Source organism: Acidovorax sp. Root275 (genome assembly GCF_001428965.1).
Taxonomy (GTDB): Bacteria; Pseudomonadota; Gammaproteobacteria; order Burkholderiales; family Burkholderiaceae_C; genus Acidovorax; species Acidovorax radicis.
In genome coordinates, this window is sequence record NZ_LMJH01000009.1 from 223,308 (window position 1) to 316,238 (window position 92,931).

Below are 92,931 nucleotides of genomic sequence, written 5' to 3' on the forward strand. Positions count from 1 at the left end.
CCGGTCATTGGACTGGGCAGCTTCCTGGCCCAGGTGTTCCTGCGCGGCCCGCTGATCGAGGCGGCCACGCAGGAATTCCGCGTCGATGGCACCTGGGCAGACCCGCGTGTGGTGCGCGTGGCGCGCCGCAACCGCGAGGCAATCCCCGCCACCGGCACCCCAGCACGCCCCAGCACTCCCCGAACCGGAGAACCTTCATGATGAAAGTTGCCGCGATCCAGATGGTGTCGTGCACCCGGCTTGACGACAACCTGCGCGCCGCACGCGCCCTGCTGGAGCAGGCGGCCAGCGAAGGGGCCGAGCTGGCGGTTCTGCCCGAATACTTCTGCGTGATGGGCCACAAGGACACCGACAAGCTCGCCCTGCGCGAAGCCCCGGGCGAAGGCCGCATTCAGCACTTTCTGGCCAGTGCAGCGCGCGAGCTGCAGATATGGATCGTGGGTGGCACCTTGCCCCTGTTGGCCACCACACCCGAGCGCGTGCGCAACACCACCCTGGTGTTCAACCCCAGCGGTGACTGTGTGGCACGCTACGACAAGATCCACCTCTTCTACTTCGACAACGGGCGCGAGCAGTTCCACGAAGGCCGGGTCATCGAAGCGGGCAACACGCCCGTGCAGTTCGAGCTGCCGTCGCGCGACGGCCACCGCTGGCGCGTGGGCCTCTCGGTGTGCTACGACCTGCGCTTTCCCGAGCTGTACCGCGCCCACGCCAGTGCCGGTGCAGACCTGCTGCTCGTACCCAGCGCGTTCACCCACACCACCGGCCAGGCGCACTGGGAGGTGCTGTTGCGCGCCCGTGCCGTGGAGAACCTGGCCTACGTGCTGGCGCCAGCCCAGGGCGGCGTGCACGAGAACGGTCGGCACACCTGGGGCCACAGCATGCTGGTGGACCCCTGGGGCACCGTGCTCGCGCAGCAGGACCAGCTCGCGGGCGTGGTGTCGGGTGTGGTGGACCCGCAGCGCCTGCGCGACCTGCGCCTGCAATTGCCTGCCTTGTCGCACCGCGTCCTGTGAAATGAAGCACAACCCCCTGAGCGGCTGCGCCGCTTCCCCCTTCTCTCGCGCAGCACGCGGGGGATGGAAGGGATGAAGGTCAGTCTGAACATCCTTGCCAGGCGCTGGCGGGGCGCCTGGCGGCGCTGGTCGCTGTGGACCCTGCTGGTAGCCCTGGTGATCTCCATGCTCGCCACTATGGTGTGGCTTGCGGGGCGCTATGAGGCCAGCCAGGTGCAGTCGCGGCTCGAGCGTGACACGGCCGACGCGGTGTCCGACATCCGCGTGGCGCTCACGCGCAACCTGCAAAGCCTGCAGGCACTGCACGCGGGCGACCCAGGCCAGCTGGCGTGGGAGGTCGATGCCGCCGAATTGCTGCGCAGCCGGCGCGAACTGGTGCGCATCGAGTGGCGCGATGCCAACCTGCGGGTGCGCACCCACGCCCAGTCGCCCTACCGCCCCGTGGCGTGGGACGCCCGGCTGCGCGAGGGCAATCAGTCCGATGCCGCCATCGCCTGTGCCAACGCGCGCCGCCTGAGCAGCCCGGCCTATTCGAGCAGCTACTTCCAACCCCATGGCGACGGGCTGGGCTCGGAAATGATGGAGCTGTGCCTGCCCCTCACCTCGGGGGGACGCAGCACGGGTTTCCTGGTGGTCACGTATTCGCTGCAGGACGTGCTGATCAACCTGGTGGCGCACAACCTCACGCGCAGCCAGGAAGCCTCCTTCACCGAGGCCGACGGCACCCGGCTGGCCGTGCTGGGCGCCGCGCGCCGGGGCTCGCGCATGTTCACGGCCACGCACCTGCTGGATCTGCCCGGCAGCACACTGGTGCTGCGCATGGATACCTGGCACAGCGCGCCCAGCCTGTTCCCCAATGTACTGACCGCGCTGGTCACCGCCATGTCGATTGCGCTGGTCACCGTGATGGTGGTGCTGGTGCGCGACAACCGCAGGCGCCTGCGCGCCGAGCGCGACCTGGCGGACGCGCTGGCGTTCCGCAAGGCCATGGAAGACTCGCTGGTCACGGGCCTGCGCGCACGCGATCTGGAAGGTCGCATCACCTATGTCAACCCGGCGTTCTGCGCCATGGTGGGGTTCAGCGCGCAGGAGTTGCTCGGCCAGAGCGTCACCGCGCCCTATTGGCCACCCGAACGGGTAGAGGAGTACCGCCAGCGCCAGGCCATCCGCTTCGCGGGCACCATGCCGCCGCGCGAGGGTTTCGAGTCCGAATTCATGCGCAAGGACGGCACCCGCTTTCCGGTGCTGATCATTGAGGCCCCGCTCATCAACGCCCAGGGCCTGCACACGGGATGGATGAGCGCGTTCCTCGACATCAGTGAGCAGCGGCGGGTGGAAGAACTGTCGCGCGCGTCGCAAGAGCGGCTGCAAGCCACCGCCCGGCTGGCCACCGTGGGCGAAATGGCCTCGCTGCTGAGCCACGAGCTCAATCAGCCCCTGGCCGCCATTTCCAGCTACGCCACGGGCTCCATCAACCTGCTGGAGGCGCCCCCACCACAGGACCAAGGCGCGGGCGCCGCCGCCCATGCCGAGCAGTTGCAGGATGTGCGCATGGCCATGCAACACATTGCGCGGCAAGCCGAACGCGCTGGCAAGGTGATCAAGAGCGTGCACGACTTTGTGCGCCGCCGCGACCAGGCACGCGAGGCCGTGTACGCCCAGCAGTTGCTTGACGCCATCCTGCCGCTGGTGAGCCTGCAGGCACGCAAGCTGGGGGTGCGCGTGAACACCACGGTGGAACCCCAGTTGCCCCCCGTGTTGTGCGACCGCACCATGGTCGAACAGGTGCTGCTCAACCTGGCGCGCAATGCCATGCAGGCGATGGACGACCCCACCATCCCCACACGTGTGCTCGACATCCGGGTGCGGCGTGCAGCGTCGAACCAGCACAGCGGCTGGATCGAGTTTGCCGTGACCGACCTGGGGACCGGCATTGCGCCCGAAGTGGCCGCGAAGCTCTTCACACCGTTCTTCACCACCCGTCCGGAAGGCATGGGCCTGGGCCTGAGCATGTGCCGCACGGTGATCGAGCAGCACGGTGGTTTCCTCGGATTTGCGCCCCATGGGCCGCGTGGTACGGTATTTACCTTCACGCTGCCCGTTTCCCAACCTTCGCCTGAAACCTGATCCCTGATGGAACCCGTATCCAACGCCACCGTGTACATCGTGGACGACGACGCCAGCGTGCGCGAAGCGCTGGCGTGGCTGCTGCGCTCGCGCAGGCTGCTCAGCGAATCCTTCGAGAGTGCCGAGGCCTTTGACGCCATGCTGTCTGGCCGCCCTGCCCAGCGCCAGCCTTGCTGCCTGCTGCTGGACGTGCGCATGCCCGGCATGAGTGGCCTGGCGCTGTTTGACCTGCTGGCGGTGCGCGGCGACCTGGCCACCATGCCGGTGATCTTCCTGACCGGGCATGCGGACGTGCCCACCGCCGTGGACACGGTCAAGCGGGGAGCGTTCGATTTCTGCGAGAAGCCGTTTTCCGACAATGCCCTGGTGGACCGTGTCGAGCAAGCGCTGGCCCAATCGGCGGAGCGCCTAGCGCAACTGCGCGAACGCAGCGACCTGCAGGTGCGCCTGCGCGACCTGACGGACCGAGAACGCGATGTGATGGACCTGGTGGTGGCGGGCCTGCCCAACAAGCTGATCGCGGACCAGCTTGATATCAGCGTGCGCACGGTGGAGGTTCACCGATCACGCGTGTTCGACAAGATGCAGGTCAAGTCGGCCGTGGAGCTGGCCAACCTGCTGCGCACCGGACAATGAAGTAGACAACCCCCCGGAGCCGCTACGCGGTTTCCGCTGGCTTGCGCTCCGCCTGTTTCACCGCTCTTTCGCGTTCCAGGCGCCAGGCTCACCCCCTCGGACGTTCTCCGACGAAGATCTCTACACGCCGATTGCGCGCCCGGCCATCAGCCGACTCGTTGGCGGCGATGGGGTAACGCTCGCCCATGCCATCGATGGCGATGCGGCGGCCATCCACGCCCCGCGCAGCCAGGTAGCTGCGCGTGCTGGCGGCGCGGTCCACCGACAGCGGGTTGTTGATGGCGTCGCTGCCGGTGTTGTCCGTGTGGCCCACGATGCGCACGTCCGTGTTGGGGTTGTTGCGCAGCCCGGCGGCAAACTGGTCGAGCACCGGCGCGAAGTTGGGCTGGATGTCCGAGCGGCCCACGGCGAACGAGATGTCGCTCGGGATGTTGAGCATGAGCTGGTTGTCGGCGGTCTGGGTCACGGCAATGCCGGTGCCCTGGGTCGCACGCTCCATCTCGCGCTTCTGCCGCTCCATGTTCTGCGACCAGATGTAGGTGCCCAGGGCCCCCACGCCCGCGCCCACCACGGCGCCGGTACCGGCATTGCCGCCGGTGGCCGAGCCGATCACGGCGCCAGCCAGCGCGCCTACGCCGGCCCCTGTGGCAGTGCGGCGCTGGGTGTCGTCCATGTTGGCACAGCCGGTGGCCAGAACGAGGACGGCAGTCGCGCCGAGAAGAATGTGTTTGCGCATGGTGGTGCTCCTTGAAAGATTCAATGGAGCTGGGCGCTTCGGGAGTTCCGTTCGCGTGCCGTGTGGCCTGTCCTTGGCCCCGGCCTCGGGTGCGCCCAACTCAACGCCATCGTGGCCGCAGCCAGGCTGGGGCACCATCGGCACAGCGGCACCCTGGCTGTAGGACGAAGCCGCCTGGGGCCCACGCCCCACACGCGCGCCTAGTCATTGCGCCGGGGGCGGTGGAGGAGGAGGAACGGGGGGCGACGCCGCCGACGGGGAATCCTTCGGGGGCGGTTGCAGTTCACCACCCTTGCGACCGGAAAACATCGTCCACCAGACAATCGCCACCAGCAGCACCAGCGCGAGCAGCGCTTCAAGCAAAATCAGCCCCATGAAATTGACACTCCTGCGCCTTGTATCGACGGCGCTGATTGTAGGAACGCTGGTGGCCTGTTCGAGCCCACCGCCCGCAAGCCCCTCCCGCACCCCGGCCATCCCGGCGCCCTTTCCGTCCTTGCCGCCCAGCGCGGTGGTGCTGCCGGGCGACACCGGCCCGCTGCCTCCGCCGATGGCCCAGCCCAAGAGCCGCTGGGTGCCCGTGCGCTGGGCCGAGCTGCCCGGCTTTACCGAAGACGCGCTGCACGAGGCCTGGAACGCCTGGATCAAGAGCTGCGAACGGCCCCAACCCCCTTTCACCGCGCTGTGCAGCGAAGTGCGCCAGTTGAGCATCGCCACCGCCGAAGAGCAGCGCGCCTGGCTCATCGCGCGGCTGCAGCCCTACCGCGTGGAGGCGACCGACGGCAACCCCGACGGCCTGCTCACGGCCTACTACGAGCCGATGATGGACGGCGCGCGCCAGCCGGGCAACGGCTTCAACGTCCCCATCTACCGCACGCCCGCCGGGCTGGGCGCCCGCAAGCCCTGGTACACCCGCCAGCAGATCGAATCGCTGCCCGAGGCACAGGCCGCGCTGGCCGGGCGGGCCATCGCCTGGCTGCGCGACCCGGTGGAGTCCATGGTGCTGCACATCCAGGGCTCGGGCCGACTGCGCATCACCGAGGCCGACGGGTCGGTGTCGCTGGTGCGCGTGGCCTACGCGGGCACCAACGACCAGCCTTACCAGAGCATCGGCCGCTGGCTGCTGGACCAGGGCTACACGCGCGACGCGACGTGGCCCGGCATCCGCGCCTGGCTCGCGGCCAACCCGCAGCGCACCAACGAACTGATGTGGACCAACCCGCGCTATGTGTTCTTCCGCGAGGAGCCTTTGAACCCGCTGGACGCCGGCTTCGGCCCGCGCGGCGCGCAGGGCGTGCCGCTCACGCCCGGCCGCTCCATCGCGGTGGACCGCCAGAGCATCCCGTATGGCACGCCGGTGTGGCTGGCCTCCAGCGGCCCGCAGGTGCAGCTCAACCGCATGGTGATGGCGCAGGACACCGGCAGCGCGATCCTGGGCGCGGTGCGGGCCGACTTCTTCACGGGCTGGGGCCCGGAGGCCGGGGACATTGCCGGGCGCCTGAAGCAGAACCTGCGGCTGTGGGCGCTGTGGCCCCGGTGATTTTTAAGAGATTTTGGCTGCTAGCGCTTATTGGATAAGCGCTAGGAGCTATTAAATCAAGAGCAAACTCTCCAGCAGCCCCCACGCACCGGCGTTCAGCGGCTGGCTTCCACGTTCACGGGCACGGCACCCTCATCGCTTCGGTCTCCACCCGCTGGGCCGCAGCCGCTGCGGCGAAAGCCATCGCCGGGGGCACGGTCACGGTGCGCAATTGATCGCCTTCGATGCGGTACTCGTACTCGCGCGTGGTGCCCACCATCTCCGTCCTGAAAGTGCTGCCCGCCATGGTGGCCGCATACACCTGGGGGCGGACGACCTGGTACCGGTACGTGGTGGTGGCCGCTCCGCTGGTGGTCTTGCAGGTCGATTCGAACTGGTCCTCCTTGAACTGCAGGGTGCAGCGGCCCGAGGTGTCTTCGGCCTTTTCGCCATCCTGGGTGGTCAGCACGATCTTGGCGGCGCGCCAGCAGCCGAGGAGAGCGGGGTCGGGGGTGGCGGCGTGGACACAGGGGATGACCAAGGTCAGCCAAAAGACCGACCAAGAGCGTGCGAAGCAATTCATGTGGACTGAAGTTTGAATTCGATGACAAGTCAGCAATACCGAAAACCCAAGCGAAGCTGAAGCGGTGAATTAAGAATCTGGATCACCAAATATGAGATGCATGACGTGAGAAAGCTCCAACTGATTGCAGCCGCGCGAGCTGATACCGCCACGCAGGTTTGGCACGCCCAGCTCCCAGCCATCCTCGATGTCCGAGTAGTAAAGCAGCTGTTCTTGGTACTCGGCCACAACATAAACGAACTCACCCGGCGTATCCGCTACTGGTACTGAACGTGGAGTAATACGGATAGCATCAAATTTCTGCCGATGCAGCGGGTGTACCGCCGCCAAGCCATCAGCGAGGAGCTGTTCGACCTCTTCAAGCGTCGCGGATTGCCAAATCGTCACGCGAAAATCCTTCTACTCCACCGCCCACCGCGTCACCCGTGGCGGCGCATCCCCCACATGGAACGCGAGCTTGCGGTCGCGCAGCGCCACGTCGGACGCCGTCACCCGGTCGAAGCGCCGCAGGTGCTCCGTCCACGACTCATCCTCGATGCGCTCCACATACCGCGCGGGCTGGCTGATGTCGTGCAGCAGTTGCCAGGCCAGTGCGCCCTGGCGCAGGCGGCTGCGGCGGCTTTCCTGCATCACGGCGCGGAATTCGGTGGCACGCGTGGGGTCGATGAAGTATTCGATGGTGACCACCACATGCCCCGTGCCCGGCGGTGCATCGGCCACCGGGGCCTTGAAGGCGCGGGAGGGGCTCAGGTCCTCCTCCATGCTGCGGTCGGCCACCAGGCGCTGCACCAGCAGCATGGCCACCACGCCGGTGCCCGCGGCGATGCCCAGGCTGACGTGCACGTCGCTGATGGTGGCCACCTGGCCCCACACCGCGGCGCCGAGCGCGGTGGCGCCCATGATGGCCATCTGGTAGATCGACATGCCGCGTGCACGCACCCAGTTGGGCAGTGCAAGTTGCGCGGAAACGGACAGCGAATTGGCCGTGGTGATCCACGCCATGCCTGCCACGAACATCGCGGGCACGGCCACATACACGTTGGGCGCCACGGCCATCACGCCAGTGGCAGCGGCCTGCAGCATGGTGCCGCGCATCACCAGCACATCGCGCGCCATGGCCTGGCGCAGGCGAGGCAGGAACATCGCAGCAGTGATGGCGCCCGCGCCCATGCTGGCCAGCAGCAGCGTGAAGGTGCCTGCACCGCCGCCCTCCAGGCCGCGCGCCAGCAGCGGCAGCAGGGCGAGCAGCGCGGTGGCGTGCAAGAAGAAAATGGAGATGCGCCACAGTACGGCCCGCATGCGCGGCGACTGCCGCACGAACTGCAGGCCCACGCGCATGGCACTGGGCAGCTTTTCGCGGCCCAGCGGGCTGGGCACGTGGGTGCGCTTCCAGCGCATGATGACCAGGCCCGAGATGACCGACAGCACAGCGTTGAGCACGAACACCCAGGCGCTGCCCGCACTGGCGATGATGGCGCCGGCCAGCAGCGGGCCGATGATGCGCGACGCGTTCATCGCCACGCCGTTGAGGGCCAGCGCGGCGGGCAGCTGCGGGCGGCTGACCAGTTCGGGCACGATGGCGGCGAACACCGGCCAGCGCATGGCCAGGCCGATGCCGTTGGCAAAGGTGAGCATCAGCAGCAGCGGCGCCGTCATGCCGCCGGCCATGACGAACACGCACAGCACCAGCGCCACGGCGGCCACCCAGAACTGCGTGGCGATGAAGTAGCGCCGCCGGTCCAGGATGTCGGCCAGCGCACCGCTGGGCAGGCCCAGCAGGAACACGGGCAGGGTGGAGGCCGACTGCACCAGGGCCACGAGGATGGGCGAGCTGGTGAGCGTGGTCATGAGCCAGGCGGCCGCCACGTCGTTCATCCACATGCAGGTGTTGGCCGCCACCCAGGTGAGCCACAGCATGCGAAACACCGGCACCGACAGCGGGGCGAACGGCGAGAGGGATGCGGCCTGGCTCAGCTGCGCCGCGCTCTGGTCGAGCTGCGCGGCAACGGATTCTTCGGTGCCCTGCGCGACCGCGGCGCGGTCTGCGGCGGACGCGTCGCCCGTCGACCCGCGCGCTGCGGCATCGGCAGCGGGGGTCAGGTCAGGAGCGGGGGTGGGCGCAGTGCTGCGCGTGCTTTCGTGGGACGGCAAAGGTGGCATGTCCTCCCATTGTGCGACGGTTGGAGCGGCCATGGTGCGTACCGCATCGAATAGCCACCTCGCCGGTGCGCCACAAGGTCACAACATCGCACCATCACACCGCGTCGTGCGGCGAATCCGGCGCCTTGCTCGCTGGTTTGATCGCTGGTTGGCTCGCCGATTTCGTCTGCCGCATCAGCAGCCAGGCCATGAGCCCCAGCGCGCCGACGCCGGCCAGCAGCACACCCCAGAGCACCCAGCTGCGCATCGACAGCCCGTCGCTGGCGGTGGCGGCGGCCACCAGCGGGCCGTCCGCGGGCTTGCCGCCGGTGACTTCGGCCCGGGCCACATCGGCCAGCGCCAGGGGCAGGGTGTTCTCCTGCTGAGGCTGGTAGCCCGGCACCAGGCTCGCCAGGGGCAGGAACGCGCCCGCAGCCGCACTGGCACCGGGCAAGCCGGCCGCCAGGGTGAAGGGGCCCTGCCCACTGGCCAGGAAGACCAGCTGCGCTGGCTCAAACTGCAGCGCCAGCTCGGGCGCGGCGGCAAAGCCGGCCGACCTGGCGTCGGCCTCGATCTTGACCTCGCGCACCGAGGCGCCGCCCAGCTCGACCGGTGTGTTGGTCTGCTCCTTGCCGCCCGTGGACATGCGGTACACCGTGGCGCTGGCCAGGTGTGACCAGGGCCGTTCGCGGTCGTTGCGGCCCAGCACACGCACCGGAAGCAGCACGTTGCGGCCTTGCGGCGTGATGTTGAGCGCGGCGACCGGTGTGGCGAACGGCAACGCGAACACGAGTTCGCGCGGGTTGTTGCCCAGCGGCGGCACCGCCATGCTGGCGCTGACGCGCTCGCGCGGGCCCGCGCCGCGCGAGGTGACCAGCGTGGCACCGCGCAGCGTCACGGCGGCATCGCCCCAGGTCACGCGCAGGTAGTGATCCTGCAGGCCGGCCCTTTGCAGGTCGATGTGCTCGCTGCCCAGGCGGCCCGGTGCCGCTGAGGATGGGGCCGTGCCCGCAGCGTCAGCGCGGTACAGCACTGTCTCGGCCAGCGGCCGCCAGTTCTTCAGGTCGCGGCTGGCCTGCACCGTGAAGGTCACCGGTTGGCCGGCGGGCAGATCGGCGTCCAGCGCCATGCGGGCCACGGGCAGTTGGACGCTGCGCGCGTCCAGCAGCGCGCCGCGCACGGTTTGCGCGCCGACAGGGGCCGCTGTTCCCGCCGCGTCGATCTGCACCACGCGCCGGCCCTGCTGCTCCTCGATGCGCAGCGACAGGCCTTCCAGCCCGGCCTGCCCTGGCGTGCCGGGCCCGCCCAGGATGGGATAGGCCGGCAACACCACCGATTCCTCCGGCGCGCTGGCGGCCGCCACGCCGGCCAGCGCCATGGGCACCGGCTGGCCTGCGCCGTTGAAGAGACGCACGTCGGCATAGCCCGGGTTCTGCAGGCGCACCAGCACTTCGGCGGGCAGCAACACGCGCTGCAGCGGCGCATCGGCCGCCAGCGTGACGGGGATGCGGATGGCGTAGGCGGCCGGGCTGTTGGCATCGGCCGCCGCCTGGGCACCCCCGGCGGCCAGGGACAGTGCGGCAGCGGCCAGCCATGCAGCTACGGGCCGCGGCAGGTGGTGACGGGGAGACTTCATGACAGTGATTCCTCTTGCGCCGGGGCCACAGGTGCCGCAGGTGCGACCGGTGCCACGGGCGCGACCGGCGGAGCATCCGGCGCCGCACGGGGTGCGGCCTTGGGCGGCAGCGGCGCGAAGTAGCCCACCACCAGCATCAGCACACCCACGGCGATGAAGGCAATGATGCGTTCGGCACCACCCGCGTTGGACAGATCAATCAGCAGCAGCTTGACCACCACCACGCCCAGCAGGCCTGCGCCCACCAGCCACAGCGGCCGCTGCGCGCGGCGGTGCGCCAGCACCATCATGCTGAGCGCCAGCAGCGTCCACAGGATGGCGTAGCCGGTCTGCACGACGAAGCTGTCGAACAGCGCCGAGGCATCCCAGCGCACGCCGAAGAAGTGGTGGACCACGCGCAGCCACACTGTGTTGATCGCGATGAACACCAACAGGGCCAGCGCCACCAGCGCATGGCGACCGATGACCCAGCCCGCGTGGGCCGGGGGCGGCAGTGCCGACACCAGCACCCGCCGCCAGAACACCAGGCCGCCCAGTGCGAGCGCCAGGGTCAGGTCGGTGGGGTTGAGCAGCGGGATGTAGGGCAGCGGCGCGGTGTGGCCCGACGAATGCACCGCGGCCAGCAGCGAGCCCCAGAACACCAGCACCGCCAGCGGCAGCGCCGCCAGCCAGTAGTAGGCCTCGGCATGCGGGTTCAGTGGCCAGGGCAGCGCTGCGCGCGCCGCAGGCCGGTTGCCGCGGCCGGCCCACAGCGCCAGCGCCATCAGCACCGCAATGGCGCTGACCAGCATGACCACGCCGGCCCACGAGGTGCGCCACAGCTCGGCCTTGCCGATGCCGGACCACAGGCAGTCGGCCAGCAGAAAGGTCACCAGCCACGCCGTGGCGGCATGGAACCAGCCGAAGCCCGACATGCGCGCTGCGGGCTTGCCGTCCCCAGCGGCCGCCGCCTGCAGGCGGTCGGTCTGCCGCAGCATCCACACATGCAGCGCCAGCGCCACCGGCCACACGACCCAGGCGGGCGTGGCCAGTACGCGGTAGCCGTCGCCCACCTGCGCGACAAAACCCAGCGCCAGCACGGCGATGGTGCCGCGCGCCGGCCAGGTGGCCACGGCCCAGCGCGTGCGCAGGCCCAGCACCATCGACAGCGCGGCGCTGAGCACGATGGCCAGCATGGCCAGCAGTTCGGCGATGCGTTCGGAGAACACCGGCACGGGCCATTGGTCCGCCTCCAAGCCGGGCACGCGCCGCGTGATCTCCAGCAGCCAGGCCAGGCACCAGAAGGCAAAGCCGTAGAGGTACGCGGGGCTGGAAAGCCGCGATTCGATACCCGCATAAGCCTTGGCCCAGTTCGAGCCGCTGTGCGGCAGCGGCTTGCGCAGCCACCAGGCCAGCAGCAGCGCCGGCAGCGCGATCAGCAAGGCACCCAGGAACGCCGGGTTGACCAGCGCCAGGCGCGAGACGCTGGAGACGCCGTCCATGAAGGCCAGCATCGCCACACCCTGCAGCACGATGCCGAAGGCGCGCGGCATCCAGCGGGCCTGGCGCATGCCGACCCAGAAGGCGCCGGCGCCCTCCAGCGCCCACACCGCCGACGTCCATTGCGCGTCCAGCGCCAGCGGCACGGCCAGCGTGGCAAAGCCCACGCCGATGGCGATGAAGCATTCGATCAGCAGGCGGTAGCTTGCGAGTGCGCGGCGCACCAGCACCATGGCGGCCAGCAGGTACAGCGCGGCAAAGGCCACCGCCGAGAAGGCAGCGCCCAGCTCGAAGGGCTGCGCCAGCCCGGCCTGCAGCCCAAAGCCCACCAGCGGTGTGCCGAACACCAGCATGGTGTCGACCGCGTTGCCCAGCTTGGTGGGCGTATTGCGTGCGTAGAGGATGGCGGCGAACAGATAGATGAGCACAAAGACCGCGAGGAAGGGCTGGGTGCTGGCGTACTGGTCGGGCACGTACTTGAGCACGCCCCAGGCCGAGGCCACGCCGAAGGTCGCCACAAAGCCCACCACGTTCAGCACGCGCCACAAGCGCTTGTAGGCGATGAACAGAATGGCCAGGTTGAGCAGGGTGTAGTAGCTGAACAGGCCCACGTGGCTGCCTTGGCCCGTGGACAGCAGGATGGGCGCCGCAAAGCCACCGGCAAACGCCGCCACCGCGAGCGAGCGCGAGTCCTGCAGCAGCGCCAGCGCGCAGCTGGTGGCGCAGACCGCGATCATCAGCGCGAAGGCCAGCGTGGGCGGCAGCAGCCCGTAGAGCCGGAACGCGGCGAACACCGTGAGGTACATGACCGCCACGCCGCCGCCCTGCAGGGCCAGCGCGAACGCGGGCTTGTCGGTGCGCTTGCGGAAACCCACCACCAGCAGCGCGATGGCCACGCCGGCAATCGCGGCCAGGCGGAACTCGACCGGGAACAGGCCCGCCGAGGCTGCGTACCGCGCCAGGAAGGACAGGCCGATGAACAGGATCACCAGGCCGACGCGCACGATGGTGTTGCCGCCGAGGAACCAGTTTTTGGCTGCCAGCACCGCTTGCTCGATGGCGTTGGGCGTTCTGGGCGGCGCAGGGGCACGGGGCTGTGCGGCAGGTGGTGGGACCGGCGGCAAGCCCTGCGGCGTGAGTTCGCCAACCCACTCCGCATCGACCTCCTCAATTGGACTTTCGCTCGCGGCAGGCATGGCCACGACCGGCACAGGGACTGGCGCCACCACGGGTGCAGCGGGCGCCCGGTCTTCAGCCCGGGTAGGCGCCGCAGCCACTGGTACAGGGTTGACGGCGGGTTTCGCGGCCTGCGCCTGCAGCTCGCTGCGGATCGCCAAGCGGACGGCCCAGCGCAGGGACAACCCGGCAAAAAAGCCCAGGATGCCGCCGACGTAGGGCCCGAAATCGCCGTAGCCGCCAAACCACGAGCCCAGTACCGCGCCCCAAAAAATGCCCCAGAAGATCATGCCGACCGCTCCCTCGTTGGAGCCCCTGTGGACAGGCTGGCTGCCTGTGCTCGAAGGGGACCGTAATTATTTGATGGACCCACCAGAAAACCGCCGGCATCACGTGCACCACGGCCAAGAGCCCCGGCCGTGGGCACGGGGCAGACAGCCTGCGGGGCGTGGTGGTGGATGCGGCGCGCGCGAAGCCTCGATGGCTCCGCCCGTGGTTCAGCAGGCTTATACAGCACACCATGCCGTGGATCGGCGCCCTAACGCCTTGTTACGTTCGATGGCACGGCTCGGCGCGCTGAGCGCGTGCGCGGGGGCATGGGCCGCCGCACCAATGGCTGTCTTTATCGACCTCTAACGCTTATCTAGCAAGCGCAAAAAGCTATCAAAAAAATAGCGCTCATCACTTGGCACGCACCAGGTGCGTGAGCGGCAGCGCCCCGCTGGCCTTGACCTCGCCCAGCGAGAAGCTGGTGTGCATGTCCTTCACATTGGGCAGGTTCAGCAGCACGTCGCGCGCAAACTGCGAAAAGCTGTCGAGGTCACGCGCCACCACTTGCAGCTCGAAGGTGCCGGTGCCGCTGATGTAGTGGCAGGAAACCACCTCGGGGATCTGGCGGATGGCTTCCTCCATGGCGCGGGTGAGGTTGCCGGTGCTGCGGTCGGCGTCCAGCCGCACAAAGGCCAGCACCCCCAGGCCAATCTTGTGCCGGTCGATCTCGGCACGGTAGCCCTTGATGAAGCCTTGCTCCTCCAACGCCCGCACACGCCGCCAGCAGGGCGCGGCCGACAGGCCTACGCGCTGGGCCAGTTCGGCGTTCGTCAGCCGGGCGTCAGCCTGCAGCTCATTGAGGATGGCGATATCGAATTTGTCGAGAGTATTCACAAAACAGCCGTGCCGAGAAAGATCCTTTCTCAGAATAGCCTAAAGACGGCACAGAACGCAAAGACATATCAGCGATGCAGACATACACTTCTCCCACACTAGTGCCGCAGCCCTAAACGGGCCGCGTTGTGCTGCCCCACCGAGCCCACAAGGCGCGGCCCCCAAAAAAAGCCATTGGAGACATAGCCATGAATGCACCGCTGCCCGAGCACATCCGCAAGGCCCTCGAAACCGTCACCCTCGACGACAAATACTCTTTGGACCACGGCCGGGCGTTCATGAGCGGGGTCCAGGCCCTCGTGCGGCTGCCCATGCTGCAGCGCCAGCGTGATGCGATGGCGGGTCTCAATACGGCCGGCTTCATCAGCGGCTACCGTGGCTCGCCGCTCGGTACTTACGACCAGTCCCTGTGGGCGGCCAAGAAGCACCTGGCGGCCAACAACATCGTCTTCCAGCCCGGCGTGAACGAGGAGCTCGGCGCCACGGCGGTCTGGGGCACGCAGCAGCTGGACCTGTACCCGCAAAGCAAGAAGTTCGACGGCGTCTTCGGCATCTGGTACGGCAAGGGCCCGGGCGTGGACCGGTGCTCGGACGTGTTCAAGCACGCCAACATGGCGGGCACCGCCAAGCATGGCGGCGTGATCGCCATTGCGGGCGACGACCACATCAGCAAGAGCAGCACGGCCGCGCACCAGAGCGACCACATCTTCAAGGCCTGCGGCACGCCGGTGTTCTTTCCGAGCAGCGTGCAGGAAATCCTGGACATGGGCCTGCACGCCTTTGCCATGAGCCGTTTTTCGGGCGTGTGGTCGGGCATGAAAACCATCCAGGAAGTGGTGGAGTCCTCGAGCAGCATCAACATCGACCCCGACCGCGTGAAGATCGTGATGCCCGAGGACTTCGTGATGCCGCCCGGCGGCCTGCACATCCGCTGGCCCGACGCGCCGCTGGAGCAGGAAGCGCGCCTGATGGACTACAAGTGGTACGCGGCCCTGGCCTATGTCCGCGCCAACAAGCTCAACTACAACGTGATCGAAGGCAAGAACGACCGCTTCGGCATCATCGCCAGTGGCAAGGCCTACAACGACACGCGCCAGGCCCTGGTGGACCTGGGCCTGGACGACGACACCTGCCGCCAGCTGGGCATCCGCGTGCACAAGGTCAACGTGGTGTGGCCGCTCGAAGCCACCATCACGCGCGACTTCGCCCAGGGCCTGCAAGAGATTCTGGTGGTGGAGGAAAAGCGCCAGGTCATCGAATACCAACTGAAAGAAGAGTTGTACAACTGGCGCGCCGACGTGCGCCCCAATGTGCTGGGCAAGTTCGACGAGCCCGAGGGCGATGCCACGGGCGGCGAATGGAGCATGCCCAACCCCAGCCAGAACTGGCTGCTGCGCGCCAAGGCCGACCTGACGCCCGCCATCATCGCCAAGGCGATCGCCAAGCGCCTGAAGAAGCTGGGCGTGTCGAGTGACATCATTGCGCGCATGGATTCGCGCATTGCCGTCATCGAAGCGAGCGAGCGCGCGATGATGGAACTGAAGGTGGACACCGGCGAACGCGCCCCCTGGTTCTGCAGCGGCTGCCCGCACAACACCAGCACCCGCGTGCCCGAGGGCTCGCGCGCCGTGGCCGGCATTGGCTGCCACTACATGGCCAACTGGATGCCCGACCGCAACACGTCCACCTTCACGCAGATGGGCGGCGAGGGCGTGACCTGGGTGGGCCAGGCGCCGTTCACCACCGACCAGCATGTGTTTGCCAACCTGGGCGACGGCACGTACTTTCACAGCGGGCTGCTGGCCATTCGCCAGAGCATTGCGGCGGGCACCACCATCACCTACAAGGTGCTCTACAACGACGCCGTGGCCATGACCGGCGGCCAGCAGGTGGGCGAGCGGCCCGAAGGCCATTCGGTGCTGCAGATCATGAACAGCCTCAAATCCGAAGGCGTGGTCAAGCTCATCATCGTCACGGACGAGCCGCAGAAGTACGACGGCGTGGCGCTGGCCGAGGGCGTGACGGTGCACCACCGCGACGAGCTCGACACGCTGCAGCGCCAGTTCCGCGAGATCAAGGGCTGTACGGTCATCATCTACGACCAGACCTGCGCCACCGAAAAGCGCCGCCGCCGCAAGCGCGGCACCCTGGCCACGCCCGACAAGACCGTGGTCATCAACGACCTGGTGTGCGAGGGCTGCGGCGACTGCTCGACCAAGTCCAACTGCCTGAGTGTGGAGCCGGTGGAAACCGAGTTCGGCCGCAAGCGCCGCATCAACCAGAGCACCTGCAACAAGGACTACTCTTGCGTGAACGGTTTCTGCCCGAGCTTCGTCACCGTGGAGGGTGGCAAGCTCAAGAAGCCCAAGAAGGAAAAGAAGGGCGACCTGTCGGCGCTGCCCTCCATTCCTGAGCCCGTGCTGCCAGTGGCCGAAGCGGCCTGGGGCATCGTGGTCGGCGGCGTGGGTGGCACGGGCGTGATCACCATTGGCTCGCTGCTGGGCATGGCGGCGCACCTGGACGGCAAGGGCGTCATCACGCAGGACGCCGGCGGCCTCGCGCAAAAGGGCGGCGCCACCTGGAGCCACATCCAGATCGCCAACCGGCCCGAGGCCATCTACACCACCAAGGTCGACACGGCCAAGGCCGACCTGGTGATCGGCTGCGACTCCATCGTGGCGGCGCACAAGTACACGCTGGCCGTGATGCAGCCGGGCCGCACCTTTGTGGCGCTCAACACGCACGGCACGCCCACGGCGGCTTTTGTGACCAACCCGGACTGGCAGTTCCCCGGCGCCAACTGCGACAGCGCCATCGAGGCGGCCGTGGGAGCCGGTGGCGTGGGCAGCTTCGATGCCGAGCAGGTGGCCACCCAACTGCTGGGCGACAGCATCTACACCAACCCGCTGATGCTGGGCTATGCCTGGCAGAAGGGCCGCGTGCCGCTGACGTTCGCCTCGCTGATGCGCGCCATGGAACTCAACGGCGTGCAGGTGGACAACAACAAGGCCGCCTTCGAGTGGGGCCGCCGCTGCGCCCACGACCTCAAGGCCGTGCAGTCGCTGTTCCAGGCCGCGCAGGTGATCGAGTTCGTCAAGAAGCCGTCGCTGACCGAGATGCTGTCCAAGCGTGTGGACTTCCTCACGGGTTACCAAAACGCGGCCTATGCCTCCGACTACCAGGCCTTTGTCGAAAAGGTGAAGGCAGCAGAAGCCAAGCTGGGCAGCGGCACCCGCCTGTCCGAGGCCGTGGCCCGCTACCTGTTCAAGCTGATGGCCTACAAGGACGAGTACGAGGTGGCGCGCCTGCACACCGACAAGGCCTTCACGGACAAGATCGCCAATATGTTCGAAGGCGACTACAAGCTGGTGCACCACCTGGCCCCCCCGATGACGGCCAAGAAGAATGACAAGGGCGAGCTGGTGAAGCAGCCGTTTGGCCCCTGGATGCGCAGTGCCTTCGGTGTGTTGGCCAAGATGAAAGGCCTGCGCGGCACGGCGCTGGATGTGTTCGGCAAGACCGAGGAACGCCGCATGGAGCGCGCGCTGATCGTCGAATACCGCGCCTGCATCGACGAACTGCTGGCCCGCCTGAACGCCGACAACCTGGCCCTGGCCGTGGAGATCGCCCGCATCCCCGAAGAGATCCGGGGCTACGGCCATGTGAAGGAGCGACACCTGTTGGCCGCGCGCCCCAAGTGGGATGGCCTGATGGCCCAGTGGCGCAGCGGCAAAGTGGTTCAGCCCGAACGCCAGGCGGCCTGACGCCGGACCTGTACTGCCCACTGAGGATGGAAGGGCCCGCGCCTGGCGCGGGCTTTTTACTATCAATTGGTGAGCTTTAAACCCATACTCAATAAGCGCTGGTGGCACTTTTTATTAAAAAGTCCTGCATGCCGCTCCTTGCGTGCGGCTGGAGCGGCAAACACCCGCCGTCGCCTTGGGTCTTCCCCCTTGGGGCGCGCACGGGGCGCCGCATACAATGTCCTGTTCCGCCCTGACAGGCGCCTTGGCGCTTGCCCCTGGCGGGTTTTGTGAATTTTGAACATCCGTTGTGGAGTCCAGTCCGTGTTTATTTCTTCCGCTTTTGCCCAAACCGCACCCGCCGCAGCCGCTGGCGGCGGTGACATGATGTCCACCCTCACGGGCATGCTGCCCCTGGTGCTGATGTTTGTGGTGCTGTACTTCGTCATGATCCGCCCCCAGATGAAGCGCCAGAAGGAACACCGCGCCATGATCGAGGCCATCGCAAAGGGCGATGAAGTGGCCACCTCCGGCGGCATCGTCGGCAAGGTCACGCGCCTGTCCGAAGGCTTCCTGCACATCGAGATCGCCAACGGCGTGGAAGTGCAAATGCAGCGCAGTGCCGTGGTTCAGGTGCTGCCCAAGGGCTCGGTCAAGTAATTAATGAATACCCCCCTGAGCGGCTGCGCCGCTTCCCCCGCCTCTCGCTGCTCCAGCGCGGGAAGGGGGACGACGCCACTGGACTGGCCAAGCCCGATCCATGGCGTCCCTGGCAGGGGGTTGGCGCGCTGCGCCTGCACAACTGACATAAGAGCGCGATCATGAACCGTTATCCGGTCTGGAAGTACGCGATCCTGGTGATCGTGCTGCTGGTGGGGGCCTTGTACACCCTGCCCAATTTCTTCGGCGAGGCACCTGCCGTGCAGGTCTCGTCGGCCAAGGCCACCATCAAGGTGGACACCGCCGTGCAGCAGCGGGTGGAAGAGGCCCTCAAGGCCGCAGGCCTGACGCCCGACTTTGTGGCGCTGGAGGGCAATTCGGTGCGCGCGCGCTTTGACGCGTCCGACACGCAGCTCAAGGCCAAGGACGCGATTCAGAAGGCCCTGGTGCCTGACGCCAGCGATCCGTCGTACATCGTGGCGCTCAACCTAGTTTCCCGTTCGCCCGTCTGGCTCAAAGCCCTGCACGCGAATCCCATGTACCTGGGCCTGGACTTGCGCGGTGGCGTGCACTTCATGCTGCAGGTGGACATGCAGGCTGCGCTGACCAAGAAGGCCGAGTCGTACGCAGGCGACATCCGCACCGCACTGCGCGACAAGAGCATCCGCCACGGCGGCATCAGCCGCGAAGGCCAGAACATTGACATCAAGGTGCGCGACGAAGCCACGATGACCGCCGCCCGCAACCTGATTGCGGACCAGTTCACGGACCTGCAGGTCGCCAGCACGCCCGAGGGCACCGAATTCAAGCTTCGCGCTTCCATCAAGCCGGAAGCCACGCGCCGCGTGCAGGAGCAGGCGCTCAAGCAGAACATGGTCACGCTGCACAACCGGATCAACGAACTCGGCGTGGCCGAGCCGGTGATCCAGCAACAGGGCCTGGACCGCATCGTGGTGCAATTGCCCGGCGTGCAGGACACGGCCAAGGCCAAGGACATCCTGGGCCGTACCGCCACCCTGGAGGTGCGCATGGTGGACGAAGGCACCGAAGCGCGGGCCGCCGAAACCGGCCGTGGCCCCGTGCCGTTTGGCTCGGAACGCTATCTGGAACGCAGCGGCCAGCCCGTGATCGTGAAGAAGCAGGTCATTCTGACCGGCGAGAACCTGACCGATGCCCAGCCTGGCTTTGACGGACAGACGCAGGAGCCTACCGTCAACCTGTCCCTCGACGCGAAGGGTGCGAAGATCTTCAAGCAGGTCACATCGGAAAGCATCGGCAAGCGCATGGCCATCGTGCTGTTTGAAAAGGGCAAGGGCGAAGTGGTCACAGCCCCCGTAATCCGCAGCGAAATTGGTGGCGGCCGCGTGCAGATCTCCGGCCGCATGACCACGGCCGAAGCCAACGACACCGCGCTGCTGCTGCGCGCCGGCTCGCTGGCCGCGCCCATGGAAATCATCGAGGAATACACCATTGGCCCCAGCCTGGGCGCCGACAACATCGAACGCGGTATCCACAGCGTGGTCTGGGGCCTGGCGGCCATTGCCGTCTTCATGTGCGCTTACTACATGCTGTTTGGCGTGTTCTCCAGCATCGCGCTGGGCGTGAACGTGCTGCTGCTGGTGGCGGTGCTGTCGATGCTGCAGGCCACCTTGACCTTGCCGGGCATTGCCGCCATGGCACTGGCGATTGGTGTGGCCATCGACTCGAACGTGCTGATCAACGAACGCATTCGCGAGGAACTGCGCGAAGGTGTCTCTCCGCAGGCTGCCATCCACACGGGCTACGAACGTGCCTGGGCAACGATTCTCGACTCCAATGTCACGACCCTGATCGCGGGCCTGGCCCTGCTGGCCTTCGGCTCTGGCCCCGTGCGCGGCTTTGCCGTGGTGCACTGCATCGGCATCCTGACCAGCATGTTCTCGGCCGTGTTCTTCTCGCGCGGTCTGGTGAACCTGTGGTACGGCCGCCAGAAGAAGCTCAAGAGTGTGTCGATCGGTACGGTCTGGAAGCCAGCAGCCGACACCGCTGTGGCCAAGACGAACTAAAGGACAGCGGCCATGGAATTCTTTCGCATCAAAAAAGACATCCCCTTCATGAAGCACGCGTTGATCTTCAACGCGATCTCCTTCATCACCTTCGCGCTCGCGGTGTTCTTCCTGCTGACCCGTGGCCTGCACCTGTCGGTGGAGTTCACCGGCGGTACGGTCATGGAAGTGGCCTACAGCCAGCCCGCTGAACTGGCCAAGGTCCGGGAGACCGTCTCCGGCCTGGGTTACCCCGACGTGCAAGTGCAGAACTTCGGCACCGCCCGCGACGTGATGATCCGGCTGCCCGTACAAAAGGGTGTGACGTCGGCACAGCAAAGCGAGCAGGTTTTGGGCGCGCTCAAGGCAGCCAACCCAGAGGTCACGCTGCGCCGCACCGAATTTGTCGGCCCGCAGGTGGGCGAGGAACTGGTGCATGGCGGCCTGATGGCGCTGGCCATGGTGGTCGTGGGCATCGTGATCTACCTGGCCTTCCGCTTTGAGTGGAAGTTTGGTGTCGCGGCCATCATCGCCAATCTGCACGATGTGGTGATCATCCTGGGCTTCTTCGCGTTCTTCCAGTGGGAGTTCTCTCTGTCGGTGCTGGCCGCCGTGCTGGCCGTGCTGGGGTATTCGGTGAACGAGTCGGTCGTGATCTTCGACCGGATTCGCGAGGCCTTCCGCAAGTACCGCAAGATGACCACCCACGAGGTGATCGACCACGCCATCACGAGCACGATGAGCCGCACGATCATCACCCACGCCTCGACCGAGGCCATGGTGCTGTCGATGTTCTTCTTTGGCGGCCCCAGCCTGCACTACTTTGCGCTGGCGCTCACGATCGGCATCTTGTTCGGCATCTACTCATCCGTGTTCGTCGCCGCAGCCATTGCCATGTGGCTTGGCGTAAAGCGCGAGGACCTTGTCAAGCCCATCAGAAAAGATGGGGATCCGAACGATCCCCATGCCGGAGCTACCGTCTGACCCGCTAATATCGGCCCATGCAGCCTACACCCTCTTCCGTTCCGCAGCGCCGGCTAGCCCGCCAGGCGCGCCAGCGGTTGGTCGAGGGGCTTTGCGCCGGACTTCCCGACCTGGACAAGACCGTCCTGGATTTTCTGACGACGCTGATGACCCAGACAGGCACGGCGCGCGAAATGCAGTCGCACCGTGATGCCTGGATGCTCTACCAGCAACGGCATTCCGTCTGGACCGATCGCACCGGCAAGGCATGGCGCGATGCACTGGCACCCCACAGCAGCACCACCCGCGGCGCGCTGGCCACCAACGGCGCGGGCCCACAGTTTGAGCTGCTGAGCGACGACGTGGTGGAAAACAAGATCCTGGCTTCGCGCATGGCCCTCACGGTCAGCGAGCAGGTCAGCCAACAATTCGACACGCTGCGCCAGCGCACCCAGTCGCTGGAAGGCCAGGAGCTCGACAACAGCGACATCCTCCGTCCTGAGGCCGTGTGCCTGCTGCTGGTCGAACAGTGGGTGGAGGCCGGCCTGCCACGCACTGATCTGCAGACCGTGGTCGACCCGCTGCAGCGCGAACTGGCCAACCTGCTCCAGAAGCAATACCAGGCCGTCAACGTGTTCTATGTGGAACAGGGTGTGACGCCCCAGACCGACCTGAAGTCGCGTGTGCGGCGCACGGCAGGTGGCGCAGTCACCGGCGGCGGTACCAACAACGACTCCGGCGCGGGAGGCCTGGCGTCCCAGGCGCTGGCCCAGACCCGGGACGCCATGGCGGCAGCGCGTGGAGGCATGACCCCCCAGGGCGGCCGCACCCCGCAGCAGCATCCGCCCCGCATGCCCCCACCGGGCTACCCGCAGCACGGCATGCCCACCGCGTTTGCTACGGGCATGACTCCCCTGGCACGCGCTCGCCAGCGCGCCCATGGCGTGATGGGGCAATTGCGCAGGCTGCTGACCCAGCCCGCCACCGGGTTTGACATGGTCAATGCCCCACCGGCGTCTGCGGCGCTGGCCCATGCCCTCACCGCCCACCGCGTGCATGCGGACACCTACTACAGCGGCGTTGCCACGCTGATGGAGGACTACAGCCCTGCGGCCGTGGTGCAGTTGGCAGGGGCCGTGCGCGAACGCTCGACCGAACTCAAGAAAAAAGCCTCCACGGCAGGGGAAAAAGCCATCATCGAAGTGGTGGCCCTCATGTTCCAGAGCATCCTGGCCGAAGACCGCATTCCGCCAGCCGTGCGCGTCTGGTTTGCACGGCTGCAGGTGCCTGTGCTGCGCGTGGCCCTGGCGGAGCCGGAGTTTTTCAGCAATCTCAATCACCCCGCGCGCCAGTTGATCGACCGCATGGGCGCCTGTGTGATGGGCTTTGACGCCACCAGCATCAATGGCAGCGCGCTGGAGGCAGAGATCCGCCGCGTGGTTCAGGTGATCGAGCAGTACCCCGAAACCGGCCGCCGGGTGTTCCAGCTGGTCTACGACGAGTTCGAGAAGTTCCTGTCCAAGTTCCTCACCGAAAAGCAGGCCACCTCGCGCCTGGTGACGGTGGCCCAGCAGGTCGAACAGAAGGAAACGCTGGCGATCCAGTACACCATCGAGCTTCGCACCATGCTGCGCGACATGCCGGTACGCGACGAGATCCGCGAGTTTCTCTTCAAGACCTGGGCCGAGGTCCTGGCCCTCTCGGCTGTGCGCGACGGCCCCCAACACGCAGACACCATCTCGCTCAAGCGCACCGCCGCCGACCTCGTCTGGGCCGCCAGCGCGAAACCCAACCGCAGCGACCGCGCACAGGTCATCCAGAATCTTCCAGGCCTGCTGCAGCGCCTGCGCCAGGGATTGGCCCTCATGGGCATCAACGGAGCGATACAGGACACCCAGATCAAGGTCCTGACCGACACACTGGCCGATGCCTTCCTGTCCAAGACGGCTTCCATTCCCCAGGCACACATCGACGCCATGGCCAAACGCCTTGCCAATCTGGAGGATTTCATTAGCGACGCCACGCTGGGCGATATGCCACTCAATGCGGACAACATCGAGATGATGCTGGGCATTGATGCCTCTTCGATCCATGTGGTTGCCGACAACGGCGCCCCGGTGGAGGACGCCATGGTGGCCTGGGCCCAGGAACTGCAACCCGGTACCTGGTACACGCTGGACCACAACGGCGCCTCGGCCCAGGTGCAGTACGCGTGGCAGAGCCAGCGCAAACAGTTGCACCTGTTCGCGGCCGTGGATGGCAGCAGCTACCTGATCCAGCTGCGCAGGCTGGCTGCGTACCTGCAGGCCGGCTTGCTCGTTGCGCAGGACGAAGAAGGCCTGACCTTGCGCGCCACACGCGACGCATTGGCCAAGCTGGACGCCAACCCCGAGCGGTTGCTGGACTGAGGCTGTTTTCAGGCGAGGGCGTCAACGCAGTGCTACCGCCCGCGGTGACACCAAGGCACGCCACAGACGCAAGATCCTGAGCAAGCGTCAGGCGCTTCCCAGTCGCTGGTACAGGCCACCGGGCAAACGCGCCACTTGGCCATCCAGTTCCAGCTCCAGCAATTCCACCTGCAGCGACGCGGCGTCCAGGCCCGTGCGGGCCACCAGCGCATCGACACCCATGGGGTCAAAGCCCAACGCCTGCAGTAGGGGGCTTTCGGCCTCTCGGGTGGCCATGGGTTCGCCGACAGGCGCGGCAGCCCCAGAATCTGCCGAGCGCCTGTCGCCCATCGGAGCGGGAGGCATGCGCAATTCCTCCAGCACATCCTGCGCGGATTCCACCAGCTTGGCGCCCTGGCGTATGAGTGCATGGCAACCCCGCGATTGCGGCGCGTGAATGGAGCCTGGGATGGCGAAGACCTCGCGGCCCTGTTCAGCCGCCATTCGGGCCGTGATCAGCGACCCCGATGCCAATGCCGCCTCTACCACGAGGGTGCCTTGGGAAAGGCCGGAGATGATGCGGTTGCGCTTGGGAAAATTGGCCGCCAGCGGTGGTGTGCCCAAGGGGTACTCGCTCACCAGCAGCCCATGGGCAGCGATGCGGTGGGCGAGGTCCAGGTTCTTGCGAGGGTAGACACGGTCCAGCCCTGTGCCCACCACAGCAATGGTGGCAGGTGCGACCTCCACCGTCGGGCCAGTGGGTACGTCCAGCGCGCCCTCATGGGCGGCAGCATCCACCCCCAGTGCGAGCCCCGAGACAATGGTGAAGCCCGCCCCGCGCAAGGTTCGGGAGAAGAGCCGCGCGTTTTCCGCGCCTTGCGCGGTCGGGTTGCGGCTTCCGACAACCGCAAGGCACCGGTCCGTGGGAAACGGGTTTTGCGCAAGCAACTGGGCTGGCCCCATCAGGTACATGAGCAGCGGCGGGTCTTCGGTGTCGAGAAGCGACGGCGGATACCGGGCATCACCCAGAGTGACCACCGCACGGGCAGGCCCCTGCAAATCTGCACCCTCCAGCCATTGCCAGGTGGCCTCCAGCAACGCTTCCCAGGTGCTGGGCACGGTGCACAGCGCCTTGGCTTGGGCCAAGGTCACACAGTGCTGCAAGGCCGATTCGGGCTGCCGGAAAATTTCCTGGGGCAGGCCAAAGCGTGTCAGCAGACGCCGCGCCGCGCCATTTCCCACACCCGGGGAAAGGGTGAGGCGCAGCCAAGCACCCAACTCTTCGCGGTCCATGGTGGCGGTTCTTGGAGGAAACAGCGGCAGCGCCAGCCAAGCCACCCAGCCGCCCGCAGGCGGCTGCGCGGCCCAAGGCAGGCCCTCGCAGTTATTCCTGAGGATTGATCAGGCGATCGCCCACGCGCACGCCACTGCGGATCTCCAGAATCAGTGCATACGAGACGCGGTCGAAGGTGCGGAACACCATGGCGGTACCGTTGCTCTCGCTGGGCAGCTTGATCGTGGTCTTCGCATCGCCGGTCACATCCTTGATGCGGTCGCCTTTGGTCAGCAATGACAGGACGTGGCCTGGCTCGATGCCGTCCTGCGCACCCATGTTGATCGCAACCACCTGGTTCTGTGCGGCATAAGCCGCCGAGAAGCTGCCATAGATGGAGACGACCCGCGCATCCACATCGATATGGGGCGCACGGGGTGTGTAGCTGTTAAAGACCCGGGCAGGCGCGGGTAGGATGCGGTCCCCTGCGCGGATCTCCTCCTTGGTGCCGGACAGATCCACGGTGGCAGGCACATATTCGGAAACATAGCCGCCCTTGCCATTGGGAATGTCTTCAAAAGACTCGCCCCGCACCAGCTCTGCCTTGCCCAGGTACTGCGCTTCGTACCCGAGGATTTCGCCCGTCACCGGATCCTTCATGGCCACCGCATCGCGGAAGACACGGAAGAAGCGTGGTTCGCCTGGCTCGGCGCGGACGGGTGCCGAAGCGTCACCGCGCACATAGGCGCGGTCACCACTGGCCATCAGCACGCGGTCCTCGGTAGTGGCGACGATGCGGGGTGCCCGCTGGAGCACTTGGGCATCCACCACCAAGGGCTCCACAAGGAAGGGCTCGATCAGGTGGGACTTGAGCGTGGGAAGCGCGGTACTGGCCAGGCTGTCGCTGCGGGTGCGGGGAGACACGCGCACCGTCTGTGGTTCGGACTCGGAAACGCCGGGTGGCGTGGTCCGCAGGCGGGCATAACCGCCATCCTTGTCCAGATAGAGCGTCTGACCGGGATAAATCAGGTGGGGGTTCGCAATGGCCTTGAGGTTCATGCCCCACAGTTCAGGCCAGCGCCAGGGACGCTTGAGGTACAGGCCCGCAATACCCCACAGCGTGTCGCCACGCTGAACCGTGTAGGTGTCGGGCGCATTGGGCGCCAGCTCTGAAAGGGGGATACCGCGCTCAGAAACCTGCTGCGCCGTGGCGCGCTGGCCACTGGAGACGGAATGGTTCTGGGCCTGAGCCGGTGCGACCAGCAAAGCGCCAGCGATGATGGTGAGCGCGCCCAGGGCGGTCCGCCGCACGCTGGTGAATGCTGTCATGTTGTTCCTTTTCTCATGCATTGGGAAACGCCCCCTCGCTGGCACCTCGGTGCACGGAGCAACCGCGCAGCCGGGCAAATACGTTACAAAGCTTCTTAGATTCTCTGCTCAAGCCCTTGATTCGGCAACGATTATTGGCCTGGAGTGCTGCAGCAGGCCTTAAAAGTGGCGAAAATAGCGACATCTCTTGGCAGCTTTCATGGCAATCCTCCCCATTCTCTGTTACCCGGACCCCCGGCTTCATAAGGTTGCACACCCCATCCAGGCAGTGGACGACCGCATCCGGACATTGGTCTCCGACATGCTGGCCACCATGTACGACGCCCATGGCATTGGCCTGGCCGCCACCCAGGTGGATGTGCACGAGCGGCTGGTGGTCATTGATGTCTCTGAAGAGCGCGACCAACCGCTGGTGCTGATCAATCCCGAACTTGTCTGGACCAGTGCCGAAAAGCACCTCAATGACGAAGGCTGCCTCTCGGTGCCCGGCATCTACGACGGTGTCGAGCGTTTCGATGCCGTGCACGTGCGGGCATTGGACGCGCAGGGCCAGTCCCGCGTCATCGAGGCCGATGGGCTGCTGGCGGTGTGCATTCAGCACGAGATGGACCACCTGATGGGCAAGGTGTTTGTCGAGTACCTCTCTCCGCTCAAGCGCAACCGCATCAAGACCAAGATGATCAAGCAGCAGCGGGGGGCCCGCGAGTGATGCGCCCGGCGCTCTGCACCCTGAGGGGTGGCGGAGTGCTGGCGCTTCTGGCGCTGGTCGTTCAACTGGCGGGCTGTGCGCTGCCTGCCCGCGAAGAGCCCGGCGCCCTGCGCGCCGAGGTGGTCGCCCGGCTGGGGCCGCCCACCGCCACCGTCCCCCTGCCAAGCGGCGAGCGCCTGCTGTACTCCGAACTCCCCGCAGGGTTTGCGGCCTACAACCTCGATTTCGACGCCAGCGGCAGGCTGGTGCGCAACGAGCAGGTGCTGACGCAGACGCGCTTTGAGAACATTCCCGTGGGTGTATGGACTGCCGCCGATGTGCAACGCACCTTCGGCCCCCCCTTGCGCGTGGAGCGCGTGGCACGGTTTGAAGGCGACATCTGGACCTACCGCTTCCGCCAGAACTCCGACCCGCGCCTTGCCCACGTTCACCTGGACCCCCAGGGCGTGGTGCGGCTGGTGATGTTCACGGACGAGCTTCCCAACTTTGACAACACGCGCGACTGAGTGCGCACTTACATCCCAACATCTGTTTCATGAGAGTCATTTTTGCCGGTACGCCTGAATTTGCCCGTGTGGCGCTGGAGCGGCTGCTGGCCGCGGGGTTCACGGTGCCCCTGGTTCTGACCCAGCCCGACCGCCCCGCCGGGCGCGGCATGAAGCTTCAGGTATCCCCCGTCAAGCAATGCGCGCTGGAGCACGGCATCCCCGTCGCGCAGCCGCGCAGCCTGCGCCTGGATGGCAAGTACCCCGATGACGCAACCGCCGCGCGCGATGCGCTGCGGTCCGCGCAGGCCGATGTGATGGTGGTGGCTGCCTACGGCCTGATCCTGCCGCAATGGGTGCTGGACGCCATGAGCGCCGCACGGCCGCCCGAAGGCGCGAAGGCCCCCTCGGGGGGCAGCGAACCACGCGCAGCGGGAAGCGTGGGGGCGCGTTTGGGATGTCTCAACATCCACGCCAGCCTGCTGCCGCGCTGGCGCGGCGCCGCCCCCATCCACCGTGCCATTGAGTCCGGGGATGCCGAAACCGGCGTCACCATCATGCAGATGGACGCCGGCCTGGACACCGGCGCCATGCTGCTGATGGAACGGCTGGCCATCGCCCCCACAGACACGACCGCCGCCCTGCACGACCGGCTGGCCACCCTCGGGGGCCGCATGATCGTGGAGGCGTTGGAGCTGGCGGCTTGTGGAGGGCTGAAGGCCGTACCCCAGCCCACCGAGGGCATCACCTATGCCCACAAGATCGAGAAGGCCGAGAGCACCATTGACTGGTCGCTGCCCGCCAGGGTGATCGGCCAGCGCATCCGGGCGTTCGATCCCTTCCCCGGGGCCAGCACTGAATGCACCGGGGAAACGATCAAGATATGGAACTACGAAATTGATAGCAACAAATCAAATACAGATAAGCGCCACGGCCAAATTTTATCGATAGACAGCGACGGAGTGGTGGTCGCCTGCGGCGAGGGTGCGTTGCGACTGACCACCTTGCAGCGCGCGGGCGGCAAGCGGCTGGCGGCGGCGGACTTCCTGCGGGGCTTCGACCTCCGACCCGGCATGGTGCTGGGCACCCCACCCCCCACGGCGGCGACACCGGCATGAGCCGCAGGGCCGCGATCGGCAGCACGCTGCGCCACCCTTCCTTTCGCGTGGCCGCCATCGACATGGCGGGCACAGCCGTGGGCATCGGGGCCTGGGGGCTGGTGACCGGGGTCGTCATGGTCAAAAGTGGCCTGCCGGTCGGCATCGCCATCTTCATGTCGCTGGTGGTGTATGCCGGCAGCGCGCAGCTGGCCGTCATCCCCCTGATGGCGGTGGGTGCACCGCTGTGGGTGGTCTGGCTGACGGCCAGCTGCGTGAACCTGCGCTTCGTGATCTTCAGCAGCATGTGGCGCAGCTACTTCGTGCATCTGCCGCTGCGCCAGCGCCTGGCCGTGGGCTATTTCAGCGGCGACGTGATCTACGTGGCCTTCATGAAGCGCTTCCCCGAGCCACGTCCCCAGCCCGAGCAGGTGCCGTATTTCTGGGGCGCGGCCACCACCAACTGGCTGGCCTGGCAGGTGCCGTCCATCGCGGGCATCCTGCTGGCCAACGCCGTGCCGCTGTCGTGGGGCCTGGGGTTTGCGGGCGTGCTGGCGCTGCTGGGTGTGCTGCTGTCGCTGCTGTTCGACCGGGCCACCTGGCTGGCCACCGGTGTCGCCGCCACGGCCGCGATTGCCGCCTTTGCATTGCCGCTCAAGCTCAACATCCTGGTGGCCATTGCCGCCGCGGTCGCCGCCGGCCTGCTGATGGAGGCGGTGGACCGCCGCCGCCACAAACCCGAACTGGTCCTGCTGCCTGCGGACAGTGTGCTGCCGCCCGAAGAGCGCGAGCAGGTCGAGGCGGGCGACGTGGTGCCACTGCGCGAGGAGCGTCATCCATGAACCACTGGTCCTGGATCGAACCCGCCATCGCCATCTTCGGCCTGGCCGTGATCACCGTGGTGTCGCGCTCGTTCTTCATGATTCCCGAACGCGAATTGCCGCTGCCCGACTGGCTCAAGCGTGGGCTCAAGTACGCACCGCTGGCAGCACTGGCTGCAGTCATTGCGCCCGAGATGCTCATGACGAAGGGCGAACTGATTGACACCTTCATGGATGCCCGACTCCCTGCGGTGGTGTGCGCAGCCGCCTACTACTTCTGGCAGCGCGGCATCCTGGGCACCATCGTCGTCGGCATGGTGGTGTACCTGCCACTGCACATCGGCTGGGGCTGGTAGGCGGTGAAGCCCCCCTGAGTCGCCTTTGGCGCCTTCCCCCCGGAGGGGGACGCACCCGGTGGCCTGGCAAAGCCAGTTCCACGGGTGCACTGGCATGGGCACGGGAGCGGCATGAGCTTCGATCACTAAAATGGCGGCGCTGATCCACGTGCCCTCACCAAGCTAACCACTCCATGAACATCCTCCGCTTTTCCGATCTGTGCGCCCAAGGCAAGGCCCAAGGCCAGCGCGTCTTCATCCGCGCCGACCTGAACGTGCCCCAGGACGATGCTGGCCGCATCACCGAAGACACCCGCATCCGCGCATCGATTCCCTGCATCCGCCTGGCTCTGGACGCAGGGGCTGCCGTCATGGTGACCAGCCACCTCGGTCGCCCAACCGAAGGTGAATTCAAGCCCGAAGACTCGCTGGCCCCCGTGGCCAAGCGCCTGGCAGAGCTTCTGGGCCGCGAGGTGCCGCTGGTCTCGAACTGGGTGGATGGTGTCACCGTCGCCCCCGGCCAGGTCGTGCTGCTGGAGAACTGCCGCCTGAACGTGGGCGAGAAGAAGAACAAGGAAGACCTGGCCCGCAAGCTGGCCGCGCTGTGCGACATCTTCGTGAACGATGCCTTTGGCACCGCCCACCGCGCCGAAGGCACGACCTATGGCATCGCGCAGTTCGCCCCCATCGCCTGCGCCGGCCCGCTGCTGTCGGCCGAGATCGACGCCCTGACCAAGGCCCTGGCCCATCCTCAGCGCCCTCTGGCAGCCATCGTGGCGGGCTCCAAGGTCTCGACCAAGCTCACCATCCTCAAGAGCCTGGCCGACAAGGTGGACCAGCTCATCGTGGGCGGCGGCATTGCCAACACCTTCATGCTGGCGGCGGGCCTGCCCATCGGCAAAAGCCTGGCCGAACCCGACCTGCTGGACGAAGCGCGCGCCGTGATTGCCGCGATGAAGGCGCGCGGCGCCGAAGTGCCGATCCCGACCGACGTGGTCACCGCCAAGGCCTTTGCGGCCGACGCCCCGGCCACCGTCAAGGCAGCCACCGAAGTGGCCGAGGACGACCTGATCCTCGACATCGGCCCCGAAACCGCCGCACGCCTGGCCACCCAACTCAAATCCGCCGGCACCATTGTTTGGAACGGCCCAGTGGGCGTATTTGAATTCGCGGCCTTCGAAAACGGCACCCGCGAAATTGCGAAAGCCATTGCCGAATCGCCCGCCTTCAGCATCGCGGGCGGTGGCGACACCCTGGCGGCCATCGCCAAATATGGCATCGAGAAACAGGTCGGCTACATCTCCACCGGCGGCGGCGCGTTTCTGGAAGTGCTGGAAGGCAGAACACTTCCTGCGTTCGAGATTCTCGAAAAACGTTTCGTTACCATCGCTTGAAATTTGTTACACACACGAACACAAGCAAATGCAGCGGCGCGTAAGCAAGCACGCCAATCTGTGACCAAAAACAACGAATTGCGTGTGTCTGGGCGCAGTTACCTCATTTTTTTCTTGTTTTTGTTGAGTATCGCGCCCAGAATTATTTTTCAATCGCGTGGGATGTATCTGTTCATGTCCCCGCCTCTCAAAGTCCGTAGGAGGGAATCATGAAATTTTCAAAGGCAGTCAGCTTGGCGGTACTCGCTGGCGCTGTGGCTACTTTGGCGGGATGTGCTTATCGTTCGCCCATTCCCCTGGCGGAGAACTTTGAGCTGACCGTACAACCCAAGGTCCGCTCTGCGGGCCACTGGGAGCTGGTCTCGAACGATGTGGTGGCGCAAACCCTCAGCACGCTCGACAAGTCCGGTGTGGCACCAGGTACGCAGCTGCATGTGGCGCTGCCACCCAACCCCAGCTCGTTTGACCTCGCGTTCCGCGATTTCCTGATCACCAAGCTGGTCCAAAGCGGCGCCCCTGTGCTGCAAGACCCCGGCCAAACGCTCAACGTGACCTACAACACGCAGATCGTCCGCCACAACAGCCCACGCCCCCACTTCATTCCCGGCCAGTTCACCATGATTGCAGCGGGCCTGATGGCCGGCTATGGCCTGCGCCATGAACACCTGGACCTGCAGCTGCTGGCCACGCTGGGCCTGACCTCGCTGGCCGACTACGGCGCCAGCATCAACTCGGGCGGCCCGACCAACACCGAAATGATCCTGACCACCACCGTGACGCGTGGCGGCCAATACGTGGTGCGCAAGACCGACGTGTACTACCTGGAAAATGCGGACACGCCCCTGTTCATGCGTCCGTCCTATAGGAACGTCAACATGAAGGTAGTTTCGCAATGAAATCCACAGCACTTCTGACCGCGCTGGCCGCAGCAGCCCTGCTGGCTGGCTGCGCCAACAACGGCGCGCCCGTGCGCACGGAACCCACGTACCAGGAAGCTGCCAGCAACCAGTTCCTGACCAGCAGCCAGGATGCCGTGGCCAAGCTGACCGCTGGCTTCGACATGAGCACCATCGGCAGCGGCCCTGTCCTGGTTGCCACGGTGGTCAACGTGAACGACCTGAGCCGCTCGGCCCCTCTGGGCCGCACCCTGTCCGAGCAATATGCCTCGCACATGGCCAGCGGTGGCTTCAACGTCAAGGAAATCAAGCTGCGCGGCGACGTGTTCGTGCGCGAAGGTGCTGGCGAGTTGTTGCTGTCGCGTGAAATCAAGGACATTGCACGCAGCCACAACGCCTCGCTGGTGCTCGTGGGCACGTACTCGGCTGCAGCCAACTACACCTACGTAAGCCTGAAGCTTGTGCGCACCGAAGACAGCCGCATCATCCGTGGCTACGACTACGCACTGCCCAACGACCGCGACGTGCAACGCCTGCTGGCGGTACCGCGCTGAGACTGAGGGGGAATAGGCTGGACGCTGGCCCACCCCCGAGCAAAACCCCAAAAAGGCCGTTTCGACGGCCTTTTTTGTTGCCTGCGGAATGCCGGGGGACGTACGCTCACGCGTTCTCAACCGCCTGGACAGCCTTAGAACCACGCGGCGGTGCATGCCACCCCACCTAAAATCACGCCCATGACCTTCACCGACATGCTGCGCGACGCCACGGCGCAGAACAATTCCCTGCTGTGCGTGGGCCTGGACCCGGAACCGACGCGGTTTCCTGCCGGGATGCAGGGCGACCCGCACAAGATCTATGACTTTTGCGCCGCCATCGTGGACGCCACGGCCGACCTAGTGTGTGCCTTCAAGCCCCAGATCGCCTACTTCGCCGCGCACAGCGCCGAAGACCAGCTCGAGCGCCTGATGCAGCACATGCGTGCGAATGCGCCACACGTGCCGGTGATCCTGGACGCCAAGCGCGGCGACATCGGCTCCACGGCCGAGCAGTACGCCAAGGAGGCCTTCGAGCGCTACGGTGCCGATGCCGTCACGCTGTCGCCGTTCATGGGCTTCGACTCCATCGAGCCCTACCTGGCCTACCACGGCAAGGGCGCCTTCCTGCTGTGCCGCACCTCCAACCCGGGCGGGGACGACCTGCAGACCCAGCGTCTGGCCAGCGTCGAAGGCCAGCCGCTGATGTACGAACACGTGGCGCGTCTGGCGCAAGGGCCCTGGAACAAAAACGGCCAGCTCGGCCTGGTGGTGGGCGCGACCTACCCGCAGGAAATCGAGCGCGTGCGCGCCATTGCGCCCACGCTGCCGCTGCTGATCCCGGGTGTGGGCGCTCAGGGCGGCGACGCCGTAGCCACCGTGCGCGCCGGGCTGCGCGATGGCGGTCCGATCATCGTGAACTCCTCGCGCTCCATCCTTTACGCCTCGAAGGGCGACGATTTTGCTGCGGCAGCACGCACCGAGGCGCAGCGCACCCGCGCCGTGCTCGAGGCAGCCCGCGCGCGCTGACCCTCGCCGACGGCACCTTTAGCCCCCAACGCTGCGGCACCTGGATCGCCACCATGCAGCTCAAGTGGCTGGAAGACTTCATCGTGTTGGCGCAGGAGCGCAGCTTCACCCGCGCCGCCGAACTGCGGCATGTCACGCACCCGGCCTTCGGCCGCCGCATCCGCGCGCTGGAAGCCTGGGCAGGCACGCCGCTGGTCGACCGTGGCGGTGGCCCGGTCACCCTCACACCGGCAGGACTGAGCTTTCTGGAGACGGCGGGACAGCTGGCGCGCAATTTGGCGCAGTCGCACGAGGAGCTGCAAAGCCTGGCCGGCCGGCAGGCCCGCACGGTGACGCTCGCCACCGGCCGCACGCTGGCACGCACCGTGGTGGCCGACTGGCTGGTGCGCCTGCAGCCCATTTTGCAGGGCGGCGAACTGTGCATCCGCACCCGGGCACTGGCCGACACCGTCGCCCTGCTGGAACGCAATGAGGCCGACTTTTCGCTGGTCTACCACCACCCGGCACTGGCGGTGCGGCTGGATGCGCGCCAGTTCATGCATGTAACCGTGGCGTCCGACCGGCTGGTGCCCATCTCGCGGGCGACGGCACAGGGTCAGGCGCTGCACCGCTTCGGGCAGGACCACCTGCCGGTGCCTTACCTGGCCTATGCGCCTCAGCTCGCTCTGGGGCGGCTGGTGGAAGACCATCTGGCACACAACCCGAATGCGCCCCGGCTTCAGCGCGTGGTGGAGTGCGATTCGGCAGACGCACACTACGAATACGTGCAAAAGGGCCTGGGCGTGGCCTGGTTGCCCTGGTCCATGGTGCATGCGGACTGCCTGGCCAAGCGCCTCGCGCCGGCGGGTGATGCGCGCATGGAAGTGCGTTTTGACGTGCGCCTCTACCGCCCCAAGCGCCGCCTGGGCCCGCTGGCCGAGGCACTGTGGAAAGCCCTGGCCCAGCGCTGACACCCCGGGTTTGCCCGAAGGGGACGAACCACTTTGGCACAAACTGGTGCCAGTTCAGCACCACAGACACCGACCCGCCTTTTCACAATGGTTCCACCACAAGAACCCCCACCCGGAGCCCCCATGCGAACCACCCACCCCCTGCCACGCCACGCCGCCCTGTTGTGCGGTCTGGCCGCCCTGGTTGCCACTGCGGCCATGGCGCAAGATGCCGCCTATCCCTCCAAGCCGATCACGATCGTTGTGGGCTACCCCCCGGGCGGCAGCACCGACCTGACCGCGCGCACCGTGGCGACCGAGCTGGGCAACAAGCTGGGCGTGCCGGTGGTGATCGAGAACATCGGCGGCGCCGGTGGCGCCATCGGCGCGCAGAAGGTGGCCAGCAGCGCGCCGGACGGCTACACCCTGCTCGTGGGTGCCAGCAACGAGATCGCCATCAACAAGCTGGTGACCAAGAAGGTGAAGTACGACGTGAAGGACTTCACCGCCATCGGCCTGATCGCCTCGCAGCCACTGGTGCTGGTGGCGTCCACCGGCGCGGGCGTGAAGAACCTTGCCGAGTTCACGCAGAAGGTCTCCAAGAACCCCGGCAAGTTCAGCTATGGCAGCTCGGGCGTGGGCACCTCGCTGCATCTCGCGGGCGAGATGGTCAAGGAACAGGGCAAGCTGTTCATGACCCACATCCCCTACCGCGGCGTAGCGCCGCTGACCAACGACCTCATGGGCAACAACCTGGAATACGGCGTGTTCGTGCTCTCCAGCGGCCTGCCGCACATCAAGAGCGGCAAGGTGATCGCCCTGGGCACCACCGAAGCCAAACGCTCGGCCGCCACCCCTGACATCCCCGCCCTGGCCGAAACCGCGCAGTACAAGAACGTGGACATCGGCGTGTGGTTTGCCCTCATGGCGCCTGCGAATCTGCCCAAGCCGGTGTTCGACAAGGTGAAGAAGGCCCTGAACGACAGCCTGCAGTCGCCCGACTTCCGCAAGAAGATGGAAGCCACCGGCTCCACCGTCGCGGCCACCAACGTGAACATCGACCAGTACCTGGCTGCCGAAGTGGCCAAGTACAAGAAGATCGTCGAATTCGCCAAGATCGAAGAATGAACCGCAACGACGACCTCCACCGCAGCATGGTGCCACCGCTCACCTTCAAACTGCCTGCGCCCGACATCAGCGCCTGGCGTGCCGGCAACACCGGCACCGAAGGCGTGTGGCACTTCGACTCGGGCCAGCCCGGGCGCCACGCGATGATCAGCGCCCTGGTGCACGGCAACGAGCTGTGCGGCGCCTGGGCGCTCAAAGGCCTGCTGGAGGCCGGCGTGCGCCCGCAGCAGGGCACGCTCACCCTCGCGTTCTGCAACCTTGGAGCGTTTGACCGCTTCGACGCCAGCAGTCACGACGCCTCGCGCTTCACCGACGAAGACCTCAACCGCCAGTGGCTGGACGAGCGCATCGACGCGGCCGACACGGCTGAGCGCCGCCGGGCCGCCGCGTTGCGCCCTTTTGTGGCCCGCGCAGACTGGCTGCTCGACATCCACTCCATGCACGAACCCTCGGCGCCGCTGCTGCTCACCGGCATCCAGCCGCGCAATCTGGAGCTGGCGCGCGCGATGCGTTCCCCCGAACACGTCGTGGTGGACGCAGGCCACAAGGACGGCGTGCGCATGCGCGACTACGGCCGCTTCGGCTTGCCCGACGGCGAGGGCGGCGACACCCGCTCCCTGCTCATCGAATGTGGCTTCCACGGTGACCCCGCCAGCCGCGCGGTGGCGCAGGACCAGTGTGTGCGTTTCCTCGCGCAGTCCGGCGTGCTTAGCGCCGAGGCCTTGGCGCAGCAGTTGCCCGGCTGGTGCCTGCCCGATGCGCCCCGCCAGTGGGCGCTGGAAGTGACCGGCCCCGTGGTCGCCACCAGCAGCGCCTTCCGCTTCGTGGCGCCGTACACCGGGCTGGAGGTCTTCGAGAAGGCCGGCACGGTGATCGGCGATAACGATGGCGTGCCCGTGGCCACGCCCTATGACAACTGCGTGCTCGTGATGCCCTCGGTGCGGCAGGCCCGCGCGGGAGTGACGGTGGTGCGCTTTGCCCGGCGGCGGCCACTGTAGCAAGCGGCAAGCCCTTGCCAACATGACGAGGGGTTTTGTCGCTGCTACGTCTGCAAATACGCCTGCAGCTCCTTGCGGCTCTGCACGCCCAGCCGCGTATAGATCTGCCGCCGGTGGTAGGTGGCCGTGTTGGCGCTGATGCCCATGCGCTTGGCGATCTGGTCCTCGGGTACGCCACGCACCAGCCAGTAGGCCAGCTCATGCTGGCGCTGCGGCAAGCCCAGCGCGCGCAGCGTGGGCAGAAGGTGCGCTACACGCGCCACACGCTGCGTGATGTGGATGCCCACCACCCGGTCGTTGTGGCAGCCATCTTCCCCGGATCCCGCCGCAGCAGCCATCTGCGTGGCGCGCAGAGAAAACCAGCCGCTGGCATTGTGCAGGTCCAGTTGCGGCAGCTCGGGCGCCTGGCCCCAGTCCGTGTTGCCCTCCCCCACCGATCGCATGCGTTCCAATAAAAAGCGCAGCGCAGGCGGCAGCTCGCTGCGGCGGTACCAGCGCAGGCCAAAGGCCAACGCCATCAACCGATCCGCCTGGGGTGACGTCCACAGCAGCCTGCCCTCCGCCGTGGCGACCAGCATGGCGCTGTCTTGCACCACACTGCCCTGCGCATCCATCTCACCGGGCTGCAACGCACGCGCCAGCCACGGTGCGAGCTGTTCCAGCAGGGCGATCTCTTCGGACACAAAGCGCGACGCGCCGGGCTTGCGGCACAGCTTGAGCGAGCCCAAGCCGCGACCCTGCGGCGTGCGCAGCACCAGGCTCAGAAAATCCTGCCACTCCGAAGGCCGCGCCAGCTCGTTGTAGAAATCGCTGCGAATGAATTCATGGCGGGAGACTTGGAGGATCTGCTCCATCGCCAGCACCCCATGCTCCTGGCGCACGGCGGCGGCGAAGTCGTGCAGGCTGTAGCGCACCAGCTTGAGCTCTTGCACCATCATTTGGGGATCGAAATAGCGGTGCATCCACTCGCGCGCGGGCGACGGCTCGATGTACGCATCCAACACTCCGTCGGCATCGGGGTGAAAGTACACACCCGTATCGAAGCCGATCAGCTGGTGCAGCTCGTGCAGCACGGGCTCGATGAGCTGGGGACCGGTGAAATCCAGGCAGGCCATGTGCTGCAGACGGGCGAGGGCGTGCTGTTGCGTGCGAGAAAGAGACATGGAGACAGGGCGTGGCAGGTGCGCCGCATCCATGCGGCACCTGGCAGCAGCGTAACGCAGGGACGATGGAAACTTCAACGGTGTGAATCGCAGGCACCCACCCAGACACGCGGTGAACAAACTTCTCGCAGTCCTCGCCCTGGCCACCGGCGCCCACACTGGCGCGAACGCCTGCCCACGCTGAAGAACAGCAGGGTGGACACCACTCTGGACGCCTGCGACCCTCAGTGGTGGCCCCCTGGGCGCGTTATCGCCGCATGCGGCGTCGGACGAAGGCCAGCATGGCCAACGACAGGCCCATCAGTGCCAGCGGACTGTTCATGGGCACCGACACAGGGTCGCCGCCACCGCCAGGCGGGATGGCTCCCGCGGTGTTCGTCAAGTCAAACGTCTGCGTGACAGGTTGCTCCAGCACGGTGTCGTACACAACGGCGCTGACCTGGTGCAAGCCCACCGCGGCGTTAGCAGTGGCCGTGACTTCCGCGAAACCATTGGCATCGGCCAGCGCGCTTTCGGCAGACAGCACCACCCCGCCGGCGGTCGTGAAATAGACACGCACTTGCGGCGTGCTGCTGCCGTCCCAGCCCGTGACTTTCACGCGCAGTTTCTGGGCAAAGGTGGTATTGATCGGCGTGCTTTGGGGGGTGCCGCTCACCGTGGTCATGAACTTGGGCAGATCCGCCACGTTTCTCAGCACGCGGTTTTGGGGGCTGACCAGCGAACTGCCTTGCACGCTGGCCTTCACCGAGTAGGTGCCGACAAACCCGTTGGCCGTCCCGCTCACCTGTGCGTTGCCCGCAGCATTGGTTACCGCCGTCAGTGTGGAGAAGCTCGCCGTGGCACCCGATACCGGATCGGTTGTGATGGCAAAAACAACCGTTGCGCCTTGCACCGGGTTGCCAAAAAAGTCCTGCACGTGCGCCGTGACAGGTGCCGAGAACGGCTTGGTGACGTACGTCCATTGCGGCGTGGACACGTCAAAGGCAATGGCGGCGGCGGCGCCGGCCGGCGCGGAGTTCGACAGCTTGATCGAGACGCCGGTGGTGCCAGGCGCCGTGGCACTGACACTGTAGGCGCCAGACTTGCCCGTGGCGGTGGCCGAGACCGCCGCGAACCCGTTCGCATCCGTCACTGCGGTGGACGACGACAGCACCACGCGCGACGGTACGCTGGGGCCGCCGAACGTTACCGTGACACCGGCCTTCGGATTGTTCGACGCATCGGTCACCCGCACTTGCAGCGGTGTGCCAAAGGCCGTGTTGACCAGGGTGATCTGGTTGTTGCCTGCCGTGACCGCCAGACTGTCCGTGTTGGTATTGCACAAATTGAAGAGTGGCACATTGCCCAGGCTGGTGATGAATCCCTTCATCTGATAACAACCCATCACGCCATTGGCAACCGGGGTATAGCTGAAGACACCTTGCGCATTGGTGGTGCCTGAGCCAGTGGACGCGATGGGCAGGCTGGGGCCGGGGTTCACCGGGGTAATACTCACCGCCAAGCCCGGCACGCCCACGCCATTGCTGTCGAGCACCTTGATCGACAGGGGTTGCGCAAAAGGGGTGTTGAACACCGTGCTCTGCGGCGTGCCGGTCGTCGCGATGGACGAAGCAGCGAGGGCAATGGTCTCGAAAACAGCAATTTTCCCGGCCCCCGGGCCTGAGGTCACGAGATCGGCGCGGCCATCGCGGTTGAGATCAATGGCAGCGAGCATGCGCGTGACCGAATAGCCAATATGCTCATTCAATACAAAGCTGTGGTTGGCTTGCTGCAACCCCACATAACCATCCGAGATTACGTCCAGCCGGCCGTCACCATTCACATCGGCCACGATGACTCGCCCCATGTCACGGCCACCACCGTTGGAAACCCCCGTAGTGAAAAGCTTGGTGGAAGGCAAGAATATGCCGTTGCCAACGCCTTTGGCCAGCCACACCCCCTGGCCATAATAGTTCTGCATGAGCAGATCGAGTTTGCCATCTCCATCGACGTCAGCGACTTCAAGATCGGAAATACTCACCACCCCAGCGCCTACGCCAAGAAGTTGTGCTTGGGGTGCAAATGATCCATTGCCTGCACCTTTCAGCCATGAAACCGTTGGGCTCACCACATCGTCGACAAAAACCAGGTCGATTTTCCCATCGCCGTCAATGTCGGCCAACTGTGATTCGCGTATCGTGTTATAGGAGGCCAGACCGCTGTAGGACACCTCATATTGACCTGTCAATATAAAAAATCCCGAACCGGCGTTCTGCAAAACCTCAAAATAATGATTACCGCCAAAGTCGCCTGGTTCATAGACGCCGACAACAATGTCCAATTTCCCGTCATGGTTCAGATCGGCTAGCATGGGGTTTTGAGCACCATAATCACTCGCATCCGCAAGCCCAGGCCGGGCCAAGGCGCTGAAATCCCCATTGTTGTTGCCCGACCCTTTCAATATGGATACACCCAGACGGTCGGTAATGACCAAGTCCATCTTGCCGTCCCCATCCATGTCGCCCGCAGAAATGCCGTTGGGTGTTTGTAGACCGAACACCAGATTATTGAAATCATGCTTCAACGCCAGGCCGCCAATGGGGGTGCCTAGGTAAATGAGCAGCTGGTCGGTTTCGCCGTTGAGAACCGCCAGGTCGGGGTAGCCATCGTTGTTGAAATCCGCGCTCACGGCGGCAGTCGAAACGTTGGGCGCGTTGCTGGCGCTATTGGCCTGCAAATCCGGCGGGCCATAGATATTGGCCGCTTGCGCTGGCAGCGCTATTGCGCAGAAAGCGGCGGCTGCAGCGATGCCAGCGGCAGCACGTTTCGCCTTTTGCATCCATCTGCTGGCTATTTGGGGAGTTTTCATGGCTCTTGAATCCGACTGTTTCACTCGAATCAGTTTAGGAAGCCAAGTCCCCCAGCGCCCCACCCCTGGGGATGGGTGCAGCCACAAATCATCCTGTATTCCGCATCCACCGGGGTAACAAGCCAGCGAACAGTTGCGCCAGCGCGCAAAACCAGCCCCCCGCCATCCCACCCTCAGGGGTGGGGCGCTGCGCCAAGGGAATCCATAGACTGGACGGCAGACGCGAAATTGCTCCTGAAAGCATAGCTTTGTGCGCTTGACTGGCAAGCGCTGGGGCAAATTTTTGCGTGTTTAGACCTGCACATCCACGCCGCCCCATGCAAAAACACCTTGCCCTCCTGGCCCTGGCCATCTTCGTCCACGCTGGTGCCTGGGCCGCGACCTACACCTTCACCGGCCCCATCTACGCCAGCCCGCTGGACTACACAGCACCTTGCTCCGCCGGCACCTGCGCCAACTTCAGCACGGCCATGCGGCAAACAGGCCACTTCACCACCAATCAGCCGCTGCCAGCCAACCAGAGCAGCCTGGACATCACGCCCTACCTCACCTCATACGACTTCAACGACGGCGTGACCAGCTACAGCATGACCGGAGCCAACACCCTGCTGGCCAAGGCCAATGTTTCCACGGACGCGGCGGGCCAGATTGTCGATACCGACCTCGTGTTCCAGCGGTGGCAAACCGCCAGCCATGGCGCAGGAGACCGGTTGAGCTACATGTCGGTCAACTTTGCCAGCTACTTCAACCGACCCTGCGTTTCCCTATCCAGCCCCGACATCTGCAATACCTTCGCGGACGACGGCGCCACCAGCCACGCCTTTGCCCACGGCAGCGGTGGCTGGACGAGTGACATCCCGGCGCCAGGCGGCGCGCAGTCCGTGCCCGTGGACAACCCGTTTGCCTTGTTGCTCACAGCCACGGGCCTGCTCGGCCTCGCCCTGCGCGGACGTCGGAAATTGCTCCTGAAAAAATAGCTAATTGCGCTTTCCACATATGCGCTAGCAGCATTTTTTCTTACAAAAACAACCCACCCCCTCCATGAAAAAAGCCCTCGTACTCCTGGCCGCTGTCTTCCTCCAGGCGGGTGCCTGGGCCCTCACTTACACCTACACCGGCCCCACCTACAACAGCCCGACCCACGACTTCACCGCCCCTTGCGCCGCAGGCACTTGCACGAACTTCACCACCGCCATGCGGCAAACCGGCAGCATGACCACCAACCAGCCCCTGCCGCCCAATTTGAACCACGTGGAAGTCTCTTCCTACATTTCCGGCTATTCGTTCAGCGACGGCGTCACCCAATACATCAGCTCAGGCATTCCCCAACGGTTGCTGTATGCCTACGTGACCACGGATGCGGCGGGCAACATCACCGACAGCGACATCGTCATCATCCGCTGGCAAACCGCGAACCCCCAGATCGGCGGGCGGATCGACCACATCGCGGTCAATCAGGGCAGCTTCTCCAACGAGGTCTGCGCAGGCATGGGCAATCCCGGCATGTGCACGGCAACCACCGAAGACACCTCCACCAGCTACGCCTTTGCCCAGGCGAGCAACGGAGGTTGGACGCCCATCGCCCTACCCACCGCGCAGTCCGTGCCGGTGGGCAACCCCTTTGCCTTGTTGCTCACAGCCACGGGTCTGCTCGGCCTCGCCTTGCGCGGACGGCGAGAGTTACTCCTCGAAAGATAGCTGTTTGCGCTTTCTGCATGCTCCCTCAAGGCATTTTTTACAAAACCACCTCGCCGTGAAAAAAACTCTTTTGCTGCTGACCGCGCTCTGCGTCCAGGCGAGCGCCTGGGCCGCTACCTACACCTATACCGGCAACCCCTATACCGCGCCCACCGTGCAAAACTACACCAACTGCACGGTAGGCAACTGCGGCAACTTCACCACAGCGATGTTCCAGTCGGGCTGGTTTACCACGGCGGCGCCCTTGCCGGCGGGTCTCAACAATGGCGACATTTCCGCACTGATTACGGGCTTCGCGTTTTCGGACGGGCTAACCAGCTATTCCAGTGCTGCGGGCGACACCCTGTACCAAGCCGTCGCGATGACCGATGCCAATGGCGTATTCACCGATGCCATGCTCATCTTCATCCACTGGCCAACACCGCCCCCCCATGCCGTGGGTGATCGCTATGACATGATGGTTTTGCGCAACTTCGTCTTGCACAACTATGAATGCCTGCAAGTCAACGACCCCAACAACGGCGTGTGCAGCTCAGGTACGGCGAGCACTTCCGGCAGCAGCATCGATGGCAATCCCCAAACCAATGGCACTTGGGTAGTCACCGGTCTGCCGCCTGTGGTGCCGGGGGGCGGTGTCAACGCAGTGCCCACTCTGGGCGAATGGGGCGTGCTGCTGCTGGCCGCCTTTATGGCAGGCATCGGCCTGGTGATGCGACGCAAGGTGCCCCACAGCCTTTGAACAAGGCCGCCTTTAGCACTTCGCATCGGCGCGATGCGCAACCAATGGATCGCCATCGGTCGCTATATCGCCCAGGCCTCGCAGGCCTTGCTTTTCTACTCTTTCCGTTTCAAGGAATTCCCCATGTCCCCCGAACAAATTCATCTGGTGCGCCAGAGCTTTGCGCAGGTTGCGCCCGTCGCCGCGCAGGCAGGCGCGCTGTTCTATGCCAAGCTGTTCGCACGCGACCCCGCCATCCAGGGGTTGTTCGAGTCGTCCGACATGCACATGCAGGCACGCAAGCTGCTGGACATGATCGGCAACGCCGTGCGGCTGCTCGATCATCCCGAGCGGCTAGACCCCGCGCTGCGTTCGCTGGGCCAGCGCCACACGGGCTATGGCGTGCAGGCCGCGCACTACGACACGGTGGGCGCAGCCCTGCTGGAGACGCTGTCCGATGCGCTGGGCGGTACCTTCACCCCCGCGACCCGAGAAGCCTGGACCGCGATGTATTCCCATGTGGCACGCACCATGCAAGCGGGTGCCACGCTGCCGCACTAGCACAATGAACCGCATGAGCACCACCATGCCCCGCACAACGCCCCGTCTTCGCGCCAGCGCCGCCGCCTGGGTGGCGGTCGCACTGGCCACTTCTGCAGTCACTGCCATGGCCCAAGCCTCAACCCCCTTGCTGTTCAAGATCGTCACCGTGCGCGACGAGGTCATCGTCGCCGTGCCGCCGGACGAGGCCGGTGCCCTGCGCCCCGAGGCCGCCGCCATCGGCCAGGCCCTGGCCGCCAAGGGCGCGCTCACCCTCTGGCAATACGCACCGCGCAAAGGGGCCGACGGCGCGCTGGAGATGGCGCCCCGCGCCAAGATCAGCGTGCTGGCGCACGACAGCCTGCGCGTGGAGCCGTACACCGCAGCGGTGCGGGTCGTGCCGGTGCAGTAAGCCCACCGCGCGCCCTTGCGCCTCCCATGCAGAATGGCACGCTTCAGCAGACAGGAACGGCCCCCACCGGGTTCGCCCGCGTGTGTGCGCTAGCGCTCGGGGCGCTGGCCGCACTGTGCGGCTGCGACGGTGGCGCGGGTTACCAGCGCGGCTGGGCGGGGGACTGGACCTACGGCGGCGCGGCCTTCACCCCGGGCGACCCCACAACGTTCCAGCCGCTCTCGCCACACTTTGGGCGCGACGCGCAGCAAGGCTACTGCCGGGGCAGCGCAGTGGAGGGCAGCGAGGGCGCCACGTTCGAAGCCCTGTCGCAACACGAGGCACGCGACAGCCGTGCGGTCTACTACTGCAAAACCTACCGCAAGGCGCAGGAGTATTGGGCCTACCAGCACCTGCGCACCACCACCATCCCCGGCGCCGATGCGGCCAGCTACCGCGTGCTGGCCCACGGCCATGCCCACGACCGGCATCGCGCCTACGACCGGGGCCAGCCTTTCGCCGTGCGCGATGCGGCCAGCTTCGAGCCGCTCAGCCCCCGCTTTGCGCGCGATGCGCAGCGCGGCTACTTCGAGCATGCCGAGATTCCCGCCAGCCACGGCCCAAGCTTTGCGCTGATGGACGAAGACGACCCCGGCTACGCACGCGACCGCACCCACGCTTGGCACGGCCACATCGAGGTCAATCAGCCCGACCGGGGGCCGCACCCCGTGTTGCGGCCCCTGCGCGGCGCTGACCTGGCCACGCTGCGCGCCCTGGGGCGTGGCTACGCGGCCGATGCGCGGCGGGTGTGGTACCAGGGCGAGCCGCTGGCGCGGGCGGATGCGGCCAGTTTCACCGTGCTGTCCAATGCGACTGCGGACGTGGACGTGGACGTGGATGCGCGCGACCGCACGCAGGCATGGCAGCGGGGGCGTATCGTGGCTGGCAAGGACCCTGGCCCGGCCGCAAGGTGAGGCACTGCCGTGCCCACACCAGCGGCCCTCCAGCGGCAGGGGCTTGCCCTGCGTTGTGAAGGCCTGGGGACAACCGCAGTGTTTTAACTCCGCCTGCGCGCCCTCATTGCGCCGCCCGCGCGGCGTCCACATGCGCCTTCACCCGCTGCGCCAGGGCCATGTCACCCGGGGTTTCGGGGCTCCATTTGTCAATGGTACGGGGCTGCTCGTCGGCATCCACCGCCGTGTAGACCGCCACACAGTGCAGCACCTCTTGCTGCTGTGCGCTGTGGACGCTGCCGCTGCGCACCTCCACCGCCAGGTGCATCGAGGTGTCGGTGGTAAAGGCCAGGCGGGCATGCACCTCCACCAGGTCCCCCGGCCGGATGGGGCGCATGAAATTCGCGCCACCGACAAACTCGGTGATACAGGGCCCCTGGGCCCAGGCACTCGCGCAGGCAAAGCCCGCTTCGTCCACCCAGCGCAGCACGGTGCCGCCGGGCACGCGGCCAGCCTGCGGCAGGGTGCTTTGAGACGCCAGGAAACGCAGGGTGATCGATTGCATGCGGGGTGCTCCAAAGGACGGGATGGGTTCATTATTCTCCAGCGCACCATTTGCCGCAGCCCTGCCCGAGCCGACCGAGGGGCGGTGCGGAACGCCCAGCGGGCACACACGCGGTGCTGCAAAAAATTGACCTGAGTCAAAACCCTACTGAAGACAGACCCCTACATTGCGTTACATTCCGCGCGGTCTGATGGAGGGCCGCATCCCAGTCGGCGGGTGCCGACACCCCGCCCCTGAGGTCTATCTTTTTGCGCACACATTGACCGTGCGCCTACTGCCATGTCACTTCTGCACCGGTTAAACCTGCTCGAAAAATTCCTCATCCTGGGAACCCTCGGGCTCATGATGAGCGCGCTGCCCACCTACCTGACGGTGCGCGATTCGCTGCACGCCATTGGCCACGCGCGCCACGAGGCGCAGGGCGTGGTCCCCGCACAGGCGCTGACCCGGCTGGTGCAGCAGATGCAGGTGCACCGGGGCCTGTCGGTGGGCATGCTCGGTGGCGACGAAACCCTGGCAGCGCGCCGCCCCGCCGCGCGCGATGCCGTCAACACGGCCCTGGACGATGTCACCACCCGCTTTGCGGCCGCCAAGGTGCCCGCCCCCCAGATGGCCACCTGGACCCAGGCCCAGCAGACCTGGCGCACGCTGGAGCAGGCCGTGGCCGCACGCAGCATCGAGCAGGCCCAGAGCACGGCGCAGCACACGCAGCTCATCGCGTCGCTGCTGCAGCTCAACGAATCCTTGCTGCATGCCTATGGCCTGCAGATCGACCCTGACGCCGACACCCACGCGCTGATCCAGGCCTCGCTGGTGCAGGCGCCCATGCTGGGCGAAAAGCTGGGCATGCTGCGCGCCCAAGGCGCCAGCGCACTGGGCAAGCACGAGCTGACGCCCCAGGGCAAGGGCCAGCTGCTGGTGCTGCAGCAGCGTGTGGCCGAGCTGCAGGCCGACACCTTCCGCGGGCTGGACCGCGCCCTGCAGGGCAACCCCGATCTGCATCGCGCCCTGGGCAGCAGCGCACAGGCGGTGCAGGGCCAGATCCAGCAATCGCTGCAGATGGCCGAGCGCGACGTGATCAACGCCAGCGAACTCCAGCTGCCCTCCAAGGACTATTTCGACGCGTTCACCCGCACCATCGAAGCGCTGAACGCACTCAACAACCTGTCCATGGCCAGCCTGGACCAGGCCCTGCAGGCCCGGGTGTCCGACCTGCAGCGGGGGCTGCTGTGGGTGGCGCTGGCCCTGGTGGTCACGCTGTCGGCCACCAGCGGCATGGCGCTGGTGTTTGTGCGCTCGATGACCGGGCCGCTGACGCAGGCCGTGGCGCTGTCGCGTGCCGTGGCGCAGGGTGACCTGAGCGGCGGCGTGCTGCCCCACGGCACCAACGAAGTTGGCCAGCTGCTGGAAGCCCTGATGCAGATGCGCACCCAGCTCACGCAGGTGGTGCGCCAGGTGCGCAACGGGTCTGAAAATGTGGCCACGGCCAGCGTGCAGATTGCCCAGGGCAACACCGACCTGTCGGCACGCACTGAAAGCCAGGCCAGCGCGCTCGAAGAAACCGCCGCCTCGATGGAGCAGCTCAACGCCACCGTGCGCCAGAACGCCGACAGTGCCCAGCAGGCCAGCCAGTTGGCCGCGAGCGCCAGCACCGTGGCCGTGCAGGGCGGCGAGGTGGTGGCCCAGGTGGTGGACACCATGCAGGGCATCAACGCCTCGTCGCAGAAGATCTCGGACATCATCGGCGTGATCGACTCCATCGCATTCCAGACCAACATCCTCGCGCTCAACGCGGCCGTGGAAGCCGCCCGCGCGGGCGAACAGGGCCGGGGTTTTGCCGTGGTGGCGAGTGAGGTGCGCAGCCTGGCCGGGCGCAGTGCCGAGGCCGCGCGCGAGATCAAGGCCCTCATCAGCGCCAGCGTGGAGCGCGTGGAGCAAGGCACGGCCCTGGTGGACCGCGCGGGCAGCACCATGACCGAGGTGGTGGCGTCCATCCGCCGCGTGACCGACATCGTGGGCGAGATCAGCGCGGCCAGCCACGAACAATCGCTGGGTGTGGCCCAGGTGGGCGAGGCCGTGACGCAGATGGACCAGGTCACGCAGCAAAACGCCGCCCTGGTCGAGGAAATGGCCGCCGCCGCCAGCAGCCTGCAGAACCAGGCCGAAGACCTGGTGCATGTGGTGTCGGTGTTCCGGCTGGGGGACGAAGGCCAGGGCCAGCACAGGGCACCACGCCCCACGAATTCGCTACGAATTCAATAGCTATTAACGCTTATCCATCAAGCGCTAGCAGCCATTTTTATTCACATTCTGCGACCCCCGTGGCGCCTCGGCGCCGCGCGGAGCGGCGGATGGACCGGGCAGCCCATTCGCCCCTCCGTTGCGCATCCGTTCACGCAGTCGCAGGCTCACCTCCCGGCCCCGCCAGCGGCAACACCAGCCGCGCACGCAGCCCCTGGCCGGGCGTGCTGTGCAACTCCAGCGCACCCCCATGGGCACGCGCCACGCGCTCGGCAATCGCCAGCCCCAGCCCGGCCCCGGGGGCGCCCGCACGCGCCGCACCACCACCGCGCACAAAAGGCTGGCGCATGCGGTCGATCTCTTCAGCGGTGATGCCGGGGCCTTGGTCCTGCACCTCCAGCCATACCTGGGTGGCGTCTGCCCCCGTGCGCAGCACCACCGGCGGCGCACCGTGGCGCCAGGCGTTTTCCACCAGGTTGTCCAACGCGCGGCGCAGGGCCTGGGGGCGTACGGGCACGTCGGGCAAGGCACCCAGTTCCAGCACCAGCGCGCGGCCATGGTCGGCCTGTGCTTCGGCCACGGCCTGGGCCAGGTCGTTGAGCGATGCAGCGATGGGCGCTTCTGCCTCACCACTGCGTGCGAACTGCAGGAACTGGCCCACGATGCCGTCCATCTCGTCGATGCTGCGCGCCATGCTGGCCGCCAGCGGCGCATCGACCTGCGCACCGGCAATCTCCACGCCCAGGCGCAGCTTGGTCAGCGGGGTGCGCAGGTCGTGCGACACGCCCGCCAGCATCAGCGCGCGCTCGTGGTCGGCGGCGGCCAAGCTCTGTGCCATCTGGTTGAAGCTGCGGCCCACGGTGGCGATTTCTTCGGGACCGGCCTCGGGCAGCACGGCAGGTGTCTGGCCCTGCGCAAGCTGCCGCGCTGCCACCACCACCTGGGCCATCGGCCGGTGGATGTGCCGCTGCAGCCACCATGCACCGAGCAGCGCCAGCAGCATGCTGACCAGCGTGGCCATGAGCCAGGCGCCGGTGAACTCGCGCGTGGGGAACACGCTGGGCAGGTTCAGCCAATAGCTCTCCGGCCCATCCGCGCCCTGGTGCACCACACGCAGGGCCAACACGCCGGTGCTGTCGCGGCGCCATAGCGGTTGCGGCGGCTGCGGGCTTTGTGTTGCCGCGCCGTCCGCACCAAGACGGCGCGACACGGCCAACACAAACTGCCGCTCCATGGGCGACAGCAGCGAACGCCGCGCTGCGCTCTCCGGCGCCACAGGCGGTGTGGCCAACGCGGCCTGCCGGTTGAACGCCTCGACAAACGCCCCACGCTGCGCCGGGGGCAGCGCCTGCAGCCCGGCCCGCAGCGCAGCCACGTTGCGCGCCACGCCATCGGCCACCTGCACCACGCGGGGCTTGAAGATCATCTGCCGCACCAGCACCGCCGCCACCAGCTGCCCCAGCACGATGAGCACGGCCATCAGCAGCAGGTTGCGCCCCAGCAGGCTGCGCGGCCAGAGCCCCCAGCGGCGGGTGGTTGCGGAGGCCGTCATGGCTGGCGCCCCCCACCGGGGGCAGCGCCATCGGGCACGAACACATAGCCCACGCCCCACACCGTGCGGATATGGCGCGGCTGGGCCGGGTCGGCCTCGATGAGCTTGCGCAGGCGCATCACCTGCACGTCGATGCTGCGGTCGGTGGCGGTGTGGTCGGGCCCGTAGGCCAGCGCAATGAGCCGGTCGCGCCCCAGTGGTCGGTGTGGCTGCCGGGCCAGCGCCTGCAGCAGCGCGAATTCGCCGGTGGTCAGGGGCACGTCCTGCGCACCGTAGCCGTCGTTCCCGTCGTTGCACTCCAGCCGGCGCTCGTCCAGCCACAGCGTGAACGCGCCAAACACAATGCGCCCACCCGCCTGGCGCGGCCCGGTGTGGGCGCCCAGCACACGCTGGCGCCGCACCATGGCCTGGATGCGGGCCAGCAGCTCGCGCGGGTTGAAGGGCTTGGGCAGGTAGTCGTCGGCGCCCATCTCCAGGCCGATGATGCGGTCCACCGGGTCGCCGCGCGCGGTGAGCATCAGGATGGGAATGGTCTCGCCCTGCGCGCGCAGGCGGCGGCAGATGGCCAGGCCGTCCTCGCCCGGCATCATCACGTCGAGCACCAGCACATCAAACCGCTCGCGCTGCAGCAGCACATCCAGCGGACCCGCGCCATCGACCGTGCGCACGGTGTAGCCCTGGTCGCTGAGGTAGCGCTGCAGCAGCGCGCGCAGGTCGGGCTCGTCATCGGCGACCAGGATCTTGGCCAGGGTGTCGGTCATGGGTACCAAAGGGGGCGAGTAGGCAAAAGGCGACAGCGTTTGCCAATGGTAGGCGGTTGCCGCGCGCATGCACTCCCGGTCATGACAAGGCATGGCGTTGCCACTGGCGTCTGTCATGGTTTGTCATACCTGGGCGCGCGTTTGCCATCGCTGGCTCACACCTGCCCGCCAAAGTCGGTACCTGTTCACCGATTTACTTAGCAAGGAGCTGCCGCCATGACCCCGCTGAACCGATCCACCGTGCACGACCTGTTGCAGCGCCCCGCGATGGCAGCGGGCGTTTTGATGTTCTTGGCCTCCATGGCCGTGCTGCTGGCCGCCTTGCTGGCGTTGGCCGCCCCGGCAGACGCCAACGCCCGCACCCACCGCAGTGTGGAGCACCACGCCGATGGCAGCACCACGGCACACACCGGCGTGGCCCGCAGCGGCCCGAATGGCGCGGTGCTGCGCGGCCGAGCCGCCACCACCGATGGGCGGGGCAGCGGCAGCGTGACCAGCCGCGCCGCCGCCGTGGGGGCGCAGGGCGGTGTGGCCGCACGCCAGGGCAGCACCACCCGCAGTGTTGACGGCAGCGCCAGCCACAGCGGCACGGTGTCCGCCCAGAATGCCCAGGGCAGCCTGCACAGCAGCGGCGGGGCGAGCCGCAATGCCGACGGCAGCGTGGAGCAGGCCCGCAGCACCACCGCCACCAGTGCGGCCACCGGCAACAGTGTGCAGACGCAGAGCAGCTACAGCAAGGACAGCGGCTTGAGCCGCAGCGCCACCTGCTACGACGCGAGCGGCACGGCCATGGCTTGTCCGACGCGGCCTTAACACCGTCTAGACCCAGCCATCGATTGCCACCCTCTGAACTCAGGAGCTTTGCCATGTCCCTGCGCCGCACCCTCACCTTCACCACCCTCGCCGCGCTCACGCTGGCCACTGCCAGTGCGCAGGCCCAAACCACCGCGCACAACGGTGGCCGCCTGCGCGCTCTCATCGCGCAAAAACAGGCAGCCGCAGCACCGGCAGCCCTGTCTGCAGGCGTGCAGCGCATCGCCGATGTGCCCTACGGCACCGACCCTGCACAGCGCATGGATGTGTATGTGCCCACCAGCCCCACCACCGGTACCAACAGCCTGGTGGCCAGCGCGGTGCGCGCGCCCGTCATCTTCATGGTGCATGGCGGCGGCTGGCGGCATGGCGACAAGGCCATGGGCCGCGTGGTGCAGGAGAAGGTGAACCGCTGGGTGCCCAAGGGCTTCATCCTCATCTCCATCAATTACCGCATGCTGCCCGACGCCCCCGTGGCCGTGCAGGAGCGCGATGTGCAGGCCGCCCTCATGGCCGCGCAGCAGCGCGCTGGCACCTGGGGCGGGGACCCGAGCCGCTTCATCCTCATGGGCCACTCGGCCGGTGCCCACCTGGTGGCCCTGCTCAATGCGCGCGCCCCGCAGGCGCTGCGCGAAGGCGCCTGGCCGTGGCTGGGCACCGTCTCGCTGGACAGCGCCATGATGAACGTGCCCGCCCGCATGCGCGCCCCGCACTTGCCGCTGTACGACGACGCATTTGGCGCTGACCCGGTTTATTGGGTAGCCATGTCGCCCTTCCACCAGTGGACGGCGGGCGCCCCGCCCCTGCAGATGGTGTGCTCGGCCCAGCGTGCGGACGACCCCTGCCAGCAATCCGATGCCATGGCCCGCCATGTGCGCAACCAGGGCGGCCGCGCCGAGGTGCTGCCGCAGGACCTGGACCATGGCGAAATCAACGCCCAACTGGGCCTGGACAGCGACTACACCCGGGCGGTGGAGGCCTTCATGGGATCGCTGGACGCTGAGGTGGCCCGTCGCCTGCAGTGATGCAGCGGCAAATTGCTACTGAATTAATAGCTTTTAGCGCTTTATAGATAAGCGCCAGAGGCCATTTTCATTCATATTTCGCCTGCAGGTAGGGCGCCAGATACCGCCCCGTATGGCTTGCCGGGTTGGCTGCCAACTCCTCGGGCGTGCCCACACCCACCACGGTGCCACCGCCTGCACCGCCCTCCGGCCCCATGTCGATGAGCCAATCGGCGGTTTTGATCACGTCGAGGTTGTGCTCGATGATGACGATGGTGTTGCCCGCGTCGCGCAGCTGGTGCAGCACCTTGAGCAAGAGATCAATGTCGGCAAAGTGCAGGCCGGTGGTGGGCTCGTCCAGGATGTAGAGCGTGCGGCCGGTGTCGCGCTTGCTCAGCTCCTGCGCCAGCTTCACACGTTGCGCCTCGCCCCCCGACAGCGTGGTGGCCGCCTGGCCCAGCCGGATGTACGACAGGCCCACATCCAGCAGCGTTTGTAGCTTGCGCGCGATGGTCGGCACGTCCTTGAAGAAGGCGGCGGCGTCTTCCACCGTCAGCTCCAGGATCTGCGCGATGTTCTTGCCCTTCCACAGCACTTCCAGCGTCTCGCGGTTGTAGCGCTGGCCGTGGCAGATGTCGCAGGGCACGTACACGTCGGGCAGAAAGTGCATCTCCACCTTCACCACGCCATCGCCCTGGCAGGCCTCGCAGCGGCCACCCGCCACGTTGAAGGAAAAGCGCCCGGGGCCATAGCCACGCTCCTTGGCGGTGTTGACCTCGGCCATCAGCTCGCGGATGGGGGTGAACAGGCCGGTGTAGGTGGCCGGATTGCTGCGCGGCGTGCGGCCGATGGGGCTCTGGTCGACGTTGATGACCTTGTCGAAGTACTCGATGCCCACGATCTCGTCGTGCGCGGCCGGCTCTTCGTGCGCGCGGTACAGCTGGCGGGCCACGGCGGCGTACAGCGTGTCGTTGACCAGCGTGCTCTTGCCCGAGCCCGACACGCCCGTCACGCAGGTGAGCAGCCCCACCGGAAAGTCCACCGTCACGTTCTTGAGGTTGTTGCCCGTGGCGCCTGCCACGCGCAGCGCCTGCAGGGCGCCCTGGCGCGCGTGGTGCTCGGCCATGCGTTCGGCGCGGCGTTTGCTGGCTTCGGTTTGCGGAAAGCGCGACTTGGCCTTGGCCTCCACCACGGGTGCCACCTGCTCGAGCACCGGCAGCCAGGGCGTGCGGCGCGGGGGCACGGCAATCGAGCGCACGCCCGACAGGTACTGGCCGGTGAGCGACTGCGTGTTGCCACGCACTTCGTCGTACGTGCCCTGCGCCATCACGCGCCCACCGTGCACACCTGCACCGGGTCCCATGTCGATCACATGGTCGGCGGCGCGCATCATGTCTTCGTCGTGCTCCACCACGATCACGCTGTTGCCGATGTCGCGCAGGTGTTTGAGCGTGGCGATCAGGCGGTCGTTGTCGCGCTGGTGCAGGCCGATGCTGGGCTCGTCCAGCACGTACATCACGCCCGTGAGGCCCGAGCCGATTTGTGACGCGAGGCGGATGCGCTGCGCCTCGCCGCCGGAGAGGGTCTCGGCGCTGCGGTCCAGGCTCAGGTAGCTCAGGCCCACGTCGTTCAAAAACTGCAGGCGCGTGGCGATCTCGCGCACCACCTTGTCGGCGATCTCGGCCTTGGCGCCGGTAAGCCTCAGGTCGTTGAACCAGGCATGGGCGGTATTCAGCGTGGCGTGGCTCACTTCAAAGATGGCGCGGGCCTGCTCGCCCTCGCCCAGCCGCACGTGGCGCGCTTCGCGGCGCAGGCGGGTGCCGTGGCATTCGGGGCAGGGCTGCGTGCTGCGAAAGCGCGCCAGGTCCTCGCGCACCACCACCGAATCGGTCTCGCGGTAGCGCCGCGCCATGTTGGGGATGATGCCTTCGAACGGGTGCTTCTTGGCATACACCTTGCCCTTGGAGGCACCGCTGTCCATGATGTAGCTGAAGGCGATTTCTTCGTCGCCCGAGCCGTGCAGGATGGCGTGCTGCACCGGCGCAGGCAGCGACTCGAAAGGCGCCTCGATGCTGAAGGCGTAGTGCTTGGCCAGGCTCTCGAGCATCGCAAAGTAGTAGCCGTTGCGCCGGTCCCAGCCCTTGATGGCGCCGCTGGCCAGGCTCAGCGTGGGGAAGGCCACCACGCGCGCGGGGTCGAACACATCGCGCTGGCCGATGCCGTCGCACGCGGGGCACGCGCCCATGGGCGAGTTGAACGAGAACAGGCGCGGCTCCAGCTCCGGCAGCGAGTAGCTGCAGACAGGGCAGGCGAACTTGCTGCTGAACAGGTGCTCTTGCCCCGTGTCCATCTCCAGCGCCAGCACGCGGCCGTTGCCCTCGTGCCCGCCCACGCGCAGCACCGACTCGATGCTCTCGGCCAGGCGCTGCTGCAGGTCGGCGCGCACCTTGATGCGGTCGATCACCACGTCGATGTTGTGCTTCTCGGTTTTCTTGAGCGCGGGCAGGTTCTCGTGCTCGTAGATCTGGCCGTCCACCCGAAAGCGGATGTAGCCCAGCGCCTGCATCTGCGCAAACAGCTCGACGAACTCGCCCTTCTTCTCGCGCGCCACGGGCGCCAGCAGCATGAGCTTGGTGTCCTCGGGCAGGGCCAGCACGGCGTCCACCATCTGGCTTACCGTCTGCGCGGCCAGCGGCAGGTTGTGGTCGGGGCAGTAGGGCGTGCCGGCGCGGGCGTAGAGCAGCCGCAGGTAGTCGTGGATCTCGGTCACCGTGCCCACGGTGGAGCGCGGGTTGTGGCTGGTGGCCTTCTGCTCGATGCTGATGGCGGGCGACAGGCCCTCGATCAGGTCGACATCGGGCTTGTCCAGCCGCCCCAGGAACTGCCGTGCATAGGCCGACAGGCTCTCCACATAGCGCCGCTGGCCTTCGGCATAGAGCGTGTCGAACGCCAGGCTCGACTTTCCCGACCCCGACAGCCCCGTGATCACCACCAGCTGGTTGCGCGGGATGTCGAGGTCGATGTTCTTGAGGTTGTGCGTGCGCGCCCCCCGGATGCTGATGCGCTGCTCACGCAGGGCGCGGGCGAGGTAAAGGCCGCTGCTGTCAGCAGCTTGGGCATCGGTGGGGGAATGGGAGTCGGTCACGGAGTGGGGAAACAGCAGGGAAACCGATCATGATAGGTCAAGCCCCGTGACCTTGCCCACCGCACCCATCCCCGGTGCTGCGCGCACCGCCATGCCGTTACCATGGCACGCCATATCCATTTGCTAGCGCCAAAGTGAAAGACTCCACAACACCCCACACACCCCATGTTCATGCTCAGGCACTCACCGTGACCCGCGTGGAACGCGAGAAGCTGGGGGGCCACGCTGGCCGGGTGGTCTGGCTCACCGGTCTGTCGGGTGCGGGCAAATCGACCATTGCCAATGCGCTGGAGCGGGAACTGAATCGCCAGGGCAAACGCACCTACATCCTGGACGGGGACAACATCCGCCAGGGGCTGAACCGGGATCTGGGCTTTTCGGACGCGGACCGGGCAGAGAACATCCGGCGCGTCGCGCAGGTGGCCCGCCTTTTTGTGGATGCGGGCGTGATCGTGGTGGTGGCCTTCATTTCGCCCTTCCGCGCAGAACGCCAGGCGGCCCGGGAACTGTTCGCCCCCGGGGATTTTCTGGAAGTGTTTGTCGATGTGCCCCTGGCACTCGCCGAAGAGCGCGACCCCAAGGGCCTGTACCGCAAGGCCCGCACGGGCGAGCTGCGCCAGTTCACGGGCATTGATTCGCCCTACGAGCCACCGCTGGCCGCCGAGCTGATGCTGCCCACAGCCGAGCTCACGCCCCAGGAATGCGTGCAGCGGATCTGCGGTTTGCTGTGAGCCTTTGGGCCGGTCAGCCCTGCCTTGCGGGGCGTGGCACGGCCCCGCGCATGCCCAAGCGGATCGCGGCGCTTGCGCAATGGGCGAAAATCCCTGCTTTACCTGCCCCATAGGGCACCACCGTGCCGGAATCTCCTTCTTCACTTGCGGGCGCTGCCCCGCCGCCCCTGTCGCCATCGCCTTCCGGCAACGCCATGACCCCGCTGGAGCGCCGCTCCAGCCTCAGTCTGGCGCTGATCTTTGCGCTGCGCATGCTGGGCCTGTTCCTGGTTCTGCCCGTGTTTGCGCTGGAGGCCCGCAAGTACCCCGGTGGGGATGACCCCGCCCTGGTGGGGCTTGCCATGGGCATCTACGGCCTGACGCAAGCCGTGCTGCAGTTGCCGCTGGGCATGGCGTCCGACCGGTTTGGGCGCAAGCGCGTGATCGTGCTGGGTCTTTTGGTGTTTGCAGCGGGTAGCCTGCTGGCCGCACTCGCCGATTCGCTCACGGGTCTGCTGGTGGGCCGCGCGCTGCAGGGCGCCGGGGCCGTATCGGCCGCCGTGACCGCCCTGCTGGCCGACCAGACCCGCGACGCCGTGCGCACCAAGGCCATGGCGCTGGTGGGCGGCAGCATTGGCCTGATGTTTGCCGTGGCGCTGGTGGCCGCCCCCGTGCTGGCCGCCCACATCGGCCTGGCGGGCCTGTTCGGCCTGACTTGCGCACTGGCGCTGGCGGGTGTGGCGGTAGTGGTGTGGTGGGTGCCCGCAGAACCCGCGCGGCACCAGAACGCCCCCCGGGGCCGCCTGGCCGATGTGTGGGGCCACCCCGACCTGCTGCGCCTGAACCTGGGTGTGTTCGTGCTGCACACCGTGCAACTGTCGATGTGGGTGGCCGTGCCGGCCATGCTGGTGCAGGCAGGCCTCGCCAAGGACCACCACTGGCAGGTCTACCTGCCCGCGGTGGTGCTGTCGTTTGTGGCCATGGGCGGGCTCTTCGCGCTGGAGCGCGCGGGCAGGCTGCGCGCAGCGCTGCTGGGTGCCATCGCGCTGGTGCTGCTGGTGCAGGCGGGCCTGGGCCTGCTGGCGGCCGGCGGCGACACGCCGACACTGTGGGTGCTGGGGCCTTTGCTGTTTGTGTTTTTCTGCGGATTCAACGCCCTGGAGGCCAGCCAGCCCAGCCTGGTGTCGCGCATGGCGCCAGCACAGTTGCGTGGCGCGGCGCTGGGGAGCTACAACACGCTGCAGTCGCTGGGCCTGTTTGCGGGCGGCGCACTGGGCGGCGCACTGGTGAAATGGGCCGGCGCTCCGGGCCTGTTTGCCGTCACCACGGTCCTCACGGCGCTGTGGCTGGTGCTGACCTGGCCCCTGCGGCCCGTGGGGCGCGGCGGGCACTGAGCGGCGAATCGCGCCACGCCGCCAGGGCTTCCCTTGCGGGCCGGTTGCGGCACAATGGTGCGTTTGGCGCCCGGAAACCCTCTCCAAATCCGGCGCTTCGTTACCCCTTTAAGGCAAAGACAGCACCATGGCATCCGTAAACAAAGTCATCATCGTCGGCAACCTGGGCCGCGACCCTGAAATGCGCACTTTCCCCAGTGGCGACCAGGTGGCCAACGTGACGATTGCCACCACCGACAAGTGGAAAGACAAGCAGTCTGGCGAAATGAAGGAAGCCACCGAGTGGCACCGCGTGGTCTTCAACGGCCGCCTCGCCGAGATCGCAGGCCAGTACCTGCGCAAGGGCTCGCAGGTGTATGTGGAAGGCAGCCTGCGCACCCGCAAGTGGACCGACCAGAGCGGCGTGGAAAAGTACAGCACCGAGATCCGCGCTGACCAGATGCAGATGCTGGGCAGCCGCCAGGGCATGGGCGGTGGCCAGGGTGGTGGTGGCCAGCAAGGCGGTGGTTATGACGATGGCGGCTACGGTGGTGGTGACCAGGGCGGTGGCTACGACCAGGCCCCCCGCCGCGCCGCGCCCCCGCCACGCCCCATGGCGGCCCCTGCACAGCGCCCAGCACCCGCGCCCGTGGCACAGGCACCCCGCGCAGCCTCGGGTTTTGACGACATGGATGACGACATCCCGTTCTAAACACCGAACGACTGCACTTCAGACACCAGGCCCGCAGCGCAGACGCTGCGGGCCTTTTTTTATGCGCCAGCGCGCTGAAGATGCCGTGGCGACCGCGCGCGCAGCGCTTTTACAACGACCCGCGCCACCGCCACCCCCTCAGTTTGTCCAGTGCGGCACGGGTGCAACGGCGTCAACACTTTCTTACACCCGTTGCGCCCAACTCGAAGATCATCGTGCCCTTGCCGGCGCCTGGCACCCAGCGCAGCCGGCAATTTCTGGCCTGTACCAACAACATTCAACAACACAAGAGAGGGATAGCCATGCCAAGCCTCGTTCGCAAGATTCTGATTTTCGTCACCGGTTACGCTTGGCTGCTGCTGCTGGCCGGGCCGGGCCTGATCGGCCTGTCGGTATACAGCGGCTGGAAGGCCGATGGCGACCACGCCTATGCAGCGCGGGAAAGCCTGGAAACCGTGGCGGGCACGGTGACCCAGGCCTCCGAGGTCACGGTCAAGCGCAAGCGCCGCACGACCAAGAAGTTCTACGAAATCAGCGTCAAGCCCGATGGCGCAGCTGCCGAGGCGCGCAAGCTGCGCATCGACTACAGCACGCCCCAGGAACTGGTGGGCAACCTGATCGACGAAAAAATCACCGCGCTGGTCGACAAGAGCGACAACGACCTGGTGTACGAAGTAGCTGTCGATGGAAAGCCCGTGATCAGCTATGAGGCGACCAAGCAGCGCCTGCAGGCCGAGGCCGCGTCCTCCGCCCAGTCCTTCAGCGGAGCTGGCACCTGGATCTTCGCGATCTTGCTGACCCTGATCGGCGCTGCAGGTGTGTGGTCCAACCGCAGGCTGCGCGCTGCGGACCAGGAACAGCAGCTCAGCGCCGCCTGACGATTTTTCACCGAGAGGGAGGGAGGAGTGCGCCTGCCGCGCCTTTCCTCTGACTACACAACGAACCCATAGAGGAATGTGCCATGAACCCCAATGCCCTGACCCCTTCGACGCCGGAAGGCGCACCGTTTGAACGGCGCGATTTCATCGTCTCTACCTATAAGCACCTTGGCGCGGCCATGCTGGCCTTTGTGGTGCTGTCCGCTGTCTTGATGGTGTCCGGATTCTCGGGCACCACCGCCAAGATGCTGCTGGGCAGCGGCAACAAATTCATCTGGCTGGGCGTCATGGGCGCGTTCATGCTGGTGGGCTGGCTGGCCTCGTACATGGCCGACAACTCTGAAAACCCGCAAACACAGCTGATGGGCCTGGGCCTGTACGTGCTGGCAGAAGGCCTGATCTTCGCGCCGATGTTCGGCATCGCACAGATCGTGGCCCCTGGTGCCATTGGCGCTGCGGCCTTCATCACGCTGCTGCTCGTGGGCGCGCTCACCTGGACGGCATTCACCACCAAGACCGACTTCTCGTTCCTGGGCGGCATCCTGAAGGTGGGTGGCCTGGTGGCCCTGGGCACCATCATTGCCGGCGCCATTTTCGGCTTCAAGCTGGGCATCTGGTTCTCGGGGATCATGGTGCTGTTTGCCGGCGCCTGCGTGCTGTACGACACCTCCCGCATCATCCACGACTACCCCGCTGACCGTCCTGCGGGCGCTGCACTGCACCTGTTTGCCTCGATCGCGCTGATGCTCTGGTACGTGCTGCGAATCCTGATCAGCCTGGCGACCAACGACGACTGAGCCGCTGTCCACCACGCCCAGCGCGGTGACAAGGGCCGGTTCCTGCAAAGGGGCCGGCCCTTTTTCTATGCCCCGGGCTGAAATTCCATCAAAAATAGGCCCCAGCGCTTAATGGATATGCGGCAAATGCTACTTAATTAATAGCAAATGAGGATTTATGCATCCTGGTGCACTGAGTGGCCTCGGCCATGCCACCCTCTGGGGCCGCATTTCGCGCGGGCGCGCTGCAGCCACACCGCCTGCAGCGCAACACTTGCATGCCATTTTCCTGTCGTCCCTGGCGCCCGCTGCTGGCACAATTGGATACAGCAAGACAGCCAGCATGCGCCCGCGCGCGCTCGCTGGCCCATCGATAGCGCCTGGCGCGCCACGGCGGCTTCTCGAAGAATCTCCATCACCCACTGTTCCTCTTTCTGTCCATCATGCGCAAATACTTCTGGCTATCCTTGACCTGTGCGGCGCTGCTCGCCAGTTGCGGCGGCGGCTCGTCCGACGGCGAAGACGTGGGCCCAGCCCCGGGCGTGCAGCAATTCCCTGGCGGCGTATGGGAGGGCACGGTGGGCACCGGCGTGGCGCAGCGGCAGGTGGTCGGTTACATCGATCCCGGCCCACTGGGCACCGGGGGCGAGTTCTACATGGCACGCGAGGCCCCGGGTGCGGCCGGTTTTGACGCGCTTTACGGACGCCTGAATGTCAACGTGACCGCAGTGCTGGCCACCGGCGTCACCTACTACTCGGTCCAGGACGGCAAATTTGCCTCGGGCCTGACCCTCCGTGGCACGGCATCGAACAGCGGCAAGATCGGCCGCACGGACGGCATCAGCGGCAACTACAGCGACCCGGTGCAGACAGCCGCCGCATCGGGCGCCGTGGTGCCGATCAAGCTCGCGTACAGCAGCCTCAATTTTCATCCAGCCCGCGCGAGCCTGGTCGAGGGCACGTACCGGGGCACAGGCCTGTTTGGTGGCGGATGGGTGCTCACGGTCACCCCCCAGGGCCAGCTCTCGGGCCGCGTCGGTGGCTGCCTGGTGACCGGCTCGGCCACACCACGCGCCGCAGACTCCCCGCTGTACTCGATGACACTGAATCTCTCGGGCGATACCACCTCCTGCGAGGCCAGCGGCACCCAGCAGTCCGGCATCGCCGTGCTGCGGTTTGACGCAGCGGGCGTCCCGAACGGCATCTGGGTGTTCACGCGCAATGCGACGGGCCCGAACAACACCTTCACCCTCAACGGCATCGCCGACCCCCGCACCACGGTACCGCCTTCCACCACGCCGTTGTCGGTGGCAGGCAACTGGCAGGGCTCGTTCACGCTGCCTGCAGGCGTGATTGGCGATACGACCGTCTGGGGCAGCGTGCTGCCGGACGGCGGCCTGTTCTTCTACACCAACAGCAGCCTGGACCACAACGCGCTGTACGGCCGGCTCATCCGGTACGAGAACAACGCCACGAACAACCGGTTTGTGACAGCCAACGACGGGGTGTTCTTCAACCGCCTGCTGGCCAACACGGGCGCGTACAACGAGTCCGTGCTGATCGATGGCACGCTGCAAAGCGGCAATGGCACCAGCACTGCTGGCCTGTTCAGCGGCAGCTTCAGCTATCCCACGCAACCGGGCGGCTTCCCCACCCGCTTCAGCGTCACGCCCGACCCGCTGTACGCCCTGCCCTCGGGCAAGGTGCCCAACGCGGCCTTGATCATCGGCACCTACAAGATGGCAGGCACGGGTTTTGGGGGCGACACCACGACGCTGACGGTGTTTGCCGACGGCGCCATCACCGGCCTGACCACCAGCGGCTGCGAAGTGGCGGGCAAGCTCCTGGGCGAGCTGGGCAGTGGCCTGAACCTGTACCGCGTCGAAGCGTTTGGCTATCTCAACAGCCCCAACGCGCCCATCACCTGCGGCCTGTCCTCCGGCCCACCGCAGTCCGGCTCGGCATCGGCGCAATTTGACGCGAATGGCAAGGTGATCGGCCTGCGCATCCTGACCGCCGGATTGTCTGTGGCGGGAACGCGTGCCCACACGGTGTTTGTGGGCGCCAAGCAGACCACGCCGTAACGGCAGGGGGCACCCCTCGCGCTATGCGGGGGTGTGCCAACCGGTGCAATTGCTGCGGTACCACTGTGAGTGGCTCGCGGGTCTTGGCTTTCAGTGCCTTCGCCCCGCGCATGTGCCGTCAGGCATGCAGACAGCCCTCCGCCACACGCGGTTGCCAACAAAAAAGGCCCGTCGCACAGGAAGTGCGACGGGCCTTTTTGTGACTTGCAGAGAGCGGGTGAGCGCCCTGGAAAAGTTCAGTAGCTATACGGTGACCGCAACGGGTTCACCGGGAACGCCTGCAGGCCGTTGTAGGGCTGGAAGGCATAGCGCACATACAGGCCGCCCGCAAATTCGCGGTAGTTGCGCGCATTGTTGAGCGCAAGGTGCCCGCCCACGAACACCTGTGGATGCATCTGGTACTCCATGGCCGCGCCCAGGTTATAGCCCAGGCCCGTGCGGGACTGGCCAGGGTAGATGGCCGTGGCACCCGTTTCGCCAAAGGCCAGCGCGTCGGCGGCGGCCTGGACGGCCGACACCTGCCGCGAAGGGCTGTTGGGGAAATACGGTGCCGCATCTTCCTTGAAATACTGCACACCCACCGAGCCCTTGAGCTGGTAGGACAGGCGGCCATTGCGCTGGGCCCATTCGACAGGAATGCCAAAGGACACAAACTGCTGCGGGCTGAAGTAGCCGCCGTGGCCCACCGTGAAGTAGCGCAGGTTGCGCTGGTACGACAGCCCCGTGAAACTCAGGCCGGCCGTGAGGTCGGCGTTCGATGTGCGGTGCACGTGCCAGTACATCCCGCCACCCAACTCGGCCCGCGCATTGCTGCGCACGCGGGTGCCGGTCAGGCCATGCAGGGAACCATAACCATAGATCCCCAGTTCGCCGTCGTCCCAGGTCAGGTCGGCGCGCCCGCCAGAGGCAGACACACCGCCCCAGCGGTCGCCCGTGCGGGCGTCGCGGACACCGGCAAATGACAGCAGGCTGTCGGTCACCGGGCGGCGCGAGAGGTCCACGGCCACAGTCAGGTCGTCGGTGATGGCGGTGCGGTATCTCACACCGGCCGTCACATCGGACTGTCCGAAGCCGAGCGGCGTGCTACCGATGTCTGCCCGGAAGCCTCCGCTTTCATAGCCCACGCTCAGCCCGATGCCGCTGTCGCTCTGCGAGCCCGCGCCACGTTCTGGCATTGCGAGGGCTGTGACCGGGCCGCCGCCAAAACGGCTGATGGTGCCGTAGGGCGAGCCGGGCGAACCTGCGCTGGCGCCCGTGGGGGTGACCCCCAGCAACAGGTGCCCATCACCCACGCTCATCTTCAACTGCACCGGTGCTTCGATCTCCGAGAGCTGGCTCATGCCCGCCTCGCCCTGCCGCGCGCGCGNNNNGTCGCGGGCCGTCCGAGGCCGTGTGGGGTCGGGCACGTTGCCCAGGCCCGCCGTGGCCCAGGCGGAAGGGGCTGCCGGGGCAGGCATTGCGCGCTGTGGGGGCAAGGACTGCGCACCGCCCGCATACCCAGCACCGTAAGCCTGGGCCGGGGTGAAGTAGCCCGCCGCAGCCGCTGGCTGCGCACCCATCGGTTGCATTGGCTGTGCGGACGGCACATAGGTAGGCGCCATGGCCGGTGTCGCCGCAGGGGCCATTGCCGACCGTGGGACGGAGGAGGGCAGTGCCGCTGCGTTGCGCCGTGCCGCATTGGCCGAAGCCGCCGTGTCGGCTGCAGCCACCGGGCTGGACGCCTCGGGGTAGTAGCTGGCGGGCGTCATGGGAGCGGCCTGCGCATAGGCCTGCGGTGCCGTGCCAAAGCGGCTCGCTCCCGCCGGGTCCGGTATGTAAAGGCCTGCAGGTGCGTTGCTGCGCGCCACCGGCTGGGGTGCGTACTGCTGGGGGGTGTAGCCCACCGGGGAACGTGCCACTGCAGCTACGCCCGGCACCGAGAGGCCGCCACCGGTACGCTGCTGCAGCGCTGCGCGCTGGGCAAACGGATTGCCCATGCGTGCAGGCCCCGCCGCCACACCACTGGCGGCCAGCACGGCATCGCGCTGCGCGTTCTCGGCGGCAACGGCGGCCGTGAAGAATTCAGTGGCCTTCGAATTTTTGCCCTGCACCCGGTACAGCCGCCCGGCGGCCGTCAGCACTTCGGGATCACGGGGCGCGCGCGCGAGCGCCACAGACAACAGCGACTCCGCATAGCCGTAGTCCTTGGCGCCAGTGGCCATGGCGGCGGTCTGCAGGATCAGAGGCACATCATTGGGAGACTTTTCCAGCAGCCGTGCATACAGCGCCTGCGCCTGGGCGTAGTCATTGTTGGCCGCATACATGCGGGCCAGGGCCGCCATGGCCAAGGGCTCATCGGGCTGTTCGGCCAGCAGGGGGACGAGCGTGTCGTACGCCGTGACCAGATCACCGGCCTCACGCAGGCCGTCGGCCTGGCGCACGATGTAGGCGCGGCGGATGTCGCTGAAGCTCTTGCGCTCGCGGTCATTCATGGGGGCCGTCTGCAGCTGCCGCAGGATGCCCGCCAGTTCCACGTCCTGCTGGGTCTTGAGCAAGGTAGCCGCGTACTGCAGGCGCAGGCCCACATCGGGCCGGGGGGTGCGGGCCAGCACCTGGCGCACCATGCCCAGCGCGCGCTGCGGATCGCCGGCATCCGCATAGGCCAGGGCCAGGGCGCCCAGCAGCTCGGGGTCTTGCGTGGCAAAGGACTCGGCCTGAGCCAGGGTGGCCAGGGCTTCCGTCTGGCGGCCTTCCGCTGCCAGCGCCGAAGCCGCCGAAGTCTGCACATGCACCCACACCCGTTTTTGCAGCGCGGCGATGTCACGCGTGCGGTGCTTTTCTGGAACGCGGTCCAGCAAGGCCAGTGCGCTAGGCCAGTCACCCGCCTCCGAGGCCAGCAAGGCGCTGGCATACAGGGCTTCGGGCATGTTGGGGTTGGACAGCAGCAGCCCGTCCATCACGCCCCGCGCCTCCGCCACAGCCCCCATGCGCAGGTACAGGCGGGCGAGGTCCAGCCGCACCCAGGGGCTGGCCGGGTCGTTCAGCAGGGCATCTTCCAGCGCAGCACGGGCGGCCGCGGTGTCGCCACGCTCTGTCGCGGCGCGTGCCCGGCCCAGGGCCTGCGAGGCACGCAGGCGCCCCAGGGCACCCACCTTTTCCTGTTGCGAGGGCGACAGCTTCTCGACCAACGCCAGGGCTTCGGCCGCCTTGTTGTTCTGCGCCAGTACACCCACCAGGCCCCGCACTGCATCGGGGTTGTCGGCCTGGCGCGCCAGCACGCGCCGGTAGGCGGCCTCTGCCGCGTCGTACTGGCCATCTTCGACCAGCAGGTCTGCCAGATCGGTTTCGGCCGTGACTTCCGCCGGATTCAGCCGCACGGCCTGCTCCAGCGAACGCCGCGCCGCCGCTGTCTCGCCACGGTCACGTTCGGTGGTGGCCTGCTCCACCAGGCTCCAGTAGGCGGCACTGTCCAGCGCCTGCTTCCAGCGACTGGCCGAGCCCGCGCGCGAGGCACGCTCCAGCAGCCCCCGTGCTTCGGAAAACCGCTCCTGGCGCAGCCGCAGGATGCCGAGACCACCCAGTGCATCGCCATCGGCGGGGCGCGACTCCAGCACGTTCAGAAATGCAGCCTCCGCGGCATCCAGTTCGCCGTCGTCCAGTGACTGGAAACCCGCCGTGGTCCGCTGGCGCAGTGGGTCGGCGGTCCGGACGGGGGCGGCCTGGGTTTGCTTTTGCAGGTTCTGGGCCTGCGCCAGGCGCGTTTGCACCGCCGTGTCCCCGGGGTTGGCGCGCAGAAATTCCTGGTACAGCGGAATGTCGGCCGAGCGATTTCCCGTCCAGGCGAGCGCCTTGCGCCAGCTCTCCGTCGCGGCCTTGCCCACGTCAGGGCGCCCCGCCAGCCGCGCCAGCTGGGTTACACCCTCACGGCGCGTGGCGTCGCGGTAGGTCAGGTGCTGCGCCAGGGCCAGCGCGATTTGCGGGTCTTCGGGGGATTCCTGCGCCAGGCGGCTCAGGCCCCGGCGGGCCTCGTCCCAGCCGCCCGCCGTGGCGCCCAGGGTCTGGTAATACTCCAGCGCCAGCGGACCAGTGGGCGGGCGGTCTCCCAGCGCGGCCTGGTAAGTACTCAAGGCTTGGTTGGCCTGCCCGCTGCGGGCCTGCTGGCGCGCAGTTTCGATCTGGGGCGCGCTGCGGCCTGTGCGGATGGATTCCTGCAGGCGACTCACCAGCGGACTGCGCGGGTGGGCCGCCTGCAACTGGTTCAGGTAGCGCTGGGCGCCTTCGGGACGCTGGGCATTGAGCTCCACCAGTGCCATCCCATAAAGGGCCTGGGCGTTCTGGGGGTTGATGCGCAGCAGCTTCTGCCATGCCTCTCCCGCGCGCTCGGTGTCACCGCGCTCTTGCCAGTACTGCCCCTGGTCCAACAGGGTCTGCTCGGCCCCGGTCTGCGCCCAGGCGGCAGCAGGCGCCATCAGCGAGGCCAGCAGCCCCATGGCGAGTGTGTGATGACGACGTTTGGAGGACATGCCTTCCTTCTCCCTGCGAGGCTCCCGGCCACCAAAGTGCCAGGAATGTGTTGCGTGATTCAGAAACGGCGGGGCGTGCTCTGCACTGCCTCAGCCTTTTTGCTTCAGTCGGGCCCGTGCGCGCGCTCTCAGCGACAGGTACATGATGATCGCAATCAGCACCGCCGCCGACACGCCCAGCACAATCAGCAGCAACGGGTTGCGCGAAAGAAACCATTGCGAGTAGAGGAAGGGGCCCAACTGACCCACATGGTAGTTTTTCTCGGCGACCAGGCTGTCGACCTGTTTGCCACGGATCACCGTGGTGCTGCCCTGCACATGCTTGAGCAGTTCGGCGTCCAGCAGTGCGTCCATCACCTGCGAAAGGCCCGCCGGCTGGTTGCTGGCCACGAGCACCACGCTGCGGCCACTGCGCAACGGCGATTCAAAACCCGCCACCAGCGCGTCGGTGCTGGTGCTGGAGAACGCGACCTGGCTGCGCCGGGCATGCACGCCAGATTCCTGGCCAAAACCCCACCAGCGCATCAGGCGGTTGGCGAAATCCGACATCTGGAAACTCTTCGCGTCGCCCTGCAAGGCGGCAGGAATGGAACTGGCCCATTGCTTGAGCAAGGGCTGGTTGCCACCGGAGGCAATGACCAGCAGGTCCTTGTCGGCGAGGCGATCCACCTGCTGGGCCTGCGCCACGGTCACGCCCAGGGCCGGGTAACCCGTGACGCGCCCCATGACACCCATCAAACCCAGATAAGCCGCGTACTCCTGCGCGCCCGGCTTGTCCGGCATCACCACGGCAGATTCTGAAAGGTCCGCCATGCGGGTGAACGGGAACCCGGCATTGCCAAAGGCCGCCAGGTCCGGCATGGCAATGAAATGCGGGAAGCCGGAGATGTCGATGGTCGAATCGGCCTCCACCGAACCTCGGACGTTGTCGAGCGGCACGTCCTTGCAGGCGCCCTGCTTGACCACGTCGTAGTAGTAATGCATCTGCAGCTGCGACTGGGCTGGCAGCTTGAACAGCGGGATGTGGAAGGTCTCGCGCTCCGGCGCCATCTCGCCCTTGGGCATCACCGTCGTCAGAAGACGGTCCAGCGCACCGGGCTCTTCATGGTTCACCGCGTGCAAGGGCAGCGAACGCAGGAATTGCTGGTTCACATTGATGTTGAGGGTGGATTTGTCGGCGTTGGGACGCGGTGTGTAGCGATAGCGCAGGTCCACCGGAATGCCCTTCTGGCGCCATGCGAAAAGATCGGGCGGCAAGAAGAAGTTCAGGCGAATCAGATCCGGCGAGTATCCAGACACATTGAGCGCCTCGGCCTCTACCAGCTCCCCAAACTTCACGGGCCGGTCATTCGCCAGCCAGTTGGGCGCGTCGTAGGGCTTGCGGGGCTTGAGTTCCGTGACCTCGGTGATCCGCGCAAGCGGGCCGGACAGGGCCGAGGAGCCAATGGCCAGCGCCTTGGCAGCGACGCCAAGCTCGGCCTCGTCCCGCCCCATGACCAGCAACAGCTTGCCGTTGCGGTCTGCAGGGTGGCTCACCACGGCCACGGTGGGGCCCTGGATGTCTGGCAGGGTCAAGCCGGCAGGGGCCTGCGCCTTGCCCGCAATCATCACCACGGCGTTGCCACGCGCCGGAAGCTCGCCCACGAGCGATGGGAACCTGGCGCCCCGGAAACCTGCCAGCGCACCAAACCACGACGACATCGTGCCAGCGGCCTGCAAGGTGCCCGTGTTGGGCGCTGCGCCGAACACCATGGGCAGTTCCAACGGCCGTACATCCCGGCGATCAAAGAAAGGCTGCGGCAGCAGCGCCAGATCGTTCGTCTGGGCCACGGGTGCCACCGTAAGTTCCAGCACGCTGTCGTTGCCGACGTTGGCCCACAGGCTGGAGTGCAGCGGGTCTTCGCACTCCATCGTGTAGTGGCCGATGAGCTGCAGGTTCAGCCGGTTGAACTCGGTAATGAGGCGCGGCGGGATAACGATCTCGCGCTGCAGGTTTTCGCCGCCTTGCTGTGTGGTGACGGGGATGGTGGCCGCCACCTGCTCGTTCACCAGCACCTTGATGTGGGACAGGTTGGGGAGCAGGGCGGGGGAGTAGGAATAGTTCAGCTTCAGTCGGGCGCCCGTGACCACTTCGTCGTTGCGCACGCTGAATGCCACGCCGCTGGTACCATCGACGCCACGCAATTGCAGCGGAAACAGGGCTCCCAGGTCCTTGAAACTGGTGCGGTGCACACGCACCCCACTTTCCGAGGGCTGCGCCGCAGACGCCATCTCCGTTCCAGCAGCCGCGGGTGCGGGGGCTGCAGAGAGTTGGGACACAGGCACGGCGGTCCCTGCCAGTACCAAGGCCAGCATGGCAGGCAGCATGCGCTTGCGCGGCAGCCGCGCTGTCGGATGTCTTTTGGAAATCATGGTTGGAATCTTTGGAAACAGGGAAAGGCTTAACGGGGCTTCAGGGACTTGACGGCGGAGACGGTCAATTGCCCCACGCCACGCAGCCCGATCACGATCACGCTGCGGAGCGAACTCAGTGGCTTGTCGCGCTGACCGGTGCCCCAGGTGGCAATCCACGCATCGGCCCGTGCAAACGTCAGCGATGCCAGTTCGGCCTGCTGTCGCAGGCTGAGGTTGTCGAACTTCACGCCCAGGCGCCCCTTGCCGCTGAACGTGACAACCGCCGGAAAAACGCCTTCTTCGTCCGACCGGAACAGCGACACGGAAAGACGGCTTCCCATGGGAATATCGCTGTCTGGCGGTACGGACAAGCCCAGCCCATGCTGGGAGAAATCTTCGGTCTTGCACACCAACGTGCGCCCGTTGTCAAAGCGTATGACGGCAGGCAAGGCCGCCGCCACGCGCGGCGTGCCACGGATCTGGCGCGTCTCGCTGGCCACCGCCACGCTGGCACCCAGCAGGATGACGTTGTAGGTCGTCCAGACCATGTTGATGACCAGCGTGGTGGTTTCATCGCCTGCGGAAGAGAACAGCTTCCAGATCCCGACCGAGAAACCCACCAGATTGATCAACAGCAGCACCACATAGGGCCGGGCGATGGTCCAGTCGAAATAGGCCTTCTCGATCACTCCCCCCTTGGCCGTCACGTTGAACTTGCCCAGCTTGGGGTTGATGAAGGCCACGATCACCGGGCGCATGATGTACCAGGCCAGCACCGATTCGTACACCTCGTTCCAGAACGAATGCCGAAAGCGCCCCTGGATGCGGGAGTTGGTCACGCTGGCATGGGCCAGGTGGGGCAAGGCATAGGCGGTGATCATCAGCGCCGTGGCCTGGAACACGTGCGCACCGAAGAACAGGTACGCCAGCGGCGCAGTCAGAAAAACCAGGCGCGGCAGGCCATAGAAGAAGTGCAGCATTGCGTTCAGGTAACACAGGCGCTGGCCGAACTTGAGGCCCTTGCCGAACAACGGATTGTCGGTACGCGCGATCTGCGCCATGCCCCGCGCCCAGCGGATGCGCTGGCCCACGTGGCCGGACAGGCTTTCGGTGGCCAGGCCTGCTGCCTGGGGCACTTCGAGGTAGGCCGTGTTGTAGCCCAGACGGCTGAGCTTGAGCGCGGTGTGTGCGTCCTCGGTCACGGTTTCTACCGCAATGCCGCCCACTTCCAGCAGCTCCTTGCGACGGATGATGGCGCAGGAACCACAGAAGAACGACGCGTTCCAGAGGTCATTGCCGTCCTGCACGATGCCGTAGAACAGTTCGCCCTCGTTGGGCATCCGGTGGAACGTGTCCAGGTTGCGTTCGAACGGATCCGGCGAGAAGAACACGTGGGGCGTCTGCAGCATCACCAGGTTGGTGTCCTTGAAGAACCAGCCCATGCACACCTGCAGGAAAGAACGCGTGGGAATGTGGTCGCAATCGAAGATGGCGATGTATTCGGAGTGCGTGACCTTGAGCGCCGCGTTGATGTTGCCCGCCTTGGCATGGTGGTTGTTGTCGCGGATCAGGTAGCCCACGCCCAGCTCTTCGCAGAATTCGCGGAACTCGGGGCGACGGCCGTCGTCGAGCACATACACGTGCAGGCGATCGGCCGGCCAGTCCAGGCTCATGGCCGAGAACACGGTCTGGCGCACCACTTCGAGCGGTTCGTTGTACGAGGGGATGAACACGTCCACGCTGGGCCAGGTACTGATGTCCTCAGGCATGGGAACCGGGCGGCGCTGCAGGGGCCACGCCGTCTGGAAGTAGCCGATGAGCAGCACCGCGAATGCATACAGCTCTGCCAACACCAAGCCATACCCGAATGCCGCGTCCAGCCAGTTGGTAAAACCGATGGTGTCGGTAAAGCGCCAGTAGATGTAGCGCGATGACGCCGAGATCGACAGCACGATCATCGCCAGCGTGGACAGTCGCCCTGGGGTTCTGCTCAGCAGGAGTGCCGCACCAAACGAGCCCAAAGAAAAAAGAATTTGCCCCTGCAGATCCAGCGGCACGCTGATGACCAGCCCCATCAGCAAGGCGCTGAACACCACCGCCGCAACACGCGCCACGGGGTGTTGCCAAAGATCCCACCCGGTGATGGCATGCACCACGGTGCGCCAGTGCGCCTGGGGGCTGTGGGAATCGGCGTCGGCGACCTCGTCAGCCTTGGGGCGTTGGTCCATGCTCATCGCGTGGCTCCAGCCCGTGGCAGGCGCAGGCGCTGCGCAAGGACACGGGCGCATTTGAGCAGGTCGTCGGCCGCCTGACCCTGGGGGTCGTACTCCAGCACACTCTGGTCATAGGCCAGCGCCTCGCGCACCGCCTGGTCTTCGTGGATCACACCCACCAGACGCTCGCCAAGGTTGTCCTGCATCACACGCGTGATGTCCTTGGACAACTGGCGCGCACCGTCGGCCTGGTTGAGCACGTACAGCGTTTCGGAAAAATCGGGGCGCGGCGTGCAGTAGGTATGCACCAGGCGCTGCATGAGGGCCAGCGAAGCATAGGACGCCGCGTCGGGCAGACTGACCACCACCACCACCTGGGCCGCCGACAGCGCCTGCTGCATGTAGACAGACGGGCCGGGCGGCGTATCCACCACCACCGCGTCCGGCGGGAGCTCCAGACCCTGGAGTTGCTGCGTCAGCCAGTTCGGATGCGCGTCCAGATGCCGCTCGAAGGCCATGCGGTCGGATTCGTTCACCACCCCATAGGGCAGCACATACACCCCTGACGGACTTTGCACGCAGACCGAGCCCCACTCCTGGCCTGCCAGACTGGCGCGGGATACGCCTGCAAGCGACCGGGGATCGGCACCAAAGTGCAAGCCCAGAGCATTCTGGGGGTCCATGTCCACAACCAGCAGTGTGCCAACACCCTCACGCTGCAAGGCGGTGGCCAGATTCGCAGTCAGGGTCGTCTTGCCTACGCCGCCTTTGGCAGAAACAATAGCAATCACTTTCATGCATGGCCCTTGCGAGGCTGCCAGGCCGGTGCTGGTGCCGGTGCAGCGCTGCCTGCCACGGGAGCACCCGCCAGACGCGCAAAAACCGATGAAAGGTCCACGGGCAAGGACTCCTGGGGCACGGCCTGCTCCTCCAAAGAAGCCGGCGCAGCCGGGGCCCGCAGGCCAGCAAGACCTGCCAAGGGGGACCGGGAGGCCATCGTGGTGGCCACGGGCGGCAGACGGTCTGCTGCCGCCGCCAATACCGTGACGGGCGCAGCCACCGGGCGGGGAGCCTCGGCGACCAAGGGCGCGGCGCGTGGCAGCTCCACTGCGGGTTCAGGCCGCACCGCAACCGGCGCCTGTACCTGCTGGGGGGCTGGCGCCATGGCGGCACCGGCGCGGCGGTCTACCGAAGGTACGTCATGGGCCACGGCGTCTCGAACTGCCGAGACGAGGGGCCAGCGTTCGTTGGAAAGCTTGTGCTCCTGCTTGCGGGCCAGCTCATGGTAAGGGTCCGCCTTGGCCCCAAACTGCTGAAAGAGGTTCACGATGTCGTCTGAGTGTTTCATGGTCACCGCCAATGCCGGAACATATCCAAAAATCCGAAGCCCGGAGGCTCAGCGCGCTAGCTGAAGGTGCACACACCCCCAGGCATCCGCAGGCGCACACTGGGCCACCTTGAGCGGACCAGCACCCGCCTGCTCGAACCAGCTTTGGTAGACCCCTTCCAGGAAACCACCCGACCACTGCACGTGGTCCGGCCCGAGTGCAGCAGATACGGGCGACAGGCTGTGGTGGATGTTCAACTGTCCAACTTCCTGCGTCAAATCAACCCAGCCCCAGTCGATGCGCTCCCAGACGGCCGTCATGCCGCGCTGCAGATCCTCCACCGTGGCACACGCTGGCAAAGGGTGGTCTGCGGCAAACCGTACACCCACACGGAACATCAGCGCACGCAGGTCTTCCGGTGGCAGTGCCGCGGCGAATTCCGCCGCCAAGGCCTGGAAAAATCCCCGCCACTGCATTGAACACCGCTGCAGGGCCAGATGGTTGGTGACGTCTGGGCTGGAGGGCATGGAAACAATTTGAGACATGGTGCACACAAGAGCAAGCATCGGGCCCGCTTGTGACGGCCACCAGCAGGAGGGACTAAGGGTTAACCATGTGCATCGATTGATACATATGGTTTCAAACAGCTTTTTGGAGAATTCTAGAAGGCCAGCCCTCGCAAGTGACGCTTCTGGTGGCGAACCAAAGGTCAACTTAGTTCAACTGGCGGTATCTACGTAGAAGTTTGTGGGTGTCGCGCCACAAGAATTCATTATTTACTATTTGAATTACTCAATCCATAGTCTTATTTAATTAGAAAGACGGATTTTTCTTGCAGCTGGCGACCTGCCGACTGGCACGCGCGCCTCACATGTTTCAGTCTGTCGCACCAAAAATGACCCCGCCCCCGAGGCAAACATCGCCGTCGTACAAGACGGCGCTTTGCCCGGGCGTAACCGCCCACTGCGCCTGCGGGAACCGCAGCGCAAAGCCCGCGCCCTCCGCGCTGACGACAGAGCACGCAGCATCCTGCTGCCGGTAGCGGGTCTTGGCGGCATAGTCCCCGGGCGCCGGTGGGCGGCCAGAGGTCCAACTGGCGTCTTGCGCCTCCAGGGCCGAAGACAACAACCAGGGATGGTCGTGCCCCTGCACCACGCGCAGCGTGTTCCTGGCCAGGTCCTTGCGGGCCACAAACCAGGGCGCATGCTCGCCGCCGCCGCGCTGGGCGCCTTTTTCCTTGATCCCACCAATACCCAGCCCCTGGCGCTGGCCCAGTGTGTAGAAGCTCAGGCCCACGTGCTTGCCCACGGTGCGTCCCCGGTCGTCCTGGATAGGGCCGGGGGCGTGGCTGATATAGCGGTTCAAAAACTCGCGGAACGGCCGCTCGCCAATGAAGCAGATGCCCGTGGAATCCTTCTTCTTGGCATTGGGCAGGCCGATCTCCTCGGCGATGCGGCGCACTTCGGTCTTGTGCAGCTCGCCCACAGGGAACAACGTCCTGGACAGCTGCTCCTGGTTCAGGCGGTGCAGGAAGTAACTCTGGTCCTTGGACGGGTCGAGCCCCTTGAGCAGTTCGAACAGGCCCGAGGTCGCGTTCTGGCGCACGCGGGCGTAGTGCCCGGTGGCGATCTTCTCCGCGCCCAGGCGCATGGCATGGTCGAGGAAGGCCTTGAACTTGATCTCTGCGTTGCACAACACGTCCGGGTTCGGCGTGCGGCCCGCCTGGTATTCGCGCAGGAACTCGGCAAACACACGGTCCTTGTAGTCGGCCGCAAAGTTGACGTGCTCGATCTCGATGCCGATCACGTCGGCCACGGCGGCGGCATCCACGAAGTCGATGTTGGACGAGCAATATTCGCTGTCGTCGTCATCTTCCCAATTCTTCATGAAGATGCCGACCACTTCATGGCCCTGTTGTTTGAGCAGGTGGGCGGTCACGGCCGAGTCCACTCCGCCCGAGAGGCCCACGACAACACGTTGTTTGGGCTGTTTGGTATTGGCAGTCATTGCCCCGATTGTATTTTTTGCGCCGCAGCAGCACTGCGTGGACGCACAGAACGCGTAGCCACCAGCAGGTCATAGAGCTGCTGCGCAGCGGGCGACAGCGATTTGCCCCTGCGCTTGATAAGGCCCATCTGGCGCGTCACCACAGGCTCCACCAGCGGAATGCTCACCAGCGTAGGGTGGTCCTTGCCCGGCATGGCCAGGCTGGGCACGGCCGCCACGCCCAGGCCTGCCTCGACCAGCCCGAGCAGCGTGGTCACGTGCTTGGCCTCGTAGAGGCACTGCGGGCGGTCGGGCACGTTGGCCAGCGCCAGGTCCATCAGCAGGCGGTTGCCCGAGGTTTTTCCCACCGACATGAAGTCGTGCTGGCCCAGCTCCGCCCAGGTGACCTTCTTGCGCCGCGCCAGCACATGGTCGCGGCGGCAGGCCGCCACGAAGCGCTCGGCCAGCACCGGTTTGAACTCGATCTCGGCCTCCTGACTGCCGATGAAATTGAGACCAAAGTCGGCATCGCCCTGCGCCACAGCCACCAGCACCTCGTTGGCGCTTGCGTCGTGCACCTTGACGCGGATCTTCGGAAAACGCTCGTGGTAGCGCTTGACCACCTGTGGCAGAAAGTAATACACGGCCGAGGGCACACAGGCAATCGTCACCTCGCCCATGCGGCGCGCCGCCACGTCGCCCAGGCCCATGAGCATGCCGTCCAGGTCATCGAGCCACACGCGCGTCTTTCGCGCGAAGTCGCGCCCCACGGCTGTGAGGGTGACGCGGCGCGTGGTGCGGTCCAGCAGGCGCACGCCCAGCGCCTCTTCCAGCTTATCGATGCGGCGGCTGAAGGCGGGCTGCGAAAGATGGATGGATTCGGCCGCCGCGCGAAAGCTGTGCAACTCGGCCACGGCGGCGAAGGCCTGGATGTCAGCAAGATCGAATTTGTTGTTCATGACGCACGGGCTTTCAAGACGTTTCGCTGTTGCGCAGCACGCATCAAACGATCAAAACATTGCAATTCACGAACGTGATTTCAACATGTACAAGGCCTATCTGCCTATTGCGCCACATGCATTAATCATTGCCAACAATGCAATTCACAGAACAGACGAAGCGCCGCACCATGCCGACCCATGAGCTACAACCTTCCTTGCGTTCTGATGCGTGGCGGCACTTCCCGGGGGCCGTTCTTCCTGGCCGACTGGCTGCCGCAAGACCCTGCGGCGCGTGACCGCACCCTGATCGCGGCACTGGGCTCGCCGCATGAATTGCAGATTGACGGCCTGGGCGGCGGCAATTCGCTGACCAGCAAGGTGGCGATCGTTTCACGGTCGGTGCATGCCGACTGCGATGTGGACTACCTCTTCGCCCAGGTCAGCGTGGAAGAGGCCCGCGTGGACACACGGCCCAACTGCGGCAACATGCTGGCGGGCGTGGGGCCCTTTGCCATCGAGCAGGGGCTGGTGCCCGCATCCGGCCATGGAAACACCACCACGGTGCGGGTCTACAACGTCAATACCCGTTCGCGCATTGATGTGCAGGTGTGCACCGCCGGAGGTCGCGTGCACTACGAAGGCGACGTGCACATCGACGGTGTGCAGGGCACTGCGGCACCCGTGCTGATGAACTTCCTGGATGCCTGGGGCGCCGTCACGGGCCAGATTTTCCCCACCGGCCAGCGTATCGACACCCTCCACGGCCTGCAGGTCACCTGCATCGATGCTGCACAGGTGATGGTGCTGGTGCGCGCTGCAGACCTGGGTCTGCGCGGCAACGAGAGCCCCGCGGAGCTGGATGCCAACAGTGACCTGCTGCGCAGGCTGGAAGCCCTGCGGTGCGAAGCCGGCCTGCGCATGGGCATGGGCGATGTGTCGAACAGCGTCCTGCCCAAGCCCGTGATCGTGTCTGCGGGTGATCAACCGGGCAGCGTCGTCTCGCGCTATTTCACACCCCACCGCTGCCACCGCTCACACGCCGTGACCGGCGCCATTGGCGTGGCTGCCGCCCACGTGCTGCCAGGCACGGTGATCACCGACAGCCTCCAACACGCCACGGCAGGCACACGCCGTGTGGAGGTTCTGCACCCCGCTGGCCGCATTCATGTGGACGTGGAACTCACCGACGTGGACGGCCAATTCAAGCTGGTGCAGGCCGCGCTGGTCCGCACCGCGCGAAAGATTCTGGAGGGCACGCTGTTCGTTTCAGAAAACGCATTCACCCATTGATTTCAAACCCCACCCTTGGATGACAGGAGACAAAAAATGATTGACCAACACAGTGCGCCACCGCGCACACGCCGCACCCTATTAACCGCAGCGGCCCTCGCTGCCGCTGTGCAAATGATCCCCACCCTGGCGCATGCGGCTTATCCCGACAAGCCCATCACACTCGTGGTGCCGACCGCAGCCGGCGGTGGCAATGACGGCATGGCGCGCGTGGTGGCGCTCAAGCTGTCCAGCTTGCTGGGACAGCAGGTCATTGTGGAAAACAAGGCGGGCGCCAACGGTGCCATTGCGGCAGAGTTTGTGGCCCGGGCGGCTCCCGACGGCCACACGATTCTTTTTGGCTACATCGGCACGCACGGCATGAGCCCTGCGCTACAAAAGCTGCGCTACGACCCCATTGCGCAGTTCGAGCCCATCGGCATGGTGAGCTACTCGCCCACGCTCATGGTGGTGCACCCCAAGGTACCAGCCAAGACCGTGAGCGAACTGGTGGCGCTGACCAAGGCCAAGCCCCAGGACTTCAACTACGCCTCTGCAGGCAACGGGACAGCCCCCCACTTTTCGGCAGAAATTTTCAAACTGGAAAGCGGTGCGCAGATGGCCCATGTGCCCTACCGAGGCGCCGCACCCGCAATGAACGACACCATGGCCGGGCAAACCCAGGTCATGTTCCCCAGCCTGTTCTCGGCCTACCCCCACATCAAGAACGGCAAGCTGCGCGCCCTGGCGCTGGCAGGCCCGAAGCGTTCATCGCTGCTGCCCGATGTGCCCACGCTTGAAGAGGCGGGCGTGAAGGGGGTCGAGATCACGCAGTGGTACGCCCTGTTTGCCCCCGGCAAAACGCCCCGGCCCGTGATTGATCAGCTCAACAAGGCCCTGAACACCGCCCTGGCCGACAAGGACGTGGCACGGCGCATTGAAGAGCAGGGTGCCGTGGTGGACACCAGCACACCCGAGCAGCTGGCTTTGACCGTGCGCCAGGAGATCGCCAAGTGGAAGGGCGTGGTGCAGAAGGCGCAGCTCACACCCGATTGAGGCACGGGAAAGGCCCTTGCCCCCTTTCAGATTTCCACAAAAACAGGAGACACCCATGAGAAAAGGAATAGGAGCGCTTTGCGCCGCGCTGGCCAGCAGCTGCGTGGCAGCGCAAACCAGCGGCGTGACGCTGTACGGCACCATCGACCTGGGCCTGCGCCATGGCAGCGGCCTCACGGCCTCGCATGCAGCTGCACCCGGGTCGTCACACAGCCTGGGCAGCGGCATCCACACCACCAGCCGCTGGGGCCTTCGAGGAAGCGAAGACCTGGGGGATGGTGCCAAGGCGCTGTTCCAGTTCGAGAGTGGCCTGAACGCCGACACCGGCACCTCGGCCAACGCCAGCAAATATTTTGACCGCGCGTCCTGGGTGGGCCTGCAAGGGGGCTGGGGCACACTGGCCCTGGGGCGCCAGACCACCACGCTGGCCGATGCCGTCTCGCCCGTGGACCCGTTGGGCATGCGCTTTGCCAGCTTCAACCCCAGCATCGGCGTGGCCGCGCTCAGCCAGCATGGCCTGGGCATCGAGTTCGGCAGCGCTGGGAGCACATCGGGCTCGTACCGGCTGGACAATGCCCTCAAGTACACCGGCCGTTCCGGTGGCTTCACCGCCCGTGCGATGTGGGGCCTGGGCGAAGTGGCCTCGCAGCAATCGGCCTTGTCGTCGCGCGGCGTGGGCCTGGCCTGGGCCGCCGACGGGTTCGTGGCCTCGGGCGCGTACCAAAACTTGAAGGACACGAACCAGCGCACGCTGGATGGCACCACCCTGGGCGCTGCCTACCAATGGGGCACCGTGCGCCTTGCCGCCAATGCCGCGCGCAGCGAGGCAGAAACAGCGGCCGGCAAACACACCGTGCAGCGCGTGCTCTCGGCAGGCGCCACCTGGTCCGTGATACCCCTTTTCGACCTGACAGCGGCCTACTACAAGGTGGACCGCACCCGCACGGGTGCCACCGACGACGGCTATGGCCGCCTGGTGGCTTTTGCCGAATACAAGCTCTCGCGCCGCACCAAGCTCTACGCCGAGCTGGACAACACCCGCTGGCGCAATGGCTTCCAGGGCGCGGCCAACAAAGCGAACGCCACGGGCGTATCGGCCGGGGTGGTGCACTCGTTCTGACGCACGGCGTCCTGGCGTGGCGACAGGGCTGTGGGCGGCCGCACGGGCACTGGTGGGACTGTGCGACCATCGCCCCATGGAACTGCGCCAGCTTCGCTACTTCGTCCGCATCGTCGAACTCGGCTCCATGGGCCGCGCCGCACTGGATCTGAACATGGTGCAGTCGGCATTGAGCCAGCAGATCAGCCGGCTGGAGGGCGAGCTCAGCACGCGGCTGCTGCAACGCACCAGCAAGGGCACCGTGCCCACCGAAGCCGGGCTGGCTTTTTTTCGCGAGGCGCAGCTCACCCTGCGCCATGCCGAGCAGGCGGCGCGCGTGGCGCAGCAGGCGCGCCTGTCGGGCACCGTGAGCGTGGGCCTGGCGCCCACGACGGCGTCGGTGCTGGGCGTGCCGCTGATGCGGGCCATGCGCGAGCGTTACCCCGATGTGCGCTTGCACATGGTCGAGAGCCTGTCGGGCCACCTCTCCAACATGCTCAACGCGCGCCAGCTGGACCTGGCCGTGCTGTTCGACACCCAGCCCGCGCGCCGCTGGAGCGTGCTGCCCCTGCTGGACGAGCGGCTGTTCCTCATCCGCAGCGCCCACGGCGGCGCCAGTACCTTGCCCGCCAGGCTGCCCAAGCGGCTGCGCCTGGCACAACTGAAGGCCGAGCCGCTGGTCCTGCCCACAGGCCCCCACGGGCTGCGCAGCCGCATCGATGCTGCGTTTGCCGCAGCGCAGGTGACACCCCATGTGGCTATGGAGATCGACTCGCTGGCCATGCTGATGGACGCCGTGAACGCGGGCCTGGGCAGCACCCTGCAACCCTGGGCCGCTGTGGGGCGCTACCCCGACGCCAACGAACGCTTTGGCCTGGCTGAGCTGTCAGACGCCCCGGCCAGTCGCCCTGCAGCGCTGTGCAGCCTGTCAGACGACGAACTCTCGCCCGCCGCCCTGGCCACGCGCGTGGTGCTGGCGGACTGTACGCGGGCGCTGGTGCAATCGGGCACCTGGGTCGGCGCCACGCTGGCGTAGTCACCCCAACGGCCACCAGGTTATCAAGCCATCACCAAATGTGATGGCCCCTTGCCCTTTCGGGCCTGCCCACACCGGGGCGAAATTTCTACAGTGGCGCCACACCCCACGAATGGAAAACCACGGTGCCAAATACCCCCCACTCCGCAGAACCCACCACGGTCGATGTGCTCGTCATCGGCGGCGGCAACGCCGCCCTGTGCGCCGCCCTGATGGCGTGCGAAGCGGGCGCCAGCGTGCTGCTGCTCGAATCGGCCCCGCGCGCCTGGCGCGGCGGCAACTCGGCCCACACGCGCAACCTGCGCTGCATGCACGATGCGCCGCAGGACGTGCTGGTGGGCAGCTACCCCGAAGAGGAGTTCTGGCAGGACCTGCTCAAGGTCACCGGCGGCCTGACCAACGAGCACCTGGCGCGCCTGGTGATCCGCGCGTCGGCCACCTGCCGCCCCTGGATGCGCAGCCACGGCGTGCACTTTCAGCCTGCACTGGCGGGCACGCTGCATGTGGCGCGCACCAACGCATTCTTCATGGGCGGGGGCAAGGCGCTGGTCAATGCCTACTACCGCAGCGCCGAGGCCCTGGGCGTGCAGGTGCGCTACGAGTCGCCCGTGGAGCGCCTCGATATCGACAACGGCTGCTTCGTCGCGGCGCACCTGGCGGGCGGCGAGCGCATCACGGCCAAGAGCTGCGTGCTCGCGGCCGGCGGGTTCGAGTCCAACCGCGAATGGCTGCGCGAAGCCTGGGGCCAGAACGAGCGCGGCGAGTGGCCGTCGGACAACTTCCTCATCCGCGGCACGGCCTACAACCGGGGCGTGCTGCTCAAGCACCTGCTCGACGACCACGGCGCGGACCGCATCGGCGACCCCACGCAGGCCCACATGGTGGCCATCGACGCGCGCGCACCGCTGTACGACGGCGGCATCTGCACACGCATCGACTGCGTATCGCTGGGCGTGGTGGTGAATCGCAACGGCGAGCGCTTCTACGACGAGGGCGAGGACTTCTGGCCCAAGCGCTATGCCATCTGGGGCCGCCTGGTAGCGCAGCAGCCGGGGCAGATTGGCTATTCGGTCATCGACAGCAAGGCCATTGGCCGCTTCATGCCGCCCGTGTTCCCGGGCGTGAAGGCGAACACATTGCCCGAGCTGGCGGAAAAGCTCGGCCTCCCCGTGGACACCTTCATGCGCACGCTCAACGGCTACAACGCCGCTTGCCGCGTGGGCACCTTCGACCACACCGCACTGGACGACTGCCACACCGAAGGCGTCGTGCCCGCCAAGACGCACTGGGCCCGGCCCATCGACACAGGCCCGTTCTACGGCTACGCACTCAAGCCCGGCGTCACTTTCACCTACCTGGGCCTGCACACCGACGACACCGCTGCCGTGCGGTTCAACAACCAGCCCAGCCCCAACCTGTTTGTGGCCGGCGAAATGATGGCTGGCAATGTGCTGGGCAAGGGCTACACGGCCGGTGTCGGCATGTCGATTGGCACCGCGTTTGGTCGCATCGCGGGTGCGCGGGCCGCTTTGGCATCAAAACAGGCTCCAGCGCTTATTCATCATGCGCAATTAGCTACAAAATCAGGAGCAAATCATGCGCACGCTTGAAGCCTTGACGCGCGACGCCCGGGCGCTGGCGCATGGCGAGATCGTGCTGTCGGCGCCCGAGACCGAGGTAGCTCGCCAGCTGCAGATCTGCAACGCCTGCCGCTACTGCGAAGGTTTTTGCGCCGTCTTCCCCGCCATGACGCGGCGGCTGGAGTTTGGCAAGGCCGACATCCACTTCATCGCCAACCTGTGCCACAACTGCGGTGCCTGCCTGCATGCCTGCCAGTACGCGCCGCCGCACGAATTTGCAGTGAACATTCCGCAGGCCATGGCCCAGGTGCGCGGGCAGACCTATGCCGACTACGCCTGGCCGCCGGCGCTGGGCCAGCTGTACCAGCGCAACGGCCTCACGCTGGCGCTGGCGCTGGTGGCGGGACTCACGCTGTTCCTGCTTCTGGCCGTGGCGCTGAACGGGCAAGGGTTCGCTGCGCTGTGGCAGGCGCCGGTGGGCGACTTCTACGGCATCTTTCCGCACAACCTGCTGGTGGGCCTGTTCGCACCGGTGTTCCTGTTTGCCGTGCTGGCGCTGGCGCTGGGCGTGCGCCGCTTCTGGCGCGATGTGACACCCGCCACCAGCGGCGCGCGCCTGTCGCCTCCAGCGGCTGCCGAGGCCACCGACGCCGTGCTGCGCCTCAAATACCTGGACGGCGGCCACGGCGACGGCTGCCACAACGAGGACGACGCCTACACCCTGTCGCGCAGGCGCATGCACCACCTCACGTTCTACGGCTTCCTGCTGTGTTTTGCGGCCACCAGCGTGGCCACGCTGTACCACTACCTGCTGGGTGCGCCCGCGCCCTACGACCTGCCCAGCCTGCCCAAGCTGCTGGGCGGCGTGGGCGGCATCAGCCTGGCCATCGGCACTGCGGGCCTGTGGCGGCTGAACCTGCGCCGCCACCCCGAGCACGGCGACGCCGCGCAAAAGCCCATGGACCGCGCCTTCATCGCGCTGCTGTTCCTCGCCGCCACCAGTGGCCTGGCGCTGTGGGCCTCACGCGGCACAACCGCATTGCCGCTGCTGCTGTGTCTGCACCTGGGCGCCGTGATGGCGCTGTTCGCCACGCTGCCCTACGGCAAGTTTGCGCACGGCATCTTCCGCACCGCTGCGCTGCTGCGCCATGCGGTCGAAAAGCGCCAGCCCAACCCGGTTGGCCTGGGCGCCGACTAAGTGCCCAGGCCATCACCACCCCACACACAAGCAACCCACGATGAAGGAGACATCCATGAAAAAACGCACTCTGCTGCATTGCGCCCTGGCGCTGGCCGCCCTCCCACTGGCCTCCGGCGCTGCCGCGCAGGATTTTCCGCCCAAGAAGCCCGTTACCTTGGTCGTGGGCTTTGCGGCCGGGGGTGCGGCCGATGCCGCCGCGCGCCTGATCGCCAAGAAGCTGGGCGAGAACATCGGCCAGTCGGTAGTGGTGGACAACAAGGGCGGCGCGGGTGGCAACATCGCGCACCAGTTCGTGGCCAATGCGGCGCCCGATGGCACGGTGCTGCTGTTCGGCTCGGTGGGACCGCTGACCATCGCGCCGCACCTCATGAAGCTGAGCTACGACCCGTTCAAGGACCTGGCGGCAATTTCAGGGGGCGTGAACTTTCCGAACGTGCTGGTGGTGCACAAGGCTGCGGGCGCAAAGACGCTGACAGAGTTCGTGCAGCTCTCCAAGAAGAAACCTGGCAGCGTGGACTTTGCGTCCACGGGCGCGGGCTCTGCATCGCACCTGGCGGGTGAGCTGTTCAACCAGCGCGCGGGCATCGACATGACCCACGTGCCTTACAAGGGCGGCGCGCCAGCCTTGCAGGACCTGCTGGGCGAGCGCATCACGTCCTACTTTGCAGCCCCACCCACGGCCTTGCCACATATCGAGACGGGCAAGCTGATTCCCCTGGCCACCACAGGCCTCACGCGTCCGGCCTATCTGCCCAACATTCCCACCGTGGCGGAATCGGGCTTTCCGGGGTTTGAGGCGCTGAACTGGTATGCCTTTGTGGCCCCAGGCAAAACACCGGTGCCGCTGCTGGAGCGCTGGAACCAGGAGATCGTCAAGGTGCTGAACGACCCAGGTGTGAAGGAGGCGTTGAACAAGCATGGCCTGACACCCCAACCCACGACCCGCGCTGAACTCACGGCCTTCATGCAGAAGGAATCCACGCAATGGGCCGCGATCATCAAGGAGCGCAAGCTCACGGCGGATTGATGCGGTGGCAGAGCCTTCCACCGCACGGCAGGTGCAAGGCCCTTACGCAGCTGGCTCGGTGACCGAGATGTCCGTGTGCACCAATGTCAGCGGAAACCGCTGGCCCGCCAGATAGTCCTCCAGGCAGCGCAGCAGCAGCGGGCTGCGGTGGCGCTCGGGGCATGCACGGATCTCGTCCGCCGTGAGCCACAGGGTGCGCACGATGCCAGTGTCGAGCGCGCGCCAATCGTGGTGGGTGCCGAGTGTGCCGGCAAACGCAAACCGCATGTAGGTGATGTCGTCGCCCGTGCGGGTTTTGGTGAAGCGGTTGAGGTACACGCCGATCAACGCCGTGGGCACAAAATCGTGGGCCGTCTCCTCCAGCACCTCGCGCGCGCAGGCCTGGATGGGCGACTCGCCCGGGTCCAGGTGGCCGGCAGGGTTGTTGAGCTTGAGGCCATCCGTGGTCTCTTCCTCGACCAGCAAAAAACGGCCATCGCGCTCAATGAGGGCGGCCACGGTGACGTTGGGTTTCCAGCGGTGGGGCATGGCGCGCATTATGACCAGCCGCCATGACGCATGGCTGCCACGGCCTACCCTCGCTAACCCTTGCTCAGCGCCGCACGGCAGCTGCAGGGGTGGACGCGGGCGCTGCGGCTGCCGGCGCGGGCCGAAGCACCAGCCACAGCGCCACCGCGATCAGCACGCCGCCCGCCGCATGGGCCAGGGTAGCCGCTTCGCCCAGCACCAGCCAGCCCCAGCCCACCCCGAACAGCGGGATCAGGAAAGTCACGGTGAGCGCCTTGACCGGCCCCACATCCGCGATAAGACGGAAGTACAGCACATAGGCGAATGAGGTGCACAGCAGGCCCAGCGCCAGCATGGCGCCCCAGACGGCGGGGCCGGCCAAGAGCCAGGTCGCCACCGGCTGCTGCGCGGTCTGCCACAGTGCGAAAGGAGCCAGCGCCAACACTGCACCCCATTGGCTGCCCAACGCCACCAGGCGACTGTCCAGTCCGCCACGCTGGGTGATCCAGCGCCGCGTCAGGAAGCCGGAGAGGCCATAGCAGGCCGTGGCTACCAGGCAAGCAGCAATGCCGCCGAGCACCGGCATGGTGAGCACGACCGGCCCTGCCTGCGCGAGCACCGCGACCCCTCCCATGCCCAGCACTACCCCGCCCACGCGGGCCAAGGTAATGCGCTCGCCAAAGGCCAGCGCTCCGATCACCACGGCCATGAGCGGCGTGGTGGCGTTGAGGATGGCGCTGTAGCCCGCCGGCAGCACGCGTGCGGCCAGTGCAAACATCAGAAAAGGTATGCCCGAATTGAAGACGCCCAGCATCAACGCGGCACCGAGCTTGCCCTGGAACGCAGGCCGCAGCCGCACCAGGGCCAGCAACGCCAGCAGCCCGGCGGCGCCGAGCACCACGCGGCCGAAGGCGGTGGGCACCGCGCCCCACACCGGGGCAGCGATGCGCATGAACAGAAAGCTGCCGCCCCACAGGGCGGCCAGGGCGACAAAACGGAGCAGGCTGGGGAGGTCCATGCCGTAGATCTTCGACGCAGGGAAGAGCCAGGGCAAACCATTTATTCTCTACACCTGTTTAGCCAAACTATCCAGTCACCACCATGCGCCTGCCTCCCCTGATCGCTGTCCGCTTCTTCGAGGCCACGGCGCGCCACGCGAGCGTGCGGCGTGCGGCCGAAGAGCTGCACGTCACGCCCGGCGCCGTCTCGCAGCAGGTGCGCAAGCTCGAAGCCTTCCTGGGCTGCGCGCTGTTCGAGCGCCAGCCGCGTGGGCTGGCGCTCACGGCTGCCGGGCGCGACTACCAGGCCGCCTGCGCCGAGGGTCTGGCCGTGATCGGGCATGCCACCTCACGCATTGCATCGACGAACCGCCGGCATGCGGTGCTGGTGAGCTGCACGCCGGGCTTTGCGGTGCAATGGCTGGTGCCGCGCCTGCACGGTTTTTTGCAGCTGCACCCGGACATGGACGTGCACGTGGGCAGCACCAACCGCGCGGTGGACCTGGCGGCCGAGGGCGTGCACTTTGCCGTGCGCCATGGGCAGGGCATCTATCCCGGCCTGCAGTCCGAGGTGCTGGTGGCCGATGACCTGGTGCCCGTGTGCAGCCCGCGCCTGCTGGCGCCGCGCAAGACGGCGCGCGTGGCCGACATCACCAGCGCCCGGCTGCTGCACGACGAGCACCGAGGCGACTGGCGGCTGTGGCGCGAGGCGCATGGCGTCACGGGCCTGGATTGCGAGGGCGGCATCGTCTTCGCGCACAACGCCGCCATCGAGGCCGCCGTGGCTGGCCGGGGTTTTGCACTGGTGCGGCGTGCGCTGGTGCAACAGGAACTGGCCGCGCGCGAGCTGGTCTGCGTGCACTGCAAGCCCCTGGCCACGCCGCTGGCCTACCACCTGGTGTACCGTCCCGAAGCCTTGATCGACCCCGCGCTGCGGCGTTTCCGCGACTGGATCATGGCGCAAGGAAGCGCTGATCACGGGGTGAGTTCACGCACCATGTAGACCGCGCCGCCTCCATAGCTCGCCAGCCGTTCGCGCTGTGCGGCATCGGCCAGTGCTTGCACGGCATAGCCTTGCCGCTCCCAGTACGCCTGCGAGCCCTGCACCGACACCAGCGCCGTATGCCCCAGGCCCCGGGCCTTGGCCTCTTTCCACATCGGCTGCAGCAGCGCGCGGGCCAGGCCCTGGCCCGCGCACCCGGGCAGCACGGCCATGTCGTGCAGGTAGAGCGTATCGGGCTGCGGTACGACCTCGAAGCCGCCATGCAGGGGCGTCACCTTGCCCCGCAACGACCGGTAGGCCGCCAGGTACGCGCAGACCACGCCCGCGCGCTCGAGCACCAGCGAACAATTGGCCGGACTGGCCAAGCGGGCTGCAAAAACCTCGCGGCTCTCCACGAAGCCCGCGCCATAGCAGGCCAGTTGCACGGCGAGCAGGCCTGGCAGGTCCTGCACTGCCAGGGGGCGGACGAGAGGTGTGGAGGAAAGCATCAGGGCACGGTGTTCAGAAAATGCCGGGACCTGGATGATAGGGACGCGCATGACCTGCGAGGTTATCGACGCCGTTCAGGCTCCTTCGAACAATGACCCCAGGGCCGCGAGCACTCCGCGCACGGCCCGTCCCACCCCTACAAGGAGCCTTGCCATGAACACCGTCGAAACCCTGGAGCACCCCACCACCATCCCCACCGCCGCCACGGCCGCACCCGATCTGGCCGCGCGCTACATCGCGGCCTGGAACGCTACCGACGGAGCACAGCGCGACCACCTGGTGCGCAGCACCTTCAGCAGCGACGTGCAGTACCGGGACCCCATGATGGAAGGCCAGGGCCACGACGGCCTGACCGCACTGATTGCCGGTGCGCAGCAGCGGTTTGCCGGCCACCGCTTCACGCTGCTGGGCACACCCGAGGGGCACCATGATGTGGTGCGTTTTTCGTGGGCGCTGGCGGCCGAGGGTGCAGAACCCGTGGCGCGCGGCACCGATGTGGCGGAGATCGACGCACATGGCCGTATGCGCCGGGTGACCGGTTTTCTGGACTACGTGGCCGGGGCCTGAACGCGCCCGTTTTTTCGGCCAACGCAAGCGCCAACAGAACGCGTTGACGATTTCAAGCCCTCACTTCAGCACCGGCGGCTGCACGAAGTCTTCGAGCGACAGGCCCTTTTCCTTGAGCAGGGCTTCCAGCACCGGCTGCAGCCGGCCCAGGCTCTCCTGCACGGCTTCGCGCACGGTGTCCACCACCACCTGGGTGCTGCGCTCGATCTCGATGTTCAGGCGGTCGCCCACCTGCTTGGCTTCAAACACCGTGGCGCGGCGCGTTTCGGGAATCATCCAGATCTCGAACCAGCCCTCCTGCCGGTTCACCTCGGCCACCGTGAGGCTGGCGCCGTGGATGGCGATGTAGCCCTTGGCGAAGATGTAGCGGCGAAACGCCTCGGGCACAGCCACGCGCCACACCAGGTTGTTGTCGAACTCGCGCCGCTCGATGAGCGTGCCGGTGAAGTCCACATGGCCCGACAGCGGGTGGCCGCCGATCTCGGCGCCGTCCTTGGCCGCGCGCTCCACGTTCACGCGGTCACCCTGGCCGTAGCTGCCCAGCGTGGTGATGTTCAGGCTCTGCAGCATCACGTCGAAGTTGGCCTGTGTGGGCGAGAGGATGTCTGTGACCGTGAGGCACACGCCATCGGTGGACACGCTGGCGCCAATGGCCAGGTCCTGGCAGAAGCCCTCGGGGAAATCGAGCGTGAAGGTGCGCAGCCCTGCGCGGTCGTGGATGGCGGCAATGCCTGCCGTGGCTTGGACGATGCCTGTGAACATGGTGGCGCGGCTTGTGGAGCGTTGGAACGGGAACCGGGAATTTTGCCACCCGCAGCATTCAAAGGTGTCCCAAGGGTTGGAGCCCCCACACACCGGTCTTTCCGGGGCATCGCACCCGTCTGCAGCGCTCAAAACTGGCGCGACCCAGGCCAGGGCAGCCGAGCAAGGGCCGCCCCGCAGCGAGGGCTGCGTCCCCCTGCCCGCGCGCAGCGCGAGAGCGGGGGAAGACGCGAAGCGTCTCAGGGGGGTGCCCCTTACCTTGCGCGCAGCAGCTCGCCCACTTCCAGCAGCACCAGCTCGTTGTCGTCGGCCTTGTTGGGCTCGCGGCTGCTGCTGAAGGGCAGGTTGTTGTCGTTGCCCACCACGATGTGCGTGGCGTCCACCACGTCCACGTTCTCGATGGTGAAGAACGGGAAGGTCAACACGCCATTGTTCAGGGGCTTCCTGGCCAGGCGCTGCGGGTCCTGGATGTTCATGAGGTCGATGTAGCCGATCTTGCGGATCTCGCCGCCCACGTTCGCGTCGCTCATCTCGACCTTGTAGACGCGCTTGAACTTGGCGAGATCGTGGAAGCAGTCGGTGCGCTTCTGGTCTGCGGGGCAGGCCTTGTCGGCCGTGCCTTCGCCGTTGTCGCGCTCGATGATGAGGCCCGTGGTGCCGTCGATCATGTTGAAGTCGCCAATGGCGTGGTGGTTGGCCTCCAGCACGTACTTCCAGTGGCGGCCCGTCCATTGCTCGGACTTCACGTCAAACTCCAGCACACGCAGGTACTGCTTGCCGCCCACGTTCTCATAGCCCTTGGCTTCGTCGCTCCACAGGGCGCCTTCGAGCAATGCATAGAGCTTGCTGCCGTCCTTGGACGAGGCCATGCCTTCGTAACCCTTGGAGCGCTTGACTTCGAACGGCGTGGGTTTGGCGTCAGGGGCGCCGGGCATCAGCACGCCGGGCGCGTCGGGCGAGCGCACGACCTTGCCATCCACCTGCGTCTCGAACACGGCCAGCACCTTGCCGTTCAGGTCGGCCTTGATGAGGAAGGGGCCAAACTCTTCGCCGATCCACAGTGCGCCACCGGCGAACTGGAAGCTCTCGGGATCGAAGTCTGCGCCGGTCAGGTAGCGCTTGTCGGTGCCCTCGTGGGTGATGCGAAACGGCACCTTTTTGTCGGGGTCATGCAGGAACACCGTGTTCTTGCGGTTGAAGTGACCTGTCTTGAAATCCACGGTGTAGTGGTTCAGATACAGCATGAAATCGGGCGAGTTGGCCTTGGCACCCGCGCCGTTGTCGGTGAGGATCCAGAACGATCCATCGGCCATGCGCTTGATGCCCGAGTGGCCCTGCACCGGCTGGCCCTGAAAGGGCAGCGCAACCCCTGTGTTGCGGCCGCCGGACAGGCCCGGCACCGAACCCACGGCCTCCACGCGGCGTGGCGTGGTGAACTTGCCACTGACCTGCAGGTCCTGAGGCGCGTCCTTGGGCGCGGCGATCACGGTGAAGGCCGGCAGCACGGCGTGGCCTGCCAGCGTGGCCGGATACGCCTGCTGGGCAAACGCGGTGGAGGAGGCAACGCACAGCAGCGCGGCACAAACGGCGAGGGAAGAGGATCGGAACATGGTCACTGTGGGGCGAAGAGGAAACCCGCAACCATGCCGCGCCGATGTGACGTGGTGGTGAACGCACCGTGACGTGCCCATGACGCGGCCCACCACAAGCACGGCGGGGCGCACGGCGGCTATGCCTGCGAAGCCTCCCCCACGGCCACCTGGTTGCGCCCGCTGTTCTTGGCACGGTACAGGGCCTTGTCTGCCTCGCCAATCAGCGCCTGGGCACTCAGCCCGTCGCCAGGCCGGATGCTGGCCACGCCGCTGCTGATGCTGACCCACACGCCTGTGGAGCTGTGCTGGTGTGCAATCTGCAGCGCGGCCACCGCCTTCTGGGCGGCGTGGGCAATGTGCACGGCGCCTTCGCGGTCCGTATCGGGCAACACCATCGCAAATTCTTCGCCCCCATAGCGCGCGGCCAGGTCGGCCGGACGCTGGCAGCAAGTGTCCAGTGCGCGGGCAATCGATTTCAGGCACTCGTCTCCGGCCTGGTGTCCATAGGCGTCGTTGAAGTCCTTGAAATGGTCCACATCCACCAGGACCAGCGCAAGGTGCCGATGGTGGCGCACGGCAACGGCCAGATGCTCTGCCAGGTGCGTGTCAAAAGAACGCCGGTTGGCAAGCCGGGTCAGCCCATCCTTCATCGAGATCTGCCACAGGGTGTCGTTGGCGACCCGCAGCTCGGCGGTGACCTGCATCAGCCGCGCATGCTGGCGCGCCGTTTCGCTGAGCAGCACGATCAGCAGGAAACCCGCCGCCAGCAAGCCATAGATGCGCCCCACATACCAGCCCAGGTCGTAGCGGCCGGTATTGAGCACGGCCGCCAAGGCGATGTCGAAGACCCACACGCTCATCACGACGTGGAGCCATACATCCAGCACCGTGTGGGGCTTGCCGCGCCACAGCCTCCCCAGCGCGGCCAGGCTCAGCAGCCAGATGCCCACCAGGAACACCTTGCCCACGACCGTGGTGCGGTCGCCCGCCATGAACATGGGCAAAAAGGCATGCCCCGACGTGGCAAAGGCGGTGAACAGCACCACCACCAACACCACCAGCGCCACCACGCCCGCAATGCCTTGCCAGGGCTTGGCCCGCGCCACCCGCACCAGTGCGGGCAGCCGCAGCGGCCCCTTCCTGGCGGATACATACGCCATCACGGCCAGCGGAAACCCCGTGTGCCACAACATGTACAAGGCCGACGAGGTCTGCGGGCCAGAACCGAGCAGCCCCGACGGCGCAAAGAGGCCCGGGAAAATCAGGGCATAGGCGGTGGTGGAAGTCGCCGTGAACAGGTAGCCCCCCGCCAGCACCAGCAGCGCCACCGACCGCAACACCCGGTACTGGCCGAACAGCAGCACGGCGGTGACGAGATCGCAGATCACCAGGGCGGTGACATAGATCGGGATGAAGGAAGGAAACGGGCCCAGTGGAATTCTGGCGAACCCCACTGCCACCACAAACAGCGCCGCCGACACAAAAATGGTGGCAAAAGCGAACCCCGTCTCCCGGGAGCCTGCGGGCTCGTTGGAGAGGTACGCCGAAGGCGACCAGGGGTGCTGCACGGGGACATAGTTGGCTGGCATGGACCACTCCAACTGACGGGCAATTCCGTTGCCAGTCTACGCCGGTGCAACAGGAATAGCCATGGGGGTCAGACCCCGCAAACGCCTCATTTTTCTGCGGAGGGCGCGCACCCGGCACGAGCATTCCGGGCACGGCCCGAACAGCAAGGTGGCGTCTGCCACGCCTTTTCCCAGAATGCTCTTCATTTGATAGCTACTGGCGCTTATTCAATCAGCGCCACAGCCTCATTTTCATCAAATTTCAGTTCGGTATCAGACCAGGCGATGCGGCAAGCCCTTGCGCCGCCACACGCCATGGAAGTACAGCCCCTGCAGCACCAGGGCACACAGGTAGGTGGCCGGATAGGCCGCCCAGGTGGCCACCAGGCCAAACTGGCGCCCCAGCAGCCAGCCCAGCGGCACGAGCAGGCATGCCAGACAACCGAGCGAAATGAGCGTGGGCACCAGCACGGTGCCACTGGCGCGCATCACGCTGGAATACACGCTGGCCCACCCAAAGAACACCGCGCCCCACACCGTGAGATGCAGCACACGTGCAGCGATGTCGGTCACGCGGGCGTCGGCCACAAACAGGCCCACCACCCAGGGCGCGGCGCCGAACATCAGCACCGCCAGGCCGCCCGTGAGCAGCAGGTTCATGCGCATGCCGGTGCGCGTGACAGCCACCACCTGGTGGCCCTGGCCCGCACCAATGGCCTGCGCCGCGAACACCGACGACGCAATGGCCACCGCCATCGCCGGGAACAGCACATACGACATGACCTGGCTGGCCGCGCCCCAGGCCGCCGTGGCCGCTGAGCCATGGGCGTTGACCAGGCTCAGCAGGCCCAGGTCCGCCAGAGAACCTGTGATGAAAAACAACCCCGTGGGCACGCCCAGACGAAGGAGGGTGCGCAGCAAGGCCGCGTCCAGCCGCATCTGCCCCGCCAGCGCCCGCGTGGGGGCCAGCACATGCGCGCGGCGCCGCAGATGCCAGGCCGTCCAGCCCAGCGACGCCAGCGTGGCCAGCAACAGCGCGGCCACCCCGCCCAGAATGCCCAGCGCAGGCAACCCGATGGCGGGCACGCCCCGGATGAACAGCGGCGCCAGCACCACCGTGGCCGACAGCGACACCACCAGCGCGCGCAGCGGTGTCACGGTGTCGCCCGTGCCGCGCAGCAGCGCCGCCGTGAGCATGGAGGTGAACAGCACTGGAAACAGCGCCATCATGGCCCGCGCATACACCACCGCCTGGGGCAGCACATCGGCGGGCGTGCCCAGCGCCACCATCACGGGGCGCGCCACCACCATACCCACGGTGCCCAGCACGAGGCCCAGCACCATGCCAGCGCACAGCGTGGTCCCCGCCACGGCGCGCAGCCGCGCAGGGTTGCGCGCGCCAAAGGCTTGGCCAACGAGGATGGATGCCCCATTGCCCAGGCCAAAGATGAAGGCGCTGAGCAGCAGGAACACCGGCATGAACGACGCCACGGCCGCCAGCGAGCCCGCGCCCAGCAGCCGCCCCACGTAGATGTGGTTCACCGTGCCGGTAAGCGCCTGCAGGATGTTGGTGAGCACCAAGGGGCCCAGAAAAACGAGGAAGCGGCGGTCGAGTGAAAGCGGTGCGGCCACCGCGGGCGGTACAGGCGCCGGGCTGTGGGGAGGGGCCTTGTCCGTCATGGCGCTGTACCGGCTGGCGGCGAAGTGGCCGGTGTTCCATCGATGTGCACCCACGTGCCCACCGGGACCCGGTCAAACAGGTCGATCACATCGGCATTGGTCATGCGCACGCAGCCGTGCGAGGCGGGCATGCCCATGGGCGAACCATCGGGGCAGCCGTGGAGGTAGATGTAAGAACCTGTTCAAGGTCTTTTCGGGGTCGCACAAGTGCCTTGCCGGGATGGGATGCAAGGCGCGGGGCGCAGCCAATAGCCCGTGCTATTG

The 92,931-nt window shown here is 66.4% G+C and carries 79 protein-coding genes and 1 pseudogene (1 of these 80 cut by a window edge); 47 read left to right on the top strand and 33 right to left on the bottom strand.

Going from position 1 to position 92,931, the window contains the following annotated elements:
• From ASE52_RS16120 to ASE52_RS16135, 4 genes are all read left to right on the top strand, one after another.
• On the top strand, positions 1-201 hold the 3' end of the coding sequence (locus tag ASE52_RS16120) for a YhdP family protein (protein WP_057227546.1). The gene continues 3,951 nt to the left of window position 1, outside the view; the window shows 201 of its 4,152 coding nt (coding positions 3,952-4,152); its start codon lies beyond the left edge, outside the window; its stop codon occupies positions 199-201.
• A complete protein-coding gene (locus ASE52_RS16125) occupies positions 201-1,016 on the top strand; it encodes a carbon-nitrogen hydrolase family protein (RefSeq protein ID WP_057227548.1) in 816 nt (271 codons plus the stop codon). Before ASE52_RS16120 ends, ASE52_RS16125 begins: the two co-directional genes overlap by 1 nt.
• Positions 1,017-1,088: 72 nt before the next feature.
• On the top strand, positions 1,089-3,143 hold the full coding sequence (locus ASE52_RS16130; protein WP_010464594.1) for a PAS domain S-box protein: 2,055 nt from the start codon (positions 1,089-1,091) through the stop codon (positions 3,141-3,143).
• 6 nt (positions 3,144-3,149) lie between these two features.
• Positions 3,150-3,779, top strand: a complete 630-nt coding sequence (locus ASE52_RS16135; protein WP_010464595.1) for a response regulator — start codon at positions 3,150-3,152, stop codon at positions 3,777-3,779.
• Between the two features lie 88 nt (positions 3,780-3,867).
• Here ASE52_RS16135 and ASE52_RS16140 read toward each other — a convergent pair whose 3' ends face one another.
• Entirely contained in the window at positions 3,868-4,515 is a 648-nt protein-coding gene (locus ASE52_RS16140) for an OmpA family protein (protein ID WP_010464596.1), read from the bottom strand.
• A 204-nt stretch (positions 4,516-4,719) separates the two neighbouring features.
• A complete protein-coding gene (locus ASE52_RS26050; RefSeq protein ID WP_167539798.1) occupies positions 4,720-4,890 on the bottom strand; it encodes a hypothetical protein in 171 nt (56 codons plus the stop codon).
• Here ASE52_RS26050 and ASE52_RS16145 point away from each other — a divergent pair.
• The gene (locus tag ASE52_RS16145; RefSeq protein ID WP_082606945.1) at positions 4,823-6,055 is read left to right on the top strand and encodes an MltA domain-containing protein; all 1,233 of its coding nucleotides are present in this window, start codon (positions 4,823-4,825) and stop codon (positions 6,053-6,055) included. The two genes, ASE52_RS26050 and ASE52_RS16145, sit on opposite strands and share 68 nt — an antisense overlap.
• Positions 6,056-6,170: 115 nt before the next feature.
• Here ASE52_RS16145 and ASE52_RS16150 read toward each other — a convergent pair whose 3' ends face one another.
• The 6 genes from ASE52_RS16150 to ASE52_RS16175 all read right to left on the bottom strand — a co-directional run bounded on the left by ASE52_RS16150 (position 6,171) and on the right by ASE52_RS16175 (position 14,211).
• Positions 6,171-6,575, bottom strand: a complete 405-nt coding sequence (locus tag ASE52_RS16150) for a hypothetical protein (protein ID WP_241777024.1) — start codon at positions 6,573-6,575, stop codon at positions 6,171-6,173.
• A 111-nt stretch (positions 6,576-6,686) separates the two neighbouring features.
• Complete coding sequence (locus ASE52_RS16155; protein ID WP_057227553.1) at positions 6,687-7,004, bottom strand: hypothetical protein; 318 nt, start codon at positions 7,002-7,004, stop codon at positions 6,687-6,689.
• 12 nt (positions 7,005-7,016) lie between these two features.
• On the bottom strand, positions 7,017-8,777 hold the full coding sequence (locus ASE52_RS16160) for an MFS transporter (protein WP_057228487.1): 1,761 nt from the start codon (positions 8,775-8,777) through the stop codon (positions 7,017-7,019).
• A gap of 94 nt (positions 8,778-8,871) precedes the next feature.
• Positions 8,872-10,392, bottom strand: coding sequence for a DUF3999 domain-containing protein (locus tag ASE52_RS16165; protein ID WP_057227555.1), 1,521 nt, complete (start codon positions 10,390-10,392; stop codon positions 8,872-8,874).
• Positions 10,389-13,337: a DUF2339 domain-containing protein gene (locus ASE52_RS16170; protein WP_057227557.1), complete on the bottom strand. Its 2,949-nt coding sequence runs from the start codon at positions 13,335-13,337 to the stop codon at positions 10,389-10,391. Before ASE52_RS16170 ends, ASE52_RS16165 begins: the two co-directional genes overlap by 4 nt.
• 391 nt (positions 13,338-13,728) lie before the next feature.
• Positions 13,729-14,211: an Lrp/AsnC family transcriptional regulator gene (locus ASE52_RS16175; RefSeq protein ID WP_010464607.1), complete on the bottom strand. Its 483-nt coding sequence runs from the start codon at positions 14,209-14,211 to the stop codon at positions 13,729-13,731.
• Between the two features lie 188 nt (positions 14,212-14,399).
• Here ASE52_RS16175 and ASE52_RS16180 point away from each other — a divergent pair, with 188 nt between their 5' ends.
• The 5 genes from ASE52_RS16180 to ASE52_RS16200 all read left to right on the top strand — a co-directional run bounded on the left by ASE52_RS16180 (position 14,400) and on the right by ASE52_RS16200 (position 24,009).
• Positions 14,400-17,975: an indolepyruvate ferredoxin oxidoreductase family protein gene (locus tag ASE52_RS16180; protein ID WP_057227559.1), complete on the top strand. Its 3,576-nt coding sequence runs from the start codon at positions 14,400-14,402 to the stop codon at positions 17,973-17,975.
• A gap of 303 nt (positions 17,976-18,278) precedes the next feature.
• Positions 18,279-18,614, top strand: a complete 336-nt coding sequence (gene yajC / locus ASE52_RS16185) for a preprotein translocase subunit YajC (protein ID WP_010464611.1) — start codon at positions 18,279-18,281, stop codon at positions 18,612-18,614.
• Between the two features lie 161 nt (positions 18,615-18,775).
• The gene (gene secD, locus ASE52_RS16190) at positions 18,776-20,659 is read left to right on the top strand and encodes a protein translocase subunit SecD (RefSeq protein WP_010464613.1); all 1,884 of its coding nucleotides are present in this window, start codon (positions 18,776-18,778) and stop codon (positions 20,657-20,659) included.
• Positions 20,660-20,671: 12 nt separating this feature from the next.
• Positions 20,672-21,622 (top strand): protein translocase subunit SecF, encoded by a 951-nt coding sequence (secF, locus tag ASE52_RS16195; protein ID WP_010464615.1) that lies wholly within the window; start codon positions 20,672-20,674, stop codon positions 21,620-21,622.
• Between the two features lie 17 nt (positions 21,623-21,639).
• Positions 21,640-24,009, top strand: a complete 2,370-nt coding sequence (locus ASE52_RS16200) for a DUF1631 domain-containing protein (protein ID WP_057227561.1) — start codon at positions 21,640-21,642, stop codon at positions 24,007-24,009.
• A gap of 87 nt (positions 24,010-24,096) precedes the next feature.
• Here ASE52_RS16200 and dprA read toward each other — a convergent pair whose 3' ends face one another.
• Entirely contained in the window at positions 24,097-25,281 is a 1,185-nt protein-coding gene (dprA, locus tag ASE52_RS16205; protein ID WP_057227563.1) for a DNA-processing protein DprA, read from the bottom strand.
• Positions 25,282-25,372: 91 nt separating this feature from the next.
• Entirely contained in the window at positions 25,373-26,590 is a 1,218-nt protein-coding gene (locus ASE52_RS16210; RefSeq protein ID WP_082606908.1) for a LysM peptidoglycan-binding domain-containing protein, read from the bottom strand.
• A 199-nt stretch (positions 26,591-26,789) separates the two neighbouring features.
• On the opposite strand from ASE52_RS16210, the gene def reads away from it, so the two are divergent.
• The 12 genes from def to ASE52_RS16270 all read left to right on the top strand — a co-directional run bounded on the left by def (position 26,790) and on the right by ASE52_RS16270 (position 36,944).
• A complete protein-coding gene (def, locus tag ASE52_RS16215; RefSeq protein WP_010464622.1) occupies positions 26,790-27,299 on the top strand; it encodes a peptide deformylase in 510 nt (169 codons plus the stop codon).
• Positions 27,299-27,805 carry a hypothetical protein gene (locus ASE52_RS16220; RefSeq protein WP_010464624.1) on the top strand — a complete coding sequence of 169 codons (507 nt, stop codon included), beginning with the start codon at positions 27,299-27,301 and terminating at the stop codon, positions 27,803-27,805. Before def ends, ASE52_RS16220 begins: the two co-directional genes overlap by 1 nt.
• Before the next feature lie 29 nt (positions 27,806-27,834).
• Entirely contained in the window at positions 27,835-28,902 is a 1,068-nt protein-coding gene (locus ASE52_RS16225; RefSeq protein WP_057227567.1) for a methionyl-tRNA formyltransferase, read from the top strand.
• A complete protein-coding gene (locus ASE52_RS16230; protein ID WP_010464629.1) occupies positions 28,899-29,723 on the top strand; it encodes an AzlC family ABC transporter permease in 825 nt (274 codons plus the stop codon). Before ASE52_RS16225 ends, ASE52_RS16230 begins: the two co-directional genes overlap by 4 nt.
• A complete protein-coding gene (locus ASE52_RS16235; RefSeq protein WP_010464630.1) occupies positions 29,720-30,058 on the top strand; it encodes an AzlD domain-containing protein in 339 nt (112 codons plus the stop codon). Before ASE52_RS16230 ends, ASE52_RS16235 begins: the two co-directional genes overlap by 4 nt.
• Positions 30,059-30,231: 173 nt before the next feature.
• Positions 30,232-31,431: a phosphoglycerate kinase gene (locus tag ASE52_RS16240; RefSeq protein ID WP_010464631.1), complete on the top strand. Its 1,200-nt coding sequence runs from the start codon at positions 30,232-30,234 to the stop codon at positions 31,429-31,431.
• A gap of 209 nt (positions 31,432-31,640) precedes the next feature.
• A complete protein-coding gene (locus ASE52_RS16245; protein ID WP_010464632.1) occupies positions 31,641-32,327 on the top strand; it encodes a hypothetical protein in 687 nt (228 codons plus the stop codon).
• A complete protein-coding gene (locus ASE52_RS16250; protein WP_010464633.1) occupies positions 32,324-32,881 on the top strand; it encodes a FlgO family outer membrane protein in 558 nt (185 codons plus the stop codon). Before ASE52_RS16245 ends, ASE52_RS16250 begins: the two co-directional genes overlap by 4 nt.
• A 180-nt stretch (positions 32,882-33,061) precedes the next feature.
• Positions 33,062-33,889, top strand: a complete 828-nt coding sequence (gene pyrF, locus ASE52_RS16255; protein WP_057227569.1) for an orotidine-5'-phosphate decarboxylase — start codon at positions 33,062-33,064, stop codon at positions 33,887-33,889.
• A 53-nt stretch (positions 33,890-33,942) separates the two neighbouring features.
• Positions 33,943-34,839, top strand: a complete 897-nt coding sequence (locus ASE52_RS16260) for a LysR family transcriptional regulator (protein WP_057227571.1) — start codon at positions 33,943-33,945, stop codon at positions 34,837-34,839.
• 123 nt (positions 34,840-34,962) lie between these two features.
• On the top strand, positions 34,963-35,946 hold the full coding sequence (locus ASE52_RS16265; protein ID WP_082606909.1) for a tripartite tricarboxylate transporter substrate-binding protein: 984 nt from the start codon (positions 34,963-34,965) through the stop codon (positions 35,944-35,946).
• Positions 35,943-36,944, top strand: coding sequence for a succinylglutamate desuccinylase/aspartoacylase family protein (locus ASE52_RS16270; protein WP_198928115.1), 1,002 nt, complete (start codon positions 35,943-35,945; stop codon positions 36,942-36,944). Before ASE52_RS16265 ends, ASE52_RS16270 begins: the two co-directional genes overlap by 4 nt.
• Positions 36,945-36,988: 44 nt before the next feature.
• Here the strand turns inward: ASE52_RS16270 and ASE52_RS16275 are convergent, their stop codons facing one another.
• Together ASE52_RS16275 and ASE52_RS16280 are read right to left on the bottom strand one after the other, a co-directional pair.
• Positions 36,989-38,107 carry a LuxR C-terminal-related transcriptional regulator gene (locus ASE52_RS16275; RefSeq protein ID WP_241777025.1) on the bottom strand — a complete coding sequence of 373 codons (1,119 nt, stop codon included), beginning with the start codon at positions 38,105-38,107 and terminating at the stop codon, positions 36,989-36,991.
• A 247-nt stretch (positions 38,108-38,354) separates the two neighbouring features.
• Positions 38,355-40,955: an FG-GAP-like repeat-containing protein gene (locus ASE52_RS16280; protein WP_082606910.1), complete on the bottom strand. Its 2,601-nt coding sequence runs from the start codon at positions 40,953-40,955 to the stop codon at positions 38,355-38,357.
• A gap of 317 nt (positions 40,956-41,272) precedes the next feature.
• Between ASE52_RS16280 and ASE52_RS16285 the strand changes: the two genes are divergently transcribed.
• The 6 genes from ASE52_RS16285 (at position 41,273) to ASE52_RS16310 (ending at position 45,276) form a co-directional block, all read left to right on the top strand.
• Positions 41,273-41,932 carry a hypothetical protein gene (locus tag ASE52_RS16285; RefSeq protein WP_057227578.1) on the top strand — a complete coding sequence of 220 codons (660 nt, stop codon included), beginning with the start codon at positions 41,273-41,275 and terminating at the stop codon, positions 41,930-41,932.
• A 64-nt stretch (positions 41,933-41,996) separates the two neighbouring features.
• Positions 41,997-42,653, top strand: coding sequence for a hypothetical protein (locus ASE52_RS25950; RefSeq protein ID WP_057227580.1), 657 nt, complete (start codon positions 41,997-41,999; stop codon positions 42,651-42,653).
• 4 nt (positions 42,654-42,657) lie between these two features.
• Complete coding sequence (locus ASE52_RS25220) at positions 42,658-43,392, top strand: IPTL-CTERM sorting domain-containing protein (RefSeq protein ID WP_158004168.1); 735 nt, start codon at positions 42,658-42,660, stop codon at positions 43,390-43,392.
• 123 nt (positions 43,393-43,515) lie between these two features.
• Positions 43,516-43,932: a globin domain-containing protein gene (locus ASE52_RS16300; RefSeq protein ID WP_057228491.1), complete on the top strand. Its 417-nt coding sequence runs from the start codon at positions 43,516-43,518 to the stop codon at positions 43,930-43,932.
• A gap of 13 nt (positions 43,933-43,945) precedes the next feature.
• Entirely contained in the window at positions 43,946-44,323 is a 378-nt protein-coding gene (locus ASE52_RS16305) for a hypothetical protein (RefSeq protein WP_010464650.1), read from the top strand.
• 26 nt (positions 44,324-44,349) lie between these two features.
• The gene (locus ASE52_RS16310; RefSeq protein WP_057227583.1) at positions 44,350-45,276 is read left to right on the top strand and encodes a DKNYY domain-containing protein; all 927 of its coding nucleotides are present in this window, start codon (positions 44,350-44,352) and stop codon (positions 45,274-45,276) included.
• A gap of 103 nt (positions 45,277-45,379) precedes the next feature.
• Here the strand turns inward: ASE52_RS16310 and ASE52_RS16315 are convergent, their stop codons facing one another.
• Positions 45,380-45,820, bottom strand: coding sequence for a hotdog domain-containing protein (locus ASE52_RS16315; RefSeq protein WP_057227585.1), 441 nt, complete (start codon positions 45,818-45,820; stop codon positions 45,380-45,382).
• A gap of 279 nt (positions 45,821-46,099) precedes the next feature.
• On the opposite strand from ASE52_RS16315, the gene ASE52_RS16320 reads away from it, so the two are divergent.
• Positions 46,100-48,082, top strand: coding sequence for a methyl-accepting chemotaxis protein (locus ASE52_RS16320; RefSeq protein WP_057227587.1), 1,983 nt, complete (start codon positions 46,100-46,102; stop codon positions 48,080-48,082).
• A 130-nt stretch (positions 48,083-48,212) separates the two neighbouring features.
• Here ASE52_RS16320 and ASE52_RS16325 read toward each other — a convergent pair whose 3' ends face one another.
• Together ASE52_RS16325 and ASE52_RS16330 are read right to left on the bottom strand one after the other, a co-directional pair.
• Positions 48,213-49,613: an ATP-binding protein gene (locus ASE52_RS16325; RefSeq protein WP_057227589.1), complete on the bottom strand. Its 1,401-nt coding sequence runs from the start codon at positions 49,611-49,613 to the stop codon at positions 48,213-48,215.
• Positions 49,610-50,374 (bottom strand): response regulator, encoded by a 765-nt coding sequence (locus ASE52_RS16330; protein WP_057228493.1) that lies wholly within the window; start codon positions 50,372-50,374, stop codon positions 49,610-49,612. Before ASE52_RS16330 ends, ASE52_RS16325 begins: the two co-directional genes overlap by 4 nt.
• Positions 50,375-50,590: 216 nt before the next feature.
• Here ASE52_RS16330 and ASE52_RS16335 point away from each other — a divergent pair, with 216 nt between their 5' ends.
• Together ASE52_RS16335 and ASE52_RS16340 are read left to right on the top strand one after the other, a co-directional pair.
• Positions 50,591-51,187, top strand: a complete 597-nt coding sequence (locus ASE52_RS16335) for a hypothetical protein (protein WP_057227591.1) — start codon at positions 50,591-50,593, stop codon at positions 51,185-51,187.
• A gap of 53 nt (positions 51,188-51,240) precedes the next feature.
• A complete protein-coding gene (locus ASE52_RS16340; RefSeq protein WP_057227593.1) occupies positions 51,241-52,212 on the top strand; it encodes an alpha/beta hydrolase in 972 nt (323 codons plus the stop codon).
• Positions 52,213-52,279: 67 nt separating this feature from the next.
• On the opposite strand, the gene uvrA is transcribed toward ASE52_RS16340, so the two are convergent.
• Positions 52,280-55,336, bottom strand: a complete 3,057-nt coding sequence (gene uvrA, locus ASE52_RS16345) for an excinuclease ABC subunit UvrA (protein ID WP_057227594.1) — start codon at positions 55,334-55,336, stop codon at positions 52,280-52,282.
• A 134-nt stretch (positions 55,337-55,470) separates the two neighbouring features.
• Here uvrA and cysC point away from each other — a divergent pair, with 134 nt between their 5' ends.
• From cysC to ASE52_RS16375, 6 genes are all read left to right on the top strand, one after another.
• Positions 55,471-56,067, top strand: a complete 597-nt coding sequence (cysC, locus tag ASE52_RS16350) for an adenylyl-sulfate kinase (RefSeq protein WP_057227596.1) — start codon at positions 55,471-55,473, stop codon at positions 56,065-56,067.
• Between the two features lie 194 nt (positions 56,068-56,261).
• On the top strand, positions 56,262-57,440 hold the full coding sequence (locus ASE52_RS16355) for an MFS transporter (protein WP_010464670.1): 1,179 nt from the start codon (positions 56,262-56,264) through the stop codon (positions 57,438-57,440).
• Positions 57,441-57,567: 127 nt separating this feature from the next.
• The gene (gene ssb / locus ASE52_RS16360; protein WP_010464671.1) at positions 57,568-58,131 is read left to right on the top strand and encodes a single-stranded DNA-binding protein; all 564 of its coding nucleotides are present in this window, start codon (positions 57,568-57,570) and stop codon (positions 58,129-58,131) included.
• 302 nt (positions 58,132-58,433) lie between these two features.
• Positions 58,434-59,009 (top strand): hypothetical protein, encoded by a 576-nt coding sequence (locus ASE52_RS16365; RefSeq protein ID WP_057227599.1) that lies wholly within the window; start codon positions 58,434-58,436, stop codon positions 59,007-59,009.
• Positions 59,010-59,092: 83 nt separating this feature from the next.
• Positions 59,093-59,806, top strand: a complete 714-nt coding sequence (locus ASE52_RS16370; protein WP_010464675.1) for a Bax inhibitor-1 family protein — start codon at positions 59,093-59,095, stop codon at positions 59,804-59,806.
• 422 nt (positions 59,807-60,228) lie between these two features.
• Entirely contained in the window at positions 60,229-61,869 is a 1,641-nt protein-coding gene (locus ASE52_RS16375) for a hypothetical protein (RefSeq protein WP_241777027.1), read from the top strand.
• Between the two features lie 236 nt (positions 61,870-62,105).
• Here ASE52_RS16375 and ASE52_RS26330 read toward each other — a convergent pair.
• From ASE52_RS26330 to ASE52_RS16415, 9 genes and pseudogenes are all read right to left on the bottom strand, one after another.
• The coding region (locus tag ASE52_RS26330) for a cellulose synthase subunit BcsC-related outer membrane protein (RefSeq protein WP_241777028.1) at positions 62,106-63,235 on the bottom strand (1,130 nt) is incomplete at its 5' end.
• Between the two features lie 4 nt (positions 63,236-63,239).
• Positions 63,240-66,371, bottom strand: a pseudogene (locus tag ASE52_RS16380) (tetratricopeptide repeat protein); the annotation flags it as partial.
• Between the two features lie 90 nt (positions 66,372-66,461).
• On the bottom strand, positions 66,462-68,783 hold the full coding sequence (gene bcsB / locus ASE52_RS16385) for a cellulose biosynthesis cyclic di-GMP-binding regulatory protein BcsB (RefSeq protein WP_057227603.1): 2,322 nt from the start codon (positions 68,781-68,783) through the stop codon (positions 66,462-66,464).
• Between the two features lie 29 nt (positions 68,784-68,812).
• Positions 68,813-70,999, bottom strand: a complete 2,187-nt coding sequence (gene bcsA, locus ASE52_RS16390; protein ID WP_010464684.1) for a UDP-forming cellulose synthase catalytic subunit — start codon at positions 70,997-70,999, stop codon at positions 68,813-68,815.
• Positions 70,996-71,775 carry a cellulose biosynthesis protein BcsQ gene (gene bcsQ / locus ASE52_RS16395; RefSeq protein ID WP_057227605.1) on the bottom strand — a complete coding sequence of 260 codons (780 nt, stop codon included), beginning with the start codon at positions 71,773-71,775 and terminating at the stop codon, positions 70,996-70,998. The genes bcsA and bcsQ overlap by 4 nt, the downstream gene beginning before the upstream one ends.
• Complete coding sequence (gene bcsP, locus ASE52_RS16400; RefSeq protein ID WP_057227607.1) at positions 71,772-72,326, bottom strand: cellulose biosynthesis protein BcsP; 555 nt, start codon at positions 72,324-72,326, stop codon at positions 71,772-71,774. Before bcsP ends, bcsQ begins: the two co-directional genes overlap by 4 nt.
• 48 nt (positions 72,327-72,374) lie before the next feature.
• A complete protein-coding gene (gene bcsD / locus ASE52_RS16405; RefSeq protein ID WP_241777029.1) occupies positions 72,375-72,833 on the bottom strand; it encodes a cellulose biosynthesis protein BcsD in 459 nt (152 codons plus the stop codon).
• Positions 72,834-73,182: 349 nt separating this feature from the next.
• On the bottom strand, positions 73,183-74,313 hold the full coding sequence (gene mnmA / locus ASE52_RS16410) for a tRNA 2-thiouridine(34) synthase MnmA (RefSeq protein WP_057227613.1): 1,131 nt from the start codon (positions 74,311-74,313) through the stop codon (positions 73,183-73,185).
• Positions 74,310-75,251 (bottom strand): LysR family transcriptional regulator, encoded by a 942-nt coding sequence (locus tag ASE52_RS16415; protein WP_057227615.1) that lies wholly within the window; start codon positions 75,249-75,251, stop codon positions 74,310-74,312. Before ASE52_RS16415 ends, mnmA begins: the two co-directional genes overlap by 4 nt.
• Between ASE52_RS16415 and ASE52_RS25740 the strand changes: the two genes are divergently transcribed.
• From ASE52_RS25740 to ASE52_RS16450, 8 genes are all read left to right on the top strand, one after another.
• Positions 75,250-75,435 (top strand): hypothetical protein, encoded by a 186-nt coding sequence (locus ASE52_RS25740; RefSeq protein WP_139019210.1) that lies wholly within the window; start codon positions 75,250-75,252, stop codon positions 75,433-75,435. The two genes, ASE52_RS16415 and ASE52_RS25740, sit on opposite strands and share 2 nt — an antisense overlap.
• A complete protein-coding gene (locus tag ASE52_RS16420; RefSeq protein ID WP_057227617.1) occupies positions 75,432-76,523 on the top strand; it encodes a 4-oxalomesaconate tautomerase in 1,092 nt (363 codons plus the stop codon). Before ASE52_RS25740 ends, ASE52_RS16420 begins: the two co-directional genes overlap by 4 nt.
• Positions 76,524-76,559: 36 nt before the next feature.
• Positions 76,560-77,558, top strand: a complete 999-nt coding sequence (locus tag ASE52_RS16425; RefSeq protein ID WP_035197526.1) for a tripartite tricarboxylate transporter substrate binding protein — start codon at positions 76,560-76,562, stop codon at positions 77,556-77,558.
• Positions 77,559-77,613: 55 nt separating this feature from the next.
• Entirely contained in the window at positions 77,614-78,678 is a 1,065-nt protein-coding gene (locus tag ASE52_RS16430; protein WP_057227619.1) for a porin, read from the top strand.
• 76 nt (positions 78,679-78,754) lie between these two features.
• Positions 78,755-79,693, top strand: a complete 939-nt coding sequence (locus ASE52_RS16435) for a LysR substrate-binding domain-containing protein (protein WP_057227621.1) — start codon at positions 78,755-78,757, stop codon at positions 79,691-79,693.
• Between the two features lie 125 nt (positions 79,694-79,818).
• Entirely contained in the window at positions 79,819-81,303 is a 1,485-nt protein-coding gene (tcuA, locus tag ASE52_RS16440) for an FAD-dependent tricarballylate dehydrogenase TcuA (protein ID WP_082606912.1), read from the top strand.
• Entirely contained in the window at positions 81,290-82,471 is a 1,182-nt protein-coding gene (tcuB, locus tag ASE52_RS16445; protein WP_057227623.1) for a tricarballylate utilization 4Fe-4S protein TcuB, read from the top strand. The genes tcuA and tcuB overlap by 14 nt, the downstream gene beginning before the upstream one ends.
• 55 nt (positions 82,472-82,526) lie before the next feature.
• The gene (locus tag ASE52_RS16450; protein ID WP_057228500.1) at positions 82,527-83,501 is read left to right on the top strand and encodes a tripartite tricarboxylate transporter substrate binding protein; all 975 of its coding nucleotides are present in this window, start codon (positions 82,527-82,529) and stop codon (positions 83,499-83,501) included.
• A gap of 42 nt (positions 83,502-83,543) precedes the next feature.
• On the opposite strand, the gene ASE52_RS16455 is transcribed toward ASE52_RS16450, so the two are convergent.
• Positions 83,544-84,029, bottom strand: coding sequence for an NUDIX hydrolase (locus tag ASE52_RS16455; protein WP_057228502.1), 486 nt, complete (start codon positions 84,027-84,029; stop codon positions 83,544-83,546).
• A 64-nt stretch (positions 84,030-84,093) separates the two neighbouring features.
• Positions 84,094-85,026, bottom strand: coding sequence for a DMT family transporter (locus ASE52_RS16460; protein ID WP_057227625.1), 933 nt, complete (start codon positions 85,024-85,026; stop codon positions 84,094-84,096).
• 83 nt (positions 85,027-85,109) lie between these two features.
• Here ASE52_RS16460 and gcvA point away from each other — a divergent pair, with 83 nt between their 5' ends.
• Complete coding sequence (gene gcvA / locus ASE52_RS16465) at positions 85,110-86,009, top strand: transcriptional regulator GcvA (RefSeq protein WP_057227627.1); 900 nt, start codon at positions 85,110-85,112, stop codon at positions 86,007-86,009.
• Here gcvA and ASE52_RS16470 read toward each other — a convergent pair.
• On the bottom strand, positions 85,982-86,497 hold the full coding sequence (locus ASE52_RS16470) for a GNAT family N-acetyltransferase (protein WP_057227629.1): 516 nt from the start codon (positions 86,495-86,497) through the stop codon (positions 85,982-85,984). The two genes, gcvA and ASE52_RS16470, sit on opposite strands and share 28 nt — an antisense overlap.
• Positions 86,498-86,651: 154 nt before the next feature.
• On the opposite strand from ASE52_RS16470, the gene ASE52_RS16475 reads away from it, so the two are divergent.
• Complete coding sequence (locus ASE52_RS16475) at positions 86,652-87,065, top strand: nuclear transport factor 2 family protein (protein WP_140426253.1); 414 nt, start codon at positions 86,652-86,654, stop codon at positions 87,063-87,065.
• Positions 87,066-87,125: 60 nt separating this feature from the next.
• Here the strand turns inward: ASE52_RS16475 and ASE52_RS16480 are convergent, their stop codons facing one another.
• From ASE52_RS16480 to ASE52_RS25225, 5 genes are all read right to left on the bottom strand, one after another.
• Entirely contained in the window at positions 87,126-87,827 is a 702-nt protein-coding gene (locus ASE52_RS16480; protein ID WP_057227631.1) for a riboflavin synthase, read from the bottom strand.
• 254 nt (positions 87,828-88,081) lie between these two features.
• Positions 88,082-89,437: an esterase-like activity of phytase family protein gene (locus tag ASE52_RS16485; RefSeq protein WP_140426254.1), complete on the bottom strand. Its 1,356-nt coding sequence runs from the start codon at positions 89,435-89,437 to the stop codon at positions 88,082-88,084.
• A 119-nt stretch (positions 89,438-89,556) separates the two neighbouring features.
• Complete coding sequence (locus ASE52_RS16490) at positions 89,557-91,008, bottom strand: diguanylate cyclase (protein ID WP_057227635.1); 1,452 nt, start codon at positions 91,006-91,008, stop codon at positions 89,557-89,559.
• A 252-nt stretch (positions 91,009-91,260) separates the two neighbouring features.
• Positions 91,261-92,667, bottom strand: coding sequence for an MATE family efflux transporter (locus ASE52_RS16495; protein WP_057227636.1), 1,407 nt, complete (start codon positions 92,665-92,667; stop codon positions 91,261-91,263).
• Positions 92,664-92,837, bottom strand: a complete 174-nt coding sequence (locus ASE52_RS25225) for a L,D-transpeptidase (protein WP_277814408.1) — start codon at positions 92,835-92,837, stop codon at positions 92,664-92,666. Before ASE52_RS25225 ends, ASE52_RS16495 begins: the two co-directional genes overlap by 4 nt.
• Positions 92,838-92,931 lie beyond the last annotated feature (94 nt).

Excerpts from the sequence above, each read along its gene's own strand:
- ASE52_RS16125 (WP_057227548.1), top strand. The coding sequence starts at position 201 with ATGAAAGTTGCCGCGATCCAGATGGTGTCGTGCACCCGGCTTGACGAC.
- ASE52_RS16130 (WP_010464594.1), top strand. The coding sequence starts at position 1,089 with ATGAAGGTCAGTCTGAACATCCTTGCCAGGCGCTGGCGGGGCGCCTGG.
- ASE52_RS16135 (WP_010464595.1), top strand. The coding sequence starts at position 3,150 with ATGGAACCCGTATCCAACGCCACCGTGTACATCGTGGACGACGACGCC.
- ASE52_RS16140 (WP_010464596.1), bottom strand. The coding sequence starts at position 4,515 with ATGCGCAAACACATTCTTCTCGGCGCGACTGCCGTCCTCGTTCTGGCC.
- ASE52_RS26050 (WP_167539798.1), bottom strand. The coding sequence starts at position 4,890 with ATGGGGCTGATTTTGCTTGAAGCGCTGCTCGCGCTGGTGCTGCTGGTG.
- ASE52_RS16160 (WP_057228487.1), bottom strand. The coding sequence starts at position 8,777 with ATGCCACCTTTGCCGTCCCACGAAAGCACGCGCAGCACTGCGCCCACC.
- ASE52_RS16165 (WP_057227555.1), bottom strand. The coding sequence starts at position 10,392 with ATGAAGTCTCCCCGTCACCACCTGCCGCGGCCCGTAGCTGCATGGCTG.
- ASE52_RS16170 (WP_057227557.1), bottom strand. The coding sequence starts at position 13,337 with ATGATCTTCTGGGGCATTTTTTGGGGCGCGGTACTGGGCTCGTGGTTT.
- ASE52_RS16180 (WP_057227559.1), top strand. The coding sequence starts at position 14,400 with ATGAATGCACCGCTGCCCGAGCACATCCGCAAGGCCCTCGAAACCGTC.
- secD (WP_010464613.1), top strand. The coding sequence starts at position 18,776 with ATGAACCGTTATCCGGTCTGGAAGTACGCGATCCTGGTGATCGTGCTG.
- secF (WP_010464615.1), top strand. The coding sequence starts at position 20,672 with ATGGAATTCTTTCGCATCAAAAAAGACATCCCCTTCATGAAGCACGCG.
- ASE52_RS16200 (WP_057227561.1), top strand. The coding sequence starts at position 21,640 with ATGCAGCCTACACCCTCTTCCGTTCCGCAGCGCCGGCTAGCCCGCCAG.
- dprA (WP_057227563.1), bottom strand. The coding sequence starts at position 25,281 with ATGGACCGCGAAGAGTTGGGTGCTTGGCTGCGCCTCACCCTTTCCCCG.
- ASE52_RS16210 (WP_082606908.1), bottom strand. The coding sequence starts at position 26,590 with ATGACAGCATTCACCAGCGTGCGGCGGACCGCCCTGGGCGCGCTCACC.
- def (WP_010464622.1), top strand. The coding sequence starts at position 26,790 with ATGGCAATCCTCCCCATTCTCTGTTACCCGGACCCCCGGCTTCATAAG.
- ASE52_RS16220 (WP_010464624.1), top strand. The coding sequence starts at position 27,299 with ATGCGCCCGGCGCTCTGCACCCTGAGGGGTGGCGGAGTGCTGGCGCTT.
- ASE52_RS16225 (WP_057227567.1), top strand. The coding sequence starts at position 27,835 with ATGAGAGTCATTTTTGCCGGTACGCCTGAATTTGCCCGTGTGGCGCTG.
- ASE52_RS16230 (WP_010464629.1), top strand. The coding sequence starts at position 28,899 with ATGAGCCGCAGGGCCGCGATCGGCAGCACGCTGCGCCACCCTTCCTTT.
- ASE52_RS16235 (WP_010464630.1), top strand. The coding sequence starts at position 29,720 with ATGAACCACTGGTCCTGGATCGAACCCGCCATCGCCATCTTCGGCCTG.
- ASE52_RS16240 (WP_010464631.1), top strand. The coding sequence starts at position 30,232 with ATGAACATCCTCCGCTTTTCCGATCTGTGCGCCCAAGGCAAGGCCCAA.
- ASE52_RS16245 (WP_010464632.1), top strand. The coding sequence starts at position 31,641 with ATGAAATTTTCAAAGGCAGTCAGCTTGGCGGTACTCGCTGGCGCTGTG.
- ASE52_RS16250 (WP_010464633.1), top strand. The coding sequence starts at position 32,324 with ATGAAATCCACAGCACTTCTGACCGCGCTGGCCGCAGCAGCCCTGCTG.
- pyrF (WP_057227569.1), top strand. The coding sequence starts at position 33,062 with ATGACCTTCACCGACATGCTGCGCGACGCCACGGCGCAGAACAATTCC.
- ASE52_RS16260 (WP_057227571.1), top strand. The coding sequence starts at position 33,943 with ATGCAGCTCAAGTGGCTGGAAGACTTCATCGTGTTGGCGCAGGAGCGC.
- ASE52_RS16265 (WP_082606909.1), top strand. The coding sequence starts at position 34,963 with ATGCGAACCACCCACCCCCTGCCACGCCACGCCGCCCTGTTGTGCGGT.
- ASE52_RS16270 (WP_198928115.1), top strand. The coding sequence starts at position 35,943 with ATGAACCGCAACGACGACCTCCACCGCAGCATGGTGCCACCGCTCACC.
- ASE52_RS16275 (WP_241777025.1), bottom strand. The coding sequence starts at position 38,107 with ATGTCTCTTTCTCGCACGCAACAGCACGCCCTCGCCCGTCTGCAGCAC.
- ASE52_RS16280 (WP_082606910.1), bottom strand. The coding sequence starts at position 40,955 with ATGAAAACTCCCCAAATAGCCAGCAGATGGATGCAAAAGGCGAAACGT.
- ASE52_RS16285 (WP_057227578.1), top strand. The coding sequence starts at position 41,273 with ATGCAAAAACACCTTGCCCTCCTGGCCCTGGCCATCTTCGTCCACGCT.
- ASE52_RS25950 (WP_057227580.1), top strand. The coding sequence starts at position 41,997 with ATGAAAAAAGCCCTCGTACTCCTGGCCGCTGTCTTCCTCCAGGCGGGT.
- ASE52_RS16300 (WP_057228491.1), top strand. The coding sequence starts at position 43,516 with ATGTCCCCCGAACAAATTCATCTGGTGCGCCAGAGCTTTGCGCAGGTT.
- ASE52_RS16305 (WP_010464650.1), top strand. The coding sequence starts at position 43,946 with ATGAGCACCACCATGCCCCGCACAACGCCCCGTCTTCGCGCCAGCGCC.
- ASE52_RS16310 (WP_057227583.1), top strand. The coding sequence starts at position 44,350 with ATGCAGAATGGCACGCTTCAGCAGACAGGAACGGCCCCCACCGGGTTC.
- ASE52_RS16315 (WP_057227585.1), bottom strand. The coding sequence starts at position 45,820 with ATGCAATCGATCACCCTGCGTTTCCTGGCGTCTCAAAGCACCCTGCCG.
- ASE52_RS16320 (WP_057227587.1), top strand. The coding sequence starts at position 46,100 with ATGTCACTTCTGCACCGGTTAAACCTGCTCGAAAAATTCCTCATCCTG.
- ASE52_RS16325 (WP_057227589.1), bottom strand. The coding sequence starts at position 49,613 with ATGACGGCCTCCGCAACCACCCGCCGCTGGGGGCTCTGGCCGCGCAGC.
- ASE52_RS16330 (WP_057228493.1), bottom strand. The coding sequence starts at position 50,374 with ATGACCGACACCCTGGCCAAGATCCTGGTCGCCGATGACGAGCCCGAC.
- ASE52_RS16335 (WP_057227591.1), top strand. The coding sequence starts at position 50,591 with ATGACCCCGCTGAACCGATCCACCGTGCACGACCTGTTGCAGCGCCCC.
- ASE52_RS16340 (WP_057227593.1), top strand. The coding sequence starts at position 51,241 with ATGTCCCTGCGCCGCACCCTCACCTTCACCACCCTCGCCGCGCTCACG.
- ASE52_RS16355 (WP_010464670.1), top strand. The coding sequence starts at position 56,262 with ATGACCCCGCTGGAGCGCCGCTCCAGCCTCAGTCTGGCGCTGATCTTT.
- ssb (WP_010464671.1), top strand. The coding sequence starts at position 57,568 with ATGGCATCCGTAAACAAAGTCATCATCGTCGGCAACCTGGGCCGCGAC.
- ASE52_RS16365 (WP_057227599.1), top strand. The coding sequence starts at position 58,434 with ATGCCAAGCCTCGTTCGCAAGATTCTGATTTTCGTCACCGGTTACGCT.
- ASE52_RS16370 (WP_010464675.1), top strand. The coding sequence starts at position 59,093 with ATGAACCCCAATGCCCTGACCCCTTCGACGCCGGAAGGCGCACCGTTT.
- ASE52_RS16375 (WP_241777027.1), top strand. The coding sequence starts at position 60,229 with ATGCGCAAATACTTCTGGCTATCCTTGACCTGTGCGGCGCTGCTCGCC.
- bcsB (WP_057227603.1), bottom strand. The coding sequence starts at position 68,783 with ATGATTTCCAAAAGACATCCGACAGCGCGGCTGCCGCGCAAGCGCATG.
- bcsA (WP_010464684.1), bottom strand. The coding sequence starts at position 70,999 with ATGAGCATGGACCAACGCCCCAAGGCTGACGAGGTCGCCGACGCCGAT.
- bcsQ (WP_057227605.1), bottom strand. The coding sequence starts at position 71,775 with ATGAAAGTGATTGCTATTGTTTCTGCCAAAGGCGGCGTAGGCAAGACG.
- bcsP (WP_057227607.1), bottom strand. The coding sequence starts at position 72,326 with ATGAAACACTCAGACGACATCGTGAACCTCTTTCAGCAGTTTGGGGCC.
- bcsD (WP_241777029.1), bottom strand. The coding sequence starts at position 72,833 with ATGCCCTCCAGCCCAGACGTCACCAACCATCTGGCCCTGCAGCGGTGT.
- mnmA (WP_057227613.1), bottom strand. The coding sequence starts at position 74,313 with ATGACTGCCAATACCAAACAGCCCAAACAACGTGTTGTCGTGGGCCTC.
- ASE52_RS25740 (WP_139019210.1), top strand. The coding sequence starts at position 75,250 with ATGACGCACGGGCTTTCAAGACGTTTCGCTGTTGCGCAGCACGCATCA.
- ASE52_RS16415 (WP_057227615.1), bottom strand. The coding sequence starts at position 75,251 with ATGAACAACAAATTCGATCTTGCTGACATCCAGGCCTTCGCCGCCGTG.
- ASE52_RS16420 (WP_057227617.1), top strand. The coding sequence starts at position 75,432 with ATGAGCTACAACCTTCCTTGCGTTCTGATGCGTGGCGGCACTTCCCGG.
- ASE52_RS16425 (WP_035197526.1), top strand. The coding sequence starts at position 76,560 with ATGATTGACCAACACAGTGCGCCACCGCGCACACGCCGCACCCTATTA.
- ASE52_RS16430 (WP_057227619.1), top strand. The coding sequence starts at position 77,614 with ATGAGAAAAGGAATAGGAGCGCTTTGCGCCGCGCTGGCCAGCAGCTGC.
- ASE52_RS16435 (WP_057227621.1), top strand. The coding sequence starts at position 78,755 with ATGGAACTGCGCCAGCTTCGCTACTTCGTCCGCATCGTCGAACTCGGC.
- tcuB (WP_057227623.1), top strand. The coding sequence starts at position 81,290 with ATGCGCACGCTTGAAGCCTTGACGCGCGACGCCCGGGCGCTGGCGCAT.
- ASE52_RS16450 (WP_057228500.1), top strand. The coding sequence starts at position 82,527 with ATGAAAAAACGCACTCTGCTGCATTGCGCCCTGGCGCTGGCCGCCCTC.
- ASE52_RS16455 (WP_057228502.1), bottom strand. The coding sequence starts at position 84,029 with ATGCCCCACCGCTGGAAACCCAACGTCACCGTGGCCGCCCTCATTGAG.
- ASE52_RS16460 (WP_057227625.1), bottom strand. The coding sequence starts at position 85,026 with ATGGACCTCCCCAGCCTGCTCCGTTTTGTCGCCCTGGCCGCCCTGTGG.
- gcvA (WP_057227627.1), top strand. The coding sequence starts at position 85,110 with ATGCGCCTGCCTCCCCTGATCGCTGTCCGCTTCTTCGAGGCCACGGCG.
- ASE52_RS16470 (WP_057227629.1), bottom strand. The coding sequence starts at position 86,497 with ATGCTTTCCTCCACACCTCTCGTCCGCCCCCTGGCAGTGCAGGACCTG.
- ASE52_RS16475 (WP_140426253.1), top strand. The coding sequence starts at position 86,652 with ATGAACACCGTCGAAACCCTGGAGCACCCCACCACCATCCCCACCGCC.
- ASE52_RS16480 (WP_057227631.1), bottom strand. The coding sequence starts at position 87,827 with ATGTTCACAGGCATCGTCCAAGCCACGGCAGGCATTGCCGCCATCCAC.
- ASE52_RS16485 (WP_140426254.1), bottom strand. The coding sequence starts at position 89,437 with ATGTTCCGATCCTCTTCCCTCGCCGTTTGTGCCGCGCTGCTGTGCGTT.
- ASE52_RS16490 (WP_057227635.1), bottom strand. The coding sequence starts at position 91,008 with ATGCCAGCCAACTATGTCCCCGTGCAGCACCCCTGGTCGCCTTCGGCG.
- ASE52_RS16495 (WP_057227636.1), bottom strand. The coding sequence starts at position 92,667 with ATGACGGACAAGGCCCCTCCCCACAGCCCGGCGCCTGTACCGCCCGCG.